The organism is Pseudonocardia sp. Ae331_Ps2 (assembly GCF_001932405.1).
In the GTDB taxonomy this organism is placed as follows: Bacteria; Actinomycetota; Actinomycetes; order Mycobacteriales; family Pseudonocardiaceae; genus Pseudonocardia.
The window spans coordinates 2,341,172-2,453,200 of record NZ_MCIM01000001.1 but is presented as its reverse complement, the minus strand read 5'-3'; the positions used below and the strand labels follow the sequence as shown (position 1 = coordinate 2,453,200).

The 112,029-nt window shown below is 73.0% G+C and carries 105 protein-coding genes, 2 tRNA genes and 2 pseudogenes (2 of these 109 only partly in view); 38 read left to right on the top strand and 71 right to left on the bottom strand.

From position 1 onward, the window contains the following. Positions 1 to 349, bottom strand: the 5' portion of a protein-coding gene (ligD, locus tag Ae331Ps2_RS11730) for a non-homologous end-joining DNA ligase (protein WP_083695481.1). The gene continues 566 nt to the left of window position 1, outside the view; the window shows 349 of its 915 coding nt (coding positions 1-349); it begins with the start codon at positions 347 to 349; the stop codon falls past the left edge of the window. A 52-nt stretch (positions 350 to 401) separates the two neighbouring features. On the opposite strand from ligD, the gene Ae331Ps2_RS11725 reads away from it, so the two are divergent. Then, positions 402 to 1,412, top strand: coding sequence for a Ku protein (locus Ae331Ps2_RS11725; RefSeq protein ID WP_075308924.1), 1,011 nt, complete (start codon positions 402 to 404; stop codon positions 1,410 to 1,412). Between the two features lie 10 nt (positions 1,413 to 1,422). Here the strand turns inward: Ae331Ps2_RS11725 and Ae331Ps2_RS11720 are convergent, their stop codons facing one another. Beyond that, positions 1,423 to 2,760 (bottom strand): LCP family protein, encoded by a 1,338-nt coding sequence (locus Ae331Ps2_RS11720; RefSeq protein ID WP_075308926.1) that lies wholly within the window; start codon positions 2,758 to 2,760, stop codon positions 1,423 to 1,425. A 147-nt stretch (positions 2,761 to 2,907) separates the two neighbouring features. Here Ae331Ps2_RS11720 and Ae331Ps2_RS11715 point away from each other — a divergent pair, with 147 nt between their 5' ends. The 13 genes from Ae331Ps2_RS11715 (at position 2,908) to Ae331Ps2_RS11655 (ending at position 16,118) form a co-directional block, all read left to right on the top strand. Next, complete coding sequence (locus Ae331Ps2_RS11715) at positions 2,908 to 3,786, top strand: nucleoside phosphorylase (RefSeq protein WP_139318858.1); 879 nt, start codon at positions 2,908 to 2,910, stop codon at positions 3,784 to 3,786. An 11-nt stretch (positions 3,787 to 3,797) separates the two neighbouring features. Further along, a complete protein-coding gene (locus Ae331Ps2_RS11710; protein ID WP_075308928.1) occupies positions 3,798 to 4,856 on the top strand; it encodes an NAD-dependent epimerase/dehydratase family protein in 1,059 nt (352 codons plus the stop codon). A 78-nt stretch (positions 4,857 to 4,934) separates the two neighbouring features. Then, positions 4,935 to 5,582 carry a glycosyltransferase family 2 protein gene (locus Ae331Ps2_RS11705; RefSeq protein WP_075308930.1) on the top strand — a complete coding sequence of 216 codons (648 nt, stop codon included), beginning with the start codon at positions 4,935 to 4,937 and terminating at the stop codon, positions 5,580 to 5,582. Then, complete coding sequence (locus tag Ae331Ps2_RS11700; protein ID WP_075308932.1) at positions 5,579 to 6,268, top strand: DUF2064 domain-containing protein; 690 nt, start codon at positions 5,579 to 5,581, stop codon at positions 6,266 to 6,268. The genes Ae331Ps2_RS11705 and Ae331Ps2_RS11700 overlap by 4 nt, the downstream gene beginning before the upstream one ends. Continuing rightward, a complete protein-coding gene (locus Ae331Ps2_RS11695) occupies positions 6,265 to 6,888 on the top strand; it encodes a methyltransferase domain-containing protein (RefSeq protein ID WP_020624082.1) in 624 nt (207 codons plus the stop codon). Before Ae331Ps2_RS11700 ends, Ae331Ps2_RS11695 begins: the two co-directional genes overlap by 4 nt. A gap of 8 nt (positions 6,889 to 6,896) precedes the next feature. Then, positions 6,897 to 8,141 (top strand): molybdopterin-dependent oxidoreductase, encoded by a 1,245-nt coding sequence (locus tag Ae331Ps2_RS11690; protein ID WP_075312515.1) that lies wholly within the window; start codon positions 6,897 to 6,899, stop codon positions 8,139 to 8,141. Beyond that, positions 8,125 to 8,565: a hypothetical protein gene (locus Ae331Ps2_RS11685; RefSeq protein ID WP_020624080.1), complete on the top strand. Its 441-nt coding sequence runs from the start codon at positions 8,125 to 8,127 to the stop codon at positions 8,563 to 8,565. Before Ae331Ps2_RS11690 ends, Ae331Ps2_RS11685 begins: the two co-directional genes overlap by 17 nt. Further along, a complete protein-coding gene (locus Ae331Ps2_RS11680) occupies positions 8,562 to 8,930 on the top strand; it encodes a PH domain-containing protein (protein WP_020624079.1) in 369 nt (122 codons plus the stop codon). Before Ae331Ps2_RS11685 ends, Ae331Ps2_RS11680 begins: the two co-directional genes overlap by 4 nt. A 51-nt stretch (positions 8,931 to 8,981) precedes the next feature. Beyond that, a complete protein-coding gene (locus Ae331Ps2_RS11675; RefSeq protein WP_075308934.1) occupies positions 8,982 to 10,265 on the top strand; it encodes a geranylgeranyl reductase family protein in 1,284 nt (427 codons plus the stop codon). Between the two features lie 157 nt (positions 10,266 to 10,422). After that, positions 10,423 to 12,036 carry a serine/threonine-protein kinase gene (locus Ae331Ps2_RS11670; protein WP_075308936.1) on the top strand — a complete coding sequence of 538 codons (1,614 nt, stop codon included), beginning with the start codon at positions 10,423 to 10,425 and terminating at the stop codon, positions 12,034 to 12,036. A 105-nt stretch (positions 12,037 to 12,141) separates the two neighbouring features. Then, on the top strand, positions 12,142 to 14,181 hold the full coding sequence (locus Ae331Ps2_RS11665) for a cytochrome c oxidase assembly protein (protein WP_083695477.1): 2,040 nt from the start codon (positions 12,142 to 12,144) through the stop codon (positions 14,179 to 14,181). Positions 14,182 to 14,183: 2 nt separating this feature from the next. Continuing rightward, positions 14,184 to 14,843 carry a hypothetical protein gene (locus Ae331Ps2_RS11660; protein WP_075308938.1) on the top strand — a complete coding sequence of 220 codons (660 nt, stop codon included), beginning with the start codon at positions 14,184 to 14,186 and terminating at the stop codon, positions 14,841 to 14,843. An 84-nt stretch (positions 14,844 to 14,927) separates the two neighbouring features. Then, positions 14,928 to 16,118, top strand: coding sequence for an MFS transporter (locus Ae331Ps2_RS11655; protein ID WP_075308940.1), 1,191 nt, complete (start codon positions 14,928 to 14,930; stop codon positions 16,116 to 16,118). A 6-nt stretch (positions 16,119 to 16,124) separates the two neighbouring features. On the opposite strand, the gene Ae331Ps2_RS30405 is transcribed toward Ae331Ps2_RS11655, so the two are convergent. The 4 genes from Ae331Ps2_RS30405 to Ae331Ps2_RS11635 form a co-directional block, all read right to left on the bottom strand. After that, on the bottom strand, positions 16,125 to 17,006 hold the full coding sequence (locus Ae331Ps2_RS30405; protein WP_084797530.1) for a helix-turn-helix transcriptional regulator: 882 nt from the start codon (positions 17,004 to 17,006) through the stop codon (positions 16,125 to 16,127). A gap of 211 nt (positions 17,007 to 17,217) precedes the next feature. Next, positions 17,218 to 18,072 carry a DUF4190 domain-containing protein gene (locus Ae331Ps2_RS31940; protein WP_175581815.1) on the bottom strand — a complete coding sequence of 285 codons (855 nt, stop codon included), beginning with the start codon at positions 18,070 to 18,072 and terminating at the stop codon, positions 17,218 to 17,220. Positions 18,073 to 18,178: 106 nt separating this feature from the next. Beyond that, on the bottom strand, positions 18,179 to 18,637 hold the full coding sequence (locus Ae331Ps2_RS11640) for an SRPBCC family protein (RefSeq protein ID WP_075308944.1): 459 nt from the start codon (positions 18,635 to 18,637) through the stop codon (positions 18,179 to 18,181). Positions 18,638 to 18,702: 65 nt separating this feature from the next. Next, complete coding sequence (locus tag Ae331Ps2_RS11635) at positions 18,703 to 21,003, bottom strand: cation-translocating P-type ATPase (protein WP_233147703.1); 2,301 nt, start codon at positions 21,001 to 21,003, stop codon at positions 18,703 to 18,705. Positions 21,004 to 21,152: 149 nt separating this feature from the next. On the opposite strand from Ae331Ps2_RS11635, the gene Ae331Ps2_RS11630 reads away from it, so the two are divergent. Both Ae331Ps2_RS11630 and Ae331Ps2_RS11625 read left to right on the top strand, forming a co-directional pair. After that, a complete protein-coding gene (locus Ae331Ps2_RS11630; RefSeq protein ID WP_020627125.1) occupies positions 21,153 to 21,839 on the top strand; it encodes a thioredoxin domain-containing protein in 687 nt (228 codons plus the stop codon). Positions 21,840 to 21,945: 106 nt separating this feature from the next. Then, on the top strand, positions 21,946 to 22,812 hold the full coding sequence (locus tag Ae331Ps2_RS11625; RefSeq protein WP_139318859.1) for a helix-turn-helix transcriptional regulator: 867 nt from the start codon (positions 21,946 to 21,948) through the stop codon (positions 22,810 to 22,812). Here Ae331Ps2_RS11625 and Ae331Ps2_RS11620 read toward each other — a convergent pair. After that, entirely contained in the window at positions 22,809 to 23,006 is a 198-nt protein-coding gene (locus Ae331Ps2_RS11620; protein ID WP_020625336.1) for a DUF397 domain-containing protein, read from the bottom strand. The two genes, Ae331Ps2_RS11625 and Ae331Ps2_RS11620, sit on opposite strands and share 4 nt — an antisense overlap. A gap of 165 nt (positions 23,007 to 23,171) precedes the next feature. Then, entirely contained in the window at positions 23,172 to 24,116 is a 945-nt protein-coding gene (locus Ae331Ps2_RS11615; protein ID WP_158071557.1) for a DMT family transporter, read from the bottom strand. A gap of 55 nt (positions 24,117 to 24,171) precedes the next feature. Between Ae331Ps2_RS11615 and Ae331Ps2_RS11610 the strand changes: the two genes are divergently transcribed. Beyond that, complete coding sequence (locus Ae331Ps2_RS11610; protein WP_020625334.1) at positions 24,172 to 24,804, top strand: CGNR zinc finger domain-containing protein; 633 nt, start codon at positions 24,172 to 24,174, stop codon at positions 24,802 to 24,804. Here Ae331Ps2_RS11610 and pcaD read toward each other — a convergent pair. After that, positions 24,776 to 25,546 carry a 3-oxoadipate enol-lactonase gene (pcaD, locus tag Ae331Ps2_RS11605; protein WP_075312521.1) on the bottom strand — a complete coding sequence of 257 codons (771 nt, stop codon included), beginning with the start codon at positions 25,544 to 25,546 and terminating at the stop codon, positions 24,776 to 24,778. The two genes, Ae331Ps2_RS11610 and pcaD, sit on opposite strands and share 29 nt — an antisense overlap. A 97-nt stretch (positions 25,547 to 25,643) precedes the next feature. Between pcaD and Ae331Ps2_RS11600 the strand changes: the two genes are divergently transcribed. Continuing rightward, positions 25,644 to 27,119, top strand: coding sequence for an aldehyde dehydrogenase (locus Ae331Ps2_RS11600; RefSeq protein WP_075308950.1), 1,476 nt, complete (start codon positions 25,644 to 25,646; stop codon positions 27,117 to 27,119). Between the two features lie 386 nt (positions 27,120 to 27,505). Here the strand turns inward: Ae331Ps2_RS11600 and Ae331Ps2_RS11595 are convergent, their stop codons facing one another. From Ae331Ps2_RS11595 to Ae331Ps2_RS11555, 9 genes are all read right to left on the bottom strand, one after another. Continuing rightward, the gene (locus Ae331Ps2_RS11595; protein ID WP_075308952.1) at positions 27,506 to 27,976 is read right to left on the bottom strand and encodes a Rieske (2Fe-2S) protein; all 471 of its coding nucleotides are present in this window, start codon (positions 27,974 to 27,976) and stop codon (positions 27,506 to 27,508) included. A 36-nt stretch (positions 27,977 to 28,012) separates the two neighbouring features. Further along, positions 28,013 to 29,041 carry a DUF6529 family protein gene (locus tag Ae331Ps2_RS33190; protein WP_233147702.1) on the bottom strand — a complete coding sequence of 343 codons (1,029 nt, stop codon included), beginning with the start codon at positions 29,039 to 29,041 and terminating at the stop codon, positions 28,013 to 28,015. Then, positions 29,041 to 29,583 carry a hypothetical protein gene (locus Ae331Ps2_RS11585; protein ID WP_075308954.1) on the bottom strand — a complete coding sequence of 181 codons (543 nt, stop codon included), beginning with the start codon at positions 29,581 to 29,583 and terminating at the stop codon, positions 29,041 to 29,043. The genes Ae331Ps2_RS33190 and Ae331Ps2_RS11585 overlap by 1 nt, the downstream gene beginning before the upstream one ends. Before the next feature lies 1 nt (position 29,584). Further along, positions 29,585 to 30,574 (bottom strand): hypothetical protein, encoded by a 990-nt coding sequence (locus tag Ae331Ps2_RS31170; protein WP_075308956.1) that lies wholly within the window; start codon positions 30,572 to 30,574, stop codon positions 29,585 to 29,587. Next, entirely contained in the window at positions 30,571 to 31,545 is a 975-nt protein-coding gene (locus tag Ae331Ps2_RS11575; protein ID WP_075308958.1) for a DUF4142 domain-containing protein, read from the bottom strand. Before Ae331Ps2_RS11575 ends, Ae331Ps2_RS31170 begins: the two co-directional genes overlap by 4 nt. Positions 31,546 to 31,559: 14 nt before the next feature. After that, positions 31,560 to 32,828: a ferric reductase-like transmembrane domain-containing protein gene (locus Ae331Ps2_RS11570; RefSeq protein ID WP_139318860.1), complete on the bottom strand. Its 1,269-nt coding sequence runs from the start codon at positions 32,826 to 32,828 to the stop codon at positions 31,560 to 31,562. A 722-nt stretch (positions 32,829 to 33,550) separates the two neighbouring features. Then, positions 33,551 to 34,345, bottom strand: coding sequence for a tryptophan synthase subunit alpha (trpA, locus tag Ae331Ps2_RS11565; RefSeq protein ID WP_075308960.1), 795 nt, complete (start codon positions 34,343 to 34,345; stop codon positions 33,551 to 33,553). Beyond that, positions 34,345 to 35,607, bottom strand: a complete 1,263-nt coding sequence (trpB, locus tag Ae331Ps2_RS11560) for a tryptophan synthase subunit beta (RefSeq protein WP_020623504.1) — start codon at positions 35,605 to 35,607, stop codon at positions 34,345 to 34,347. Before trpB ends, trpA begins: the two co-directional genes overlap by 1 nt. Before the next feature lie 159 nt (positions 35,608 to 35,766). Continuing rightward, positions 35,767 to 37,011 carry an MFS transporter gene (locus tag Ae331Ps2_RS11555; protein WP_020623503.1) on the bottom strand — a complete coding sequence of 415 codons (1,245 nt, stop codon included), beginning with the start codon at positions 37,009 to 37,011 and terminating at the stop codon, positions 35,767 to 35,769. Positions 37,012 to 37,060: 49 nt separating this feature from the next. Between Ae331Ps2_RS11555 and Ae331Ps2_RS11550 the strand changes: the two genes are divergently transcribed. From Ae331Ps2_RS11550 to Ae331Ps2_RS11540, 3 genes are all read left to right on the top strand, one after another. Then, on the top strand, positions 37,061 to 37,831 hold the full coding sequence (locus Ae331Ps2_RS11550; protein WP_083695469.1) for a FadR/GntR family transcriptional regulator: 771 nt from the start codon (positions 37,061 to 37,063) through the stop codon (positions 37,829 to 37,831). Between the two features lie 118 nt (positions 37,832 to 37,949). Then, entirely contained in the window at positions 37,950 to 38,537 is a 588-nt protein-coding gene (gene mscL / locus Ae331Ps2_RS34230) for a large-conductance mechanosensitive channel protein MscL (protein WP_020627732.1), read from the top strand. 192 nt (positions 38,538 to 38,729) lie between these two features. Then, on the top strand, positions 38,730 to 40,142 hold the full coding sequence (locus Ae331Ps2_RS11540) for an APC family permease (protein ID WP_043282049.1): 1,413 nt from the start codon (positions 38,730 to 38,732) through the stop codon (positions 40,140 to 40,142). Positions 40,143 to 40,267: 125 nt separating this feature from the next. Here the strand turns inward: Ae331Ps2_RS11540 and Ae331Ps2_RS11535 are convergent, their stop codons facing one another. Then, positions 40,268 to 41,233 (bottom strand): TIGR03557 family F420-dependent LLM class oxidoreductase, encoded by a 966-nt coding sequence (locus tag Ae331Ps2_RS11535; protein WP_075308964.1) that lies wholly within the window; start codon positions 41,231 to 41,233, stop codon positions 40,268 to 40,270. Between the two features lie 355 nt (positions 41,234 to 41,588). On the opposite strand from Ae331Ps2_RS11535, the gene Ae331Ps2_RS11530 reads away from it, so the two are divergent. Then, entirely contained in the window at positions 41,589 to 42,002 is a 414-nt protein-coding gene (locus tag Ae331Ps2_RS11530) for an STAS domain-containing protein (RefSeq protein WP_020627735.1), read from the top strand. A 72-nt stretch (positions 42,003 to 42,074) separates the two neighbouring features. Here Ae331Ps2_RS11530 and Ae331Ps2_RS11525 read toward each other — a convergent pair whose 3' ends face one another. Then, complete coding sequence (locus Ae331Ps2_RS11525) at positions 42,075 to 42,965, bottom strand: LysR family transcriptional regulator (RefSeq protein ID WP_075308966.1); 891 nt, start codon at positions 42,963 to 42,965, stop codon at positions 42,075 to 42,077. 70 nt (positions 42,966 to 43,035) lie between these two features. Between Ae331Ps2_RS11525 and Ae331Ps2_RS11520 the strand changes: the two genes are divergently transcribed. Beyond that, on the top strand, positions 43,036 to 44,187 hold the full coding sequence (locus Ae331Ps2_RS11520; RefSeq protein WP_075308968.1) for a TDT family transporter: 1,152 nt from the start codon (positions 43,036 to 43,038) through the stop codon (positions 44,185 to 44,187). 6 nt (positions 44,188 to 44,193) lie between these two features. On the opposite strand, the gene Ae331Ps2_RS11515 is transcribed toward Ae331Ps2_RS11520, so the two are convergent. Further along, positions 44,194 to 45,006: a GntR family transcriptional regulator gene (locus Ae331Ps2_RS11515; RefSeq protein ID WP_249265615.1), complete on the bottom strand. Its 813-nt coding sequence runs from the start codon at positions 45,004 to 45,006 to the stop codon at positions 44,194 to 44,196. Positions 45,007 to 45,057: 51 nt separating this feature from the next. Then, positions 45,058 to 45,462 (bottom strand): hypothetical protein, encoded by a 405-nt coding sequence (locus tag Ae331Ps2_RS11510; RefSeq protein WP_075308970.1) that lies wholly within the window; start codon positions 45,460 to 45,462, stop codon positions 45,058 to 45,060. Positions 45,463 to 45,652: 190 nt separating this feature from the next. On the opposite strand from Ae331Ps2_RS11510, the gene Ae331Ps2_RS11505 reads away from it, so the two are divergent. Further along, on the top strand, positions 45,653 to 46,345 hold the full coding sequence (locus Ae331Ps2_RS11505; protein ID WP_075308972.1) for a TetR/AcrR family transcriptional regulator: 693 nt from the start codon (positions 45,653 to 45,655) through the stop codon (positions 46,343 to 46,345). Here Ae331Ps2_RS11505 and Ae331Ps2_RS11500 read toward each other — a convergent pair. The 9 genes and pseudogenes from Ae331Ps2_RS11500 to Ae331Ps2_RS11460 form a co-directional block, all read right to left on the bottom strand. Continuing rightward, positions 46,342 to 47,556 carry an NAD(P)/FAD-dependent oxidoreductase gene (locus Ae331Ps2_RS11500; protein WP_075308974.1) on the bottom strand — a complete coding sequence of 405 codons (1,215 nt, stop codon included), beginning with the start codon at positions 47,554 to 47,556 and terminating at the stop codon, positions 46,342 to 46,344. The genes Ae331Ps2_RS11505 and Ae331Ps2_RS11500 overlap by 4 nt on opposite strands. 81 nt (positions 47,557 to 47,637) lie before the next feature. Further along, positions 47,638 to 47,838 carry a ferredoxin gene (locus Ae331Ps2_RS11495; RefSeq protein WP_020627742.1) on the bottom strand — a complete coding sequence of 67 codons (201 nt, stop codon included), beginning with the start codon at positions 47,836 to 47,838 and terminating at the stop codon, positions 47,638 to 47,640. Further along, on the bottom strand, positions 47,838 to 49,181 hold the full coding sequence (locus Ae331Ps2_RS11490; RefSeq protein ID WP_083695467.1) for a cytochrome P450: 1,344 nt from the start codon (positions 49,179 to 49,181) through the stop codon (positions 47,838 to 47,840). The genes Ae331Ps2_RS11495 and Ae331Ps2_RS11490 overlap by 1 nt, the downstream gene beginning before the upstream one ends. 191 nt (positions 49,182 to 49,372) lie before the next feature. Continuing rightward, positions 49,373 to 50,896: an aldehyde dehydrogenase gene (locus tag Ae331Ps2_RS11485; protein WP_075308976.1), complete on the bottom strand. Its 1,524-nt coding sequence runs from the start codon at positions 50,894 to 50,896 to the stop codon at positions 49,373 to 49,375. Beyond that, positions 50,893 to 51,948, bottom strand: a complete 1,056-nt coding sequence (locus Ae331Ps2_RS11480; RefSeq protein WP_083695465.1) for an alcohol dehydrogenase catalytic domain-containing protein — start codon at positions 51,946 to 51,948, stop codon at positions 50,893 to 50,895. The genes Ae331Ps2_RS11485 and Ae331Ps2_RS11480 overlap by 4 nt, the downstream gene beginning before the upstream one ends. Before the next feature lie 37 nt (positions 51,949 to 51,985). Next, positions 51,986 to 52,393, bottom strand: coding sequence for an SCP2 sterol-binding domain-containing protein (locus Ae331Ps2_RS11475; RefSeq protein WP_075308978.1), 408 nt, complete (start codon positions 52,391 to 52,393; stop codon positions 51,986 to 51,988). Between the two features lie 172 nt (positions 52,394 to 52,565). Beyond that, positions 52,566 to 54,032, bottom strand: a pseudogene (locus tag Ae331Ps2_RS11470) (acyl-CoA synthetase); the annotation flags it as partial. 42 nt (positions 54,033 to 54,074) lie between these two features. Then, the gene (locus tag Ae331Ps2_RS11465; protein WP_060713702.1) at positions 54,075 to 54,464 is read right to left on the bottom strand and encodes a hypothetical protein; all 390 of its coding nucleotides are present in this window, start codon (positions 54,462 to 54,464) and stop codon (positions 54,075 to 54,077) included. A 19-nt stretch (positions 54,465 to 54,483) separates the two neighbouring features. Then, the gene (locus Ae331Ps2_RS11460; protein WP_075308980.1) at positions 54,484 to 54,903 is read right to left on the bottom strand and encodes a hypothetical protein; all 420 of its coding nucleotides are present in this window, start codon (positions 54,901 to 54,903) and stop codon (positions 54,484 to 54,486) included. 124 nt (positions 54,904 to 55,027) lie between these two features. On the opposite strand from Ae331Ps2_RS11460, the gene Ae331Ps2_RS11455 reads away from it, so the two are divergent. Next, the gene (locus Ae331Ps2_RS11455) at positions 55,028 to 55,969 is read left to right on the top strand and encodes an ABC transporter ATP-binding protein (RefSeq protein ID WP_075308982.1); all 942 of its coding nucleotides are present in this window, start codon (positions 55,028 to 55,030) and stop codon (positions 55,967 to 55,969) included. A 25-nt stretch (positions 55,970 to 55,994) separates the two neighbouring features. On the opposite strand, the gene Ae331Ps2_RS11450 is transcribed toward Ae331Ps2_RS11455, so the two are convergent. From Ae331Ps2_RS11450 to Ae331Ps2_RS11380, 15 genes are all read right to left on the bottom strand, one after another. Continuing rightward, positions 55,995 to 56,216 carry a hypothetical protein gene (locus Ae331Ps2_RS11450; protein WP_020627751.1) on the bottom strand — a complete coding sequence of 74 codons (222 nt, stop codon included), beginning with the start codon at positions 56,214 to 56,216 and terminating at the stop codon, positions 55,995 to 55,997. Further along, positions 56,213 to 57,331: a peptidyl-prolyl cis-trans isomerase gene (locus tag Ae331Ps2_RS11445; protein WP_139318862.1), complete on the bottom strand. Its 1,119-nt coding sequence runs from the start codon at positions 57,329 to 57,331 to the stop codon at positions 56,213 to 56,215. The genes Ae331Ps2_RS11450 and Ae331Ps2_RS11445 overlap by 4 nt, the downstream gene beginning before the upstream one ends. After that, positions 57,331 to 59,769 carry an RND transporter gene (locus Ae331Ps2_RS11440; protein WP_139318863.1) on the bottom strand — a complete coding sequence of 813 codons (2,439 nt, stop codon included), beginning with the start codon at positions 59,767 to 59,769 and terminating at the stop codon, positions 57,331 to 57,333. Before Ae331Ps2_RS11440 ends, Ae331Ps2_RS11445 begins: the two co-directional genes overlap by 1 nt. After that, on the bottom strand, positions 59,766 to 61,196 hold the full coding sequence (locus Ae331Ps2_RS11435) for an MlaD family protein (RefSeq protein ID WP_075308984.1): 1,431 nt from the start codon (positions 61,194 to 61,196) through the stop codon (positions 59,766 to 59,768). Before Ae331Ps2_RS11435 ends, Ae331Ps2_RS11440 begins: the two co-directional genes overlap by 4 nt. Positions 61,197 to 61,211: 15 nt before the next feature. Beyond that, a complete protein-coding gene (locus Ae331Ps2_RS11430) occupies positions 61,212 to 62,507 on the bottom strand; it encodes an MlaD family protein (RefSeq protein WP_083696252.1) in 1,296 nt (431 codons plus the stop codon). Then, the gene (locus Ae331Ps2_RS11425; protein ID WP_020623118.1) at positions 62,507 to 63,847 is read right to left on the bottom strand and encodes an MlaD family protein; all 1,341 of its coding nucleotides are present in this window, start codon (positions 63,845 to 63,847) and stop codon (positions 62,507 to 62,509) included. The genes Ae331Ps2_RS11430 and Ae331Ps2_RS11425 overlap by 1 nt, the downstream gene beginning before the upstream one ends. Next, the gene (locus Ae331Ps2_RS11420; protein WP_083695460.1) at positions 63,844 to 65,208 is read right to left on the bottom strand and encodes an MlaD family protein; all 1,365 of its coding nucleotides are present in this window, start codon (positions 65,206 to 65,208) and stop codon (positions 63,844 to 63,846) included. The genes Ae331Ps2_RS11425 and Ae331Ps2_RS11420 overlap by 4 nt, the downstream gene beginning before the upstream one ends. Then, the gene (locus Ae331Ps2_RS11415) at positions 65,208 to 66,596 is read right to left on the bottom strand and encodes an MlaD family protein (protein WP_075308998.1); all 1,389 of its coding nucleotides are present in this window, start codon (positions 66,594 to 66,596) and stop codon (positions 65,208 to 65,210) included. Before Ae331Ps2_RS11415 ends, Ae331Ps2_RS11420 begins: the two co-directional genes overlap by 1 nt. After that, positions 66,593 to 67,879, bottom strand: coding sequence for an MlaD family protein (locus Ae331Ps2_RS11410; protein ID WP_075309000.1), 1,287 nt, complete (start codon positions 67,877 to 67,879; stop codon positions 66,593 to 66,595). Before Ae331Ps2_RS11410 ends, Ae331Ps2_RS11415 begins: the two co-directional genes overlap by 4 nt. Before the next feature lie 3 nt (positions 67,880 to 67,882). Beyond that, a complete protein-coding gene (locus tag Ae331Ps2_RS11405) occupies positions 67,883 to 68,785 on the bottom strand; it encodes an ABC transporter ATP-binding protein (protein ID WP_371335641.1) in 903 nt (300 codons plus the stop codon). A 320-nt stretch (positions 68,786 to 69,105) separates the two neighbouring features. After that, positions 69,106 to 69,987, bottom strand: a complete 882-nt coding sequence (locus Ae331Ps2_RS11400; protein ID WP_075309002.1) for an ABC transporter permease — start codon at positions 69,985 to 69,987, stop codon at positions 69,106 to 69,108. A gap of 16 nt (positions 69,988 to 70,003) precedes the next feature. Beyond that, positions 70,004 to 70,873, bottom strand: a complete 870-nt coding sequence (locus Ae331Ps2_RS11395) for an ABC transporter permease (RefSeq protein ID WP_020623112.1) — start codon at positions 70,871 to 70,873, stop codon at positions 70,004 to 70,006. After that, entirely contained in the window at positions 70,870 to 71,568 is a 699-nt protein-coding gene (locus tag Ae331Ps2_RS11390; protein ID WP_075550154.1) for a hypothetical protein, read from the bottom strand. The genes Ae331Ps2_RS11395 and Ae331Ps2_RS11390 overlap by 4 nt, the downstream gene beginning before the upstream one ends. Then, a complete protein-coding gene (locus tag Ae331Ps2_RS33180) occupies positions 71,565 to 72,821 on the bottom strand; it encodes a LuxR C-terminal-related transcriptional regulator (RefSeq protein WP_083695459.1) in 1,257 nt (418 codons plus the stop codon). Before Ae331Ps2_RS33180 ends, Ae331Ps2_RS11390 begins: the two co-directional genes overlap by 4 nt. A gap of 328 nt (positions 72,822 to 73,149) precedes the next feature. Continuing rightward, positions 73,150 to 74,313: a S9 family peptidase gene (locus tag Ae331Ps2_RS11380; protein WP_075309006.1), complete on the bottom strand. Its 1,164-nt coding sequence runs from the start codon at positions 74,311 to 74,313 to the stop codon at positions 73,150 to 73,152. A gap of 177 nt (positions 74,314 to 74,490) precedes the next feature. Between Ae331Ps2_RS11380 and Ae331Ps2_RS11375 the strand changes: the two genes are divergently transcribed. Together Ae331Ps2_RS11375 and Ae331Ps2_RS11370 are read left to right on the top strand one after the other, a co-directional pair. Next, positions 74,491 to 75,330, top strand: coding sequence for an SDR family oxidoreductase (locus tag Ae331Ps2_RS11375; protein ID WP_075309008.1), 840 nt, complete (start codon positions 74,491 to 74,493; stop codon positions 75,328 to 75,330). Between the two features lie 70 nt (positions 75,331 to 75,400). Then, positions 75,401 to 77,062 carry an NAD(P)/FAD-dependent oxidoreductase gene (locus Ae331Ps2_RS11370; RefSeq protein ID WP_075309010.1) on the top strand — a complete coding sequence of 554 codons (1,662 nt, stop codon included), beginning with the start codon at positions 75,401 to 75,403 and terminating at the stop codon, positions 77,060 to 77,062. Positions 77,063 to 77,123: 61 nt separating this feature from the next. Here Ae331Ps2_RS11370 and Ae331Ps2_RS11365 read toward each other — a convergent pair whose 3' ends face one another. From Ae331Ps2_RS11365 to Ae331Ps2_RS11355, 3 genes are all read right to left on the bottom strand, one after another. Continuing rightward, complete coding sequence (locus tag Ae331Ps2_RS11365; protein WP_075309012.1) at positions 77,124 to 78,383, bottom strand: acyl-CoA dehydrogenase family protein; 1,260 nt, start codon at positions 78,381 to 78,383, stop codon at positions 77,124 to 77,126. 39 nt (positions 78,384 to 78,422) lie between these two features. Continuing rightward, a complete protein-coding gene (locus Ae331Ps2_RS11360) occupies positions 78,423 to 79,505 on the bottom strand; it encodes a helix-turn-helix domain-containing protein (RefSeq protein ID WP_075309014.1) in 1,083 nt (360 codons plus the stop codon). 205 nt (positions 79,506 to 79,710) lie between these two features. After that, on the bottom strand, positions 79,711 to 79,938 hold the full coding sequence (locus tag Ae331Ps2_RS11355) for a hypothetical protein (RefSeq protein WP_075309016.1): 228 nt from the start codon (positions 79,936 to 79,938) through the stop codon (positions 79,711 to 79,713). Between the two features lie 730 nt (positions 79,939 to 80,668). On the opposite strand from Ae331Ps2_RS11355, the pseudogene Ae331Ps2_RS11350 reads away from it, so the two are divergent. From Ae331Ps2_RS11350 to Ae331Ps2_RS11315, 6 genes and pseudogenes are all read left to right on the top strand, one after another. Continuing rightward, positions 80,669 to 81,510, top strand: a pseudogene (locus Ae331Ps2_RS11350) (IS5 family transposase). A 781-nt stretch (positions 81,511 to 82,291) separates the two neighbouring features. Beyond that, on the top strand, positions 82,292 to 83,530 hold the full coding sequence (locus Ae331Ps2_RS11340; protein WP_075312541.1) for a DUF6421 family protein: 1,239 nt from the start codon (positions 82,292 to 82,294) through the stop codon (positions 83,528 to 83,530). Continuing rightward, complete coding sequence (locus Ae331Ps2_RS11335) at positions 83,514 to 84,023, top strand: aminotransferase class IV (protein WP_075329723.1); 510 nt, start codon at positions 83,514 to 83,516, stop codon at positions 84,021 to 84,023. Before Ae331Ps2_RS11340 ends, Ae331Ps2_RS11335 begins: the two co-directional genes overlap by 17 nt. A 63-nt stretch (positions 84,024 to 84,086) precedes the next feature. Next, positions 84,087 to 85,058, top strand: a complete 972-nt coding sequence (locus Ae331Ps2_RS11330) for an IS30 family transposase (protein WP_075308805.1) — start codon at positions 84,087 to 84,089, stop codon at positions 85,056 to 85,058. Further along, positions 85,059 to 85,499 (top strand): aminotransferase class IV, encoded by a 441-nt coding sequence (locus Ae331Ps2_RS34225; RefSeq protein WP_083695457.1) that lies wholly within the window; start codon positions 85,059 to 85,061, stop codon positions 85,497 to 85,499. A 993-nt stretch (positions 85,500 to 86,492) separates the two neighbouring features. Continuing rightward, positions 86,493 to 86,693, top strand: coding sequence for a hypothetical protein (locus Ae331Ps2_RS11315; RefSeq protein WP_139318866.1), 201 nt, complete (start codon positions 86,493 to 86,495; stop codon positions 86,691 to 86,693). Between the two features lie 10 nt (positions 86,694 to 86,703). Here Ae331Ps2_RS11315 and Ae331Ps2_RS34220 read toward each other — a convergent pair whose 3' ends face one another. The 12 genes from Ae331Ps2_RS34220 to Ae331Ps2_RS11260 all read right to left on the bottom strand — a co-directional run bounded on the left by Ae331Ps2_RS34220 (position 86,704) and on the right by Ae331Ps2_RS11260 (position 98,508). Beyond that, a complete protein-coding gene (locus tag Ae331Ps2_RS34220; protein WP_249265616.1) occupies positions 86,704 to 89,148 on the bottom strand; it encodes an AAA family ATPase in 2,445 nt (814 codons plus the stop codon). Further along, a complete protein-coding gene (gene mobF, locus Ae331Ps2_RS34215) occupies positions 89,145 to 91,106 on the bottom strand; it encodes a MobF family relaxase (RefSeq protein ID WP_249265678.1) in 1,962 nt (653 codons plus the stop codon). Before mobF ends, Ae331Ps2_RS34220 begins: the two co-directional genes overlap by 4 nt. A gap of 244 nt (positions 91,107 to 91,350) precedes the next feature. After that, positions 91,351 to 92,247: a hypothetical protein gene (locus Ae331Ps2_RS11305; RefSeq protein ID WP_075309026.1), complete on the bottom strand. Its 897-nt coding sequence runs from the start codon at positions 92,245 to 92,247 to the stop codon at positions 91,351 to 91,353. Then, positions 92,244 to 92,921 carry a hypothetical protein gene (locus tag Ae331Ps2_RS11300; protein ID WP_075309028.1) on the bottom strand — a complete coding sequence of 226 codons (678 nt, stop codon included), beginning with the start codon at positions 92,919 to 92,921 and terminating at the stop codon, positions 92,244 to 92,246. Before Ae331Ps2_RS11300 ends, Ae331Ps2_RS11305 begins: the two co-directional genes overlap by 4 nt. Beyond that, positions 92,918 to 93,925, bottom strand: coding sequence for a hypothetical protein (locus Ae331Ps2_RS11295; protein ID WP_139318867.1), 1,008 nt, complete (start codon positions 93,923 to 93,925; stop codon positions 92,918 to 92,920). Before Ae331Ps2_RS11295 ends, Ae331Ps2_RS11300 begins: the two co-directional genes overlap by 4 nt. After that, positions 93,922 to 95,874, bottom strand: coding sequence for a type IV secretory system conjugative DNA transfer family protein (locus Ae331Ps2_RS11290; protein WP_075309032.1), 1,953 nt, complete (start codon positions 95,872 to 95,874; stop codon positions 93,922 to 93,924). The genes Ae331Ps2_RS11295 and Ae331Ps2_RS11290 overlap by 4 nt, the downstream gene beginning before the upstream one ends. Position 95,875: 1 nt before the next feature. After that, positions 95,876 to 96,388, bottom strand: coding sequence for a hypothetical protein (locus tag Ae331Ps2_RS11285; RefSeq protein WP_075309034.1), 513 nt, complete (start codon positions 96,386 to 96,388; stop codon positions 95,876 to 95,878). Next, entirely contained in the window at positions 96,388 to 96,870 is a 483-nt protein-coding gene (locus tag Ae331Ps2_RS34210; protein ID WP_371336351.1) for a WhiB family transcriptional regulator, read from the bottom strand. The genes Ae331Ps2_RS11285 and Ae331Ps2_RS34210 overlap by 1 nt, the downstream gene beginning before the upstream one ends. 95 nt (positions 96,871 to 96,965) lie before the next feature. Continuing rightward, a complete protein-coding gene (locus tag Ae331Ps2_RS11275) occupies positions 96,966 to 97,349 on the bottom strand; it encodes a hypothetical protein (protein WP_139318868.1) in 384 nt (127 codons plus the stop codon). Continuing rightward, complete coding sequence (locus Ae331Ps2_RS11270) at positions 97,346 to 97,648, bottom strand: hypothetical protein (protein ID WP_075309040.1); 303 nt, start codon at positions 97,646 to 97,648, stop codon at positions 97,346 to 97,348. The genes Ae331Ps2_RS11275 and Ae331Ps2_RS11270 overlap by 4 nt, the downstream gene beginning before the upstream one ends. Positions 97,649 to 97,942: 294 nt before the next feature. Continuing rightward, complete coding sequence (locus tag Ae331Ps2_RS11265; protein WP_060713739.1) at positions 97,943 to 98,173, bottom strand: hypothetical protein; 231 nt, start codon at positions 98,171 to 98,173, stop codon at positions 97,943 to 97,945. Continuing rightward, entirely contained in the window at positions 98,173 to 98,508 is a 336-nt protein-coding gene (locus tag Ae331Ps2_RS11260) for a helix-turn-helix domain-containing protein (protein ID WP_060713740.1), read from the bottom strand. Before Ae331Ps2_RS11260 ends, Ae331Ps2_RS11265 begins: the two co-directional genes overlap by 1 nt. A 162-nt stretch (positions 98,509 to 98,670) precedes the next feature. Between Ae331Ps2_RS11260 and Ae331Ps2_RS11255 the strand changes: the two genes are divergently transcribed. Together Ae331Ps2_RS11255 and Ae331Ps2_RS11250 are read left to right on the top strand one after the other, a co-directional pair. Then, on the top strand, positions 98,671 to 99,006 hold the full coding sequence (locus tag Ae331Ps2_RS11255) for a helix-turn-helix domain-containing protein (RefSeq protein WP_075309042.1): 336 nt from the start codon (positions 98,671 to 98,673) through the stop codon (positions 99,004 to 99,006). A 145-nt stretch (positions 99,007 to 99,151) separates the two neighbouring features. Continuing rightward, complete coding sequence (locus Ae331Ps2_RS11250; RefSeq protein WP_075309044.1) at positions 99,152 to 100,222, top strand: hypothetical protein; 1,071 nt, start codon at positions 99,152 to 99,154, stop codon at positions 100,220 to 100,222. Between the two features lie 22 nt (positions 100,223 to 100,244). Here the strand turns inward: Ae331Ps2_RS11250 and Ae331Ps2_RS11245 are convergent, their stop codons facing one another. After that, positions 100,245 to 101,069, bottom strand: coding sequence for a transposase family protein (locus Ae331Ps2_RS11245; protein WP_075313133.1), 825 nt, complete (start codon positions 101,067 to 101,069; stop codon positions 100,245 to 100,247). 766 nt (positions 101,070 to 101,835) lie between these two features. Beyond that, positions 101,836 to 102,201 carry a hypothetical protein gene (locus Ae331Ps2_RS11240; RefSeq protein WP_075309046.1) on the bottom strand — a complete coding sequence of 122 codons (366 nt, stop codon included), beginning with the start codon at positions 102,199 to 102,201 and terminating at the stop codon, positions 101,836 to 101,838. A 382-nt stretch (positions 102,202 to 102,583) separates the two neighbouring features. Here Ae331Ps2_RS11240 and Ae331Ps2_RS11235 point away from each other — a divergent pair, with 382 nt between their 5' ends. Next, positions 102,584 to 103,408 carry a transposase family protein gene (locus Ae331Ps2_RS11235; RefSeq protein WP_075313133.1) on the top strand — a complete coding sequence of 275 codons (825 nt, stop codon included), beginning with the start codon at positions 102,584 to 102,586 and terminating at the stop codon, positions 103,406 to 103,408. Here Ae331Ps2_RS11235 and Ae331Ps2_RS11230 read toward each other — a convergent pair whose 3' ends face one another. The 6 genes from Ae331Ps2_RS11230 to Ae331Ps2_RS11205 form a co-directional block, all read right to left on the bottom strand. Further along, positions 103,409 to 104,095 (bottom strand): aminoglycoside phosphotransferase family protein, encoded by a 687-nt coding sequence (locus tag Ae331Ps2_RS11230; RefSeq protein ID WP_075309048.1) that lies wholly within the window; start codon positions 104,093 to 104,095, stop codon positions 103,409 to 103,411. A gap of 45 nt (positions 104,096 to 104,140) precedes the next feature. Continuing rightward, complete coding sequence (gene xerC, locus Ae331Ps2_RS11225; RefSeq protein ID WP_083748381.1) at positions 104,141 to 105,349, bottom strand: tyrosine recombinase XerC; 1,209 nt, start codon at positions 105,347 to 105,349, stop codon at positions 104,141 to 104,143. 228 nt (positions 105,350 to 105,577) lie between these two features. Then, positions 105,578 to 105,653 (bottom strand) — tRNA-Arg (locus tag Ae331Ps2_RS11220). Positions 105,654 to 105,722: 69 nt separating this feature from the next. After that, a tRNA-Ser gene (locus Ae331Ps2_RS11215) sits at positions 105,723 to 105,812 on the bottom strand. Between the two features lie 99 nt (positions 105,813 to 105,911). Then, on the bottom strand, positions 105,912 to 107,918 hold the full coding sequence (locus tag Ae331Ps2_RS11210; RefSeq protein ID WP_075309052.1) for an acetoacetate--CoA ligase: 2,007 nt from the start codon (positions 107,916 to 107,918) through the stop codon (positions 105,912 to 105,914). A gap of 59 nt (positions 107,919 to 107,977) precedes the next feature. Continuing rightward, positions 107,978 to 109,021, bottom strand: coding sequence for an aldo/keto reductase (locus tag Ae331Ps2_RS11205; RefSeq protein WP_075309054.1), 1,044 nt, complete (start codon positions 109,019 to 109,021; stop codon positions 107,978 to 107,980). A gap of 90 nt (positions 109,022 to 109,111) precedes the next feature. On the opposite strand from Ae331Ps2_RS11205, the gene Ae331Ps2_RS11200 reads away from it, so the two are divergent. Next, a complete protein-coding gene (locus tag Ae331Ps2_RS11200) occupies positions 109,112 to 109,729 on the top strand; it encodes a TetR/AcrR family transcriptional regulator (protein ID WP_212567615.1) in 618 nt (205 codons plus the stop codon). Here the strand turns inward: Ae331Ps2_RS11200 and Ae331Ps2_RS11195 are convergent. After that, positions 109,701 to 110,402: a dienelactone hydrolase family protein gene (locus Ae331Ps2_RS11195; RefSeq protein ID WP_075309056.1), complete on the bottom strand. Its 702-nt coding sequence runs from the start codon at positions 110,400 to 110,402 to the stop codon at positions 109,701 to 109,703. The two genes, Ae331Ps2_RS11200 and Ae331Ps2_RS11195, sit on opposite strands and share 29 nt — an antisense overlap. A gap of 60 nt (positions 110,403 to 110,462) precedes the next feature. On the opposite strand from Ae331Ps2_RS11195, the gene hisC reads away from it, so the two are divergent. Then, a complete protein-coding gene (gene hisC / locus Ae331Ps2_RS11190; RefSeq protein WP_075309058.1) occupies positions 110,463 to 111,515 on the top strand; it encodes a histidinol-phosphate transaminase in 1,053 nt (350 codons plus the stop codon). 10 nt (positions 111,516 to 111,525) lie between these two features. Here the strand turns inward: hisC and Ae331Ps2_RS11185 are convergent, their stop codons facing one another. Next, positions 111,526 to 112,029: the 3' portion of a response regulator transcription factor gene (locus Ae331Ps2_RS11185; protein ID WP_020621680.1), read on the bottom strand. The gene runs 171 nt beyond the window's last position; the window shows 504 of its 675 coding nt (coding positions 172-675); its start codon lies beyond the right edge, outside the window; its stop codon occupies positions 111,526 to 111,528.

The window sequence follows — 112,029 nt, the reverse complement described above, 5'->3', positions numbered from 1 at the left end:
GCGGGCGGTCGAGCAGCGGCACCCCGTACAGGCGCAGCACGTCGAACACCATGAAGGTGACCGGACGCCCGCCCGCGGGACCGTGGATCCGGTGGGCCAGCGCGGCGAAGCTGGGGACACCGCCGTCGAGCAGCACCACCTCGCCGTCGAGGAGCACGTCCGGGGCGAGGTCCACCAGACCGGCGAGCTCGGGGAAGTTCGCGGTGACATCGCGGCCGGAACGGGTACGCAGACGCAGTGCTGGCTCGCCACCGCCATCGGTGACCTCGGCCAGCACGCGCATGCCGTCCCACTTGACCTCGAACGACCAACCGGTGCCGGTCGGGAGGGGTCCGGGGGTGGCGAGCATGGGCTGCACACCGTCATGCTGTCACCATCGACGGCACGCGAGGGGGGACCGCATGCGCGCGATCTGGAGCGGGGCCGTGTCCTTCGGGCTGGTCAGCGTCCCGATCAAGGTCTATTCGGCGACGACCAACCACGACGTCCGGTTCCACCAGGTCCACGGCGAGGACGGTGGCCGCATCCGCTACAAGCGGACCTGCGAGGTGTGCGGCGAGGAGGTCACCTACGCCGACATCGTGAAGGGCTTCGAGACCCCCGACGGCGAGCTGATCACCCTCGACGACGCCGACCTCGCGTCGCTGCCCGTGAAGACGGGGCACGAGATCGACGTGATCGAGTTCGTGCCGAACGACCAGATCGACCCGATGCTCTTCGACAAGAGCTACTACCTCGAACCGGAGACCAAGGCCGCCAAGCCCTACGCGCTGCTGCGCGAGGCGCTCGAGGAGACCGACCGCACCGCCGTGGTGAAGGTGGCGCTGCGCCAGCGCGAGACCCTCGCCCTGCTGCGGGTGCGCGGCAAGGCGATCGTGCTCCAGACCCTCATCTGGCAGGACGAGATCCGTGAGCCGGACTTCGACATCCTGGACAACGACGTCGACCTCAAGCCGCAGGAACTGAAGATGGCCTCGTCGCTGGTCGAGAGCATGGGCGCGGACTTCGACCCGTCGGAGTTCCACGACGAGTACCGCGACGCGATGGCCGACCTGATCGAGGCGAAGAAGTCCGACGGCGAGGCCCGCCCGGCGCCCGCCGCGGAGGCCGCCGACGACGGCGGGGACTCGATGAGCGACCTGCTGTCCGCGCTGCAGGCCAGTGTGGACGCGGCACGGTCGACGAAGTCGGACTCCGGTTCCGGATCGGGTTCCGGGCCGGGTTCCGGGCCGGGTTCAGGATCGGGTTCCGGATCAACGGAGAAGAAGACCCCGGCCCGGCGGTCCTCCTCCCGGCCGAAGAAGACCGCGGACAAGGACACGGACACGAGCGGCGACGCCACCGGCACCGACGACGCGACGCCCGCGAAGTCGACCACCACGCGTCGGCGGTCGACGAAGAAGACCGCCTGACCGGCGTCCCTCACGGGCCGAAGCTGGACTCCGGCGGGGTCTGGTCGTTCTGCAGGGCGCCGAACAGCGCCTGGGCCCGGGTGCGGTCCCAGCGCAGGTTCGACCCGCCCGCACTGCCGCCGATCGGGACGGTCGTCTGCACGCCGTCGCCACCGGAGACGCTCTTCATCCCCCAGGCCAGGCCGGCGAGGTTCCAGATGTGGTCGGAGTCGTCGACGGTGATCGTCCCGGTCACCGCGGACGCCAGCGGGACCATCCGGAACGGGTTGATCAGGGTGAGCGGGCTGGTGGCCTTGCCGAGCAGCGCGGAGAGGAACTCGCGCTGCCGCTTGACCCGGTCGAAGTCCGAACCGGGCGTCGCGCGGGTGCGGACGTAGCCGAGCGCGGTCGTCCCGTCGAGTTCCTGGCAGCCGGCCTGGATGTTCAGCCCGGCCTTCGGGTCGTCGATCGCGCGGGGGACGCACATGTCCACCCCGCCGACGGCGTCGACCGCGCCGACGAACCCGCCGAAGCCGACCTCGACGTAGTGGTCGATGTGCAGGCCGGTGGCACCCTCGACCGTCGCGACCAGCAGCTCCGGCCCGCCGAACGCGAACGCCGCGTTGACCTTGTTGCTGCCCTTCCCGGGGATGGGCAGGTAGGAGTCGCGCGGGATGGAGACGAGCACGCTCCCGGAGCTCCCGGTGTGCAGCAGCATGATCGTGTCGGTGCGCTGGCCCGCCGCATCGCCGGTGGCGAGGCGCTCCTCGTCCTCGGCGGAGAGTCCCTCGCGGCTGTCCGAGCCCACGATCAGGTAGTTCGTCCCCGACGACGACGCCTGGGAGTCCGCGGGCAGCGCCTGCACCCGGGTCATGTTCTGGTCGAGGTAGACGCCGAACCCGACGATCGCGACCAGCAACAGGATCAGTACGGCCTTCCAGCGCCCGCGGGTGGCCCGGCCGACGCGGCGCCAGTCCGGCATCGACGGGCCACGGGTGACCCGGCCGTCGCGGGGCGCCTGCGACGCGGGATGCACCCCGGCCCCGGCTCCTCCGGCTCCGGATCCGGCGGGGCGCGGCATGACCGGGCGCGCCGGCGCGGCGGCCCGGGTCGGCGGCGGTGCCCCGGCGGCGCGGCCGGGCGGCGGCTTGCGCAGCGGTCCGCGGCCCCCGCGCGAGGGCGGTGACCCGGGCTGCTGCTGCGGCGGGGACGGCGGCGGGAGCGGACGGCCCCCGTGACCGGGCAGCGGGTTGCGGGGCTGGTTCGTCCAGCCGGGACTGCCGGGCCGGGCGGGACGGCCACCGCGCGGTGGCTCGCCCTGCGGCGGACGCCCGCCCGCGGGGGGCGGGCCGCGGAAGTCTCCGGCCATGCCTGTCCCACCCTCCGATCCGCCCGGGGTCAGGGCGCTGGTCGCCGACGATACTGCGCACCGGCGTTTCGGGGACGCCGGACGCGAGGGGCACCCCGTCGACCTGCGGTTCCACCCGACCGGGTCCGCGGGGGATGATCGTCGCCGATGGACCTCCCCCTGCACGAGGACGACCTGGACGCCGAGGGCGTGATCCGGGCGTCGGCGATCACCCCGCACCGCCCGGACATGCCGTCCGCGGCGGTGCTGTGCTGGTTCCCCGAGGTCGTCGCCGACGTCGGGACACGCTCCGCGGCGGTGACCGTGCTGCGCAGCGAGCTCGGCCGCAGCCCGGTCTGGCGCACGACCGGGCCCGGCGGGACACCGGTCGCGGTGCTGCACCCGGGCGTCGGCGCGCCGCTGGCGGCGATGTTCCTGGAGCACCTCGCGGCGCTGGGCGTCCGCACCGTCGTCGGGGTCGGGGGTGCCGGGGCGCTGCGGCACGAGCTGACGCTGGGGCACGCCGTCGTCCTGGGCAGCGCACTGCGCGACGAGGGCACCTCGTTCCACTACCAGCCGCCGTCGCGCACGATCGACGCCGACCCGGACGGCGTCGACGCGGTGGCCCGGACCCTGGCGGGGGCCGGGGTGCCGTACGTCGTCGGGCGGTGCTGGACCACCGACGCGGTGTTCCGGGAGACCCCGGCGCGGGTCGCGCGACGCCGCGACGAGGGCTGCGCGGTGGTCGACATGGAGGCGTCCGCGCTGGTCGCGGCCGCGCGCCGGATCGGGGTCGGCTACGGCCAGGTGTTCCTCGCCGCGGACTCGCTCGCCGGGCCGGAGTGGGAGCACCGCGGCTGGACCGATGCCCGCGAGGCCCGGGCCGGCCTGTTCGGCCTGGCGCTGGCCGCCGCCGAGGCCTGGGACACCGACCGCACGGCCGGGCCCGCCGACCGCGCGACCGGGCCCGAGGGCAGCGCGACCGGGCCCGAGGACAGCGCTGCCGGGCCGGACGTGCACCCGGCGGGCGGGGCCGGCACGCCCTAGCGTCTGCGGACATGCGTGTTCTCGTCACCGGCGGTGCCGGATTCATCGGGTCCCACGTCGCCGACCGCTTCGTCGCCGACGGCCACGAGGTCGTCCTGCTCGACGCGCTGCTGCCGCAGGCCCACGGCGGCGAGGCCCCGGAGCTGGACCACGAGCTGGTCCGGGGCGACGTCCGCGACGGCGAGACCCTGTCCCGGCTCCTGCCGGGGATGGACGCGGTCTGCCACCAGGCCGCGATGGTCGGGCACGGCGTCTCCGCCGCCGACGCCCCCGACTACGCCTCCCACAACGACTTCGGCACCGCGGTGCTGCTGGCGCAGATGCACGCCGCCAAGGTGGACCGGCTCGTGCTGGCCGGGTCGATGGTCGTCTACGGCGAGGGCCGCTACGACTGTGCCGACCACGGCGTCGTCCGGCCCGGGCCGCGCGCGCTCGACGACATCGAGGCCGGCCGCTACGAGCCCCGCTGCCCGGAGTGCGGCAAGGACCTCGAGTCCGGCCTCGTCCCGGAGTCCGCGCCGGTCGACCCGCGCAGCACCTACGCCGCGACCAAGCTCGCCCAGGAGCACCTCGCGAGCGCCTGGGCCCGCCAGACCGGCGGCACCGTGTGGTCGCTGCGCTACCACAACGTGTACGGCCCCCGGATGCCCCGCGACACCCCCTACGCGGGCGTGGCGTCGATCTTCCGGTCCTCGCTGGAGCGGGGTGAGGCGCCGCGGGTGATGGAGGACGGCCGGCAGCGCCGGGACTTCGTCCACGTCACCGACGTCGCCGCGGCCAACGCGGCCGCACTCGTCGCCGATCCGGAGCCGACCGGTTTCGGCGCCGCGAACGTCTGCTCCGGCGAGCCGCACACCATCGGTGACCTCGCCGCCGAGCTGGCCCGCGCGATGGACGGTCCCGAGCCCGAGATCGTCGGCGGCGCCCGGCCCGGCGACGTGCGCCACGTCGTCGCCGACCCGGCCTACGCCGCCTCCCGGCTGGGCTTCCGCGCCCGGACCAGCTTCACCGACGGGGTGACGGCCTTCGCGACCGACCCGCTCCGTTCACCGATCGCCCCGAGCCGCTGAGGGACGCCGTCCGAACCCCCTGCGGGACCGTCCCGCATTCGGCGGGCGGTGGTCCGGCAGAGAGGTGAGGATCGCGACGTGCACCCGGAGATCGTGCTGCCGTGCCTCGACGAGGCGGAGGCGCTGCCGTATGTCCTCAAGCGAATGCCCGACGACTGGCCGGTGATCGTCGTCGACAACGGGTCGACCGACGACACCGCCGCGGTCGCACGTGGGCACGGGGCACGCGTGGTCGTCGAACCGCGACGCGGCTACGGCGCCGCCGTGCACGCCGGGCTGGAGGCGGCCACCGGTGAGCTCGTGGCCTTCCTCGACGGCGACGGCTCCCTCGACCCCGACGTGCTGCCCGGCATGGCCGAGACCGTCGCGTCCGGCCGTGCCGACATCGCCGTCGGACGGCGGGTGCCGGACACGGTCGGTGTGTGGCCCTGGCACGCCCGCGCGGCGAACGCGGTGATCGCCGGGATGCTGCGCGCCCGCGGGGTCCCGGTGCACGACATCGCCCCGATCCGGGTCGCACGCCGGCAGGCACTGCTGGACCTGCAGATCGAGGACCGGGCCTTCGGCTACCCGCTGGAGCTGCTCCTGCGGGCGGGGCGCGCGGGCTGGCGGTTCGACGAGATCCCGGTCGCCTACTCCCGCCGCGCCGGCGGGCGGTCCAAGGTCTCCGGCTCCGTCACGGGCACCGTCCGGGCCGGGCGCGACATGATCCGGCTGCTGCGATGACCGGCCCCGTGACCACCGTCGTCCTCGCGAAGGCCCCCGAGCCGGGCCGGGTCAAGACCCGGCTGTGCCCGCCCGCGACGCCGGAGCTCGCCGCGGCGATCGCCTCGGCGGCGCTGCTCGACACCCTCGGCGCCGCCGCCGGGGTGCCCGGCGACACCGTCGTCGCGTTGACCGGGGACCGGGCCGCCGCCACCGGGGCCGCCGAGCTGGCGGCCGCGCTGGACGGGCTCGGCGTTGTCGCGCAGCGGGGGGACGGTCTGGCCGCACGGATCGCCGCCGCGCACGCCGACGCCCTCGCGCGCCACCCCGGACGCCCGACCCTGCAGGTCGGGATGGACACCCCGCAGGCGTCGACCGAGCTGCTGTCCCGCTGTGCGGACCGGCTCGCCGAACCGGGGGTGGACGCCGTCCTGGGCCCCGCGACCGACGGCGGGTGGTGGGTGCTGGGACTGCGCGACCCGCTCGCCGCCGCCGCGCTGCACGGCGTGCCGATGTCGACCGCCGAGACCGGCGACCGGACGCTGGACGCGCTGCGGGCCGCCGGGCTGCGGGTGGTCCTCGCCGAGCCGCTGACCGATGTCGACACGGCCGCGGAGGCCGTCGCCGTCGCCGCGCAGGTCCCGGGCAGCCGCTTCGCCCGCGCCGTCGCCGAGCTGACCCTGCGATGTCCGGAGGTGTCGGTGTGACCGTGACCGCCGAAGGCTTCGACATGCCGCTGTCCGGCGCACCCTCGCGCCTGCTCTGCGACGACGGCACCGAGATCGCCCTGGACGTCGACCGCTGGGCCGACGCGGCCGGTGGCTGCGACGACTGGCTGGTCCGCCACTGCACCGGCCCCACCGTCGACCTCGGCTGCGGGCCCGGCCGGCTGCTCGCCGCACTCGCCGCGCGCGGGATCGCCGCCCTCGGCGTCGACGGCTCCGCGGTCTCCCGGGTGCTCTGCCGCCACCGGGGCGTCGCGATGGTCCAGGCCGACCTGTTCGGCCCGCTGCCCGGGGAGAGCAGCTGGTCCCATGTGCTGCTCGCCGACGGCAACCTCGGCATCGGCGGCGACCCGGCCGCCCTGCTCACCCGCGCCGCGCGGCTGCTCGCCCGCGGCGGGACGGTGCTGGTGGAGGCCGACCCGCGTCCCGAGCACGCCTGGCGCGGCACCGCCCGGGTTCTCTGCGGCGGCGGGGCGGGCGAGCCGATCCCGTGGGCGGTGCAGGGCGCGGTCCCCCTCGCGGTGACCGCCGGCCGCGCCGGTCTGCGCGTGACCGACGTGCACCTCGGCGCCCGAGTGTTCCTGGAGCTGACCCGATCGTGAGACGCGTGATGCGATGGCGCAGCCCGATCCGGGGACCCTGGCTGACCTCGATGTTCGCCCTCCCGCTGCTGGTGGGTCTGCCGGTAGTCGCGTTCACCGGGCTCCTCGACCGGCTCGCCTACGGCCGGGAGCAGGCGATCCCGGCCGCCGACGCCGTCGGCGGTCTGCAGCTACCCTGGGTGGACTGGCCGGTGTCGCCGGCCTGGCTGTTCCGGCTCACCGAGGGACTGCACGTCGGACTCGGCATCGTGCTGGTGCCGCTGGTCCTGGCGAAGCTGTGGTCGGTCATCCCGAAGCTGTTCACCGCCCCCGAGCGGAACCCGGTGAAGCTGCTGGAACGGCTGTCCCTGGTGCTCCTGGTCGGTTCGATCCTGTTCCTGATCGTCACCGGCCTGCTGAACGTCCAGTACGACTACGTCTTCGGCTTCTCCTTCTACGACGGCCACTACGCCGCGGCCTGGGTGTTCCTGGCCTCGTTCGCGCTGCACGTGGTCACGAAGCTCCCGACGATGGTCCGCTCGCTGCGGAGCCGGTCGCTGCGCGCCGAGCTCGCGACGCCGCTCGCCGACACCCGTCCCGAGCCGGCGCACCCGCTCGTCGCGCCGGACCCGGACCCGCCGACGATGTCGCGGCGCGGCGCGATCGCCCTGGTCGGCGGAGGGATGCTGTTCGTCGCGGCGCTGACCGTCGGACAGTTCACCGACCAGCTCCGGTCGACCGCGCTGCTGCTGCCCCGGGGTCGGACGACGGCACCCGACAGCACCGAGCGGGGCGGGCCGAACGACTTCCCGGTCAACCGCACGTTCGTCGCCTCCGGGATCGCCCCGGCCGCGGTCGGGAGCGCCTGGACGCTGACCCTGACCGGCGGCGCGGCACCGGTGGTGCTCGACCGCGCGGCGCTGGCCGCGCTGCCCCAGCACACCGCGGAACTGCCGCTCGCCTGCGTCGAGGGCTGGTCGACCTCCCAGGTGTGGACGGGCGTACGGCTGACCGACCTGGCCCGCGCGGCGGGGGTGACCGACCCGGTGACCGCGGAGGTGCGGTCGGTCGAGGTGGGGAGCCCGTTCTCCCGGTCACTGCTCAACCGCGCCCAGACGCTGTCGCCGGACTCGCTGCTCGCGCTGCGGGTCAACGGCGCCGACCTGTCGCCCGACCACGGGTACCCGGCGCGGCTGATCGTCCCGGCGCTGCCCGGGGTGCACAACACCAAGTGGGTCGCGACGATCGGATTCTCCCGTGCTGCTGTCCGGTAGCCGCCTGCTCGCCGCCCTCGGCTGCTTCGCGCTCGCCGGATGGGCGGTGTACGCGATCGTCTCCGGGTCCCCGGACCTGGTCAGGATGGCCTGGTGGTTCGCCGGCGCGGTCCTGCTGCACGACCTCGTGCTGTTCCCGCTCTACGCCGCCGGGGACCGGCTGCTGCTGCTCACGCTGCCCCGCACCCGGGTACCACTGGTCAACCACGTCCGGATCCCGGTGCTCGGCTCCGGGCTCGCGCTGCTGATGTTCCTGCCCGGGATCATCGGGCAGGGCGCGCTGAGCACGCTGAACGCGACCGGGCTCGACCAGGAGCCGTACCGGATGCGGTGGGTGTGGCTGACCGTCGTGCTGTTCGCCGTCTCCGCGCTGGTCTGGACGGTGCGGACACTGCTCGCCCGCCGGGCAGTATCGAGGGCATGAGCGAACCCGTCTTCGACAAGCGCGACCAGCTCGACAAGGTCGCCGCCGGCCTGCTGGAGGGCGAGCGGATCATCGCCGTGTACGACGCGATCGGCGCCGGCACCGGATTCCTCGGCCTGACCGACCTGCGGGTGGTCCTGCAGGACAACTCCTTCGTCGGCAAGCGCACGGCGATCACCTCGATCCCCTACGGCCGGATCTCCTCGGTCTCCTTCGTCGCCGACCGGAACCTGCTGGGCCGGTTCGCGAGCTCGAGCCAGATCGCGGTCACCGTCGGGACGGCTGTGCACGAGGTCGCCTTCCGCGGCGACGACAAGGCCCGCCACGCCCACGACGTGATCCTCTGGCACCTGACCCGGTCGTGACCGGGGGCACGCTCGGCGGCGGTCGCCCGGCCGGGTTGCGACACTGTGGTCATGAGCACCGGTCCCGTCCCGCCCGCCGCCACCCCGGACTCCACCGACGTGCTCGTCGTCGGGGCGGGACCGGCCGGGTCGGCGGCGGCGGCGTGGGCGGCGCGGCACGGTCTCGACGTCGTCCTCGCCGACTCCGCGACCTTCCCCCGGGACAAGGCCTGCGGTGACGGGCTGACCCCGCGCGCGATCGCCGAGCTGGGGCACCTGGGCCTCGATGCCTGGGTGGACTCCCACGGCACCAACCGGGGGCTGCGCGCGCACGGGTTCGGGCAGGTCCTGGAGCTGCCGTGGCCGGGCGGATCGCTGCCGGCGCACGGCTCGGCGATCCCGCGCACCGAGCTCGACGCGGGCATCCGCCGGGTCGCGCTGGAGGCCGGCGCGACCCCGATGGAGGACGCCAAGGCCGTCGACGTGACGTTCTCCGGGGGCCGGGTCGACTCCGTGGTGTTCGAGGACGGCCGCTCCGTCCGGTGCCGCAGGCTCGTCGTCGCCGACGGCGCGCGCTCCACGCTCGGGCGGGTGCTGGGCCGCGAGTGGCACCAGGACACCGCCTACGGCGTCGCCGCCCGCGGCTACGTCACCTCCGGCCGGCACGACGACCCGTGGATCAGCTCGCACCTGGAGCTGCGTGGCGAGGCCGACGAGGTCCTGGCCGGGTACGGCTGGCTGTTCCCGCTGAACGACGGCCGGGTCAATATCGGCGTCGGCACGCTCGCCACCGACCGGCGCCCGGCCAACATCAAGCTGCGCGGCCTGATCGACCATTACGCGAACGCGCGCCGCGCCGAGTGGGAGCTCGGCCCGAAGGTCGAGCTGGTCCGCTCCGCGCTGCTGCCGATGGGCGGGGCGGTGTCCGGCGTCGCCGGGCCGAACTGGGCGCTGGTCGGCGACGCGGCGGGCTGCGTGAACCCGCTCAACGGCGAGGGCATCGACTACGGCCTGGAGACCGGACGCCTGGTCGCGGAGCTGCTCGCCTCGGGCGCGGACCTGGACCGCGCCTGGCCCGCGACCCTGCGCTCGCACTACGGCCTGGCGTTCTCCATCGCGCGGCGGCTCGCCGGGCTGATCACGATCCCCCGGCTGCTGCCGCTGGCCGGGCCGATCGGGATGCGGTCGCGGGCGCTGATGACGGTGGCGCTGCGGGTGATGGGCAACCTCGTCACCGACGCCGACCGCGACCTCACCGCTCGCGCCTGGCGGGCCGCCGGGAAGCTGTCGGTCCGCCTCGACGACCGGCCCCCGTTCCCCGCCGCCGACCTGCGCACACCGGTCGCGGCACGCTGACCGCGCCGCGGCGCAGGATCACCGGGTGGTGCTGGCGCGCCGTCCACCCGGGTGACCGGTTCCGGACGGTACGGTCCCCGCCAGGAGGTCCGCCGCGACGGCGGACGGCCGGTGCGCGCGCCCGCGGTCCGGCCGCACCAGCAGACCGGGAGGGCCCGTGACCCGCGGCGACGATCCGGAGCGCACCCGCAGGGACGCGTCCGACCCGTGGCGGACGGGGAACCGCCGGCAGCGGCCGCCGAGCGGCGGTCCCGCGCCCGACCCCACCCGTCGCGTCGGCGGGTCCCGGCCCGCACCGCGGCACGCCGACGAGGACCCGGCGACCCGCAGCAACGCACCGGACGCCACCCGCCGGGTCGGCCCGCCCCCCGGCCCCGGCCGTCCGGGCCCCGGCGGTCCCGGTGGTCCCCCGGACGGCACCCGGCGCCTCGGGCCCGGGGAGGCCCCGACCCACCACCTCGGTGCCCCGCCGACCGCGGCCTACGGCGCCCCGCGGCCGTCGCGGCCGGACGCGACCCGGATGATGCCCGCCCCCATCACCGAGCCCGAGCTGCTCGGCGGCCGGTACCGGCTGGAAGGGCTGATCGGCCAGGGCGGGATGTCCGACGTCCACCGGGCCACCGACACCCGGCTCAACCGGCCGGTCGCGGTGAAGATCTTCGGTGCGGCCGACGACCCGAGTGCCGACCAGCGTTTCGAGCAGGAGGCGCAGGTCATGGCGAACCTGCGCCACCCCGGCCTGGTCGCCGTGCACGACTTCGCCGTCGAGGCCGACCGCGCCTACCTGGTGATGGAGCTCGTCGACGGGCCGACGCTCAAGGACGTCATCGCGTCCGAGGACCTGCCGCCCGAGGACATCCGGCGGATCGGCGCCGAGGTCGCCCAGACCCTGGCCTACGTCCACTCCCAGGGCGTCACGCACCGCGACGTCAAGCCGTCGAACATCCTGATCGACTCCGACGGCCGGGCCCGGCTCGCCGACTTCGGCATCGCCGCCCTGCTCGGGGCCGACGGCCACACCGCGGCCGGCGAGATCATCGGGACGCCGGCGTACCTGTCGCCGGAGCAGGTCCAGGGCCGCCCGGTCGGACCGCCGACCGACGTGTACGCGCTCGGCCTCGTCCTGCTGGAGGCCTGGACCGGGCGGCGGGAGTACCAGGGACAGGGACTCCAGGGCGCCGCCGAGCGCGTGAACCGCGCCCCGGTCGTGCCCGCGGACGTGCCCGAGCCGCTGCGGACGGCGATCGCGCAGTCCACCGCCACCGACCCGGCGCGGCGCCCGGACGCCCAGCGCGTCGCCGAGATCCTGGCCGAGCCGGCTGCCGTCGCGACGCCGGTCGTCGCACCGGAGCCGGAACCCGAGCCGCGCGACCTCGGCTCGTCGGGGATCGGGAAGTGGATCGCGATCGGCGCACTCGTCGTCGCGCTGCTGGTGCTGCTGCTCGGGTTCCTGCTGTTCGGCAACGATGACTCCGACACCCAGGCGCCGCCGACCACCGAGACCAGCGCACCGCCCACCACCGAGACGACGACCGAGACGACCGAGGCCCCGAGCAGCGAGAACGGCGGCGGCATCCAGATCCCCAGCAACATCCCGGGTCTGCCGACGAACCTGCCGTCGCTCCCGTCGAACCTGCCGTCGCTGCCGACCGAGCTGCCGTCGTTGCCGTCGCTGCCCTCGAACCTGCCCGACCCGGGCCAGATCGGGCAGGACGCGCAGGGCTTCTGGGAGGCGATCCAGCGCTGGTGGTCCGGGATCACCGGGAACTGAGCAGTCCCGTCCGACCCGGTGCGGCGCGCGCCGGGCCGGACGGGGACCATCGGAGGTGACACGGGCGCGGTCGGTGCCCGGTGACCACCTGCGGAGGAGTTCTCGGTGAGCGCGAGCACGGAGCAGGCGACGACCGACGCGGCCGGCGGTGCGCCGCCCGCACCGGCGGTGCCGGCGCGGCGCGACCGCCGTGGGCTCCTGACCGCGCTCACGGTCGCCCTGGTGCTGCTGTGCGCCGGTGCCGCGGTCGCCGTCTCGATCGGCGACGACGGCTTCTGGCGGCAGAGCGGGCTGCCGGTGCCCGAGCCGGGGCTGAAGGCGGCGACGGTCGTCGCGAAGGTCCTGGCCGTGGCCGCCACCGCGCTTGCCGCCGGGTCGCTGCTGGTCGGCGGGCTGGTCGCGGCCCCGCAGACGTCCGGGACGGTCGACGTCCACGGCTACCGCGCGCTGCGCCGGGGCACCCTGGCCTCCACCGTCGCCGGGGTGTCGGCGATCGCCGCGGGCTGGCTGTCGGTGGCCGACATGACCGGCAACTCCCCCGGCGTCCTGGCGTCGGTGGGCCCGTTCGGGTGGCTCGGCGACGCCGCGACGATCGAGGAGCCGCTGGGCTGGGCGCTCGCCGGGGCCCTGCTGCTGCTCGTCGCCCTCGGGTCGGCGTTCTCGCTGAGCTGGAAGGCCGCCGCCGCGCTCGGGCTGCTCGCCGCGTGCGCGATGGCGGTGCCCGCCGCGGTGCACCCGGCCGCGACCGGGGCCGGGCACGACTGGAGCGGCGACGCGAACGTGCTGCGCGCCGTCGCCGGCACCGCCTGGCTGGGGCTGGTCGCCGGGCTGGTCGCGTTCCGCGCGCACGGCGGCGTCGTCGAGGGACGGGCCGCGGGCCGGGTCCGCGGGCTGCTCGCCGTCGGCGGGGTCGTGTACCTGCTCGGTGAGGTCGTCTTCCAGCTGGTGGTGACCGACGCCGGGCCGCTCGGCGGGTCGCCCTACGTACGGGTCGCCGTCGTCGTCGCGGTGCTGCTCGCGGCCCTGGTCCCGCTGACCGCGCTGCTCGCCCGCGGGCTCGTCGCCGACCCGGCCGGACCGGTGCCCCCCGGGCGGTTGCTGCCGGTCGTCGCGGTGCTGGGGGCGACGGTGGCGACGCTGGGTGTCGCGAGCATCCGGCTGGTGCCGCCGCGGTTCGTCGTCGCCGACGACTCGGCACTGCAGACCCTGATCGGCTGGGACATCACCCGGCCGTTCTCGGCGCTCGCGGTGCTCGTCGACTGGCGCTGGAACCTGCTGTTCGGCACCGGCGCGCTGGTGCTCGCCGGGCTGTACCTGGCCGCCGTGCGACGGCTGGCGGCCCGCGGGGTGACGTGGCCGGTCGGACGCACCGTCGCGTGGCTGCTGGGCTGCGCGACGCTGCTGCTGGCGACGTCGTCGGGGCTGGGCTTCTACTCCCCGTCCATGTTCAGCGTCCACATGATCAGCCACATGACGCTGAACATGCTCGCGCCGATCCTGCTGAGCCTCGGCGGCGCGGTCACGCTCGCGCTGCGGGTGCTGCGCCCGGCGGGCCGCGGCAACCCGCCCGGCCCGCGGGAGTGGCTGCTCGCGGCGGTGCACTCGCGCGTCGCGAAGGTCGTGACGCACCCGGCGTTCGCGGCGGTGCTGTTCGTCGGCTCGTTCTACGTCCTGTACTTCACCCCGCTGTTCGACGGGGCGCTGCGGTTCCACTGGACCCACCAGCTGATGAACCTGCACTTCGTGCTCGTCGGCTACCTGTTCTTCTGGCCGCTGATCGGCGTCGACGCCGCCCCGCACCGGCTGCCGCACCTGGGGCGGCTGGCCGTCATGCTCGCGACGATGCCGTTCCACGCGTTCTTCGGCGTCGCGGTGATGAGCTCCTCCACGGTGCTCGGCGAGAACTTCTACCGCCAGGTCGGGCTGCCCTGGGTGGACCTGCTCGACGACCAGCGCACCGGCGGCGGGATCGCCTGGGCGACCGGTGAGATCCCGATGCTGCTGGTGATGGTCACGCTCGTGGTGCAGTGGTCGCGCGACGACTCCCGGGAGGCCGCCCGCAAGGACCGGCAGGCCGAGCGGGACGACGACGCGGAGCTGAAGGCGTACAACGCGATGCTGGAGCAGATGCGGCGGGGCGGGTGAGCGTGGCGGAGCAGCCGCTCGACCTGGAGCTCCTCGGGACGGTCGTCGCGGAGTACCAGGTCGAGGCACGGGTCGGTGCCGTGCGGATCGCGGGCGAGCGGCTGTCCGTCGACCTCGTCCTCGACCAGCCATGGCAGGAGGACGTCGAGGAGCTGGCGCGGACGCACGTCCGGATCGACGCCGACGGCGTCCTCGGTTGGGAGCTCGCCGGTACCCCGGGGCCGGACGTCACGCACGTCGGGCTCCACGGCGAGCACCCGGTGCTCCGCCTGCACACCGAGATCTCGGACTCGGTGTACGTCCGCGGTGCGCCGCCGGAGCCGGAGCTGCTGGCGTACCGGCTCCGCATGCTGGTCGAGTCCGAGACCGGCGGCTGGTACCCGCCGGCGGAGTGCTTCCACCGGCTCGACGACCTCCCCGTGCACCTGGCGGGTGGTCGGGGCCTGCTCGCGCGGGGGCCGCGCGGTCTCATCGACGGCATCGCCCGGCTGCTCACCGAAGCCGGGGTCACCGCGGACGTGGTGCCCGGCCGTCATCCCAGGCGCCGGCACGTCACCGACGGCGGCCCGCCGCCCCGGTTCCTCGACCTCGGCGCGGCGGGCCACGTCGTCGCCACCTCGTTCGCGGCACAAGGGGAGTTGCCGGTGCAACCCGTGCTCTGACCAACGGCCCCGATCCGGACGACCGGTCTGTCACGCCGGACGATCGGACGGGTACCCGGCCGCACCACGGCGAAGGCTGACAGCGTGACCGACACATCCACCACATCCACCTCCACCCGTCCGGACCGCACCGCCTGGGGCGCCGTCGGCGTCATGGCCCTCACGAGCTTCGTCCTGGTCCTCGCGGAGTTCCTCCCGCCAGGTCTGCTCACCCCGATGGCCACCACGCTCGGCATCACCGAGGGGCAGGCGGGCCAGGCGGTGTCGGCGACGGCGTTCGTGGGGCTCCTCGTGGCCCCGACGATCGGCGCGCTGCTCCCGCGGGTCGACCGCCGCGCCCTGCTGACCGTGCTCGCGGCGGGCGCCGCGGTGTCGAACATCCTGGTCGCGATCGCGCCGAGCTTCGTCGTGCTGCTGGCCGCCAGGCTCCTGCTGGGTGCGGCGATCGGCGGGTTCTGGGCGATGTCGCTGGCGGTGGCGTCCCGGCTGAGCACGCCGGGCCGGCTCGGACGGTCGATGATGCTGGTCAACACCGGCACCACCCTCGCGACGGTCGCCGGGGTGCCGGTGGCCGTCTACCTCGGTGCGCTGGCGGGGTGGCAGGCCGTGTTCGTCGGTGTCGCGGTCCTGTCCGCGCTGACCGCGCTCACGATCCGCACCGTGCTGCCCCCGGTCGCGCCGGACGCCGCCGACGGGCTGCGCCCGCTGGTCGACACGCTGCGCGCCCCCGGGATGCCGCGTGGACTGGCCGGTCACGTACTGACCGTCCTGGGGCACTTCGCCGCGTTCACCTACGTCCGGCCCGCGCTCGGGACCGTCCCGGGGCTCGACGCCGGCGGGGTGGCCGTGCTGCTCGCGGTGTTCGGCGCCGGTGGGGTGGTGGGCAACCTCGTCGTCGGGATGCTGGTGGACCGGTACCTGCGGCTGGTGCGGTACGCCGTCCCGCTGGTGCTGGCCGCCGGGGTCGCGTCGGTGGCGACGTTCCCCGCGGTGCTGCCGGTCGTCGTCGCGGGTGTCGCGGTGTGGGGGCTGTCGTTCGGTGCCTGGCTGACGGTCGTGTCGACGTGGATGGCCCGGGTGGTGCCGGACCGGATGGAGGCGGGCGGCGGGCTGCTCGTCGCGGGCTTCCAGCTCGGCATCACCGTCGGCGCCGTCGTCGGCGGGCTGCTCGTCGACGGCGTCGGGGTCCGCGTCACGCTGGCGGCGGCGGCCGTGGTGGCGACGGTGGGTGGGCTGGCGTTCGGGTCCGCGCCGCAGGAGCCGAGCCGGTCGTAGGCCGGGTCAGCGGGCCCGGACCGCCCGGGCCGAGGCGCGCCACTGGGACGGCGACATGCCTGCTTCCCGCCGGAAGGCGCGGGCGAACCCGAGCTCGGAGCGGTAGCCGACCCGGTGCGCGACCTCCGCGACGGTGGCCGTGTCGTCGGCGAGCAGCTCCCGCCCCACCCCGACCCGGACGGCGGTCAGGTACCCGGCGGGGCTGCGCCCGACCAGCTCGGTGAAGCGTTCGGCGAAGGCGGCCCGGGACATGGTCGCCTCCCGGGCCATGTCGGCCACCGTCCAGGCGCGGGTGAGGTCGGCGTGCACGGCGCGCAGGGCCCGCCCGATGCGCGGGTCCAGCGCGGAGGACAGCCACCGGTCCGCGCAGCAGGGCTGCTGCTCGACCCACATGCGCACCGCGGTCACCGCGATCGTGGTCGCGATCCGCGAACAGATCACCGTGTCGCCGCTGCGGACCGCCCCGCCGACGGTGCTCCACCCGCACGCCATGCCGCGGACCAGGACCGCCATGCCCGGCTCGGCGGCCCCGAACGACCGGGCGACCACCGCGTCCGGGAGCGGGCCCTCGTCGGGCCGCGCGGCCGGGGGCCGCGTCAGCTCGACGACGGTGGCCTCGGCGCCGCCGTCGCCGCGGACGGTCAGGTCGGCGCGCCGCGGGACCAGGACGAGGTCGCCCGCCGCGACCGGGGTCCAGCCCTGCTCGGCCGCCGCCCGGACCGCGGCGCGGCCGTCGTGCAGGAACACGAACCCGGCGGTGTCGCGGAGCACCGTGGACACGGCGCCGTCGGTCACCCGGGATCGGCGGGACCGGCGCAGCTCCCACTCCATGCCGGCGAGCATCCGGTCGAGACGGGAGTCGATCGCATCGGGTAGAGGTGCGGTCACACCGTGATCAGCCACGCTGCCCGACCGGCTATTCCGGTCGATGCGCCGCGGCTCGTCACGGCCGCGGTGCGGGACCACCGCTGCGTCGTGCGGCGGACCCCGCCGAGACAGGAGGAGGGGCCCGGCCGGCGTCCCGGCAGGGCCCCTGGGGTGTCCGGCTCGATCGTGCGTGACCACCTCGTGCCGGACACGGCCCGAGGGTGCGCCGGGATCAGCCGACAGTGGTGCAGCCGACGTTCGCCGAGCTGTACTGGTTGTCGTCCAGCGATTCCGAGGTCTGGGTGTCGACGACCTGACCCGTCGCGACGTCGGTGATGGTGCAGGTGATAGTGCCGGGCCCGGAACTCACTGCGTTGACCTGGGCAAACTTGTAGTCCCCCGTCACCTCGACGGTCTTGCTCCACGGCAGCGCCTGGTAGTCCGACGACGAGCTGGTGGCGCTGCCGGTGCCGTAGGAGACCATCATCTTCTCGGCATCACCGGTGATCTCCAGCGTGTAGGTGACCGGACCGGCGACAAAGGGGTTCGTCACGTCCGCCGGCGTCGTCCCCGTCCCGGACGTGGCGGCCGGCGACGATGCCGCAGACAGGTTGCCGAGATCCTCCGACAGCTGGTTCAGGCCGGTGAAGACGATGACCATGCCCCAGACACCGAGGGCGATCGCGATCACGGAGAGAACGGTCCCGGTGATCGCCGTCTTCAGGTTGCTGGCAGTCCGACGACGGGCTCGACCGAACCCGACCAGCCCCAGGATCACGCCCACGGCGCCGAGCGCGAACGCCAGGAAGCCGGTGAAGGGAACCAGCCCGAACAGGAGCCCGACGATGCCGAGGCACAGCGCGGCGATACCGAGCCCGTTCCGGGGCGCAGCCGGCGCGACAGGAGCCCAGCCGTGAGGTTGCTGCGGGACCGCTCCGGCAGGCGGCATCCATTGCTGTGGCACGGCGGGCTGCGGCCCGGGGCGCTGGAACTGCCCGGGCACGGGTGCTGCCTGGTGCCACGGCGGAGCGCCGTGGCCCGGCCCGGGACGGTAGGGGTCGCCCTGCGGGCGCTGCGAGGTGGTCACGACCGTCCCATCGCCAGGATGAGCAGGACCGTATCGCCCGAAACCCCCGGATCGTCACATCTGATGATCGCGGCGGTCAGCGCCTCGACATGATCGGTCGGCCCGTTCAGGGGCGAGCCGCGACGCCCAGCCGCGTCAGGCCCTTCTCCAGATCGCCGCCGAGGATCCGGTCCATCGGCACGACGCGGCCCAGCAGCGCGGCGATCCCCCGCTGCTCGCCGGTCATCCGCCAGACGACCTCGGTCCGGGCACCGTCGGCGGGGACGAACAGGAAGGTCGAGGTGGCGGTGGAGCGGAACGGCTTCTCGAAGGTCACCGCGACGTCGACCTGGTCCGCGGCGTCACCGACGACCTCCATCGTCCCGCGGCCGGCCCGGCGGTTGCCCGACCACGAGTACCGCGCGCCGAGGCCGCGCTCGGGCCCGGAGTACTCCCGGTGCAGGTCCGGGTCGAGGCCCTCCCAGGGCGACCAGCCCCGCCACGCGTGCAGGTCCGCGACCAGTGGGTGGACGCGGTCGGCCGGTGCGTCCACGACGGTCCGGCGCTCGACGAGGTAGCTGCTCACGGCAGTGGAAGCTAGTCCCGCGGCCCCGATGCGGGATTCCCCCACCGGCCCGCCCCGGACAGGAGTCAGTCCCGCGCCTCGACGTAATCGGTGCTCTCCTCGCCGACCGGGGTGCGTGTCCCGCCCAGCGCCCCGTCGGCCCAGCTCGCGGCCTTCCGCAGCCGCAGGCTGTTGGTGACCACCAGGAACGACGAGAGCGCCATCGCGGCCCCGGCGAGCAGGGGGTTCAGCAGCCCCGCCATCGCGACGGGGATCGCCGCGGTGTTGTAGCCGAACGCCCACCAGAGGTTGCCGCGGATGGTGCCCATCGTGGCGCGGGCCAGCTCGACGGTCGCCGGGAGCACGCGCAGGTCGTCGCGCACGAGCACGACGTCGGCGGCCTCCAGGGCGACGTCGGTGCCCGAGCCCACGGCGATGCCCAGGTCCGCGGCGACGAGCGCGGCGGCGTCGTTCACCCCGTCGCCGACCATCGCGACGGTGCGGCCCTGGGCCTGCAGCCCACGGATGTGGTCGACCTTGCCGTCGGGCAGCGCGCCGGCGACGACCTCGGTGATCCCACAGGCGGCGGCGACGGCGTGCGCGGCGGCGGGCCGGTCACCGGTCAGCAGCACCGGGCGCAGCCCCATCGCGACCAGCTCGGCGACGGCCACCGGCGCGGACTCCTTCACCGGGTCGGCCAGCGCGATCAGCCCGGCGAGAGCCTCGTCGACGTGCACGGCGACGACGGTGTGCCCGGCCGCCTCCCACTCCGCGAGCCGCGGCGCGAGCGCACCCGGGTCCTCCGGGGGACGACCGACGGTGACGGTGCGGCCGTCGACGGTGCCGCGGGCCCCGAGCCCGGGCAGCGCGACGAAGTCCTCCACCGCCGGGACGTCCGAACCGGCGTGGGCCCGGATCGCGACGGCGATGGCGTGCTCGGACCCGCTCTCGACGGCGGCGGCGCGGGCCAGCAGCTGCGCCGCGTCGCCACCCGGGACGGCCGCGACCTCGACCACGGCCATCCGCCCGGTCGTCAGCGTGCCGGTCTTGTCGAGCACGACCGTGTCGGCGGCCCGGGTGGTCTCCAGCGCCCGGTGCCCCTTCACGAAGATGCCCAGCTCGGCGCCACGGCCGGTCGCGACCATCAGCGCGGTCGGCGTCGCCAGCCCCAGCGCACACGGGCAGGCGATGATCACGACGGCGATCGCGGGGGCCAGCGCGCCGGCCCAGCCCGCGCCGGCCAGCAGCCAGCCCCCGAGGGTGAGCAGCGCCAACCCCAGCACCACCGGCACGAACACCGACGACACCCGGTCGACCAACCGCTGCGTCGCGGACTTCTCGGTCTGCGCCCGCTCGACGGCCGCGATCATCCGCGCGAGGCGGGTGTCGGCCCCGACCTGCTCGGCGACGACGACCAGCCGCCCGCCCGAGGCGATCGTGCCGCCGGTGACGGCGTCGCCCGGCCCGACCTCGACCGGGACCGGCTCACCGGTCATCGCGCTGGTGTCGACGGCGGCCCGCCCGGTCTCGACGACACCGTCGGCGGCGACCCGCTCACCCGGCCGCACCAGGAAACGGTCGCCGACCCGCAGGCGTCGCACCGGGACGCGGGACTCCACACCCCCGGACAGGACGGTGACCTCGTCGGTCTCCAGCGCGGCGAGCGAGCGCATGACCCGCCCGGCGGTACGGCGGGCCCGTGCCTCGAAGTACCGCCCGGCCAGCACGAACGTCGTCACCCCGGCGGCGACCTCGATGTAGAGCGGCCCGGAGGGGTGCAGCACCGCGTCCCACCCGGTGAGGGTCTGCCGGGTGTCGAGGAAGGCCATCTCCCCCAGCGACCAGGCCGAGGCCGAGATCACGCCGAGCGAGACGAGGGTGTCCATCGACGTCGTCCCGTGACGCAGGTTCAGCACCGCGGTGCGGTGGAACGGCCACGCCGCCCAGCCGACGACGGGCAGCGCGAGCGCCACGACCACCCACTGCCAGTACGGGAAGCGCAGCGACGGCACCAGCGACATCGCCAGCGACAGGTCGGCCAGCGGGATGAACAGGATGAGCGCGACGGCCATCCTGGTCCGCAGCCGGCGCAGCGCGGTGTCGTCGGAGGTGGCCTCGTCACCGGTGTCGGTGGGGCGGATCTCGGTGGCGCCGTAGCCGGCCCTGCGGACCGTCTCGACCAGCGTGGAGACCGGGGTGGCCGACGGGTACCGGACCAGCGCGCGCTCGGTCGCGAGATTGACGGTCGCGTCGACCCCGTCGAGCCTGCCGAGCTTGCGCTCGACGCGGCCGACGCAGGCGGCGCAGGTCATGCCGTCGATCTTGAGTTCGACCGTACGGACGTCCGTCTCCGGTGCGGGCCGGTCCACGGCGCTGTCGGTACTCACGACCCCATGGTTCTACACGCGATCGAAGATCCGCCACCCGGGCCCCTGACCTGCGGCGGACCGATGCCCCGCCGAACCGTTGCGGGACGAGAGGGCGTACAACTGGTCGTCGGGAGCGGGGCACACGGACATCCGAGGAGGAGACCCTGATGGCCACCGGGAAGCGGAAGGCGGCGGCGAAGAACCCGCTCACCGCGAAGAAGGGACCGTCGCAGTTCACGGTGATCGCAGTGATCGTCGTCGTGGCCTTCGCGGCCGTCGTCGGTGTCGGCGTCTACTGGAAGAACTCCGGAGGCGGGATCGCGGTCCCGGCCAACGCGTCCGCGCAGGGCGTGACCGTCGGCAACGAGGCGGCCCCGAAGACGATCGACATCTACCTCGACTTCCAGTGCCCGATCTGCAAGCAGTTCGAGGCGCAGGCCGGGCAGACCCTCGACCAGCTCGTCTCCTCCGGTCAGGCGAAGATCGTCTACCACCCCATCGCCATCCTGGACCGGGCCTCGTCGACCCGGTACTCGACGCGTTCGGGCGCCGCGGCGGGGTGCGCGGCCGCGGCGGGGGTGTTCCCGCAGTTCGAGAAGGAGCTCTACGACAACCAGCCCGCCGAGGGCGGCGCGGGGCTCCCGAACGAGCAGCTGGTCGCGCTCGGGCAGAAGGTCGGCGCGGGCGGCGACTTCGCCCAGTGCGTCGACGACCAGCGCTACGCCCCCTGGGTCACCCAGATCACCCAGCAGGCGCTGCGCGACGGCGTGTCCGGCACCCCGACCGTGAAGGTCGACGGCACCCAGGTCGACGCGACCCCGCAGGCAGTCCAGCAGGCGGTCGCCGCGGGCTGACCACGCGGGTCCGGCGGCGGACCGGCCGCACCATCGGGGTCTGCACGTGCATCCGCAGTAGCATCGCGGGCGACCATCGGCAGGAGCCACCGGAGGACGTGTGGTCATGACCGCGGCACACGGCCCACTCGTCATCCGCAAACGGCTGGGCTGGGCCCTCAAGCAGCTCCGCACGGGGCGCCACCGGCAGCTCTCCGAGATCGCGAAGCTCCTCGAGGTCTCGCCCTCCAAGCTGTCCCGCATCGAGACGGGGCAGGTGGAGCCGAAGTTCCGTGACGTCCGCGACCTGCTGGACATCTACGAGGCATCCGACGCCGACCGCGAGCGGATCCTGGGATGGGCGAACGACGCGAAGGCTCCGGGCTGGTGGGAGCCCTTCGGTCCCGCACCGTCGGGCGTCGACCTGGACATGCTCATCTCGCTGGAGGCGGAGTCCCGGGCCAAGGAGACGTTCAGCATCCCGATCTCCGGTCTCCTGCAGACCGAGGACTACGCGAGGTTGCTCCTGACCGAGGTGTTCGCCGGTCGGGCCCGGAGCGAGATCGAGCGCATGGTGGAGATCCGCCTCGGCCGGCAGAACGTCATCGAGCCCGACCGGGCCGAGGCCCCGCCCCTGGAGCTCCACGTCCTCCTCGACGAGGTCGCACTGCACCGGTGCGCCGACCAGGAGGTGCTCCGGGCGCAGATCGGCGAGCTGATCCGCCGGGGCGACCAGCCCAACGTCACGCTGCAGATCCTGCCGTTCCACGCCGGCTGGACGAGCGCGACCAGCACGTTCTCCGTCTTCACCCCACGCCGTCCCGAGACGGACTGGCCGATGGTCAATGTCGAGGGCACGGAGAACGACGTCTTCGTCGACACCCCGCAGGCCGTCGCCGACTACCGCCGGATCTGGCGGCGACTCCTCGACCGGGCCATGTCCCCCGACGAGAGCCGCGCGATGCTGGAGCGACGCTTCGCGGGGCGGTCCTAGCCGCGCAGACGGTCGAGGTCGAACTCGCCGTTCTTGACCCCGCGGACGAAGGCCGTCCACTCGTCGTCGGTGAAGCCGACGACGGTCGCCTCCGCGGTCGTCGACCGGACACGCACACCGGCCGCGTCGGCCGCCACCGCGACGCACTCGCCCTTCGCACAGAAGGAACTGGTGACGAACTGACCGTCGGACACTGTCGACCTCGGCTCCGCATCACGCCGGTCGGGGCCGGCAGCACCGTCGGTGCGGGGAGCGGCACCGACACCCCGTACAACGAGCGTCCCCGGCGAAGGGCGTGACCGGCGCCCGGCCGAGGAGATGTTCACTCGTTCGTCCCGGTCGGGGAGCGTGAGTGGTGTTCAGCCCTGGGTGGCGATCTCCCCCGGCGTCGCCGCGACCCGGTTCTCAGCCCGCCGGATCAGCATGATCCCCCCGAGGATCAGCACCCCGCCCGCCACCTGGATCAGGCTCGGGACCTGCGCGATCAGCATCCAGGCCGCCAGCACCCCGAACATCACCTCGGACAGCCCCACGAACGAGGCGACCCGCGTGTCGAGCCGTCGGATCGCGATGATCCCCGTGAGGTACGGCAGCACCGTCGCGAGCACGACCAGCATCCCGAGCAGCACCGGCCACGGCACGTCGGCGCCCGCCAGGCTCCCGCTGGACTCCCCCACCCGCCACGGCGTGATGCCCAGCAGACCGGTCACCGTGAGCGTCACCGCGCCGACGACCATCGCGCCGGAGATCATCAACAGTGGTGGGACGCCATCGCGGTCGTCGCCGCCGGGGAGGAGGAAGTAGACGCAGACGCACGCCGCCGAGCCGAGGCCCCACAGGATTCCCGTCAGGTCGACGCGTTGCGGCCCGAACGGGTCGACGACCAGTACCAGCCCGACCAGCGAGACCACGCAGCCGACGAGCGTCACCGCCGCCGGGGCGGTCCGGGTCCGCGCCCACGTCCAGCCGACGAGCAGCACGGGCGCGAGGAACTCCAGCAGCAGCGCGACGCCCACCGACAGGTGCTGCAACGCCTGGAAGAAGCACAGCTGGACACCCGCGACGGCGGCCAGGCCGTAGAGCAGGACCTTGCGGGCGTTCGGCGCGCTGAGCGGGTACCGGCGCAGCATCACGACCGTCACCGGGAGGAGCAGGACCGCCGCGCCGGCGATGCGCAGCAGCGTCGTGAGCCCGGGCGACCAGCCCGCCTCCAGGAACGCCGCACCGAGCGGCCCGGAGAAGCCGTACGCGGCGGCCGAGACCAGCGCCCACAGCAGCCCGCGGACCACGTGATCCCGTGTCACGACCGAAGCACCCATAGACTCCTGACACTAGGAACCGACCATGTCAGGGGTCAACATGGAATTCGCCCATGACACCCAGGTGCTGCTCGCGGCGGCCGCGGCGCTGGTGAACACCCGTCGGGCCGACCCGGACCCGCTCGACGACGTGCCGGGCTTCGCCGCGTGGCTGGCCGAGCAGCCGTACTCGGGGCGCCGCGCCGGCTCCGACGACGAGCGCCGGGCCGTCCGGGTGCTCCGCGAGCGGCTGGCCGGGCTGTGGCCCGCCCACGGCGAGGACGACGGCCCCGACCGCGACGGCACCGTCACCCTGGTCAACGCCATCCTCGCCGAGACCGATGCGCGCCCGCACCTCGCGCGGCACGACGGCTGGGACTGGCACCTGCACGTCACCCCGCAGGACGCCCCGCTGGCGGACCGGATGGGCGCGGAGATCGCGATGTCGGTCGTCGACCTGGTGCGCCGCGACGACCTGTCCCGGCTGCGCCGCTGCGCCGCCGAGGACTGCGACGCCGTGCTGGTCGACCTGTCCCGCAACCGTTCCAAGCGCTTCTGCGACACCGGCAACTGCGCGAACCGAGCGCACGTCGCCGCCTACCGCGCCCGCCGCGCCACCCGTTCCTCCGAGCGCCCTTCCTCCGGCGCGGGCGGGCCGGGGCGGGTCAGCTCCGGGCCGTCAGGTGCTCGGTGAGCAGGGCGTTCACCTCGTCGGGGCGCTCGTAGTTCAGTAGGTGGGCCGAGTCGGCGACCTCGGCGTAGCGGGCGCCGGGGATCGCGTCGGCGATCTCGTGCAGGGACGACGGCGGCGTCGCCGGGTCGTCCGCCCCCGCCACGGCGAGTGCCGGCACCGACACCTCGCCCAGCTCGGCGCGGATGTCGAAGGCGCCGATGGCGGCGCAGCAGGCGGCGTAGCTCTCGTCGTCGGAGGCGCGCAGCATGTCCAGCAGCCGCTGCTCTCCGGCCGGGTCGCGCTGCGCCCAGGACTCGACGTACCAGGTCCCGGTGCGAGAGCCGACCATCGCGGCGGTGCCGTCCGCCCGCACGGTCGCCGCGCGCTGCGGCCACGAGTCCGGGTTCGGGAAGCGCGCCGCCGTCGCCAGGACCGCGATGCTGCGCACCCGCTCCCCGCCGTGCACGCCGAGCCACTGGCCGATCGCCCCGCCGATCGAGACGCCGACGTAGTGGAAGTCCGCGACCCCGGCGGCGTCGGCAGCGGCGAGCGCGCCGCGGCCGAGGTCGGCGATCGTCAGGTCACCGGTGACGGGGGCCGAGTCGCCGTGGCCGGGCAGGTCGAACCGGACGCAGCGGAAGCGGTCGGACAGGGCCGCCACCTGGGCGTCGAACAGATGCAGGTCGGTACCCAGCGACGGGCCGAACAGCACCGCCGGTGCGTCGGCCGGACCGTCCACGACGTGGTGCAGATCGAGTGCCATGTGCCCATCCTGCACCGGCTGCGGATCGTGGCCCGGGTTCGTAGGGTCGTCGGCGAGGACGTGTGCGCCACCGGAGTCGCTGGAGAGAGGACCGTCCATGGCCGAGCTCGAGACGTTCAGGATGCTGATCGGCGGGAAGCCGTCCGACGCGGCGTCCGGCCGCACCTTCGAGACGCAGAACCCGTTCACCGGAGCGCCCTGGGCGACCGTGCCGGACGGCGGCCCCGACGACGTCGACGCCGCCGTCGCCGCCGCCCGCAGCGCGCTCGACGGCGAGTGGGGCGCGATGACCCCGTTCGGCCGCGCCGCCTGCCTGCGTCGGCTGGGCGACCTGATCACCGAGAACGCCGAGGCGCTGGCCCGGACCGAGGTCAGCGACTCCGGGAAGCTGTACCGGGAGATGATCGGCCAGCTGGGCGGTCTCGGCGGCTGGTACCAGTACTACGCCGGGATCGCCCCGACGATCGAGGGCCGCCAGATCCCCACTCCGAACCCGAACTACCTGGTCTACACGCGCAAGGAACCGGTCGGCGTCGTCGCGGCGATCACGCCGTGGAACTCCCCGCTGCTGCTGATGACCTGGAAGGTCGCACCCGCGCTGGCCGCGGGCTGCACGATCGTCGTGAAGCCGTCGGAGCACGCGCCCGCCTCGACGCTGAAGTGGGCCGAGCTGATCGAGAAGGCCGGGATCCCGGCCGGCGTGGTCAACGTCGTCACCACGAACGACCGGGACACCGCCGCGCACCTGGCCGGGCACCCGGGCGTCGACAAGGTCGCGTTCACCGGCTCCACGGCGACCGGACGGTCGATCGCGAAGGCGGCCGCCGAGAACCTGAACACGGTCACCCTGGAGCTGGGTGGCAAGTCCCCGCAGGTCGTGTTCCCCGACGCCGACCTGGAGGCCGCCGCGAACGGGATCGTCGCCGGCGTGTTCGCCGCGACCGGCCAGACCTGCATGGCGGGGTCGCGGCTGATCGTGCACGCCGACGTCCACGACGAGCTCGTCCGGCTCGTCGCCGAGCGCGCGGCGACGATCACCCTCGGCGACCCGAACGCCGAGGACACCGAGATGGGTCCCGTCGCGAACGGGCCGCAGTACGAGAAGGTGCTCGGCTACCTGGAGACGGCGAAGGCGGAGGGCAACACCGTCGCCTACGGCGGGGCCGCCGAGTCCGGCCTGGGCGGCTACTTCGTGCAGCCGACCGTGATCACCGGGGTGACGCCCGAGTCCACGGTCTACCGGGAGGAGGTGTTCGGCCCGGTGCTCGCGGCGCTGAGGTTCACCGACGAGGACGAGGCGGTGACGCTCGCCAACGACACCCCCTACGGCCTGGCCGGTGCGGTGTGGACGAAGGACGTGCACCGTGCGCACCGGGTCGCGGGGAGGATCCGCGCCGGGACGGTGTGGATCAACGCCTACCGGGTGGTGTCGCCGAGCGTCCCGTTCGGCGGGTTCGGACACTCCGGGCTCGGCCGGGAGAACGGCGTCGCGGCCGTCGAGGAGTACCTGGAGAACAAGTCGGTGTGGGTGGAGCTGACCGGCGGCACCCGCGACCCGTTCACCCTCGGCTGAGGCCGGGCGCCGGTTCCGGGGATGTGCAACCGCCGTGCCCGGGGTCGAGGTCCCGGGCACGGCGGTCCTCCGGCGCCGCGGGCGGGACGCGCGGGCCCGGCGACGGGGAGCGTCGCCGGATCCGGCGGCCACGTCGTGCGGCGTGGAAGTCGGGGAGCGACCACGGAACCGATGCGGACAGCACGCTACGACCGGCGGCGGCCGCCGTTCGCGGACTGAGACCCCCGACCGGTGGACGGACCCGCGAGCGCGACGGGTGGGAAAGCGTTCCGCCGTCCGGAGCAGTCGGACCCGTCGGTCGCGCGCGGGGCTCTCAGCGGCCGCCGGACAGCCCGCTCCCGGGCGACGGCGGTCGGCACCCCGGCGCCTCGGCGGCCTCGGCACTGTCAGGCCAGGACCACCTGCCCGCTCTCGACCCGCACCGGTCGCGAGGTGAGCGGTGCCCGGGCGGGTCCGTCGAGCGGGGCCCCGTCGGAGACGGCGAACAGGCTGCCGTGGCAGGGGCAGGAGATGCCGGCCCGGGAGACCTGGTCGACGAGGCAGCCCTGGTGCGGGCAGGTCGCGTCGAAGGCCAGGACGGTGTTCGCGTCCGGGCGGGTCACGACGACCCGCTGCTCGGCGAAGACCCGCCCGCCGCCGACCGGGACGTCGTCGACGGCGGTGAGTCCGGCGGGCACCGGGGCGGCGGCGCTGCTCGGCGCGGGCGCCGGAGTGGTCGGCTCCGGTGTGGGGGTGGACGGTGCGGGCGCGGCGGGAGCCGTGTCACGCGGGGTTCCGTAGGTGGCGCAGCCCGCGGCACAGCAGGCCACGGCGGCACCGGCGCCGGCGAGGAGCCGGCGGCGCGGGATCGGGGACACGGGGGACCTCCGGGGTTCGGTGGGAGCGGTCGGGGATCAGAACGACAGGCCGTGGCCGGTGAAGAACCACAGCGCCGAGGTGAGCCAGACCCCGGCGAGCACGGCGAGCAGCACCCCACCCGCGACGGCGAGCAGCCATCCGGGCACGCCCGGACGCCGCAGGAGCAGCATCTTGGTGACGAACGCGCCGTAGAACAGGCAGCCGAGCGCGGAGTGCAGCAGCGCCGACGTCGTCGCGCCGGACCAGCCGAACGCGTAGAGGCACTGCACGGCGACGGGCACGGTCACCAGCACCGCGACCCGGCCCGACCACCGGTGCGCGACCGCGGTCGCCGGGTCGGCGTAGCCGCGCATCATCATCCGACCCGTCACCCCCTGGACGATCGCGAGGACCAGGGCCGCCGAGCCGAGCCAGGCCTTCGCCGCGGCCCCGCTGGAGAACCCGGCGAGGTTCACCGCGACGCCGGTGCCGACGTGCTGACGGGCCCAGACACCGAGGGCCACCGCGACCAGCGACCCGACGACGACCGGGACGGCGACGACCCGCCACGACGGGCCCTCCGCCGGGACGGCGACCTCCTGGGCCGCCTCCGCGGCCGGGCGGCGACGCGCGCGGGTCGGGTCGGGTGTCGCCGCGCGGGACCGGCGACGGCCGGGGGTGCTCCCGGCCCGGGCCGCGTCGTCGGCGCCCGTGGACCATCCGGACTGCGGGACGTCACCGGCGGCCCGGCGCGGGCGGCCGGGACGCGCGGTCCCGGCGTCCCGCGCCGGGCGGCGCGGCGTGGTGACCCCGTGGGCGCCCGAACCGCCGCCCGGGGGCGAGGTGAGCGGGCCGGTCGGGGTGAACAGGTCCCCCGCGACGGCGTCGCGGCGCCGGTCGGCGGTGCCCGCCCATCGGTCCGCGGCCGTGTCGGGGTCGTGGTCGGGTGCCCGGGACGGCTCCGGGACGGCGGCCCAGCCGCCGCTGTGCTCGGGGCCGCGGGGGTTCGGGATGTCCGCGGGGACCGGGGCGAACCCGACCGGGTCCGTGAGGTCGCGGTCCTCGTGCCGCGCGCGGGGGGACATCAGTACCCACCGCCGTAGCCGCTGCCGCCGGTGGCCGGGGCCTCGGCAGGCGCGGGGGCCGGTGCGGGTGCCGGGTCGGACGCGTCGGTCCGGGCCGCGGTGAACTCCCAGGACCGCCCGTCGGCGCGGGCGGTGCCGGTGGCGACACCGTCGGCGACTCTGTACGCGACCTCCGCGCCGTCCTTGCCGGTCAGGCGGGTGGTGCCGCCGGGGGTGGCGGTGCCCGTCGTCCAGGACTCGATGCCGCGGTTGTCGCAGACGTAGGCCTTCACGGTGCCGTCGGTGACCCAGATGTCGACGGTGACCGTCCCGTTCGTCGACCGGCCCGTGTAGGCGACCGTGCCGGTCGCGGCCGGGGCCGGGGCGGCCGTCGGAGCGGGCGCCGCCGGGAGGGCGAGCGAGCCCGCCGCCTGGTCGACGGCGGCGGGGGCCGCTGGGGGCAGCGGTTCCGGTTCTGCGGTGAGCACGACGTTGGCCGTCGCGGCCCCGGCGGCGACCGCGCCGACGGCGACCATGGTCAGGAGGGGTCCGGAGAGTCGCATGTCAGCCCACCTCGATCCGGACCGAGTCGAAGGCGGGCGTCTGGTTGGCCCGCTGCATCATCGGGGTGCGGTGCGACCCGTCGCCGGCCCACGACGAGCACTGCAGCTCGCCGGTCTTCTCGACCCCGGGCACGTCGATCGTGACGCTGTCCGGCCGTGCTCCCCCGCCGCCGTCCTCGGTGGCCAGGAAGAACAGCGGGTCGGGCGCCGAGTCCGGTGCCTCGCCCGGGTCGGGCAGGATCCGGCAGGCGGTGTGGAAGTGGCCGCGCTGGAGCCCCTGGCCGTTCAGCAGGGACGCCTCGGCGTAGTAGCCGCCCTGGGCCGCGGGCAGGAACCGGTCGCGGACCAGGTTCCGGGTGCTGACGGTCAGGCGGAACGCCTCCCCCGGGCGGACCTTCGTCGGGGCCTGGGTGATCAGCAGCGACGGGCTGCGGCCGGCGTCGGCGACCTCGCCGAACGCGGTGGACACGCAGCGGGGCGCCTTTTGGAACCCGTCGTGGGCGGTGAGCCTGCTGCCGGAGCAGTCGACGGCGAGGATGTCGAGCGCCGACGGCGCGCCCGTGCCGTTCCCGTCGGCCTTCCCGGCGGCTCCGCCCCCCGCGCCGTCGGAACCCCGGCCGTCGGCGGCACCGGAGGCCTGATCGTCGGCGGCACCGGACCCCGAGCCCGAGCCGTCGGCGCCCGAGCCCGCGTCCGAGCTGCCCGAGCCCGCGTCCGAGGTGCCCGGGCCCGAGGAGCCGGACCCCGTGTGCCCGGAGTGGTCGTGCCCGCCGCCCCCGGAGGAGCCCGCGGCATCGGACGTGTCCCGGGCCCCGTCGGACGAGCCGGACGAGCCGGACGAGTCGGACGGCCCGGATGCGACGTTCGCCGGCCGGTCCCCCCGGTCGACGGAGGCGGCCCCGGCGGCGTAGGCGGCGGGCCCGGCGACGAGCAGGCCCAGTGCGAGCGCGGTGACCGCGATCGTCCTGCTGCGACTGGTGGTGGGTCTCATCGGTATCGGCTCCTCGGGGCGGTGCGGTGCGCGCCGGTGGTGCGGGAGGGCGGCGCTCCGGTGTCGGTGTCCAGGTCGAGGTAGTGGGGGGTGGCGTCGGCGAGGCCGGCGTCGGGGTCGGGCCGGGGTCGGACCGGCGGCACGTGCGCCAGCTCGTCCCAGGGGTCGGGCGGTCCGACCGGCAGGGCCCGTCGGGCGCCGTCGCGGGGGTGGCGCGGGGCGGGGACGAGGGCGGTGGTCGGGCCGGCGGCCGGGCGGCCACGCCGGTGCAGGGTCATGAGCAGCCCGCCCGCGGCGAGCAGCGCGACCCCGACCACCAGGGCCGGCACGACGACGTCGGTCGCGCTGCGGGCGCCGGTCGGAACCGGATCGGGCGGGGCCGGCAGGGCCGCGTAGTCGACCAGCCCGGTCGACTCCAGGTAGCCGATGTGCCGGGTGACGTACACCGACGCCTCGTTCGCGAACTGCCGCATGAGCTCGTTGCGGGTGCCGACCTTGACGTCGGTGATCACCGGCAGGACCGAGCCGTGCGCGGCGCGCAGGAGCTGCACGAACTGGCGGTCGTAGTCGGTCCCGGGGCGGGCGGTCAGGTCGTTCATCCAGCCGATCTGCTGGTCGTTCGGTCTGCTGGGCAGCAGGACCCCGAGCTGTTCGGCGGTGGAGCGGACCAGCGCGTCGAGATCGTGGTGCTCGACGCCGAGCTTGCGCGCAACCTCGCGGACCGCCGGCGAGGTGGCCTGCTGCTCACCCTGCTGCCCGGTCGGTGCCTCCCAGAGACCGGCGAGGCGCACCTTCTGCAGCAGGTCGCGATCGGCGGGGCCGAGCGGCCCCCACCGGGTCTGCGTCCATCCCTGCTGCTGGTCGGTGGAGGCCGAGGTGGCCACCCAGTACTGGGCGAGCGCGACCGCGGCGACCGCGGCCAGCGCGGCGAGCACCGACCAGCGGAGCGGGCCGGGGATCCGGCGGGACATGGGCTCTCCCCTTCTCAGACCTGGGCGAACTGCTCGGTGTGCACCCGGTCGTCCGGGACACCGAGCGCGGTGAGGGTGGCGAGGACGTCGCCGACGAGCTGCGGCCGGCCGCAGACGAAGTAGTCGAGGCGGCGGGCCGGGTCGTCGAGATCGGTCAGGACGGCGGCGAGCAGCGCGGTGTCGATCGGCCCGGTGGCCCCGGCCCAGTCCGCGGACGGGCGGCGCAGCACCTCGGTGACCTGCAGGTCGATCAGTGTGCGCAGGTGCGCGAGCTCGGCCCGGAACAGCAGGTCGGCGCGGTCGCGGGCGTGCACGACCAGCCGGTACGGCCGCCGGTCGCCGCGGTCGGCGGCGGTGCGCAGCATGCTCATCATCGGCGTGATCCCGACGCCGCCCGCGATCAGCACGAGCCCGGTCGACGGCACCGAGTCCGGGGTGAACGAGCCGTACGGGCCGTCCACCCAGACCGGGTCGCCGCGGCGCAGCTCACGCAGCCGCCCGGCGAAGTCGCCGGTGTGCCGGACGGTGAACTCGACCCGCCCACCGTCGGCCGCCGACGACGCGATGGTGAACGGGTGCTCCTCCACCGACATCCGCTCCAGCCGCAGCCAGGCGAACTGGCCGGGCCGGAACCACGGCCCGGCGTGCCGGCCGGGCCGGGCGAGCACGAGCGTCGACACGGTCGGGCTCTCCGGGCGCACGACGTGCACCCGGAACTCGCCGGTCGCCGCGCGGGCACCCCAGCGGAGCACCAGCACCGCGACCAGCAGCAGGCCGAGCCCGCCGAGCACCGGCCCCATGACGGCGTCGCCGACCAGGTTGTTCAGCCACAGCACGTGCAGCGACGACGCGCCGACGACGACCGCGGCCAGGCTCAGGTGCAGCCAGCGCCACACCTCGTGCGAGCCGGTCCGGACCCCGCGCAGCGCGAGCACCAGCAGCACGACGACCGCGACCGTCGCGAGGGTGGCGGCCTGGCCGCGGGCCGGTGCGGCGAACGGCACGAGCAGCCCGACGCGTTCCGGGTGGTCGGCCACCACACAGGCCAGGTGCAGGGCGACGAGCACCCCGGCCAGCACACCGAGCCTGCGGTGCAGGCCGAGCAGGGTCTCCAGGCCGAGGGCTCCGGAGAGTCCGCGCACCCGGGACGGCAGCACCGCGACGATCACCATCGCCGACAGCGCGAGCAGCCCGGTCAGGACCGAGAGCTGGTGCAGCAGCGGCTGCGGCCCGGAACGGAGCATCCAGATCAGCGACGGGCCGACGAGGACCGTGACCAGCACGGATCCCCACACCGTGCGAGCGCGGCGGTGCGCCAGCCAGGCGTCGGCGGGCGGCGGGGTGTCCCGCCGCAGGGGTGCGGTGACCGGATGCGGAACCGGGCGGTTCACCGGTCGCCGGGCGTGCGCCCGGCCGGTGAGGGTGCCCGCAGCGGGCGGGGGTGGTGGGTGCGCGAGCGGTGGACCGTCACCGACCGGCCTCGGGCCGGTCGTGGGTGCGACGCTGCGGTCGCGCGGACGCCGGGGGTGCGTCCGCGCAGGGCGGGGCGGGTCATCGGATCACTCCGGTTCGTGGAACCGGCCGGGTGGGGAGCCCCGGCCACCGCCACGGCGTCCGAGGGGGAGCGGGCCGCGGTGCGGTGACACGAACATAGGAACCCCACCGCGGCGGGGTTGCGTTCCTGAGAGCACCCACCGCCGTCCGGTCGTCGCCGTCCGGCGGGCGGGGTCCGATCGCTCCGGTCGGCCTACCGACCTACGGCCGACCGCCGCGACGACTCTCAGGGACCTCACGCTCACCGCGCGCGACCACCGCTGGTCCCGTCCGATCGGCCCCCGACGGCACGCACCGGCCCGCGGACAGGGCCGACGGCGGCGACGCGTCTGCGCCCGGCCGCGGCGGGCCCGAGCCCGGCGGTCGACCACGACGCACCCTCGTGGCGCCGCGGTCGCACGGCAGGTCGGACGGCAGCGCCCCTGGTCGGAGGCGCGGCCGGGTGACTCCGTCAGGCGGAGACGCGCTCCGCGGCCCGGACGCCCTCGGCGAGCTCGCGGGCGAGCGACTCGACCGCGGACGGCCCACCGGACTCCAGGGCCTGCACGAACGCCGTGCCGACGATGACGCCGTCGGCGTAGGAGGCGACGTCGGCCGCCTGCTCCGCGGTCCGCACACCCAGGCCGACGCACACCGGCAGGGTCGCGTGCTCCCGCGCACGGGTGACCAGGTCACGAGCCTCGACGCCGACCGAGCGGACGCCGGTGACGCCCATCAGGGACGCGGCGTAGAGGAAGCCACGGCTCGCGCCGACGGTCATCCGCATCCGCTCGGGGGTGGTGGTCTGGGCGACCAGGAAGATCCGGTCGAGGTCGTGCTTCTCCGACGCGGCGAGCCACTCGTCGCAGTCGTCGGGCAGCAGGTCGGGCGTGATCAGACCGGAACCGCCCGCCTCGGCGAGGTCGGCGGCGAACCGCTCGATGCCGTAGCGGTCGACGAGGTTCCAGTAGGTCATGACCAGCGCCGGCGCGCCGGCGTCGACGACCCCGCGGACGGCGGTGAACGCGTCGCGGGAGCGGGCGCCGTTGTCCAGCGCCTGCTGGGTGGCGCGCTGGATGACCGGGCCGTCCATCAGCGGGTCGGAGTAGGGCAGCCCGACCTCGACGACGTCGACGCCGCCCGCGACCATCGCCCGCATCGCCTCGACCGAGCCCTCGACGGTCGGGAAGCCGACCGGCAGGTACCCGACCAGTGCGGCGCGGCCCTCGGCCCGGACCGCCTCGATCCGCTGCGCCACGCTGGCCATCAGACCGCTCCGTCCGTCACGGCGTTGCCCTCTTCGTCGATGAGCTGGAAGTACTTCGCCGCGGTGTCGACGTCCTTGTCGCCACGGCCGGACAGGTTGACCAGCACGACCTTGCCCTCGCCCAGGCGCTTCGCCTCGCGCAGCGCACCGGCCAGCGCGTGCGCGCTCTCGATGGCCGGGATGATGCCCTCGGTGCGGCAGAGCAGGCGGAAGGCGTCCATCGCCTCGGCGTCGGTGACCGACTCGTAGCGGGCGCGCTTCATGTCGTGCAGCCAGGAGTGCTCCGGGCCGACGCCCGGGTAGTCCAGACCGGCGGAGATGGAGTGCGAGTCGCGGGTCTGGCCGTCCTCGTCCTGGAGGATGAAGCTGCGCGAGCCGTGCAGGACCCCGACGTCGCCGCCGCCGATCGACGACGCGTGCCGCGGGGTGTCGACGCCGTCGCCGCCCGCCTCGAACCCGACCAGCTCGACCGAGGTGTCGTCGAGGAAGGCGTGGAAGATGCCCATCGCGTTGGAGCCGCCGCCGACACAGGCGCACACCAGGTCGGGCAGCGCACCGGTCAGGTCCTGGACCTGCTGGCGGGCCTCGACCCCGATGATCCGCTGGAAGTCGCGCACCATCGCCGGGAACGGGTGCGGACCGGCGACCGAGCCGATGAGGTAGTGCGTGTCGGCCACGTTGGTGACCCAGTCGCGCATCGCCTCGTTCATCGCGTCCTTGAGGGTGCGCGTGCCCGAGGTGACCGGGCGGACCTCGGCGCCGAGCATGCGCATCCGGGCGACGTTGAGCGCCTGGCGCTCGGTGTCGACCTCGCCCATGTAGACGACGCACTCCAGCCCCATCAGGGCGGCGGCGGTGGCCGAGGCGACACCGTGCTGCCCGGCGCCGGTCTCCGCGATGACCCGGGTCTTGCCCATCCGCTTGGTGAGCAGTGCCTGGCCCAGCACGTTGTTGATCTTGTGCGAGCCGGTGTGGTTCAGATCCTCCCGCTTGAGCAGGATGCGTGCACCGCCCGCGTGCGCGGCGAACCGCGGCGCCTCGGTGAGCAGGCTCGGACGCCCCGAGTAGGTGCGGTGCAGCTCGGCGAGCTCGGCCTGGAAGGCCTCGTCGGTCATCGCCGCGTGGTAGGCCTGCTCGAGCTCGTCCAGCGCGGCGACCAGCGCCTCCGGGACGTAGCGGCCGCCGAAGCGGCCGAAGTACGGGCCGGTCTGGTCGACCAGCCGCGCCGTGTCCCCGGCCGGGGGAAGGGCGGTGTCGGTCACGAGTACTCCCTGACGGATCGAGGACCCCGATCTCGGGCCGCCGCCGGGCGGGGATGCGCCGGGAGATCGGACGTCCACGACGGTACACCGGGCCCACGACGCCGGACGCGGCACCGGGGGCTCTCATATATCACCGCGACGGTGCCGCGCGGCCGGCCTTCAGACGAGTCGCGGGCGTCCCGCGACCCAGCCCAGCACCATCTCGACGACGATCACCACGCCGAGCAGCACCAGCGACGGCGTCCAGGAACCGGTGGCGCCGTGCAGGACCCCGAACAGGAACGGACCCGCCGCGCCGATGAGGTAGCCGAAGCCCTGCGCCATCGCCGACAGGTCGGTGGTCTCGGCGGACTCGCGGGTGCGCAGCGCGATCACGCCGAGCCCCAGCGGGAAGACCGCCATGCCGGTGCCGAGCAGGACCGTCCACAGCCACGGCGCGGCGGCCGGGGCGATCGCGAGCCCGGCGACGGCGGCCAGCGAGCAGCAGGCGAGCCCGACGATCCAGCCCGACTGCGACGGCCGGTTCAGCGCGATCGGCGGGATGATGAAGCTCAGCGGGATGCCGATGAGGTTGATCAGGGCGAGCATCAGGCCGGCGTCGGTGCGGGTCACCCCGACCGAGACGAACAGCTCCGACAGCCAGCCCATCGCGACGTAGGCGACGCAGGCCTGCAGCCCGAAGAACGCGGTGACCACCCAGGCCAGCGGGCGGCGCACCATCGGGCGTCGCTCCACGGCCTCCGCGGTGCGCACGACCGGCTCCGGCTCGCCGTGCCGGGCCCCGGCGGCCCACACGACGAGTGCGGCCAGCGACAGCAGCGCCCACGCCCCGACCGCGCCGCGCCAGCCGCCGAGCAGTGGCTCCAGCGGCGGGGTGAACGCCGCGCCGATCCCGCCACCCGCGGCCAGCGCCGCGGTGTAGATGCCGGTGACCCGGCCGACGGCGTGCGGGAAGGACTGCTTGACCACCACCGGGATCAGCACGTTGCCGATCGCGATGCCCGCCGCGGCGACGAAGGTGCCGCCGAGCACGACCCACGGGCCGTCGACGACGCGCAGCACGAGCCCCGCGGTCAGGACCGCCATCGCCAGGCCGATCGCGCGGGCCGTGCCGAGGCGACGGGCGAGCAGCGGGGCCGCGATCGCGGCGAGACCGAAGCAGATGGTGGGGACGGCGGTGAGCACGCTGGCCCAGATCGCGGAGGCACCGAGGCCGTCGCGGACCTCGCCGAGCACCGAGGACATCGAGGTCACGGCCGGACGGAGGTTCGCGGCGGCGAGCGCCACCCCGACGACGAGCAGGGGGGTCCCGACGAGCGCGCCACGGCGCGACGGCCCGATGTCCTCGGCCCGTCCGGTGGCGATGGTCTCCTCCGCGCGTGTCTCCTGCTCAGCAATGCTCACGAAACAGTATTGTTACAGACGTAGGATGTTCGGATGGAAGGATGTTCCGGTGCCTCTCGTCACAGCGCGCCGCGGTGGCCTGGTCGACCAGGTCATCGGTCAGCTCCGTTCCGCCATCACCGGCGGTGAGTGGCCGGTCGGCGCCCGGATCCCGCCGGAGTCGGAGCTGGCCTCGTCGTTGGAGGTCGGCCGGAACACCGTCCGCGAGGCCGTCCGTGCCCTCTCCCACGGCGGCCTGCTGGAGGTGCGCCAGGGCGACGGCACCTACGTGCGGGCCACCACCGAGCTGTCCGGGGCGCTGCGCACGCTGTGCGGCCCGGAGCTGCGCGAGGTGCTGGAGGTCCGCCGCACCCTGGAGGTCGAGGCGGCCCGGATGGCGGCCGCCCGCCGGACCGACGCCGACCTGACCGTCCTGCGGGCCGCGCTGGCCGAGCGCGACCGGGCCGTCGCCGCCGTCGCGGAGTGCGGCCGTCGCGGGGAGGAGCCGGACGCCGCGGACGTGGAGCTCGCCGCCCGCGCCGACACCGACTTCCACGTCGCCGTCGTCCGCTGTGCGGGCAACAGCCTGCTCGTCGAGCTCTACCGGGGCGTGGTGGAGGCGGTCGCGGACAGCGTGAAGACCACGATGCCGGGCACCGCGGGCACCGACGACGACATCTCGCACACCGGGATCGTCGATGCCATCGCGGACGGCGACGTGGACCGCGCCGCCCGCGAGGCCGGGGACTTCCTGGACCGGCTCATCGCCGCCCGCCCGGGCGTCCCGGACGCCTCTGCCCGCACGGACGCTCCGGCGGCCGGGGCCGGCCCCACCGCCTGACCCCCACCGCCCGGGCCGGTGCGGCACCGGGCAGCCGCAGGCCCGGCGCGGCGGTCCCGGTCCGGTTACCCTCCTGCGCCGGACCCACCCCGCCCCCGACCCCGAGGAGTGCTCCGGCGTGCTGAAGGGCTTCAAGGAATTCCTGCTGCGCGGCAACGTGATCGACCTGGCCGTCGCCGTCGTCATCGGTGCGGCGTTCACGTCCGTGGTCACCGCCTTCACCAAGGCGTTCCTGGAGCCGCTGCTCCGGTTGTTCTCCGGCGGGGAGAACGCCGTGCCCCCGGGCACGATCCCGCTGACCGACGAGGTGCAGCTCGACTACGCGAGCTTCCTCAACGCCGTCATCACCTTCCTGATCACCGCCGCGGTCATCTACTTCCTGGTCGTCTTCCCGATGAAGTGGCTCCAGGACCGCCGCAGGCGCGACGCGGAGGACCCGGCCCTGGAGACCGACCTGGACCTGCTCAAGGAGATCCGCGACCTGCTCCGCGACCAGGCCGAGCGGGACCGCGAGCGGACCCTCGCGCCGTCGCCCGGTGCCGTCGGGCAGCCAACGGCGCCGGCGCCGCCGGTGCCGCCCGGGCAGCCACAGGGCCGTCCGCTGCCTCCGCAGCCCGCGCCGCAGGCACCCCGGCCCGGCCCGGTCGACGACGGCCACCCCGAGCCCTACCCGGACACTCCGCGCCGGCCCCGCCACCGCGGCTGAGCCCGGTTCCTCCGGGGCGCCGCCCGACGGCCCGCGAGCAGACATCGGAGGGTGGCCGTCCCGTGGCCGACGGCACACACACTCGTTCCGGAGGAAACACGCCGCCCTTTCGACTCGACACGGCACGAACCCCCCACCAGGCTGGCCCGGTCGCGGGCGGCACCGGGCCGCCGCGGAGGGGAGCACGGCACGATGGCGGAAGCCACGACGCAGGTGGCGGAGGACGGTCCCGGGCTGAAGCGCGTCATGGGGCCCAAGCTGCTGCTGCTGTTCATCATCGGCGACATCCTGGGTACCGGGATCTACGCCCTGGTCGGTCAGGTCGCCGAGGAGGTCGGCGGGGCGGCGTGGGTGCCGTTCCTGGTCGCCTTCGCCGTCGCCATGATCACCGCGTTCTCCTACCTGGAGCTCGTCACCAAGTACCCGCAGGCGGCGGGCGCGGCGCTCTACACGCACAAGGCGTTCGGCATCCACTTCCTGACCTTCATGGTCACCTTCGTGGTGATGAGCTCGGGGATCACCTCGGCGTCGACGGCGTCCCGGGCGTTCGCGGCGAACCTGAACGAGGGCTTCGGGCTGGACCTGGGCAACGGCGGGATCGTCCTGATCGCGCTCGGCTTCATGCTGCTGGTCGCGCTGGTGAACTTCCGCGGCGTCGGCGAGAGCGTGAAGCTCAACGTAGTGCTCACCCTGGTCGAGCTGTCCGGCCTGCTCCTGGTGATCCTGATCGGGATCTACGCCATCGCCGGCGGCGACGCCGACTGGTCGCGCGTGGTCGCCTTCGACACCCCGGAGGACAAGGGGGTGTTCCTCGCCGTCACCTCGGCGACCTCGCTCGCGTTCTTCGCGATGGTCGGCTTCGAGGACTCGGTGAACATGGCCGAGGAGTGCCACGAGCCGCGCCGCATCTTCCCCAAGATCATGATCACCGGCCTGACCGTCACCGGGATCATCTACGTGCTCGTCGCCATCTGCTCGGTGGCGCTGGTCCCGGTCGGCCCGCTGGCCGCGAGCGAGACTCCGCTGGTCGAGGTCGTCCGCGCCGGCGCCCCCGGCATCCCGGCCGACGTCGTGCTGCCGTTCATCTCGATGTTCGCCGTCGCCAACTCGGCCCTGATCAACATGCTGATGGCATCGCGGCTGCTCTACGGGATGGCCAACCAGGCCGTGCTGCCCAAGCCGCTGGCCAGGGTGCACCCGTTCCGCCGCACGCCGTGGGTGTCGATCATCTTCACGACGCTGATCTCGTTCGCCCTGATCAGCTACGTGTCGCTCGACTCGGACTCCGACGTCGTCTCCGCGCTCGGCGGCACCACGTCGCTGCTGCTGCTCGCGGTGTTCACGATCGTCAACATCGCGGTGCTGGTGCTGCGCCGCGACCGGATCGCCGAGGACCACTTCCGGGCTCCGCCCGGACTGCCGATCGTCGGCGCGGTCGCGAGCCTGTACCTGGTCCTGCCCTTCTCCGGGCGGGACGCGATCCAGTACGAGCTGGCCGGGCTGCTGCTCCTGCTCGGCCTGGTCCTCTACGGGATCACCCTGCTGCTCAACCGCAGCCTCGGGGTGAAGACGGCGACCCTGGACCCGTCGAAGCTGGACGGCTGACGAGGGGCCCGCTCGTCCCGGTGCCTGCCGCGGCGCGGTCACCGGGACCGTACGGCCGACCGGCCGTGGTCACGGTCGGGCACCGGACACGTCGCACGCCGACCCGTCCGGTGCCCGATCCGTGGTCACCGGTCGGCGAGGTCGCGCAGGCGGCCGGCGAGCTGCTCCTCGTAGAAGGTGAAGAACTCGTCGACGTCCGGTCCGGCGCTGATCAGCGCGAGCCGGTCGTAGCCCGCGTCGGCGAAGCCCTGCACCGTCGCGACGTGGGCCTCGACGTCCGGGCCCGCTCCGAACGCGTCGGCCATGTCCTCCTGACGGACGAAGGCCGTCGCCGCCTCGAAGTTGCGCACGTTGGGCAGCTCGGCCTGGATCTTCCAGCCGGTCGGACCGAACCGGAACAGCCGGTGCGCCGACTCCAGCGCCGCGTCGACGGTTCCGGCGTAGGCCAGCGGGACCTCGGCCCAGCGGGAACCGGTGCCGCCGGCGGCGGTGTAGGCGTCGATCAGGTCGGTGCGGGGCTCGGTGGCGAACAGGCCGTCACCCAGCTCACCGGCGATCCGGGCCGCCTTCGGCCCACCCGCGGCGACGACGATGTCCGGCAGCGTCTCCGGCAGGTCGAACACCCGCGCGTCCTCGACGGACAGGTGGGTGCCGCGGTAGGTCCGGTAGCCACCGGTCCACAGCAGCCGGATGATCTCCAACGCCTCGCGGAGCATCGCGTGCCGCACGCCGACGACCGGCCACGGATGTCCGGTGACGTGCTCGGACAGCTGCTCGCCCGAGCCGACGCCGAGGGTGAACCGGCCCTCGGACAGCAGCGCGGTCGTCGCCGCGGCCTGGGCGATGATCGCCGGGTGGTAGCGGATCGTCGGGCAGGTCACCCCGGTGGCCAGGCCGATCCGCTCGGTCCGCATCGCGATGGCGGCGAGGATCGACCAGGCGAACCCGGAGTGGCCGTGGCTCTCCAGCCACGGGTGGTAGTGGTCGGAGATCTCGACGAAGTCGAAACCGGCCTCCTCGGCACGGACGGCCTGACGGACCATCTCCTGCGGTGTGTAGGCCTCGGCGAAGAGCTTGAAGCCGATCTGCACGACGGGTGTCCTCTCCTCGGGTGTGCCCCGACGGGGTTCCCGGCGGTCGGCGGATCACTCCTGCGGCAGCCGGACGATCGACCCGGCGGTGTGCCGGTACACCCGTCGGCCCGCGCCGCACGACGGTCACGGCGCCGTCGCCGGCCGGGTCCTCCGGCCGCGGTGATGCGGAGGTGGTCACCCGGTGAAGACTGTCCCTCGGGCCGGGATCCTGCAGGTCGACCGGTGGACAACCGACCCGGGCCCGGTACGGTGAGCCCATCGGAAACTCGGCCGCACGTTCCCGGACACGCGGCCCCGCCCCATCGGGCAGGCGGGGTCGCCGGCCAGGCGTGCCCGGCGTCGGGCGGCCGTCGTGACGGCGGCCGAGCCCGACCGCCGGCGGCTCGGCCACACGGGCAGCTGGCCGGAACCGCACTCCCGGGTGAGCCTGCGCGAGCACACCCCGGCGCCCGGGGTGACCGTCCTCGAGGTGATCGGCGAGGTCGACCTCGCCGAGGCCGAGGCGATCCGGGTGCGGATGTCGGAGATGCTCCACCAGACGCGACCGGCGCGGGCCCTGCTGGACCTGTCCGGCGTCGGGTTCCTCGGGTCGCACGGTCTGACGGCGGTGGTCCGGTCCTCGCGCGCGGCCGGCGAGGCCGGGGTCCGCCTGGACGGGGTCACCGGCCCGGACAACCGGGCGGTGATCCGACCGGTGCGGATGACCGGGCTGGACCAGGTCATCACCTGGTACCCGGACCTCGACACGGCCTTGGCTGCCTGCTGAGCCTGCACCTCGACGGTCCCGTCCGCGGCGCCCGTCCGTCGCGGACGGGAACCTGCGGTGCCCCGGGACCGGTCAGCGGTGAGCCGCGAGCCGCACCAGGACCAGCGCGGGCCCGGACGGCGCGCGGCCCCGCCGCCAGGCGGCGCGCAGGCGTCGCTGCAGGTCGGCGCCGCGCACCGGGACCGTCCGCAGCGTTCCGGCCGCCACCTCGGCCGCCACCGCCAGACCGCTGATCACCGCCGGGCCCGCGCCGCCCGCGACCGCGTTCTTGATCGCCGTCGTCGAGCCGAGCTCCAGCACCGGCGGCGCGAGGTCCCCGAGGGCGCGCTCCAGGAACTCCCGGGTGCCCGAGCCGGGCTCGCGGGCCACCAGCGGCGTCGTCGCGAGCCGCGCCGCGTCCACCGCACGGCGCCGGGCCCACGGGTGGTCCGGCGCGACGACGAGCACCAGCCGGTCCCGCCCGACGACCTGGCCGTCGAGGTCGGCGGGCAGGTCCGGGCCCTCGACGAATCCGAGGTCGGCGTCGCCGGAGCGGACGTCGTCGACCACCTCGGCGGTGTTGTGCGAGGTCAGCGTGACCGCGGTGCCGGGCAGCTCGGCGCGCAGCGCGACCAGCCAGCGGGGCAGCAGGTACTCCGCGACGGTGAAGCTGGCGGCCACCCGCAGCCGGGCCGCCCGGTCGGTGCGCAGCGCGGCGACGCCCTCGTCCAGGGCGTGCGCGGCGTCCAGCACGGCCCGCGCCCGTTCGACGACGAGCGCCCCGTCCGGGGTGAGCCGGGTACCGCGCGGCGACCGTTCCAGCAGGGTCAGCCCGAGTGCGGCCTCCAGCGTCCTGACCCGGGCGCTGACCGCGGCCTGGGAGATGCCGTGGACCGCAGCAGCCCTGCCCATGCTCCCCAGGGTGGCGACCGAGACCAGCAGGTCGTAGGGCACGAGGTCGGCGACGCGCGGGGACAGGGTCACAACCTCTGATTGTGACTCCGCAACGCCGCGACGGGTACCGCCCGGTCACCGACCGGCCGACCGTGGGGACATGACCACGCACCTCCGTCCCCCGGCCGCGGCCGCTCCGCCGCACGCGTTCGTCCGCCTCGGGCTGCTGCGCGGGCTCGACACCCCGGGCGACGCGGTCCGGTCGTTCGGGCCGAACTGGTTCGCCGCGGTGATGGGCACCGGGATCGTCGGCGGGGCCGCCGCGACGCTGCCGTTCCGCTCCCCGCTGCTGACCGCGTGGGCGACCGGGGTGTGGGGCCTGGCCTCGGCACTGCTGGTGGTGCTCGTGGCCGCGGCGGTGGCGCACCGGGTGCGCTCCCCCGAGCGGGCCCGCGCGCACGCCGCGGACCCGGTGGCCGTGCAGTCCTACGGCGCCGTCGCGATGGCCTTCATGACGGTCGGCGCCGGCGCGGTCCAGTTCGGCCCTGCCGTGCTCGGCGCTCCGGCCGCGCTCGCGACGAGCGCGGTGCTGTGGCTCGTCGGGACGGTGTTCGGGCTGGTCACCGCGGTCGGCGTGCCGTATCTGATGATCACCCGGCACACGGTCGGGCCGGACGCGGTGTCCCCCGCGTGGCTGCTGCCGGTGGTGCCGCCGATGGTGTCGGCCGCGGACGGGGCGCTGCTCGTCGTGCACCTGGCGCCGGGCCAGGGCCGCACCACGCTGCTGCTCGCCTGCGTCGCGCTGTTCGGGATGAGCCTGTTCGCGACGCTGGCCCTGCTCCCGCAGATCTGGCACCGGCTCGTCGTGCACGGGACCGGCCCGGCGGCGGCCGTCCCCACCCTGTGGATCGTGCTCGGCCCGCTCGGCCAGTCGGTCACCGCGGCCGGGCTCCTGGCGAACGCCGCGCCCGGCAGCGTGCCGGAGCCGTACGCGGGCGCCGCGGCGGTGATCGCGGTGGTCTACGGAGTCCCGGTGTGGGGGTTCGCGATGCTGTGGCTGGCGCTCGCGGCCGCGGTGACCCTGCGGACCGTCCGGCGGGGACTGCCGTTCACGCTGACCTGGTGGAGCTTCACCTTCCCGTTGGGGACCTGCGTGACCGGCACGAACCTGCTGGTGGAACGGCTGGGGACGCCGGCGCTCGCCGTCGTCGCTATGGCGCTGTACGTGCTGCTGGTGGCGGCCTGGCTCGTCGTCGGTGCCCGGACCGTGCACGGTGCGCTCGTCCGCTCCGAACCTGCTCGCCCCGCATAGGGGCGTTCAGCGACGCGGGTCGCTGCGGTCGGGGGCCTTGAGCAGGTCGAGCTGGTAGCCGTCGCGGGTGGAGAAGTCGGCCCGCAGCACGAAGCGGTCCCCGCGCACCAGCGTGCGGCGCCACTCGACCGGGCGCCCCTTCGCGCTGCCGAGCCGGGACACCGAGAACGCGGCGGTCGACGGGCTCCCGCCCAGCAGCCGGTGTTCGGCGGGGGTGGGCAGGATCGGCGCGATGGTCTCGTGGCCACCGGTGAGCACCACGCCGCACAGCTCGGCGTAGCGCTGGTAGAGGGCGACCCCGGTGAAGTCGGCGTGCAGCAGCGGCGCGGCCAGGTCGTGCGGGAGCCACACCCGGTCCAGCGCGAGCGGCTCGCCACCGGCCAGCCGCAGCCGTTCCAGGTGCACCAGCGGTGTCGACTCCTCCAGGCCGAGACGCGCCGCGACCACGCCGTCGGCGCGGACGTCCAGGGAGCGCACGACGCTGCGCTGCTCCAGGCCCATGGCCCGGACGGACTCGTGGATGCTGTACAGCGCGCCCAGGCGCTGGGCGGTCTCGATCGGCGCCGCCTGCCGCGACGGCCGGCCCCGCGTCCCGACGACGCGGCCCTCGTCGCGCAGCACCTTCACCGCCTGGCGGACGGTGTGTCTGCTGACGCCGTACTCCCGGCCCAGGGCGAGCTCGCCGGGGAAGCCGTGGGTGAACGCGTCGGAGTCCAGGCGGCGGCGCAGGTCATCGAGCAGCTGCTCCCAGAGCAGCCGCCCCGGCTCGCGACGGAGCACGGCGGGTCCGGGGACCGGTCCCGACTCGGCGTCACGCACCCCGCTGAATGTACGGACCGGGCACGCGGACGGGCGATCCCGACCGACGGGTCAGCGGAGCGACCAGGTGCAGGCTCCGGTGAGGACGACCGACTCGCCGTCGAGGATCCGGGCGGCGGCCGGGCCGTGCAGGACCCCGCGGGACACCTCGGTGCCGTCCACGCCGGTGCGCGTGTAGCCGCACTCCCGGCCCGGGGTCGGACCGTCGGTGGCCCAGGTGCCCGGTGCGAGGTCGAGACCGGCGCGGTACACGCCCTCGGTCGCCTCCCGCGCCGGGACGGGCGCGGCCCGGTGGACGGTGGTCGCCTCGGCACGGTCGTCGCCGTTCACGATCGCCCCGCCCAGCAGCACCACCGGCACGACCAGCGCCAGCAGCAGCCACGGCCACAGCACGGTGCGCTGACCCGCCGCGGCGCGCTCCGCGTAGTACCGCCCGTACGGTCCGGTGCTGTCCATCCACCCGCCTCACGTCCGACGTCACTCTGGTGATCGAAGCGGATACCCGAGAGTGTTACGTCCCGTCCCACGATGTGAGCGGACGAGTGTCGTCATCGATCATCGACCCCCCTCGGACGACGAACCCCGGGGTCGGGTGGAGCAGCACGTACGGCCGTCCGTCACGCCGCCGAGGGCTACCCTCCCCGGCATGGCTTCCCCCGCGGGCGGACCGCACTCGCCCCGCCCCCGCCGCACGCAGGACGAACGCCGGGCCAGCAGCCGGGCCATCATCCTCGCGGCCGCCCTCGACGAGCTGTACGAGCACGGCCACGCGCACTCGACGACCGTGACCGTGCAGCGGCGCGCGGGGGTGTCGCGCGGGCGGCTGCTGCACCACTTCCCGAGCCGCGAGTCACTGCTCATCGCGGCCGCGCAGCACCTGGCCGCCGAGCGGATCGCCGACATGGAGCAGTGGGTGGTGGACTCGGAGTACGGGGGGACCACCGGCACCGCCCGCTGTGAGCGGGCCGTGGAGCTGCTGTGGGGCACGTTCATGCAGCCGTACTTCTGGGCGTCGATGGAGCTGTGGGTCGCGGCCCGCACCAACGACGACATCCGTGCCGAGCTGCTCCCCGCGGAGCGGCGCCTCGGCACCGCGGTGGCCCACGTGGTCGCCACCCTGTTCGGCCCCGCGCTGTCCAGCCACCCGGCCTTCGACGAGTGCCGCGAGCTGCTGTTCACCAGCATGCGCGGGGTCGCGATGACCTACGCCATCAACCCCCGCGACCACGAGACCGAGCCGCACCTCGCGAGCTGGAAGCGCCTGGCCCGCCGGATGCTCGAGGTCGACGACGGCGATGCCGCGGACGCCTCGGGTCAGCACGGCCAGCGGAACGGTTAGCCCACCCCGGCGAACTCCAGCGCCTCGGCCCAGCTCGCCCGCTTCGAGATCAGCCGCTTGTACTTCATGATCTGGGTGGGCCGGTCGATCGTGATCGTCCCGACCAGCCGGTCGCCGCGCCGGTAGAGCGCGAGGAAGCGGTCGGCGCCCTGCTCGGAGGACACCACCCGGATCTCGTCGGCGGCGGGCCGGCCGACGAACTGGATCCGGCTGGAGTACCAGTCCGACCAGAAGTACGGAACGGTGCCGAGCTCGGTGGCGTTCGCCGGGTCCAGCGCGTTCCTGGCTGCCACCGCGCCCTGCTCGGCGGCGGTGGTCCAGTGCTCCAGCCGCATGACCTCGCCGTCGAACAGGTGGTTCGGGAAGTGCACGACGTCGCCCGCGGCGTACACCCCGTCGGCGGCACGCAGCGTGGCGTCGGCGACGACGCCGCGGTCGCGTTGGTGCAGCTCGACGCCCGAGCCCTCCAGCCAGCCGGTGCACGGGGACACCCCGATCCCGACGACGACCAGGTCCGCCGGGACGATCTCGCCCGACCCCAGGCGGACCCCGGTGACCGCGCCGCCGGAGGACTCCAGCCCGTCGACGGTCTCTCCGCAGCGCAGGTCGGTGCCGTGCGCGCGGTGCAGGTCGGCGCAGGCCTTGCCCATGTCCTCGCCGACCGAACGGACCAGCGGGACCGGCAGGGTCTCCACGATCGTCGCGGGCAGGCCGCGCTTGCGCGCCGAGCTGGCGACCTCCGAGCCGATGAACCCCGCACCGATGACGACGGTGCGGGCGCCCGCGTCCAGCGCGGAGCGGACGGCGAGCGCGTCGTCCCAGGTCCGCAGCGCGTGCACCCCGGAGAGGTCCTCGGTGCCGGGCAGCGTCCGCGCCGCCCCGCCGGTCGCGACGACGAGCGCGTCGTAGCCCAGCTCGGCGCCGTCGCCGAGCCCGACCAGTCTCGCCGCGGTGTCCAGCGAGGTCGCCGGGACGCCGAGGCGCAGCTCGACCCCCAGCTCGTCGCGCAGGTGCTCCTCGGTCCGGAACCGCGGGTCGGCCGGCTCCTCGCCGGTGTCGTCGAGGAAGGCCTTCGACAACGGCGGGCGATCGTAGGGCAGGTGCCGCTCGGCCCCGACGAGGGTCACGGCGCCCCGGTGGCCGGCCTTGCGGGCCGCCTCGACGGCCCGGATGCCGGCCAGCGACGCACCGACGACGACGAGGTGCTCCACGGTGTGCTCCTCCGGAGAAGGGAGTGGGGACGCCGGGAGTGGCGGTCTCCCGGCGTCCCCGCGGTGAGGGGGTGTGTGCGGTCAGCTCTCGACGAGGCGCAGCGCCTCGGTCGGACAGGAGGCGATCGCCGCCTCGCAGGCCGCCCGGTGCTCCTCGGCCGGGGTGGCGTCCAGCACCGCGAGCGAACCGTCGTCGCGGACCTCGAAGAGCTCCGGCGCCTCGGCCTCGCACAGGCCCAGGCCGCTGCACTTGCCCTCGTCGAGCTCGATACGCAGACCCATCACTTCTCCAGGGAGAATCGGAACGGCATGCGCTTCACCCCGCGCATGAAGTTGGTGCCCAGCAGCTCGGGCTCGCCGACCTCGAACTGCGGGATGCGGAACAGCAGCTCGCGAAACAGCGCCTTGAGCATGGACTTCGCGAGCTGGTTGCCCAGGCAGAAGTGCACGCCGCCGCCGCCGAAGCCGGTGTGCGCCTTCGCGTTCTCCCGGGAGAGGTCGAACTTCTCCGGGTCGTCGAAGACCTTCTCGTCCATGCAGCCCGACGGGTAGAACATGACGACCTTGTCGCCGGGGACGATCTTCTTGCCGCCCAGCTCGGTCTCGACGACCGCGGTGCGGCGGAAGGTCATGACCGGGCAGGCGTACCGGACGAACTCCTCGATCGCGTTGTTGATCCGGCCGTCGAAGTCCTCCATGAGCCACTGCTTCTGCTCGGGGAAGTGGGTGAAGGCGCGGACGGTGAACGCCGAGGTGTGCCGGGTGGTGTCGGTGCCGGCGACCGCCATGAGCACGAAGAACGAGCCGATCTCGAACTCGTCGAGCTTCTGGCCGTCCACCTCGGCGTTGATCAGCGAGGTGATCAGGTCGTCGGACGGCTCCGCGGTCTTCAGCTCGATGAGCTCGGCGGCGATGTCGTGCAGGTTCGTCGCGGCCTGCACCTGCACCTCGTCGGCGGCGCGGCCGGCGAGGACCTCGTCGTCGGCCCAGGCGACGATGTCGGCGGCGTTGCGCTCAGTGGCCTCGCGCAGGTGCTCGGGGACGCCCATGATGTCGCAGAAGATGCGGGTGGGGAGCACCTTCGCGACCCGCTGGACGAAGTCGATCTCGCCGGAGGGCTCGGCGACGACGTCGTCGACGATCTCCTTCGCGGCCAGCGCGATCCGGTCGTCGATCAGCTTGATCTGCTTGGGCGTGAACGCCGAGGCGACGAGCTTGCGGAGCCGGTCGTGCTTGGGGTTGTCCATCGCGAGGAAGGACTGGGTCAGCTCGAGGAAGATCGGCGGGAGCAGGTCGAACAGCACACCCTGCCCGGAGATGAAGGTGTCGTTGTCCCGGCTGACCGTGACGATGTCGGCGTGGCTGACCACCGCCCAGTAGCCGGGGTCGTCGGGGTCGGGGGTGACGGCGTCGTCGACCGGACGCTGCCAGGAGACCGGCTGCTCGCGGCGCAGGACCTTGAAGGTCTCCTCACGCTGCTCCGAGGTCTGGTTCCAGAACGCCTTGGTCGAGATGTCGATCGGGTAGTGCTCGGGCTTGCCCTCGCTGGTGGCCGGGATCATGTCCACGGCGTCCGGGTCGTACATCTCCGACTCGAAGTCGGTGGCGTCGAAGGTGGCGGTCATCGGATCTCCTCCGAGCCCGGCGGGGTGCTCCGCGGGCGGAAAGCTGGTGACACGGGGTCACTGACGAGTGTGCGGAGAGACGTGGGGACGGTCGTCTCCCCGGGAGGGGGAGGTCGTACCCCCATCGGGAGAGGCGGCCCCGTCCCCCGGTGAGGGGGTACCGGGGGACGGGGCCGATGGCGGGGCAGGCCTCAGTCGTCGGCGTGGCTCAGCAGGACGTCGTACGGACGCGCCTCGCGGGTGCCGGACAGGTCGAGGTGGACGTTCTTCTCCTCGACGTAGGGGTCCAGCGCGCGTGGGCCGAGCTCACGGCCGACGCCGGACTGCTTGTACCCGCCGAACGGCACCTCGCAGTTGATCTGGTGCGCGTCGTTGATCCAGACCGAGCCGGCCTTGATCTTCTCGGCGACGTCCAGGGCCCGGGAGTTGTCGCGGCTCCACACCGACGACGCCAGCCCGTACTGCGTGTCGTTGGCCAGGGCGACGCCCTCGGCCTCCGAGCCGTAGCGGATGACCGACAGCACCGGACCGAAGATCTCCTCGCGGGCGATCCGCATGTCGTTGCGGACGCCGGTGAAGATGGTCGGCTGGATCCAGTGACCGCCCTCGTAGCCCTCGACGTGGGCCTCGTCGCCGCCCAGGACCGCGGTGGCGCCCTCGTCCTTGCCGGACCGGATCAGCTCGAGGATCCGGTCCTTCTGCTTCGCCGAGACGACCGGGCCCATGTCGGTCTCCCAGTCCCGGGTGTCCCCGAGCCGGATGGTGGACGCGCGGGCGACCATGCGCTCCACGAACTCGTCGTGCAGCGAGTCCGGCAGCAGCAGCCGGGTCATCGACTCGCAGATCTGGCCGGAGTACAGCATGCAGCCGTAGAGCACCCCGTCGACGGCGATGTCGAGGTCGGCGTCGTCGAGGACCAGCGCCGGCGACTTGCCGCCGAGCTCCAGGGTCACGGCCTTGACCGTGCCCGAGGCCAGGCGCATGATCTCGCGTCCGACGTCGGTGGATCCGGTGAAGCCGATCTTGCCGACGCCCGGGTGGCTGGCCAGGCGCGCGCCGGCGTCCGGGCCGGGGCCCGGGACGACGTTGAACACACCCGGCGGCAGCCCGCACTCCTCGGCGATGGCCGCGAACTCCAGCGCCGACAGCGGGGTCTTCTCGTCCGGCTTGAGGATCACCGAGTTGCCGACGGCCAGGGCCGGGGCGAACTTCCACAGGCTCAGCAGCAGCGGAAAGTTCCACGGTGCGATCGCGCCGACCACGCCGATCGGCTCCTTGCGGAGCGTCGACTGGCCGAGCACCGGGAACGTGGACCGCGGCATGGGCGTCTCGAACTCGTAGCGCTCCGCCAGGCCGGCGAAGTACTCCAGGTGCGGGGCGCAGTAGCCGACGTGGAAGCCGGTGGCCTGACGCACGGTGGCGCCGTTGGCCATGATCTCCAGCTCGACCATCTCGTCGAGCCGCTCGCCGAGCCGGTCGGCGATCGCGCGCATCACCGAGGCGCGGTGCGCCGGGGTGGCTCGCGACCAGCCGCCGTCGTCGAAGGCGGCCTGGGCCGCGTCGACGGCCGCGTCGATCGCCGACGCGCCACCGGAGGCGGCGGTGGCGACCAGCTCACCGTTCTGCGGGTCACGGATCTCGAGGCGGTCGTTCGAGTCCACGTCCTCGCCACCGATCCGCATCGGGAAGTGGCGGACGGTCGTCCCGGCGGTCATGCGGTCGGGTCCAGGACGATCTTGGTGGCTTCGCGCTCCTCGAACATCCGGTACGCCTCGGTCGCCTGCGACATCGGCATGCGGTGCGAGATGAACCGGCTCGGGTCGAGCTTGCCCGCCGCGATGAGCGCCAGCGTCTCGTCCATGTAGTTCGTGATGTTCGCGACGCCCTGGGCGATGGTGACGCCCTTCAGGTACAGGTCGCCGAAGGGCAGCTCGATGCTGTCCTCGGTGTACACACCGGGGATCGAGATCGCGCCACCGGAGCGGACCAGGGTGCAGGCCGACAGCAGCGCCGACGGGTGCCCGACGGCGTCGATCACGACGTCGGCGCCCCGCCAGTCGGTGAGGTCCTGCACGGCGTCGGCCGGGTCGGTCTCGTCGGCGTTCACCGGGACGGCACCGATGGCCTCCGCCTCCTTGAGGCGGGCCGGGACCTTGTCCACCACGATCGTCTGCGCGGCGCCGAGCACGTTCGCCGACATCGCGGCACACAGCCCGACCGGGCCGGCCCCGACCACGGCGACGGTGTCGCCGGGCTGGATGAACTTGCGGACGGCCTCGTAGCCGGTCGCCATGATGTCGCCGACGAACAGCTTGTCCTCGTCGTTGCCCTTGCCCTCGTCGGAGAGCTTGCGCAGCGTGCGGTCGGCGTTCGGCACGATCACGTACTCGGCCTGGCCGCCGGACAGGCTGCCGAAGGTCACCCCGAGCCCGAAGATCATCGTGCCGAAGCACTGGCCCGGCCGGTTGCGGCGGCAGTTGTAGCAGTTGCCGCAGCTCACGACGCAGGAGGCGACGGCGCGGTCGCCCTCGGAGACGAGGTTGACCGCGGATCCGACGGCCTCGACGGTGCCGAGGAACTCGTGGCCGAGCACCACGTCGTCCTCGATCACGATGCGCCCCTCGTAGGGGTGCAGGTCGGTCCCGCAGATCGCCGTGAGGTCGACCCGCAGCAGGACGTCACCGGGGTCGGTGATCTCCGGCTTCGGGACCTCCATGACCTCGATCTTGTGCGGCTCGCGGAGCACGACCGCCTTCATGGTCGCCATCGGATCGGCGTCCTTCCTCTGCTCTGGGACGGGGCGGTCAGGCGTTCGCGGTCGCGTCCTTCTCGGCGACCAGCTCCCGGTACATCGGGAACATCGGCTTGGTCAGCGGGACCAGCTTCAGGATCTTGTTGACCGGGCCCTTGGCCTTGACCTCGCCCTTGGCGAGACCGACGGCGAGGTTGTACTCGCCGCGCCAGAACTTGTCGCCGGTGTCGGCGCGCATCATCAGGGTGATGTCGGCCTTGTCGTCGTCGGCGCCGGTGTGGACCTCCATCGCCGGCTCACGCATCTTGACCCACATCTCGGTGTCCGGGTCGGTGTAGAGCACGCGGAGGTTGATGCCGGCGGCACGCATCTTCGGGCCGGACTCGGGGTGGTCGTTGGCCGCGCGGAAGACGCCGCCGATGTAGGTGTCGACCTCGTTGCTGTCGGCGAAGAAGCCCATGGTGATCTCCTCGTTGAGTGCAGGGGCAGACGTCCGGGGGCCGGGCGCTGCCGTCGGACCAGATGGTGGCCGGGGAGCGAGGGAGGTCACATCGCTCCCGGGGGGTGGTTCCGTACTCCCTACGGAGGCACAGTGTGTGACCGGCTGCCCCGGGAGTGACCGCTGTGGGCCGTCAGGCGGTGGCCGGCTCCGCGTACCGCGCGCGCAGCTCGCCCTTGACGAGCTTGCCGGTGGCGCTGCGGGGCAGCTGGTCGGTGAAGTCCACGCTGCGCGGGGCCTTGTAGCGGGCGATCCGCTCGCGGACGAACTCGAGGAGCTCGGCCGCTAGCTCCGGCGAGCCCTCGACGCCGTCGGGGGTCTGCACGACCGCCTTGACCTGCTCGCCCATCTCCGGGTCCGGCACGCCGATGACGGCGACGTCGTAGACCGCGGGGTGCAGGGTGAGGACGTCCTCGATCTCCTGCGGGTAGATGTTCACCCCACCGGAGATGATCATGAATGCCTTGCGGTCCGTGAGGAACAGGTAGCCGTCGGGGTCGAGGTAGCCGACGTCGCCGGTGGTGGACCAGTTGTCGTGCTCGGGGTGGCGGCCGGCACGGGTCTTCTCCGGGTCGTTGTGGTACTCGAACGGCGGTACGTCGCGCTCGAAGTAGACGGTGCCGACCTCGCCGGTCGGCAGCTCGCGGCCGTCGTCGTCGCAGACGTGGATGACCCCGAGGCCTGCCTTGCCGACCGAGCCGGGCTTGTCCGCCCACGCCGCCGGGTCGATGAAGGTGACGCCGTTGCCCTCTGTCGAGGAGTAGTACTCGTACAGGACCGGGCCCCACCAGTCGATCATCTTCTGCTTGACGTCGACCGGGCACGGCGCGGCGGCGTGCACGGCCACCCGCAGCGAGGAGACGTCGTAGGACGTCCGGACGGCGTCGGGGAGCTTGAGCATCCGGACGAACATCGTCGGGACGAACTGGCCGTGGGTCACCCGGTGGTGCGCGATGTGCGCCAGCGCGGCCTCGGCGTCGAACTTCTGCGCCATCACCACGGTCCCGCCGAGGGCGTGCACGATGCCGCCGAAGCGCAGCGGCGCGGCGTGGTACACCGGCGCCGGCGAGTAGTAGACGGTGTCCTCGCCGAAGCCGTACATCGGGCCGAACACCGCGGTGTAGAGGTCACCGGGCTCGTCGACCTGGATCGTCGGCAGCGCGGGCTTGATGCCCTTGGGGCGTCCGGTGGTGCCCGAGGAGTAGAGCATGTCCGCGCCGCGGGGCTGCTCGGGCAGCGGCCCGTCGACGGCGAGCTCCGTCGCGGCGCCGAGCGACTCGTGGCCCTCGACCGCTCCCCCGAAGGCGAAACGGCGCTCCACGCCGGGGGTCCGCTCCACGAGCGCCTCGGCGAGCTCGCGCTTCGCGGCCGAGACGAACAGCACCCGGGCACCGCAGTCGTCCACGATGTAGGCGGCCTCGTCCGCGGCGAGGTGGTGGTTGATGCCGGTGATGTACAGGCCCGAGCGCATCGCCGCCCAGTAGATCTCGAAGACCTCGGGGGCGTTGTCGGAGAGGAAGGCGACGTGGTCGCCGCGGCGCAGCCCGGCGTCACGCAGGACGTGGGCGATCCGGCGCGAGCGGTCGTCGAGCTCGGCGTATCCCCCGCTCGGGTGCGGAGCCGTCGCCGGCCGGCCGCGTCGTCACACGGTGCGGCGGTCCCGGTTCCGGCCCGCGAGATGCCCGGCGATCGCGCCCATGACCACGGCGGTGAGCAGGGTGAGGACGAGCTGGGTCGGGTCGAGCCCACCGGTGCCCAGCACCACCAGCGGCAACACGAGCAGGTACCCGGCGACGGCCGCGCCGGCGCCGTGCACCCGCGGGTCGACGGCGTCGCCGATCCGGTAGCCCGCCAGCACGAACGCGACGACCGCGGTGATGATCAGCCAGGCCGGCCCGACGACCGGGATCTGCGAGCCCAGCGGCGCGGCGAGCCCGCCGATCACGAGCACGCTGAACGCCAGCGAGGCGCCGCGGACCAGGCTGACCCAGTCCACGCGGTCGGAGAACCAGTCGAACCCCGGGACGGCCACGAGGTCTCCCTTCGGTCGCTCAGCGCAGGTGTCGCAGCGCGGAGGGCGTCAGCAGCGGGACGGTCCCGACCACCAGCAGGGCCATCGCCGGGATCGTCTCCCAGCGCCCCGCCACGGCGAGGAGCACCACCGACACAACGGACAGGACGACCGCGGGGTAACGGGCGACGCGGCGGCGCAGCGCCAGGGCGGCGCCCGCCGCGAGGAGCAGCACCGCGAGGACGAGCAGCAGCCAGGTCGGGTACGGCGCCGTCGCCCCGGACGCCACGACCGGGGCACCCTGGCCCGCCAGCGTGCTCGCCGTGTCCTCGTCGACCGTCGGCTCCGGCCGCAGCCCGGCCCACGCGACGGCCAGCAGCACCGCGCTCAGCATCCACGCGGCGGCCGACAGGACCAGGGCCCACGGCATCGTGGACCGGCTCCGCACCTGCTCGATCATGGCCGCAGGCTAGAGGGACCGCCCGGGCGTAGGCCCCCTCCGCACGCAGGGACACCCACTACGGGAGAGGGAGTCACCACCGCCGGGAGACGAGCCTCCGGAGCCCGGGGCGTCCACTGGTGCGATGACCGATCCCGTGTCCGGCGGCAGGCCGCCCCGCGGGCCGGCGGTCGACTTCACCGACGTGACGACGATGATCGACGACACCCCGGTGCTGTTCCGACTCGGGCTGCACCTGGCGCCCGGCACCGTGACGGTGTTGATGGGCCCGTCCGGCTCGGGCAAGACCACCCTGGTGCGCCACCTCGCCGGGCTCGTCGCGCCGGGCCGGGGCACCGTCACCGTCGGCGGTGTCGACGTGCACGCGGCCGGCGAGACCGAGCTGCGACGCCTGCGCCGCGGCATGAGCGTGCTGTTCGGCGGCCCGTCGGTGTTCGAGTCGTCGCTGTTCGGGTCCCTGTCGGCCTACGACAACCTGACCTACGCCCTCGATGGCCGCGGTCTGTCCGCGGAGCGGGTCGAGCGCATCGCGATGCACCGGCTGCGCGAGATGCGGCTGCACGACCGGGCCGACGCGCTCCCCGCGGAGCTGCCGGCACACGGACGCAAACGGCTCGCGATCGCCCGCACCCTCGCCGTGGAGGCGCCGGTCCTGGTCCTCGACGAGCTGGAGACCGGGCTGGACGCCGCGCACGCGGACACGCTGGTGACGGCGGTCCGCGAGCAGCAGGAGCGGTCGGGGGCGACGGTGCTGGTCACCACGCACGACGTCGCGCTGGCCCGGGAGCTGGCCGACGTCGTCGCGATCCTGTGCCACGGCCGGATCGTGGCCTGCGGGCCGCCCGCGGAGCTGCTGCACGGCGTCGCCGCCGTCTCCGACGTCGAGCGCCGCTTCCGGATCTCGGACCTCCTCGGCCCGCCCGACCCGGACGCGACCCGCGCCGAGCTGGAGGGGCCGCGCCGGGGCTCCCGGACCGTCGAGCTCGACCCGCGGCTGGTGGTGCCCGCGCTGGTGGTGCTGGCGCTGGTCACCTCGTACTGCCTGTTCCTGCTGCTGACCCGCTGATGACCTGCTGGTGACCCGATGGGCCTCACAGCAACGGTGCCAGCACCCCGACCACGACGAACGCGACGCCGACCACCAGGCAGGCCGTGGCGCCGCGGCGGATGACCGCCACCCGGTGCCGCTGCAGCTCGGCGGGCATCCCCGGGACCGCGCCGAGGCCCGCGGCGTGCCGGCGTCCCGCCCACCCCATGAGGGCGAGCAGGACGCCCAGACCCGCGAAGGTCAGGACGGTCCAGGCGGGACTCACCCGCCGCCGCCCGGCGCGGGCGGGACCGTCTGCGGCGTGCCCGAGGGCAGGCCCGGGCTCGCGCCGGTGGGCGCGGTGTCCGGGTCGGCGGGGCGGTAGTCGTCGGCGTAGCGGACGTCGCCGTCGGCCAGCGAGTCGGTCATCCACTGACCCCAGAGGCCGATCCGGCGGTCGAACAGCACCAGCTCGCGGAGTCGGTCCTTGACCTGGTCGAAGTTCGCCGGGACGCCCGGGGTCACCGCCCCCGACCGGCCGACGTTCCAGCCGAACTGGTTCTGCACCGGGCCGAACACCTGGCCGGCCGGGCCGCCGAAGGCGGCCTTCGCGTAGTCGGGCTGCAGCTGGTCGGCGCCGATCGGGCCCAGCGCCCCGCCGTTCGCGCGGGTGGCGTTGTCGATCGTGGTGGCCCGCGCGACGGTCGCGAAGTCGGCGCCGCCCCGCAGGTCGGCCGCGATCTTGTCGGCGGCCTCCTTGCTGGCGACGACGATGTTGGACAGCTCGCGCTTCTCCGGGGTCCCGAGCCGCTGGGCATACTTCGGGAACTCGGCACGCAGGTCGTCGTCGGTGACGGTCACGTCCTTGGTGACCTTGTCGAACAGCTCCCCGACGACCATCTGCTGGCGGACCTCGTTCATCACCTTGTCCTCGGTGGTGCCGACGTTGCCGAGGACCTTGACGAAGTCGTCGCGCGCACCGGGGCCGTTGCCGAGCTGCTGGGTGATGTACTGGTCGAGGGTCTGGCGGACCTTCGCGTCCGCGACGCCGACGCCCAGCTCGGTCGCCCGGTCCTCCAGCACCATGCTCAGCGCGACGGCCTTGGCCGCGTCGCGGCGGAAGCCGTCCATCTTCACCGGGTCCTCGACCGGCGGCTGGACGCCGTAGAGCGCACGCAGGGTCTGCACCCGGTCGTCGAGGTCGGTGACGGTCACGACCCGGTCGCCGACGGCCAGCGCCGCGCCGTCGGGGACCTGCTGCATCTTCCACCAGACCCCGCCGCCGACCCCGGCGACGAGGGCGAGGACGAGGACTCCCGCCACGATCCGGCCGGTCCAGGTGGTCCGGACCCGGTCGAGGGCGGCGCCGGCGATCCACGCCAGTGTGGACTTGACTCGCATCACATCACTCCAACGAGCTTCTCCCGGGCGGGGGTACTCCGCGCGGGGTCGGCCGGGCCGTGCGCGGGCGGGAACGCCCGCACCACGACCCGTGCGGCCAGGTAGGACAGCAGTACGGACAACGCCAGGAGCAGCCCGAACTCGCGCATGAGGGCGAGGTCGGACAACGCCAGCACGGCGAACCCGGTGCCCGAGGTGAGGGCGGCGAGGGTCACCGCGGTCCGCAGGCGCGGGTCGCGCGTGCGGACGGCGTCGCAGGTCATCACGGTGAACTCACAGCCGACGGCGGCGGTGAGCGACCCGAGCGCGACGGTGAGCGGGTTCAGCGGGATGCCGAACCCCCAGAGCAGGAACAGGTTGGCGCCGGTCGCCAGCACGGCGGCCAGTGCGGCGCGCAGCGCGTCGCGCCGGTGCCGCAGCCCGACCCCGAGCACCAGCGCCGCGGCGACCAGGCCGGCGGTGCCGGCGAGGTAGCGGTCGGCGGAGACGAGCTCGTAGCCCTGCACCGCGACGGCGGGCAGCCCGGAGACCTCGGCGACGAAGCCGGGCGGGGCCGGGGGCAGCTCGGCGGTGATCGCGTCGGTCAGCCCACGGAGCCGATCGAGGTCGTCGAGCCGGACGCCGAAGGACAGCACCGCGACCTGGCCGTCGGGCCGCAGCACCGCGCCGGTGAGGTACGGCGGCAGCAGCCGGACGCCGGCCCGGGTCTGCTCCTGGTCCGGGGTGGGGCCGAGGAACGACAGCAGCGTGGGCGCCGAGAGCGCGGGCCGCGCCTGGTCGCCGTGCAGCCGCACGATCGACTGCTGGGCCGTCGTCATCCACGTCCACGCCTGCGGGGTGAGCACGTCGCCCTTCCCGTCGGTGGACCGCAGGACGACGGCGAGCTCGCCGCCCGAGCCCAGGATCTGCTCGACCCGGGTGGCGTCGGAGACGGCGGGCAGCCCGGCCGACAACGCGTCGACGCTGGTCTGCAGGGGCAGGAAGGGCAGCGTGGCCCAGCCGCCGACCGCGACCAGACCGGCGAGGACGACGGCGACCAGCCGCGACCGGCCCGGGCGGGCCACCGGCCCGGGACCGTCCGGCGCCGCCGCGTCGTCGCCGGCGGGTGCACCTGCGTCGGCCGGGTCGGCGTCGGGGGCGGCCGGGTCCGGGTCGGCCGGGTCGGCGGCGGCATCGGTCGCGGGGTCGGCCGGCGCGGCGGACGCGGGCCGGTCCGGGCCGGCCCAGCCACCGGGCCGGTAGACGAACCAGCCCAGCGCCACCGCGAACGCGACGCCCAGGGCCAGGGTCGACCCGAGGTCCCGCACGAACGGCAGCGGCGAGAGCAGCAGCGCACCGAACCCGGCCGCCGTCCCCGCCGCGACGACGACGACCGTCCGCGGCCGTGCCCCGCGGGCGAAGTAGGTCGGGTAGTAGCTGCCCAGACCCACCAGGACCGGCAGGAACGCGACCACCCCGAGCGAGACGGGGCGGCCGATCCAGCCCAGCACGGCCAGCGTCGCCGCGGTCGCCGCGAGGGTCACCGCGAGCGGGATCAGCCGTCGCCGCCGCCGGGTCCAGGGCACCAGGAACAGGCAGAGCCCGATCGCGACGACTGCGACCGCGCCCAGGACCGGCGCCTCCCGGTCCACCGCGACGCCGAGCGAGGCGGTGATGGCCGGGACGCCGGAGACGGTGGCCTCGGCGGGCAGCTGCGCCCGGGCGACGGTGTCGTTCACCGCGGCGACGAGCTGCTCGGTCCCGGCCTGGTCGAGCCCCTCGCGGGGGCGGACCAGCACGGCCAGCGAACGGTTGTCGGGGACGACGTAGCGCCACTGCGGGCGCGGCTCACCGCCCGAACCCATGATCGAGTGGTCGATGAAGCGCTGGTTGCGCAGGGTCGGCAGACCCACCGGCAGGCCCTGCACGATCAGCGGGCCGTACCGGGCGTCGAACGCCGCGACGGCGGCGTTCGCGGCGGCGGCCGGGTCCTCGCCGCGCTGCCGGGCGGTGATCGCCGCGGCGCGCTGCAGCCCGTCGCGACGTCCGGTGAGCTCGGCGAGCAGCTTCTGGGACTGCGACGCCAGCTGGTTCAGCGTCGTCGCCGGGCCGTAGACCGAGGCGACGTCGGGCAGCTGCGACAGCTGCCCCTCGAGGCCGAGCACGTGCGGCAGCACGTCCCGGTCGAGCAGGCCGGGGGCCTGCGGGGCGCGCAGCAGCACGACGATCGGGTCGCCACCGAAGGAGCGGGCGAGCTCGGTGTAGCGCTGCACCGACGGGTCCGACGACGGCAGGAACGACTCGACCCCGGTCTCGACCTTCACCCGGGACACGCCGGCGACGGTCAGCGCCGCCAGGGCCAGCAGCATGATCCAGACCAGGGCGGAACGCCCCGACGGGCGCGACGCCGCGGATGCGGCGCCACGCCCGTCGAGGGTCGTGCGGAGGCCGCGGATCATCCGCCGAGCCCCAGGAGTCCACCACCGGACGGCGCCGGTGCCGGGGGCTGGTCGCCCTCGGCGGCCTCGCCCGTGGGCTGCGGCCCGACGGTGGGGGCCGGCCCGGGCGGCGGCGCCTGGTTCGCCGGTCCGGGATCGGCCACCTGCGGCGGGGGCGCGTCGTCCTGCGGGTTGTTCTGCGTGCCCGGCCGCGGGTACGGGTTGTTGTCGTCCAGCGGCGGGATCCCGTTGAGCGGGACGGGACTGCCCGCGAACGACTGGGCGTGGAACACCAGCATCACGCGCAGGAGCGTGCCGTTGGCATCGCCGCGCGACACCGCCTCACCGAAGTTGGTGAAGAACTGGTAGATGTCGCCGCCGTAGGGCTTCAGGTACTCCAGCATCGGGTTGAGCTGGAGCAGCGCCCGGTCGGCCTCGGGCAGCAGTGCCCGCAGGTCGTCGGAGAACTGCGGGACCTTGTCCAGGGTGACCGGGGCCTTGCCCAGGGTCGCGTCGAGCGAGGGCAGCAGTCCGCGCAGGTCGCGGGTGGTCGCCGGGAGCTCGTTCAGCGCCGCGTCGAGGGCGGGCGCCGCCCGGTCCAGGTTCGCCGCGACCGGGCCGAGCCCACCGGCGAGCCGGGACAGGTCGTCGCTGGCGTCGTGGGCGGCCTTCAGCGTCGGCGGCAGCTCCCGGACGGTGTTCTCCAGGTCGGTGCGGCTGTTCGCGGTGACCTCGGTGACCAGGTTGGCGTCGGTCACCAGGTCGGCGATGCGGCCGCGCTGCACGTCCAGCGCGGCGAGCACCGCGGCGGTGTTCTGCGAGAGCTGCTCCAGGTCCTTCGACTGCGCGGCGAGCGCGTCCAGGGCGGTGCCGCCCTCGCGACCGAGCTGGCCGAGGCCGGCCAGCGCGCCGTCGACCCCCGCCTGGGTGTCCTTCGTGGCCGCACCCAGCGACTGCAGGGTGGAGGCCAGCGCGACGCGGCGATCGTCGGGCAGCGTCCGGATCAGGTCGTCGAGCAGGACGGCGGACTGCACGGCGCCGTCGGGGAGCCGGCTGCCGTCGGGCAGCTCGGCACCGCGGCCGTCGACGAGGGACACGTAGGTCTCCTCGACCAGCGTCTTCGAGTTGATGCGGCCGGTGATGCCCTCGTGCAGCGGGATGGCGTCCTCGTCGGTCAGGTTGACGACCACCTCGGCGCGCCCGTCCGGGGTCGCCTCGACGGTCAGGACCTTGCCGACCTTCACCCCGTTCAGGGTGACATCGGACTGCGGGACCAGGTTGTTGACCTTGTCGACGTGGAACGACGTCGTGTACTGCTCCTGGGTGTAGCCGGGTACGTAGCCGCCGACCGAGGTCCAGAAGAACAGGAACACGAACGCCGACGCCGCGGTGAAGGCGAGCAGGATCGTCGTCCTGATCGCGGGGAGCGCGGAGTGGGGGATCTTCATCCGGGGGTCACCTCCTTACCGGGGCGTCTGGGAGAGCTCGTCGGCGCCGGGCGCCGGGATGGTGGTCGGGCCGAACTGGAGCAGACCGCGCAGGATGCCGCCGTTGGCGTCGCGCAGGCTGGTCACCGACGACGTCTGGTAGACGAAGGCGTTCAGGTCCGGCAGGTACTGCTGGAGGCCGGCGGTGACCGGGTCGAGCCGGCCGGAGATCTCCTTCAGCGCGGGCAGCGTCCCGTTCAGGTCGTTCACGAACGGGCGCAGGTCCGCCGCGACCGGCATGAGCTTCTCGGCGACCGGCCGGGCCTTGTCCACGGTGGTGTGGAGCGTGTCGACGGTGTCGGTCAGCCGGTCCAGCGCGCCGGGCAGCTGCTCCGAGGCGGCCCGGACGTTGTCCAGGGTCGGGTCGAGCTGGTCGGAGAGCTGCGCGACGTTGCCGGTGGCCGCACCGAGGTTGTCGACGACGCCGGGCAGCTGGTTCAGCGAGTCACGCAGGGCCTGGCTCTGCGCGGACACCGTCCTCAGCGTGGTCGACAGCGAGTTCGCCAGGGCGGTGAGCCGCTTCTCGTCGCCGCCGACGGCGGTGGAGAGTTGGCCGATCGAGGTGACCAGGCGGGCCAGGTTGTCGCGGCGCCGGTCGAGCTGGTCGACGACCGGCTTGAGCCGGTCGACCACCTCGGTGGTGGCACGCACGCCCTGCGGGAGGTCCTGGGGCGCCGTCGCGAGGGCGACGTCGGACGCCTCCAGCAGCGACTGCACCGCGGCGAGCGCGTTCTGGTCCAGGTGGGCCAGTGCCGCGTCGATCTGCACCGGCGGCTTGGCGTTGGCGACGGGGAGCACGCCGTAGTCGTCGAGGACCTTGCCGGCGGGGGTGCCGGGGTCCATCTCGATGTACATCTCGTTGAGCGGGCTCTTCGGCCGCAGGACCACGGTGGCGTTGTCGTAGACGGGGCCGTCGTAGTCGTTGCGGTCGATCGCCAGGAGCACCCGGGCGGTGCCCTCCGGCGTGAGCTCGGAGGAGCGGATGTCGCCGACCGGGACGCCGGACATCCGGACCTCCTGGCCGCGGCCGGGGGCCAGCGCCGGGGTCTCGGAGAAGGTCGCGTAGACCATCCGCTCGTTCGCCCACGGCGGCACGAACCGCTGCTGGGACAGGATGTAGCCCCCGCAGACCAGGCCGAGCACCATCACGACGCCGAGGGCGATCACGTTCCGGCCCAGACCGGGCTCGTTGCGGACGCGGTCCAGTCCGGACCGGAACCTGGCCCGGAACCCGCGGGGGGCCTCCGGTGCAGGTGTGGGAGTTGCCGCCATCACCGACCACCCGTCCCGTGGAAGATCTGCTGGAACATGTTCTCCAGGCTCACCGAGCCCAGGCCGGGCACGGTGCCGAGGCCGGGACCGGGGTGGAAGGACACCGCGTGCCCGTTGGGGTCGACGTAGGCGCCGGTCCTGCTGAGGTTCGAGAACATGTGACCGACCTCGTCCTTGAGGGGGACACCGCGGCTGTCGACCGCGGAGTACGGGCCCTCGCCGACGAACGGGGTGTTCAGCGAGTCGAGGACCGGTCCGCCCAGTCGCTCGAGCGGCGCCGGCAGGTCGTCGAGGACCCGCGTCGCGCCCTCGCTCGCCGGGACCAGGCCCTCGACCAGCGGGCGGGCGTCGACCAGCGCCGCGCGCAGGTCGGACACCAGCGGGCGGGCGTCGGCCAGCACCGGCTCGGCACGGCCCAGGAGCTCGTCCAGCTCCTGGACGGTGGGCCGGGCCGGGCCCGCGGTGTCGCGCAGCTTGTCCAGCGACACGTTCAGCCGCTTCAGGCCGGCGTCGGTGGTGTCGAGGACGCCGGGCAGCCTGGAGACCGCGTCGGCGACCGGACCGGAGGTCTCGGCCAGGACCTGCGTGGTGTCCTGCAGGTTCGCGACGATGCCGTCCAGCTGCCCCGGCTCGCGGTTCAGCGTGCCGGTGGTGCGCTGCAGACCCCGCACGACCTCGGTCAGGTCCTTCTCCGGCTGGGTGCCGCGCAGCGACTCGACGACCCCGGCGGCCGGACCGAGGGTCCCCGGCGCCGTGGCGAGGAGCTCGTGGAGCGCCTCGTTGCCGCCGGCGTTGCCGAGGGTCTCGTCGAACTGGGTGACCGCGGCCTTCGCGCCCTCGAGGGCGTCGGGCTGGAGACGCTCGGCGACGTCGTCGACCTCGGTGGGGAGCCGGGTGCGGTCCACCGGGATCTGCTCGGTCCACTCCGCGGAGCGGTCACCGCCCGGGACGAGGTCGATGTAGAACAGGCCGGACAGCAGGGTGGTGGGCCGCAGCCGTGCCGACGGCTGGTCGCCGACGGTGTCCACGACCTCCGGGTCGACGACGACGGTCACGATCGCGCCGCCGTCGGGCGCCGGGTCGACCGAGCTCACGACACCGGAGTCGACACCGGCGACCTTCACCTTCGAGACGTCCTCGAAGAGGAACTGGTTCGCGGTGAAGTGCACGGTCCGGGTCGAGGCGCCGGTCAGCTTCATGAGCAGCGTCGTGACCTGCGGCTTGAGCAGGCCCAGGACCAGCGACAGCAGCATGATCCCGATGACCGCGAGAGCGGCCACCCAGAGCGGGAGCCGGCGGCGCAGCCGTGGCGTGCCGGTGCCCTGTGCGGGGGCGGTCATCGGTTACCTCCCAGAAGGCCGCCGCCGGCGGCGCTGTCGCCCTGGCCGGGCTGCTCCTGGGGCGTCCGGTTGGACGGGCCCGGGGCGGGCAGCAGGCCCAGCGATGCGTCGTTCGGTGCCTGGCCGGGGGCCGGGTACGGGTTGCTCGCCGCGGTGGGGTCGGGCAGACCCGCCGCTCCGACGAAGGACTCCGGCCGGACCATCAGGGTGAACCGCAGGTGGTGGCCCGCGGCATCGCCGTCGGACAGGCCGGACGAGGCGCTGGTGAACCACTGCGCGATCTCCGGCGCGTAGGGCGCCAGGACCTGCAGCGGGGTGTTCGCGAAGCCGACTCCCTGGGTCACCTTCGGCGCGACGGGGCGCGCATCGGCGACGGCGGGGGTCAGCGAGCCGAGCGCGGGCTCGGCCGAGTCGGAGACGCCGGGCAGCTTGTCCAGCGGCTGCGGGGCCTCGACCAGCACGCCCCGCAGGTCCGGGGTGGCGTCGCCGAGCGAGCGGGACCCGGTCTGCAGCTGCGTCATCGCCGAGTTCGTCGACGCCAGCGGCTGCTGCAGGTCCTCCAGGGCCTTGCGGGCGGCCGGCAGCGCCTCGGGGGCGATGTCGAGGGTGTCCCCCAGCGCTGTGCCCTTGTCCGCGTCGATCGCCGCGAACGTGGTGTCGAGCTGCCCGACCAGCGAGGAGATCTCCTGCTCCCGGCCGGCGAAGCGCGAGGACAGGCTCTCCAGCGACTGCAGCATCCCGGTCAGGTCGCGGCCGCCGTCGACCGACAGCGACCGGGCGGTCGTGCCGAGCGAGGGCAGGATCTGCGGGCCGGCCTTCGCCACGTCCGCCAGGTCCTGGCCGTGTCCGGCCGCACCGTTGCCGAGCTGCTGCAACGCGGAGCGGGTGGAGTCCTGGGTGGCCGGGTCGAAGACCTTGGCCAGGTCCAGCAGCTGCACCGCGCCGCGGGAGCGCTGGACCGGGAGCACGTCGTCCTCGCCGAGGACGCCGGCCTGCTCGGTGCCGATGTCGAGGTCCAGGTACTGCTGACCGAGACCGGACCGGCCGGTCACCGCGGCCGAGCCGTCCTTGAAGACCTTCGTGGCGGCGTCGTCGAGCTGCATCCGGACCTGCGGGACGCCGTCGGCGAGGGTGATGTCGTCGACGCGTCCGACGCGGACCTGGCCGACCCGGACGTCGTTGCCGACGGCGAGGTCACCGGTGTCCGAGACGGCCGCGGTGCGGAACTCGTGCTGGGCGAAGGGCAGACCCTTCTGGGCGGTCAGCGCGACGTAGAGGAAGAACCCCGCCGCGACGAACATCAGCAGGCCGATCACACCGGATCGGAAGCGCGCGCCGCGCTTGGGCTTGGCACTCGCCATTACTGGCCTCCCAGCAGGGTTCCGAGCGCGCCCTGCTCCTGCTCCGGGCTGAGCCCGGTGGCGCTGCTCTCGGGGGTGGGCTGGCTCTGCAGCAGGGTGTTGGAGTCCTGGCCCGGCTGGGCCGCGGTCCCCGGCCCCGGCTGGGACGGGGCGGGCTCGTTCACCTGCGGGTTCGGGCTGGCGTCCGGTCCGGGCGCGGGTGCGGAGTCCGGCACGCCGCCCGGCAGGAATCCGGTGACCGGGTCACCGTTGAGCACGTAGCTGGCCCGGAAGTAGTGGGACAGCCCGTCCTTCTGGTTGGTGGTCAGCGCCCAGTTCCGGATGAAGCCGAGCACGTTGCCGAGGTTCCCGTTGAGCTCCCGGACGATCGGCTCGGCACCGGTGACCGTGCGCTGCAGGTCCGGGCCCGCGGCCCGGAGCTCCGCGGCGACCGGCCGGGCCTGGTCGAGCAGCTCGCTCGCCCGGTCCAGGACCGGGTCGGCCGAGGCCAGCGCCGGGTCGGCCGAGTCGGCGAAGCGCTGCAGCTCACGGCTGATGTCCACCAGGTTGTCGGTGGTCGGCCGCAGGTTGCCCAGGGTGACCGCGGTGGACTGCGCCGGGCCGGCGAGCTCGCCGAGGGTGGCGCGGGCCGCGGCCAGGGTGCCGGGGAGCTCCTGCAGGGTGCCGCGCAGCTGCGCGTCGCGGGCGGCGGTGGTGTCGAGCAGCGACGTGGTCGAGGCGACCAGGCCGTCGAGCCGCCTGCCCTGGTCGACGGCGAGTGCGCCGGTGACCGGCTCGACCTGGTCGATGACCCGGCCGAGCAGCTCGTTCTGGTCGGACAGGACGCCGACGAGCTGGTGGGTGTCCTTCATGGCCGGGGCGAGCGCGGCGAGGGTCTTCTGGATGTTCTCGCCGTTGTTCGCGGTGCCCTGGCCCAGCGTGGTGACCAGTGCGGCGAGCGCGCCCGCCGTCGGGTCGTCCAAGGTGTCGAGGATGTTCTGCAGGTCGGCCTCCTGGCCGGTCCGCTCCACCCCGATGGGCTGGTTCATGGGCAGCTCGGGCGAGCCCGGGGTGCCGGTGTTCAGGTTGAGGAAGCGCTCCCCGAGCAGCGACACCGGGGCGACGGTCACCTTCGCGTCGGCGTGGATCGGCAGGGCGCGGGTGTCGACGCGCAGCGGGACCTCGGCGACCTTGCGCTGCGGGTCGAACTGGAGCTGCCCGACCTCCCCGACCGTGACGCCGTTGATCTTGACCTGCTGGCCGGCGAGGATCGGGCTGACGTCGGCGAACTCCGCGATCAGGATCCGGCCGGACTCGGCGTTGGAGAGGCCGGCGGCGGCACCGGTGCCCGCGAGCAGCGCGACCAGGCCGACGGCGAGGACCCGCCAGCGGGAGACTCCGAGGCTCATCGCGGACCCTCCCCGCTGGCGTCGCCGAGCTGCGGCAGCAGCGGGGCGCCGGGCCCCTGCTCCCCGTTGCCCGAGGTCTGGTCGGCGGAGCCAGGGGCCGGGTTCAGGTTCGGGACGATCCCCGGCGGCGTCACGCCCGGCGGGTAGACGACCGGCGTGGCGGGGCCGGCCTGCGCGAAGATCCGCATGTAACGGCCGTTCGAGTCGAAGTTCTGCGCGGCGGATCCCCAGGTGGAGAGGAATCCGACGACGTCGGGGGCGTAGGGGCGCAGCGCCTCGAGCACCGGCGCGTAGCCGCCCGCGGTCTCGGCGAGGCCCGGCAGCGCCCGGTTCGACGAGTCGAGGAGGCCGGGGGTGCGGTCGAGCAGCGCCGAGGCCGCCTCGAGCGTGGGCTTGAGATCGGCGACCAGTGGCCGCAGGTCCTGCAGCAGCGGGGCGAGCTGCTCGGACACGCCGGGCAGCTTCTCGGTCGCCGGGCGCAGGTCCTCCAGCAGCGGCAGGGCCTCGTCGGTGACGCCGGGGACCTTGTTCAGCGTGCCCTGGGCGGTGCGCAGCGTCGGGGGCAGCTTGGCCAGCGCGGAGCGGAGCTGCTCGCGCTGGGCGGCCGTCGCCCGGGCGCTGGTGCCCAGCTCGTCGACCACCGAGCCGAGGTCCTGCTGGCGCCTGGCCAGGGTGTCCACCGTGCCGTTGAGGTCGGTGACCAGCTTGGAGATCGCCGGACCGTCGGTGCCGATGCCGCGCAGCACGTTGCCGACCGCGGCGAGCGCCGGTCCGGCGGTGTCGACGGTGGCGTTGAGGTCCTGCTCGTGCCCGGTGACCGTGTTCTGCAGGGTGCCGACCAGGCTGGTCAGCCGCGCCCGGGTGGGCTCGTCGAGGGCGGCGAGCACGTCCGCGACCTCGGTCGGCTTCGGGAAGTCGCCCTGCACCATGCCGACGCTCGGGATCTCGGCGTAGTCCTTGGGACCGTCCTGCACGAACAGCAGGCGCTCACCGACGACGGCCTTCCACTGCACGTGGACGAACGCGCCGGCGTGCAGCGGGGCCAGTCCGTCGTCGACGGTGAAGTCGACGACCGCGTGGCCCTCCTCGGGCCGCACGGACCGGATCTCGCCCGCCTGGAAGCCGTCGATGTAGATCGGTGCGCCGGGGATGAGGTTGGGGTTGCCGGCGGGCAGGACCGCGCTGACCGTGTACGGCTGCGTCCCGCCGACGGCGACGAACACACCGCCGACCACGAGCAGCGCCACCAGACCGGCGGCGATCTTGCCGAGGAGTCCGCTCATCGCTCAGTCCATCCCGAGCGGGCCGGCGGACTGTCCCGCGAGGAACTGCTTGACGAACGGGTCCTGGTGCTCGAAGGCCTCGTGCGCCGGTCCGTAGTGGACGACCTCGCCCTTCCAGATCAGGCCGACGTAGTCGCTGACCTTGCGGGCGGTCTTGATGTCGTGCGTGACCAGCAGGTACGTGCCGCCGTGCTGGTTGTGGACGTCCATGATGATGTCGCAGAGCAGCGAGGTGCGGACCGGGTCGAGACCGGAGTCCGGCTCGTCGAACAGCACGATGTCGGGGTTCATCACCAGCGCGCGGGCGAAGCCGGCGCGCTTCTTCATGCCGCCGGAGACCTCGTTGGGCGCCTTGTGCGCGGCCTTGGCCAGACCGACCTCGTCGAGTGCGGTCATGACCGTCTTCTCGACCTCCTTCTCCGACATCCGCGTGTGCTTGCGGAGCGGGAAGGCGACGTTGTCGTAGAGGTTCATGGAGCCGAACAGCGCGCCGTCCTGCCAGCAGACGCCGAACCGGGTCCGCATGTCGTAGCGCTCGTTCTCGCTCATCGACCAGATGTCGACACCGCCGACGTAGACCGCGCCGCGGTCCGGGGCGAGCAGCCCGACCAGGTGCTTGATGAGCACCGACTTCCCGGTGCCCGACGGGCCCAGCACGGTGGTGATGGCGTCGTGCTGGAAGTTGAAGTTGATGTTCTTCAGGATCTGGGTGCTGCCGAACGACTTCGCGAGGCCCTCGACCTGCAGGATCGGGTCCGTTCCGTACCGGAACTCCCGGCTCTCGGTCGACCAGCCGGGTCCGCGGGTGGCCGCGGCCTGGGTCCCCCCGTCGTGGACGGGTGGAATCTGCTGGGTGGGGTACTCGGAGTCCGGTCCGGTGTGCCGGGGCTGGTTCGGCGAGGTCACTGATCCTCCTGGACGACCTGGCGCGTGCCGGCGCGGGGGAACCGGCACGCGGATCACGTGCTGAGGGGAGCGGCCCCGGAGGCTTCCGGGGACCGTGGACGCGGGGGACGCGTCCGGCGGGACTGCGAGCGGGCACCTCGGTCCCGGGGAGCGGGCGCGGTGCGGCGGACCGGGCGGCGGGGAGCGACGTCCGGACCGTGGCCGGCTGGGGAGGGCCGGGACCGTGGCGGGGGGCTGTCGTCGGGGTTCGGGGGTTGTCGGGGCGGGCCGGGGAACTCCGGGGCCGGCCGCCGGGGATGAGCGGCACGACCCCGGAGAGGTCAGTTGGCGATCGGAGAGTTCGTCTCGAGCCCCCAGAAGGCCAGCGTGCCGATGGTCCCGATGACCGAGATCAGCACCAGGTTGATGATCATCGACTTCGCGGTGGCACGGCCGACGCCGACCGGCCCGCCGCTGGCGTTGTAGCCGTAGTAGAGGCCCACGCCGACGATCACGATGGACTCGGTCATGATCTTGACCATCACCGCGAACATGTCGTACGGGCTCTGGTACAGCCAGAACAGGTAGAGGAACCCACCCGGTGAGACACCGCCGAGGTTCACCACCGTGACCAGGTACATCGCCACGTAGAGGATGGCCAGTCCGACGAAGTACATGAACGGCACGGCGATCACGGTGGCCGCGATCCGGGTACCGACCAGGAACGACTTCGACTTGATGCCCATGACCTCCATGGCGTCGATCTCGTCGGAGATCCGCATGGAGCCGATCTCGGCCACGTAGCCGCAGCCGACCTTCGCCGCGAGGATCCAGCCCCACATGTAGACCGAGAGCTCGCGCAGGCCGCAGTAGGCGTCGAACACCGCGGAGTACAGCGGGGCGCCGATCTGCTTGAGCGTGTAGCTGGCCTCCAGGCCGCACTGCCCGCCCATGATGAACATCATGAACCAGATGATCAGAGCGGAGCTGAAGATCAGGATGCCCTCCTGGCGGAACACCTCGGGCACGTAGCGGCGGAACATGTCCGGGAAGTCCCGGACGACGTCGGCGGTGAACCGGCCGATGTCGCCGGCCTCGGTGAGGCCGGTCTTCAGCTTCCCGGTGATCGAGGAGAAGCTGACGTCCACGCCCTGCTTCTCGGGTGCCCGGAGTTCGGTGCGGTCGGGGTCGCCCTGCGGCCCCCGGTCGTCGAGCTGCGTCATGTCCGTGACACCTCCCTTACTTGTAGACGCTCATCTGCGGGTTCAGGCCGAGCATGGTCAGCGTGAACACGAAGTTGATGACCCAGATGCCGGCGAAGGAGATGACGACGGCCTGGTTGACCGCTTTCCCCACACCGATCGGACCGCCCTTGGCGTTGAGCCCGACGTAGCAGCAGACGACGCCGATGATCAGCCCGTAGATCGCGCACTTCACGACGCTGCCCCAGAGGTCGACCGTGTTGAGCAGGTCGAACAGGGAGCCGTAGTAGCCCGCGTAGCTGGCGTCGAAGATCGGACCCGCCGCGACGTAGCCGCTGACCAGACCGACGACCAGCGCCAGGATGTCCAGGACGGCGGTCATGATCGTGCAGGCCAGGACCCGCGGCAGCACCAGCGTCCGCATCGGGTCGACGCCGAGGACCTCCATGGCGTCGATCTCGTCGCGGATGCGGCGGGCTCCGAGGTCGGCCGTGATGGCCGTTCCGACGACACCGGCGACGACCATCCCGTTGATGAACGGGGCGAACTCGCGGACCGACGCGAACTCGAAGAACGCTCCGAGCCGGTACGGGATGCCGAAGGTGTAGAAGATGGCGCCGCCGGTGAGCCCCGGCGCACCGAACCCGAACCCGAACGCCGCGAGGGACATCGGGAGCCAGGTGAGCTTGAGGATGTCGAAGCACTGGTCGCGGGTGTCGGCCCAGAAGCCGACCGGCTTGCGGACGGCAAGGACGAACACCTTGACCATCAGCTGCCACATCTCGCCCGCGGTGACGAACGGGTCGGCGACCTGACGCAGCACGCCCGCCCCGCCGGAACCCGCCGTCCTGCGCGGTACCTCGACGGTCTCGTCGGGCGTCTGGGTGAGGGTCCCAGGCGTGGTCATAACTCTCCTTCGAGTGCGGGGCCGGAACAGTCCGGGTCCACCGAGCTGAAGTCTCGCTCCGCGGAGGCGGGGGTCACACCTCCCGTGGGGGGCGGATCACCCTCCCCCTGGGGGGTATCGGTGGTACGGGCGACCGGCTCCGCGGCGTGCTCCGTACGGAGTTCCCTGCGCTGGGCCCGGCGCTGGATCAGCAGCACCGCACCGAGGACGAGCGCGGCCGCCGGGGCTCCCGCTCCGAGGCCGCCGAGCAGTGCTCCGGCGACCGGGTGGATCGCGGTCACCAGGGGAAGTGCAGCGGCACCGGCCACCACCAGGACGGTGGCGGTCAGCGCGTCGCGGACCGGCCAGGTCGGCGAACGCCAGACCCGGACCAGCCCGATCAGCCCGGTCACCCCCACGGTCAGCAGGGAACAGCCGAGCAGGTGCACGACCGCGGGGTCGCGGGGGGCACGCGGGGCACCCCCCACGGGGGAGGGCACGAGGGCCTCGGGCGGGCCGAGGCGTTCCAGGGCGCGGACGAGCTGCTCCTCGGCCGGCGCGGGACCCGCCGTGCGCGCCAGCTCGGTCCAGACGTGGGACCGCAGGTCCTGGCGGGCGGTGAACGTGAGGTGGCGGGTGGCCGCGTCGAGCCGGCCCAGGTAGTCCCGCAACGGCGGGGGCAGCGCTCCGCGGGACGAACCCGCGCGAGCGGTCACCGGTAGCCGGCCGGACCCGCGGACATCCGGCCCGCCCGGTCGTGCTCGGCCCGCAGCCAGTGCGAGACGGCCTCGGCGCGGTTCGCAGCGCCGAGCTTGCGCAGGATGTGCTTGACGTGCGACTTCACCGTGCCCTCGGAGATCACCAGGCGGGTGGCGATGCGGGCGTTGGTGTCGCCGGTGGCCATCAGCCGCAGGACCTCGACCTCGCGGCGGGTGAGCGACGGGTCGACCGGCGCGGAGCGCAGGAACCCGTCGACGATGCTGCGCTGCGGACCGGTCTGTCCGCCCGGGACCCCCTCGGTGACCCGGCCGTTCTCGCCGTGGCCCCACCAGCCGTCGCCGAGGTCGCCCTCGCGGGCGTCGGTGATCCGGCGGGCGAGCCGGTCGGCGTCGGCGCGGATCTGGTCCATCTCGTCGAGGACCATCGTGCGGGTCAGCGCCTGGCCGAGTCCCTGCGCGTAGAGGGTGAGCAGCTGACGGTCGAGCGGGTCGACGTTGCGCTGCTGGTAGTAGCAGTCGGCGTGGACGAACCCGGCGACGACACCGTGCACGAGGATCGGCGCCGCGCAGTAGCTGCGCGACATCGAGGCGTCGGCGATCGGCCGGTTGACGCCGGGGCGTTCCTGCACCTCGTCGACCAGCAGCGAGGTGCGGCGCCGGACCATCTCGGTCTCGACGATCCGGCCGTCGAGGGTCTGCGGGTGACAGCGCCCCAGCGCGAGGATCTCCTCGGCCCAGGCCGGGTCGCGTTCCACGTGCACGCGCTCCGGGATCCACAGCGAGTCCGCGACCCGGGAGATGATCGAGCGGTCGAAGCCGAGGCTGCAGGCGGTGGAGGCGGCGGTGTCCAACAGGGTGGTGCTGGTGCGGGCCTCACCGAGCTGGGCGAGCGCGGCGCGGACGCCCTGCAGCGCACGGTCGGAGTGGGCGAGCTCGTCGAGCAGGAGCTGCTCGTCGAGCTCCTTGACCTCACCGAGCATGCTCACCAAGTCCGGCGACGGGACCGAGCCCGACCCGAGCGAGGACATGGCCTCGGCCCACACCGTCCGCAGCACCACGCGGGCCGACCCCAGGTCGACGACGTGCTCGGGGTGCGGGAGGCGACCGTCGTCGAGGAGGCGGCGAGCGGCCAACAGCAGGTCCACGACGCGTGAGGACTGGGCCCGCGGCATCCGGCGCCCCTGGCCGGGCCAGCGGCCGCCGGTGTCGCAGCGACGCATGAACGCCACGCGGCTCGTGCTCTCGCCCATACCGTCCTCCTCTTCGTTGAGGCGGTGTCGACGTCACCATCGACCCCGGGGTGTGTTGCTCTCCCCTGCAACGAGGTGGGGACGCCCGGGTTGCGACCGCCCGGATCCTCGAATCCGCCTCACTTACGGTCATCATTGACTGTTTTACAGTGCGACAGAAGTCACGTCCACTGCAAATCAACCGGGGTGCTGCCACCCGAACACGCAGGTGAATGCCCCTCCCGGAGGCATGATTCGGTCACGAAGAGTGCAGATTCCGAGCGGTCGGACCGTTTTCGGTCGTGGCGCGCCCAGGCCGGTCGTGCGCCGCGAGGTTCACCCGATGGGACTAGTCAGCGAGGACGCCGTCGAGCCAGTCGAAGGCGACCTGGTGGAACCGCAGGGTGGCGCCCTCGTGACAGTGTTCGCCGCCGCCCTCGTCCTCCGGGAACACCACGAGGTCCTTGGGGCAGGTCAGCGCGTCGTGGACCCGCTGCGGCTGACCACGGAAGAACTGGTCGTTCTCGGCCTCGAGCACCAGCGTGGGGCAGGTGATCCGGTCGGCGACGCCGTCGAGGGTGTAGGCCCTGGTGGCCTCGAGCAGGTCGTCGAAGGTCGCCACCCCGTAGGTCCAGCGCCCGTTGTCGACCAGCCAGCGCGCCGAGGTGCTCGTGGCCACGAGTGCCTCGATACCACCGGCGTCCGCTGCGGCGGCGGCCACGCCTGCCACGGTCTCGTACATGTCCCAGACGCCGTCGTGGAGCACGCAGGCGGCGAGGCGGTGCTCGAAGGCGGCGGCGCGGGCCGCGAGGTAGCCACCGAGGCTGGTGCCGACCAGGGCGATTTTCCCGGTGTCGACCTCGGGCAGGGTGACCGCGACGTCGACCACCGGGGTGACCACGGCCTCCCAGTCGGGGCGGAAGTGCAGCCCGGCGCGCACGGTCGCGCCCTGGCCGGGGCCGTCGAAGGCGAGCACGTTGTAGCCGCGCCGCAGCGCCCCGGCGGCGAGGGCGAAGTAGTCCTCCTCCAGGGTGGAGTCGTAGCCGCCGTGGTAGATCACGGTCGGGCGCGGGACGCCCGAGCCGTCGACGGTGAACAGGTACGCGGGCAGCGTGGTGCCCTCGTAGGGGATCTCCAGGGCGCGGGCCGGGGTGTCGAGCAGCGCGGCGGCGTCGGCGAAGGTCCGGCGCGACGCGGTCTGCAGCCGGACGGACTCCTGGTCGCGGGCCGGGTCCTCGCGGCGGTAGAAGTCCGCGGTCCGGTAGTAGTTCGACGCCCGCAGCAGCGCCTCGCGGGCACTGACCCGGTGCCCCGCGGCCAGTGCGTCGCGTCCGATGCGCTCGACCCGCGCGGCGGTGGCGGCCCACCGGGTCGACCACGCCACCTCGTCGCCCTCGGGGATCGCCCGGCAGGTGACCAGGACCTCCCCCAGCTCGGCGCCGCCGTAGGGGGCGTAGCCCGCGGCCCGCAGCGCCTCGAAGGAGAAGGACTCGTCGTCGTAGAGGAACTTCATCGGACCCTCCTAGGTAAACGAGACGGAACCGTTCCGTCTCGTTCGACGCTAGCAGACGGAACGGTCTCGTTCCATTGGCTCGATCGACCGGTGGGTGGTGCCGATCACCCGGGCCTGAGGAGTCGGCCGTCGTCGGATTAGGGTCTCCGGCACACCCGTAGGAGGGGGAGCTCGACGATGAAGTCCTTCACCGGTCGTACCGCCGCGATCACCGGAGCCGGGTCCGGCATCGGGCGCGCGCTGGCCCTGCGCCTCGCGGGCGACGGCTGCCACCTCGCCCTGGCCGACCGGGACGCCGCGGGCCTCGCCGAGACCGCCGCGCTCGCCGGACCGCAGGTGCGGGTCACCATCGCCGAGCTCGACGTCGCCGACGAGAAGGCCGTCTACGGCTGGGCCGACGTCGTCGTCGCCGACCACGGCGCGGTGCACATGATCGTGAACAACGCCGGGGTCGCGCTGTCCGGGACCGTCGGGGGCCTGTCCCTCGAGGACTACCGCTGGATCATGGACATCAACTTCTGGGGCGTGGTCCACGGGACCAAGGCGTTCCTGCCGCACCTGGAGGCCGCCGGGGCGGGGCACGTCGTCAACCTGTCCAGCATCTTCGGCGTCGCCGCGCAGCCCCTGATGAGCGGCTACAACGCCAGCAAGTACGCGGTCCGCGGGTTCACCGAGTCGCTGCGCCAGGACCTCGAGCTCACCGGCTCCCCGGTGTCGGCGACCTGCGTGCACCCCGGCGGGATCCGCACCAACATCGCGAAGGCCGCCCGGGTCGACGACAGCGTCGCCACCGCCACCGGCAAGCCCGCCGCCGCGGCCACCGCGGAGTTCGAGCGGATGCTGAACACGACCCCCGACCGGGCCGCGAAGACCATCCTCGACGGCGTTCGGCGCAACCAGCGCCGTGTCCTCATCGGACCGGACGCCTGGGCCATCGACTCCATGGTGCGGCTGCTGCCGACCACCTACCAGCGGATCGTCACCGGGGCCGTGCGCTCGCGACGCGGAAAGGGCTGATTCCCCGGTGGGCCCTGACTAGGGTCGTAGGGCCGGGTGACCCCCGGCACACGACCCGAGGAGCCCACCCATGAGCCCCGAGCAGCCACCCCTCACCGCGTTCGGCCCGGACTTCCCCTTCCCCTACGACGACTGGCTGGCCCACCCAGCCGGTCTCGGCCGGGTCCCACCGGACCGGCTGGGGTCCGAGGTCGTGGTCGTCGGGGCCGGGATCGCCGGGCTCGTCGCCGCCTACGAGCTGATGCGCATCGGGCTGCGGCCGGTCGTGTACGAGTCCTCGCACCTGGGTGGACGGCTGCGCTCACAGCCCTTCGAGGGGGCCGACGGGATCGTCGCCGAGCTGGGCGGGATGCGCTTCCCCCGCTCCTCGACCGCGTTCCACCACTACGTGGACCTGCTCGGGCTGGAGACCGCGCCGTTCCCGAACCCGCTGACCGAGGCCGCCGGCAGCACGGTGATCGACCTGCACGGGCGGACGTACTACGGCCGGACCCTGGCCGACCTGCCGCCGTTCTTCACCGAGGTCGCCGACGCCTGGGCGAGCGCGCTGGAGGAGGGCGCGGGCTTCAGCGACCTGCAGCAGGCGATCCGCGAGCGCGACACCGCGCGCATCCGGGCGCTGTGGGCGGAGCTCGTCGAGGTGTGGGACGACCGCACCTTCTACGACTTCGTGTCCACGTCGAAGGCGTTCTCCGACCTGTCCTTCGCCCACCGCGAGGCGTTCGGCCAGGTGGGGTTCGGAACCGGTGGTTGGGACTCGGACTTCCCGAACTCGATGCTGGAGATCCTGCGGGTGGTGCTGACCGGCTGCGAGGACGACCAGCAGCTGGTCGTCGGCGGGGTGGAGCAGGTGCCGCAGGGACTGTGGACGCGCACCCCCGACGACCTGGTGCACTGGCCCGCCGGGACCAGCCTGTCGTCGCTGCACGGGGGCGGGACCCGCCCGGGCGTCGCCCGGCTGCACCGGCTCGACGCGGACACGATCCGCATCACCGACGTCTACGGCGGCACCCGCGACGTGTCCGCGGTGCTCACCACCTGCCAGAGCTGGCTGTTGTCCACCCAGATCGACACCGACGAGTCGCTGTTCGGCCAGGACGTGTGGATGGCCCTGGACCGCACCCGCTACATGCAGTCGACCAAGACGTTCGTGATGGTGGACCGGCCGTTCTGGCGGGACATCGACCCGTCGACCGGCCGCGAGGTCATGTCCACCACGCTGACCGACCGGCTCACCCGCAGCACCTACCTGTTCGACAACGGACCGGGCCGGCCCGGGGTGATCTGCCTGTCCTACTCGTGGATGAGCGACTCGCTGAAGATGCTGCCGTACCCGGTGGAGAAGCGGGTCGAGCTGGCGCTGGGCGCGCTGCGGCGGATCTACCCGTCCGTCGACATCGGAGCGCACGTCATCGGCGACCCGATCACGGTGACCTGGGAGTCCGACCCGCACAGCCTGGGTGCGTTCAAGGGCGCCCTGCCCGGCCACTACCGCTACAACCGGCGGATGTACTGCCACTTCGTGCAGGACGACCTGCCGGCGGCCGAGCGCGGGATCTTCATGGCGGGCGACGACGTGTCGTGGACCCCGGCCTGGGCGGAGGGTGCCGTGCAGACCGCGCTCAACGCGGTCTGGGGGATCGTCGCGCACCTGGGCGGGGCGACCCCGCCGGAGAACCCCGGCCCCGGGGACCGGTTCGCCGAGCTCGCTCCCCCGACACTGCCGGACTGACGCGGGTTCCGGCCCCACCGTGACCGGGGCCGGCCGTCCCACCACGGGCCGGCCCGGACCGTCAAGCGCCGGTCGCGAGCCGGTTCTCCGCCGACGCCAGCGGGTCGTAGCTCGGCTCCATCAGCATCTCGTGCAGGTGCCGGCGGCGGACGCCCATGTTGCCGCCGTCGTAGACGGGGAAGCACAGGACGTCCTGCATGATCCCGGCGATCGGCGTCTCGGTGGTGTAGGCGTCCACCCCGACCAGGCGCATCGCGTCGTAGACGACGTCGACCGACCGCTCCGAGGCGTAGATCTTCGTGATGTTCGCGAGCTCGCGGTCCTTGCCCCCGGTGCGGTCGAAGTGGTCGGCCGCCTTCCACGACAGGTAGCGGGTCGCCTCGATGCGGATCTTGATGTCGGCGAGCATGTACCCGGCGTTCTGGTACTCGATGACCGGGCGCGGGCCGGAACGGCTGTCGGTCTTCGCGAACTCGTAGGCGTAGTCGAAGGCCGCCCGCATCCGCCCGACACAGGCCGCGCCGATCGGCGCACAGGTCCAGGTGAACGCGGTCTTCACCATCTCCATGCCGTCGCCGGGGCCGCCGATCATGTTCGCCAGCGGGACCCGGACGTCGTGGAACTCGACCCGCGGCGAGTTGGTCGCGCGGTGACCGATGGTGTCGAGCATGCCGGTGATCTCCACACCGGGGGTGCCCCGCTCGACGACGACGATCGCGAGCGACTCCTGCGGCGGCAGCGCGGGGTCGGTACGACAGACGACCGAGATGAGGTCGGCGCCGCGGCCGTCGAAGCCGGAGCCGTTGGTGGTGTAGTGCTTGGCGCCGTCGAGGACGATCTCGTCACCCTCGATCCGGGCGAAGGTCTGGACCCCGACCTTCGGGTCGGGCGAGTCGTAGTTCGCACCGCCGGTGACCTCGGTGTAGGCGATCGCGGCGAGCCTGGGCTCGGACCCGCAGAACGCGGGCAGCCACCGCTGCTTCTGCTCCTCGGTACCGAAGTGGACGATCGGGTGCAGCCCGAGGCCGGTGCCGAGGATCGCGGAGGCGACGTTGACGTCGACCCGGGCGATCTCCTCGACGGCGAGCACGAACTGCAGCGAGGTGAACTTGCCGCCGCCGTACTCGGCCGGGATCAGCGCCTTCACGAACCCGGCCTCGGCCATCTGCCGGTAGAACGGCTCGATGGCGTAGAACCGCTCCGCGGGCTGCGAGAACGGCGCGATCGCCGCCTCGACACCGGTGAGGACGGTGTCGGCGAACTGCCGGGCCTGCTCCCGCAGGCCCAGCTGCTCGGCGTCGAGGGTGAAGTCCAGAGTCATCGTCGGATGCCTTCCGCTCGGGCCCCGACCCGACCCGGGTCAGGGACGCCGGGCGATCGTGGCCGCCGGAGGCCGCCCCGGGATCGAACCGGTGTGCACGGCGACCGGTACCGGCGTGCACGGTCCGTCCGGTCCGGCCGGTTCGCGCTCGCCGAACTCCGACGGCAGGCAGCCGTGGTGGGCGCGGAAGACCCGGTTGAGGTGGGACAGGTCGGCGAAGCCCCAGCGGGCGGCGAGCTCGGTGAGGGTCCCGGCCCGCGTCGGTGCGGTGAGCTCACGGGTGCACCCGTCGACGCGCAGGGCCATGACGGTGCGGGAGAAGCTGCGGTCGGTGCCCTCGTAGAGCTGGTGCAGCTTGCGGACCGAGATGCCGAAGCGCGCGGCGACCGCCGCGGCCGAGGTGTCGCCGGTCCGCAGGTGCGCCGCCAGGTAGCGGTTGACCGCGGCCCGCAGGCCCGCGTCGAGATCCGCGCGTCCGGTGTCGCGCAGCCGGTCGGAGCCGCCGGCCGCCGCGGCCAGCAGCGTCGTGAACGCGGTGTCGGCGGCGTCCGCGCCGGCCGGGTCGAGTGCGTCGAGGCCGTTCCAGGTGGACAGCATGGCGGAGGCGACGATGCGGGCCAGACCGGGCGAGGAGCCGTCGTGGGTGGTCGCGGTGGCGGCGTCGAGGTCGGCCACCAGCGGCAGCAGCCGGGCGCGGGGCACCCGGAACGACACACAGCGCCACTCCTGGGACCGGTCGTCGGCGACGAACTCCAGCCCGTACTCACGGGTGGTGTCGAACAACGCGAACCCGCCCGGCTCCACGACGCAGCGGCGCCCGGCCTGGGTGCCGATGCAGTGGCCGCTGATCTGCAGGTTCACGAACACGTGGTCGGTGACGGTGCGACGCACCTCGGCCGGGCCGTGGGTGATGAGCTGGGTCGCCGACGACACCTCGGCGCAGTTGGTCGCGGTCAGCCTGCTGGAACGCACCCAGCTGCGGATCTCGTGTGCGTACGCCCGCCCGGTCCGCCGGGCGCCGGGCAGCTCCGCGGCGAGCGGGGTGAACGCCTCGCAGATCACCTCGCGCCAGTAGCTGAACTGCTCGCCGGCCGGGCGGTCCTCAGTGGTCCAGTAGCGCACTCGGGGCCTCCTCGACGGCTCGCATCGGCTCCGATGGCGTCGCCGCCGTGAGCCAGGACACTATCGAGGTGGCGCATCGGAACCCAGGTCCCGGCGGGGGTGCGCGGGGTGACCGAAGCATGACCGCTCCAGGGCACATGGGTGTTTCCGCCGGTGAACTCCGGATCACGGCCCGGCTCCCGCCGGCACGACGCCGCGGCCCCGGTCACGACGTGGCCGGGGCCGACGTCCGCAGTCCGGGGGGACCCGGGTCTCCGGTGAGCTCCCCCGCCGCCTCGCCGAGGAGCTCCCGGAACCAGACGTCGTCGTGGCCGTAGGTGTGCACCGGGTGCCACCACAGGGTCTCGGCGATGGGGACGACGTTCCACGGACACGCCAGCACGCGCAGTGCCCCGTTGGTGGCGAGCGCACGGGCGAGGTGCCGCTGCACCACGGCGGGGCCGTACCGACCTCCCCGCGCTGGTCCCCGGCGACGTCGTCGAGATGACCGTCGACGGCCTCCGCACCGTGCGCAACACCATCGTACCCGGCCGCGCCCCGCACCCGATCCCCGGGGCGCGGCCCCGGCCGCGTCTGCGTCCCGTCCCCGGCTGACCCCACACCGTCGAGAGGTCCCTGCCGGTCGAGTGGCCCGAACAGCGAACAGGCCCCACCGGGAGTCCGGTGGAGCCTGTCGTGTCGTGTGCGCCCGAAGGGATTCGAACCCCTAACCTTCTGATCCGTAATTGGCGCGTCCGCACCCGTAGGGCTGGATTCCCAGGTGCGAGCGTGCTCTCTGGGTGACGGGATGAGCATCAGCGGCAGTAGGGCTGTGCAGTTCGTGGACCGGGTCGTGGACCGGGCTCGCCGCAAGCCCTGCTGGGCCTCGCAAGCCACAGCGATCGCAGCCGTGGGCCGACCCGGAACCTGATGGGTCCTGAGTGCCGTATGGAACAGTGGTCGACCATGGTCTGCGAAGAGTCAACAACTTCATGATCGACAGGCCCGTGCCCGCCCTCGCCTCAGACACCCAACCACGGCCGAGGTGTGATCAATCCGCGCGGCCTCTAAGAGGTCGCGCGGATTGATCACAGCTGGGTCGCGGCCGGGTGTCGATGGTGAGGGGCGGGCACGGGCCTGTCGATCATGAAGTTGTTGACTCTTCGTGATCGTCTGGAGGCCGCGTGCCCGCCCTGCCATCATGGCTGACCGAGCCGTTGTGGGACCAGTTCGCCGCGCTGCTGCCGCCCCGGGTCGAGTTCGATCCCACTCATCCGTGGGGCTGTCACCGCCGCCGGATCGCGGATCGGGTCGTGTTCGACAAGCTCCTGTGAGGTACTGCGGTTCGGCTGCCCGTATCAGGGCATCGCCGACAGCACCTGCTCGGCGACCACCATCCGCGATCGCCGTGACGAGTGGATCCGGCTCGGGGTCTTCGCCCAGCTGCGCCGGATCGCCCTGGACGCCTACGACCGCATCGTCGGCCTGCTGCTTGACGACGTTGCCGTCGACGGCGCCATCACCAAGGCCCCCGGCGGCGGTGAGGTCGCCGGACCGTCACCGGTCGACCGGCGCAAGGGGCCTGAAGCGATCGGTACTCGTCGAGGGATACGGCATCCCACTGGGCCGGGTCCTGGCCGGGGCACACCGCCACGACTCCCCGCTACTGGGCCCCACTCTCGACCACCTCGACGCTCTCGGCCCGCTGCCCGACGACATCACCGTGCACCTCGACGCCGGCTATGACTCCGGTAAGACCCGCGACACACTCACCGAACGGGGCCTGCACAGCGAGATCGCGCGCAAGGGCGAGAAAGCACCGATCCAGGCCACCCAACGCTGGCACATCGAGCGCACCAACGCCTGGCACAACAGCTTCAACCGGCTGCAGCGCTGCTACGAACGCCGCGAAACCGTCGTCGACGCGTTCTTCGACCTCACCGACACCATCATCACACTCCGTAGCCTGATCCGGCAGGCCTGGACCACACACCGCTGGGACACCCGACCACACCGCCGCCCATGATCATCCATCAATCCGCGCGACCTCTAAGTGTGACTGGCCACACAAACTTCACTTCGACCTCGCCTGCGCGTGAGAGTTCCTTGACTTGCCGCCGCACGGACAGCAATGATCCTGTCGACCGTACAAGCGTCGGCCGGCCCCAAAGACGAGTACGAGCCCATAAGCCTCGACTCGATCCGAGCACCCTGCGTCTACTTGCCACCAGCGAGAGGATTCGTGTGTCTTCAGCAAAATATCCTGTAGTCATTCCAGAAGCGACTTGCGTCGACCTGGAAGGCATTCGCCACCTCCATACGCTGGGCCCCTCGGGAACGAATCTGGAGAGTGCTGCTCACGCGTGGTTTCAACGGCAGGGAACTGTTGGCCGAGTGACGCTTCACGAGTCACTTGAGACTGCACTAGAGCAGGTACCCGAAACGGGAGAACACGCCCTGGTCGCACGCGCAGTTTATCCTGATCTGCACAAACTTACATTCTCGAACCTGCAGCGGCTAACTATGGTGGACAGTTTTCTGTTGCCGACACACAACATGGTCTACGCAGGGTTGACCACAACGCCACGTACCGCGGCAACACACCCCGCACCGTCCGGCCTTGTCCCTCGCGGCGTCGAGCGCCGGATTGTGCTGAGCAACAGTCAGGCAGCCCTGGATTGCGCCGAGGGGACTACCGATGCCTGCATCACTACTATCGTCGCAGCGAAGCGACACGGACTCCAAATCCTAGAAGACTTTGGTCCAGTGCCTATGATCTTTACGATTCACCGCGTTGAGGCCAAGTGATGTCGGGAACTCAATCTGAGCTATACGAAGCTGTCCATGAGATCACTGGCCTCGTCGACCGATTCCGACTGCGACAGGAACGTGACGGATCGATAGCGAATGCTTGCTCAGACGATGCCAATCTCCTACGCACTATCGTCCAACGCGCGAGCGACGTTCTCCTGCACCTCAGGTCTGAACGCCAGCTTGAAGCACTACGATCCGATGTGGCGACTTGGATCGCTGCCGGGCTTAACACAGCACCAGACTTCGGCGCCACGCGGGAAGCATTCGTTCCTCCTGACCGAGACCAGCTTGCATTCTTCCTCGGCTGCGCATTGACCACCAACGGTGCTCCACCCGTCGGACGCCGCCTAGAGTGTTTTCTCGTGCGCCGCCAGGAGCCGCGTGAGATTGACGACCTAGCAGCATTCTATCCACACCCAAAGAACAACTGTCAGTCTGTCATTCTTCTGCATGGAAGCGCAGGGTTTCGACTCGGCAACTGCCTCGTCTTCTTTCCGGAGAATGTGCCATCTTCGCGCCCGGTGTATTCGCAATCGTACGCACTATTCTTTTTCAGCAAGTTCCGGCGCATACACGAGGAAATGGCAATTCCTCCCGCTACTCGAATTCTAGTGAACGGGACCGCTCCGAGCGCATCAGCTGGACTTCAGCCGGACCGGTGCTACAATGCGCGGTCCGTGTGGGGTTACCTTCATGACTACTATCACCATCAAGGCCGCTGGCCTCTTGACGAGAACGTAGATTTGAAAACCAACTGGTTCGTTGGACTACTTGAAGAGACGAAAGTAGATGCGAAGACTGTAATCGTGGCGGTCGATGATGATCGTGTGCCTTTCCGCGAGGAGCAGATTGACATGATCCTTCTCGAACGCCTCATCCGCTATCCGCGCTCACGTGCCGCTACCCGGAATTTCGATGCCGGTACGGGTGTATTCTTGTACTCATGGTTCCGGGAGCGCGGTGGAATCGAGCTGACCCCCTCGGGCCTGATCTTCGATCGTGGAGCCGCAGTTGCAGCACTCCGCGAATACGTCCACGAGATCGAAGAACTCGAGGGCCGTGTCACCGACGCAGATATGTACAAGACGGAAGCAAAGTATTTCGTGCGCCGCTACCTAAGCGAAGGAGAGAATCGAGACCGATTTGCTTTCTCGGCCGACCAACTTCTACTGCTATCCCGAAGGTCAGTAGCTGAGGATCAACTCCTAGCTTTTGATGACACTCAGCGGTAGCGGCACTCAATCGATTGATGCGATCGGAAGCGTAGCGTTGAACTTCTCTAACCGCAAGGGCCACATCTGGCTTGACGGAAAGTTGACAGAATGGGGCAATGCCACCTTTCATGTCCTGACACATGGACTGCATTACGCAAGCTCCGTCTTTGAAGGAATTCGAGTCTACGACGGAACCGCCTTCGCCTTAGAGCAGCATCACCGTCGTCTTCTCGCTTCAGCCGCAGCGCTGCGTATCGACGTCCCATTTGCGGCCGACGAGCTGTGTGACGCAACTGTTGCGCTTGTCTCTAAAATGGGTGTGATGAACGGCTATGTGCGGCCCATCTCATGGCGGGGCTCAGGTTCCATCGAGGTCCCAGGCTTCGACGCAGGTTCGCATACTGCAATCGCCATCTGGGACTGGCCCTCAGTCTTTGGCGATGAAGCCAAGATGGCCGGTATTCGACTAGGCACGTCAAGCTGGCGGCGGCCGGCCCCAGCGACAGGGTGAGTTCTGCCGGTCGTAGCACTTGATCTTGGCGAGTTGGGCGGGACAGGATGTTCCGTGCGTGAAATGTTGATGTTGTCGGATCGGGAGGAGATCTCGAGGGGTCTGGCGGAAGGCTTGTCCTACAAGCAGATCGCCTCGGTGGTGGGTCGTGATCCGTCGGTGATCTCTCGTGAGGTCCGTCGCCACGGCGGACGCCACGAGTACCGGGCCGCGGCAGCGCAGGAACGGGCCCAGGCGGCGCGGGCGCGCCCGAAGCAGCTCGCGGTGGACCGCTATCCGCGGTTGCGCGGGATCGTGCACGCTCTGCTGCGTCGTGGCTGGTCACCGGCCTCGATCGCGGGCCGGTTGCCGACCGAGTATCCCGACGATCAGGCTTGCCGGGTGTCTCACGAGGCGATCTACCAGTGGATCTATGCCACCCCGGTGTCCACCCTGGCCCGCGAGCTGCTCGCACTGCGCTCCGGGCGCACCACTCGACGTGGCGGACGGAAGCCACCACCGGCTCCGCGGATCAAGGACCCCGTCTACATCGACGAGCGCCCCGTCAACGCCGAGGGGCGTGTGGTGCCCGGGCACTGGGAGGGTGACCTGATCATCGGCAAGGACGGCAAGACCGCCGTCGGGACCCTGGTCGAGCGCACCTCCCGGTTCCTCGTGCTCGTTCCGCTGCACGGGCGCGACTCGCTGACCGTCGGCCGTGGGGTCATCGCCGCCACCAGTGGCCTGCCCGCCCACATGCGGGCCTCGCTGACCTGGGACTGCGGGGCGGAGATGGCCGGCCACGCCGCCGTCACCAAGGGGTCGATGCCGGTGTACTTCGCCCACCCGCACTCGCCGTGGGAACGCGGCAGCAACGAGAACCTCAACCGCATCGTGCGCGAGTACTTCCCGAAAGGCACGGAAATCACCTCGGACCCGAAGTATCTGGCGATGGTGGCTTGCGATATCAACGACCGACCCCGTAAGATCCACAACTGGAAGAAGCCCTCCGAGATATTCGCCGAACTCGTTGAGCTAGATGCTTCGACCGCCTGAATTCGCCCAGCACCGACCCATGCCAAGGCGGCTTCAAATTACGCTATCGGCACGCTCGCCCGCCACGAGGTAGCCGAACGTGGCTTCGACGATGCTCTCCTACTCGACTGGCAGGGGCGCCTCGCTGAGGCTACTGGAGCCAACCTCTTCCTCGTTAGCGGCGGTGCTCTACACACACCCATCGCAGACTGCTTCCTCGCTGGTATCACCCGCGCTACCGTCATGAAGATTGCAGAACGGCAGGGGATCTCGGTGATCGAGCGCCGGATTTGGCCAGAGGAGATCGGCGGTGCCGATGAAATTTTCCTTACCGGTACCGCGTACGAAGTGCAGCCCGTGCGGGCGATTGATGACAGAGTCTTCACCCCAGGCCCCGTCACTCGCGCCCTACAAAACGAGTATCAGTCCCTCGTCCGTTGCCAAAAGAATGACCTAATCTAGTGGACGTGCATCCGACCGCCGGAAACAGCGGAACTAATGATCTCAGCCGATGGCGACCAAGCCCGCGTCGCGTAACCATGCTTCTCGTCGGCCTCTGTATCTTCGGTACTGGCGAAGGGCTACTGGTACTGTCCGGCCTGGGAAACTCACCCTGGACCGTCCTCGCCGAGGGTCTTGCCCGAGTCACAGGCTTATCGGTCGGCATCGTGACGAACGCCATCGGGCTACTCGTGCTACTCCTCTGGCTCCCTCTTCGACAGCGCCCAGGCCTCGGCACAGTATGCAACGCGTTGCTCTTGGGCGTCTTCATGGATATCACCCTGGCAGTAGTTCCTCCATCAAACTCAGTTGTGATCAACTTCTTGCTAATTGTCTTGGGTATTCTTCTAGTCGGTCTCGGAGGTGGCCTCTACCTCGGGGCCGCACTCGGTCCCGGGCCGCGCGACGGTTTGATGACCGGCCTACACCGAGTCACGGGACGGTCCATCACCCAAGTTCGATGGTTCCTAGAGATCTCCGTGCTAATCGTCGGATTCATTCTTGGTGGAACGGTTGGGGTAGGAACTATCATGTTTGCACTACTCGTCGGTCCAGTCCTTGGATTCTCCGTGAAGACCTTATCTCTGGTGCCCAGCAGCAAGCTGTGATCGCCCATCATCCCGCGACTCCACAGATTCAGCGCCGCAGGGCATGCGGACGGCATCCGGTCATCGAGTTCCCTCTCGCTGAACTGGTGATAACTATCGGGACTTATGAGATGCTGGCCTTATGGGCATTCCAGTCGAGCAGATCGAGCGGATCCCCGAGTCGAACGTTCATGCACCTCTCGTAGAGTTCGTCGCAGTATGGGCTGCAGCGCTGGCCCGGACCCGTGACCGGGGTGGGCACAGGGTACAGGATTGGTATGCGGCTGGTGTCGTGGCGACGTGCCGGTGGCTGGCCGGTGCTCCGCATCGCACGTCCTGGGGTCAGGTGCAGCGGCCGGCGGCCCCGGTGACCCGCTCGTGCGCGACGGCCTATGAGGAGCTGATCGAGGCCGAGTGCGTGGCCGTCGAGCTGCTCCCGGTGCGCCAGCCCGATCTCGTGGTGGACCGCCCGGGGTGGTGTGAGGGGATCCGGGCGACGTTGTGGTGGGCCTGGCGGGGCGAGGGTCCGGCGCCCCTCGCCGTGCCCCGCCGGGCCGACACCGACTGAACCCGACCCGCTACCGGCCGCTGTACTCGTCGACCACGTCGTCCGCCGTGCTGTCGTCCTCGGCCATTGTGTGGTCGTCGGTGTGCCAGCGGGTCAGCTCGACGGCGCGGGCGAGGTCCTCGCCGGTGTCGCGGTAGCGGATCTCGTCCAGGACCCGGCCGGCGTGGTCGAGGTACCCGGTCGTCTCGGCGGCGTCGGGGATCCGGACGACGTCCTCCCCGCTGGGGCGTGGTTCGCGCTCGGCCCGCTCCCGGACGTCGTCCCACCCGGAGTCGGCGACCGAGGCGGCCGGGGCCGTGCGTCCGCCGTCTGCGGTGTGGGGCTGCTGGTCGGCATCGGTGTGGTCGATGTCGTCCTCGGTGATCTCGCGGTGGGCGTCGTCGTCGACGATGGCGGCGTCGTGGGCGGCCTTCCACTCCTGGGCGGTGACCTGCTGGGCGGGGTCGTCGTCGGCGTCGCGGGCGGACAGCTCGGCCTTGGACAGTTCGGCCTGAACCCTGGTGTGGGCGGTGTGGGCGAGCCAGGCGGCGCGGGCGTCGTCGATCTGCTGGAGCTGCTCGGCGCGGGCGTCGAGCACCGCGGCCAGAGCGGTCGCCTGGTTCGCCTCGTCGAGGATCCGCTGCCGCTCACTCGGATCGGTGAGGGCGTCGGCTTCGGCGCGGCGAAGCGCGGCGGTCTGCTGGTGGGTAGCGGCGGTCTGGCGGGTTCCGGCGAGTTCGTTGGCGACGTAGCGGGGTGCGGCGGCGAGTTCGCGCTGGTAGGCGCGGATGCGGGCGCGGAGCTGTCCGTTGGACAGTTCCAGGTGCTCGCGGTCGATCTCGGGGCGGCCGAGGGTCCGCCGGGCGGAGCGGTAGGCGGCGAACTCCTCGACCTGCCCGGGCTTGGGTGCGGGTCCGAGTGCGTCGTCGGGGTCGTCGTGGCCGCGCATCTCGCGGTAGGCGGCCACGCGGCCGACGGCGGCGCTCCACTCGGCCTGCTGGTCGGCGTCGGCCGGGCAGGCGCCGAACGCGCTGGTGGCCCATGTGGGCGGGTCGGCGGCGGCAGCGCGGCCGAGGGTGGCGGCGCGGTCGTCGGCGGCGCGGGCGAGGGCGGTGAGGTAGTCGTGCCATTCGGGGTTGTCGGTGCGGGGTGTCCATTCGGCCCAGGTGTCGCCGACGGGGTCGAAGCGGTGGCTATCGCGGATGCGGGAGTACAGGACGTTGGTCAGGTTCCGCGACCCGGTCAGCGGGCCGCGCTCGACGGCGTCGACGAGCACGGCCTGGGGGTCGAGGCCGGCGAGTTCGGCCCGGCGCAGCACGCGGGTCAGTGACGCGGCGCCGTCCTCGGCGGCGATCTGGGCGCGTTGGTGGTCGGTGAGGGCGCCGTGGGCGACGAGACGGTCGAGGTGGTCGCGGGTGCGTTCGGTCGCAGTCAGCTGCGCGGCGTCGGCGAGCAGCTCGGCTGCGGTCCGGACGCTGGCGGCGTTCTCTGCGGATTCGGTGGCGACCGCGACGGCGGAGCGGGACAGGGAGGTTTCGGTGGTGTCGAGGATCGCGGCGAGGGTGGCGACGGGGTCGCGGTGCAGGGCGTGCCGCGCGGTGCCGTCAGCGGGGTCCTCGGGTGCGGTGCGGGTGGTGACGTGAGCGGTGTTGGTCTGTCGTCCGCGGGACATGCCGACGTAGAGGGCGGCGGGGCCGGTGGTGGGGGTGACGACGGTGTGGGTGGTGTCGACGGTGGTGCCCTGGGCGGCGTGCACGGTGGCGGCATAGCCGAGGGCGAGATCCTCGGCGACGTAGGAGGCGGGCAGGACGAGCATCTGCCCGAGCCCGCCGCTGCCGTCGGCCCCACCTGCGACGCCGTCGGTGGGGCTGGTGTCGGTGGTGACCTCGATAGCGCCGTCGTCGCGGACGGCGGTGATGCGGTAGGTCTCGCGGTTGATCGGGCCGCGGCGGTTGCCGTGGCGTCCGGCGAGGTGCCAGGCGTTGCGGCGGGCCTGCACGAGGTCCCCGACCCCGGCCACGGTGCCCTGACGGCCGAGCCAGACCCCGTCCTCGGCGACGCGGCCGAGGCGGACCAGCTCCGCGCGCAACGTCGCGGACACGCGGTCGGCCTGGTCGTTGGTGTCGACCAGCAGCAGCGAGTGGTGTCCGGCGAGGGTGTCGGCCAGCCACCCGCGCACGGCGGAGGCTTCGGCGTCGTCGCAGGTTCCGGAGTCGAGGATGCGGCCGTGCTGGTGGTAGGTGCGCAGCACGGTGTCGTCTCCGGCGCGCAGGCGCAGGCTCGCCTCCTGCGCCCACGGGTGGGTGAAGCGGCGGGCGTCGGTGAGCTCGTAGCGGGACCCGGCGGTGGCGAGCAGGTCCATGCCGCCGCCGGCGCCGACGGCGGCGAGCTGGCGGTGATCGCCGACCAGCAGCAGCTTCGCCCCAGCCGTGTCGGCGTGGCGGTGGATCGCGGCCAGCGCAGCGGTGTCGGTCATCGCGGACTCGTCGACCACCAGCAGGTCCCCTCACCCAGCCGCCACGCCTCGTCCTCGTCCCGGGTCCGGCCGGTGTGGAGGCGGTCCTGGGTGGCGAGCCAGGCGGCGACGTTGCGGGCGTCGAGCCCTTCCCCGGACAGGACCTCGGTCGCCATCTGGCTCGTGGCGAGCCCGAACACCCGCCCCACCGGCCCCGACCCGCCGCCGTCGGCGCGGTCGTGGAGGGTGGGGTCGGTCCAGGCACGGGCCAGGGCGCCGACGACGAAGGACTTGCCCGTCCCGGCCGGGCCGACGAGGGTCTCGATCCGGGCGCCGGAGGTGAGGATGCCGCGCACGGCGGCGGCCTGGTCGACGCCCAGCTCGATGCCCTCCTCACCGAGCCGGTCGAGGAACCGGCGGGCCGCGCGGACCGGCAACGCCGCCCCGTCCCGGGCGGCGGTGGCCGCCAGGAGGAACCGTTCGGTGTGGACCTGCTCCGGTGTCGCGTACAGCGCCCCGCCCGGGGCCTGGTAGGCGGACTGGCCGTTGGCCAGGAGCAGGTCGTCGGGGAGCAGCTCGGCGGCGGGTTTCGCGGTGTCCATGGTCAGGGCGTGGTCGAGGGCGGCGTCGGTGAGCTGATCCAACAACGCCGCGATCTCGGCGCCGTCGGAGACGCCGAGGTAGTCGGGCAGGGCGGCGTTGACCGCCCGGGTGAGGTCCGCGGTCGTCCAGTGCGTCTTGCGGTTCCCGACCTCGGCCAGCGCGAGTTCGATCACCGCCCGCGGGTCGAACGTCATCGGCTCCACACCCTCGCGGCGCGCCGCGAGGGCGGAGTCGGCGATCCCGGCCAGACCGCCCTCGATGTCGGCGCGCAACCGGACCTCGACCCGGGACAGCAGGTCGTCGCGGGACTCGCCGTCGTGGGACTTCCCGGACCTCGTGAGCAGGGTTGCCTGCTGGGTGAGGCGCTCGTGCTCGTAACCGTTCGGGGCGCGCCCGTAGCGGGCTTCGAACGCCTCGACCAGGTCGGCCGCCTTTGCGGTCAGGGCGTGGCGACGGCTCGACAGCAGCGACATCGCCTGTGCCGGGACCCCGATCACCTCGCGGGCCTTGCCGTCGGGGCGCATCGCCAGCAGCACCCCGATCGTCGCGGTCAACCGCTCCTCACACGTGCGTTCCCCGACCGCCGCTGCGCCCGGGCGCCACCGGTGGACCGCGCGGGAGTCCAGGGTCCGCCACGTCCCGTCCGGGCACTCGACGCGGTTCAGGATCGTGTTGTGGATGTGCAGCTGCGGGTCCCGGTCGCGGGAGTCGTGCTGGAGGAACGACGCGACGGTGAACGCGTGGGCGTCCACCCACCGGCCCGCCGCGCCGCCGTGGTGCCCGACCCGTGAGTAGCCGGCTTTGTCCTGCAAGTACGCGAGGGCGGCGTTGTTGCCCGCCCAGATCGCGTCCTCCACGGCCTGCCGGAACTCGCCCCACGCCGCCGCGGTGGCCTCGTCGCCGGCCTGGCGGGCGGCGACCTCGCGGGCCTCGAACGCGGTGTGCAGCAGCGTCACCGACTTCTGCACGCTGAACGTGGCGTCTAGGAACGCGACGTTGTGCCGGGCCGCTTTCCCGGCTTCGGTACGCAGCTCGGCGCGGCGTTCGGCCGCCGCGTCCGGCTCGCGTTCCAACGCGGCCGCGTACAGGTCGTCCTCGGACAGGTACTTGCGCCCGGTGTGTCCCAGCGTTGGGACGCTGTCCCACTGGGACGGATCCCGAAACCCTGCGTGCCGCGGGTCGAGGAAGCGTTCGTAGAGGGCGCGCATGTCCTGGGCGTCGACCAGACCGGTGAGGCCGAGGCGCTTGGCCCCAGCACCCCACCAGCGGCCCGGCGGCTCCCCGTCGGTGACGGCGCCGGTGTAGTAGTTCTCCCGCCCGGTCGCGACCTCCTTCAACAGGTACTCGGGGCTGTAGCCGTTGACGACCTTCAGCATCCCGACCACCCCGAAACGGTCATGAAACCGGTCGGGGCCCGGTCGGGAGCGGCGTCGGGGTTCGCGGACCGGCCACAGGCCGGACCGCACCCTCGGATCGTGATGCCAAGGTGTGCTGCCTTTGATCTTGGGGTGCTCTTGCTCTGTTCGGTGTAGTCGTTCTCGGTTCTGGTCTTCTGCTCGCTCTCGCTGCTGCTCGTGCTCGTCTCGGCGGTGGTGCTGCTGCTGGTTGGGCTGCTCGGGTTCATGGCTGGGTCCTGTTCTGGGGCTCGTCGGGGACGAGGTGCAGGCCGCTCGCGGCCTGCGGTGGGGTGTCGCGGAGCTGCTGGAGCGCTCGGGCGGCAGTGCCCCGGCCGACCTCGGCCATCTCCTGCAGCTCACGCACCGTGGGCAGGTCGCCGTGGCGCTCGCGGTGGGTCTGGGCGGTGGTGCGGGCGCGCTCCTGCGCGCCCGCACCCGACCCACCCGTCCCACCCGGGCCGGAGCCGTCCGGCCGGACCGCGGGGCGCGGAGCGGGGTGGGACACCGGCCGCGGCGGGCTCGAGATCACCGGCCCGTCCAGCGCGGGCGGGACACCCGACCCGCGTTCCAACCCGCCGGGGTGTCCCACCGGCGTCCGGCCGGGCGCCGGGACAGTGATGCTCGCCCGGACCCGCAGCGCGGGCCCGGCGTCGTGCTCGGCCGTCGGCCGCGGATCCGTCGCGGCGACCGAGGCCGCGGTGCGGGTCTCGGCCAGGAGGTAGAGCAGGTGCGCCACGACCGCAGCAGCGACCGCGGGCCACGCCCCGACCCCGAACCGCAGCCCAGCCGACACCTCCAGCTCCCCACCCGCGGTCACCGCGTCCGAGGCGAGGTAGACCGCCTGCGCCAACCCCGAGAGCCCGGCCGAGACGACCACCACGCTCCACGCGTAGCGGGCCGCGGAACCGGCCAGCCGCGCCGTCGCCGCGTAGGCGACCAACGCCAGGCCGTCGGTGATCAGCGGGTAGATCCACGCCACCCCGACCGGGACCCGGGCGGCCACGGCGACCTCAAACAGGCCGTGCGCGGTCGCGACCGCGGCGCCAAGCGCGACGGCCAGGCCCGGGAGCCACACCGCGGCCCGACCCCACCGCCCCGCACTGCTGCTGGTGGTGGTCATCCGAGCGCACCCCCGATCGGGCCGGCCGCGGCCGGAGCGGGCTCGGGCGGCATCTGCTCCCGGTGCTGCGCCCACCACCCGGTGATCGCGGCCGCGTGCTCCAGGCCCGGGACCGGGACCGGTGCCCCGCCCGGCGCCGACCAGCCGGGGCGGGTCTGGTGGCGCTCGATCGAGCACGACCCCGCGCTCTTGCGGACCCGGGCGACGACGCCGGGGCGCTGGCGGTCGTGCCAGTCCCCCGCCGCACTGACCGAGGCATCCGGGCCCTGGTAGGCGGCGAGCCACGCGTGGGCCAGCCAGAGCAGCTCCTCGACGACGTCGGGGTGCCACAGCCAGCACTCCGGCAGCACCGACGCCCCGTCGGGGTAGCGCAGGAACACCGCCCCCAACCACACGGTCAGCTCGTCGAGCAACCCGCCGACGTCGGCGGTGTCGGTGGGGGCGAGCAGCCACGACGGGGCGGTCGCCCTCTGCCGGCGCCCGACGACCGCGGCCAGGGTGTCCGCCGTGCGCGCGGCCATCTCCTCCAACCGCTCCACCCGCTCCACCACCGGGTCCAAGTCGTCGACCCGGCGGTGCAGCTCGTGGACCTCGCGGGCCAGACCGGCCACCACGACCTCCGACGCCCCAGGGGTGGGGCCGGCCGGGTTCTGCGGGTGCGGGGGCGTGCTCATCGCTCCCGCCCCGCCCTGTCACCGTCGCCGACCGATCGGGCGCGGACGGCGTCCGAGACCTCGTCGAAGTGCGCGGCGAGCGCCTCGGTCTGGGTCTCGCTGACCAGGTCCGCGACCCGCCGCATCTCGGTCTCGGTCAACGGCCGGACCCCACCCTCGGCGGCCTCGTCCGGCGTGAACCACATCCCACCGACGAACCCCCCGGGCCCCTCGTCGAGGATCCGCTCGCGGTCACCCCGCTTGTCGTCGTCGACAGGGTCGGGGCCGTCGTCGGTGCGGGCGGCCGTCTCCATCTCCGCGCGCAGGGCACACATCGACGGGTGGTCGTCGGACAGCATCTGCATCCGCCGCCCGTCCGGGGCGAGCGACCACCCCTCGTCCTGGTTGCGGTCATCCGCAGCGGGCATCGTGTCGTCCTTCTCGTGGTCGTCGCTCCGCTGCTCGCGCGGGTCGCGGTCGGTCTGCTGGTGGTGATCGGCGTCGGTCGTCGACGCGGCGGCCGCGGCTTCGGCGGCCAGGACGCGGGCGTCGTGGGTGGCGGTGGCCTCGCGGTGCGAGCGCTCCCGCCCCTCTCGGGCGACGGTCACGAGCCGCGGCTGCGGGTCACACGCCGTGGTGTCGGTCAGCTCGTCCAGCCCGACCGGGTGGGCGCGGTAGCCCCACATCTCCGCGTCGGAGTGCAGCGCGAACAGCCGGGTCCGGTCGGTGATCGCCGACGTCCCCCGCGCCTCGCGCAGAGCCGCGACCGCGGCAGCGTCGGCACGGGTGCGGGCCTGGGCGACGGTCTCCCCGCCCGTGAAGTCGACCCACCCGAACCGGGCACGGGCGTCGTCGAGATCGAACTCATCCAGCCGCCAGCCCGACGAGGGCCGGCCGTGCACACCGGTGGCATCGCGCAGATAGGAGGCGACGATCTGCTCGGCGTCCGCCCGGCCGCCGGGGAGGTCGTCGGCGAGCCGGTCGACGGCCTGGGCCGGGGTCAGAAGCTCGTAGCGCTCGCTCATCGGGTCCACCGCCCGTCACCCGCAGCGCCGTCGGCGGGGCCAGCCGGACCCGCAGCCCCACCGGGCCCGGCGCCAGGGGACGGCTCGTTCAGCGCGGTCGCCTCAACGGCCTGGTCGTGCTCGCCGCCTCGGCGGATCGTGCGCAGCTCAGCGAACATCCGGTTCGACGACCGGACCCGCTCCGCCGCCTCGCCGTAGCGCTCCGGCCAGCGCGCGGCAAGCGCGGCGAGCGCGTGTTCGAGCTGCTGGTCCGTCCAGGCGCGCAGGACCTCGCTGCGGCGGTGCCAGCGGGTCTCAGCCTCGATCCGCGCCAGCAGCCAGGCCCGACGCCGGACATCGCGGCGGCGCCACGCCATCTGAGCGCGGCCGATCACCGGGGCGATCCCGCGCCGGATCACCACCACCCGGCCAGCCGGGAGGTTCGCGATCTGCGCCGGCGCCAACACCGGCACCTTGCGGACCGACCGGGACGCGACGCGGCCGTGGTCGTCGGTCGTGGTGACCCGCTCGTCGCGCTCACCCGCCAGGGTGGACCAGAACTCCAGGTCCGCCTTGTCACGGGTCCCGCCGAAGATCATCACCGCGGCGGTGTTGTTCAGGATCGTCGCGGCCTTGTGCTCGCCCCACCGTGCGAGGAGCTGGGCGCGGGACTGGAACGCGCACAGGATCGTCACCCCTCGCCCGCCCATGTCCGCGGTCCACGATTCGAGGGGGACCGGGGAGATGAGGGCGGCCTCGTCGAGGAACAGCCCCAGCGGCGGGTCCAGCCGGCCCTTGGGCTGCCCGGCGGCCAGGCGTCGGGCCTCGCGGGCGATGTGCCCGGTCAGCGCGCAGACCAGGGGTGCGGTCTGGGCTTCCTCGGCGCCGAGCAGGAACACCGTGGCGCGGTCGTCGAGGAGGCGGGCGACGTCGAACCCCTCCCCCGGCTCCGCCGCCGCTGCCGCCGCGGGGTGGGTCAGCCAGCCCAGGGCGGGCATCACGCTGGAGGTGATCGAGGAGCGGGTGCGCTCGTTGGTGGTCAGGAACTGCATGACGTCCTGCTCGAACGCGGTCACCCCCGAGCGGCGCAGCAGGGCTGGGACCTCGCGGCCGGCGGTGTCGGGGTCGGCGACCCAGCCCAGGACGTCGGCCATCCGCTTGTGTCCGAGGGCGGCAGCGTGCAGCAGGGCCGCGAGGACGCGGCGGGCCTGCCCGTCCCAGAACTCGCGGTCCCCACCGGACCCGCTGGCGACGGCAGCGAGCATGTCCGTGGCCCGCTCGGTGGCCGTGACGGGGTCGGTGCAGCCGGTCAGCGGGTCGAACGTGATCGTCGACGCGCGGCCGCCGAGGCCGGCGGGGTTGAACACGAGCACCTCGCCCCGGGTCTGGCGGCGTAGCGGCGCGCACAGGTCGAGCAGGTCGGTGCGGGTGGAGGTGACCAGGGCTGCGCCGGGGGCGTCGAGGACGCGGCCGGCGAGCCAGCCGGTCTTGCCGGTGCGGGGGCCGCCGACGACGATCACGACGTCCTCGACCAGCGCCCACACCCGAAGGGCGCCGGTGCGGCACAGCTCGACGGCGGCCTCGCTCGTGGCGAGCCGGAACCGCTGCCAGCGCGGGAGCCCGGCCAGCGAGGGCCGGACGGTGCCGGTGCGACGCCGGACGGCGAGGGTCCCGGCGTGGCGGACGATGTCCAGCGACGAGGCCACCCCGACCTTGCGGCGCGACCGCGCAGCCCAGCGAGACACGGTCGCTGACGAGCGCGACCAGCGGTGCCAGACGATCGCCGCGGCGAGGCCGACCACGGCGATGAGGGCGGGCCACGAGAGGGCGGTGACGATCGTCGCTGCGGGGAGCAGCGCGACCAGGGCGAGGCCGGCGGCCAGGGCGCGGGCGCCGCGGGCCCAGGCGAGCAGGGCGCCCGCGGCGAACGCGGCGAGGACGAGGCTGGTGGAGCTGAACAGAACGCTCATCTCAGTCGTCCCATCCGGTCCGGGCGGACCACGCGGCGATGTCCGCGCAGTGACGCGCGCAGCCGTCGGTGTGCCCGGACTCGACGTCGGTCGGGTGGCTGCCGTAGGGGCCGGTGTCGGTGACCCGGGCGGCGCAGGTGGTGCAGCGCCACGACACCGATTCCCACCGCGGCGCCGCGGCTCCGCCGCGTTCGGCGATGTGCTCGAACGCCAGCACCTCCGGCTCGTCCAAACCGTCGAACCCGAGTACCGACGCGATCTCGGCCCAGGACCGTCCGGCGCCGCGGGCGTCCCGGGCGTACTCCCGGCCCTGCGCAGCGGCGACCCGCCGCACCTGCACCGCCGCCCGCAACCCCGCCAGCGGATCGGCCAGGACCGGGCGGGGCATGCTGCTGTCGCCGATCGGTGCGCGGGTCTCACGGGTGCCGAACCACTCCACGGCCAGGGACCGGATCAGGTCCCGGACCCGCCACACCCGACGCTCAACCTCGGTCGGCTCACTGAACACGCCCATCACCGGCCACCCCCGACCCGCACGCCCACCGCGACGCGGTGGTCACGGCGCAGCTCGGCCGCCCACCGCTCCGCGGTGCGCCGCGTGACCCCGCACTGCGCAGCCACCAGACCTGGCTCGGCGCCGGCCGCCAGCGCGGCCCGACCGGTCTCGCGGTGCCGCGCACCCCGCACCGACACCGGCACCCGAACCCCGACCGGCCGGCCACGCCGGGCCGGGCGGGGATGGCGCAGCGCGGTGCGCTGCGCCTCGGTCAACCCGCCCGCGATGCCGTGCGGCTGCTCCGCGACCGCCCACCTGCGGCACTCGGCGATCACCGGGCACCCCGTGCACACCGCCACCGCCGCCGACTCCGCCTCGATCAGGGCCGCACCGGCGGTCGCGGTCGGGAAGAACAGCTCCGGGTCGACGTCGCGGCACGCCGCGCGGGTCCGCCAGTCCAGCTCGTCGACCCGTCCGGGGCTCGGGTTTACGCTCGTCATCTCGCCTGCCTCCACGTACTGGTTGGTGAGAGCGGCCCGGCGGTCGTGTTCCGCCAAGATCCCGTCGCCGGGCCGCCCCATCTGCTTTCTGTCGTTCACTGCGTGTTCCTCTCCGGCCCGCGTGCGGGCGCCTCGAACAGCCCCGGCAACGCGTCCTCGGCCTGCCGCCGCTCCTCGCGCTCCGCCGCGCTGTCGCGGCCCGCTCGGGCCCCGGGCACGACGTCGACCAGGTGGGCCAGCCGGACCGGCAACGGCCGGTTGTCCAGCAGGCACACCGCGGCCTGACGCGACGGGCACTCCTCCCGACGCGCTACCGGCCAGCCGCACCCCGGGCAGCGCCCCGCCCCGACGACGTAGTGCTCGACCACGACCTGCAGCCGGTCCGTCCGCCCGGTCGGGCGCAGCAACCGCGGGTCCAGGTCCCCGGGCTGCGCGACCCGCTCCGGGACCACCCACTCCCGTGATGGGCGGGCGCTCACGCCAACCACCCGGTGCCCTCGTCCCGCCACACGGCGGCACCGGCGTCGGTGAGCCCATACCGCAGCCCGGCCGCCTCCACCGGCTCCGGGACCCGGCCCATGCCGTCCGGGCAGAGCACCGAGCCGTCGGCGTGGGAGAACTCCGGCGGGCGCCCGGCGCGGGCGGGCCATCCCGACGGCGGGGCGTCGATGACGGGGCCGGCGCAGCCCGGGCACACCAGGTCCGTGACGTCGATCAGGTCGGTCGGGTCGTCGTCCAGGTCCACGACGGGCGGGCCGGGTAGGAAGATCGCGGTCATGCTGGCCTCCGGAAAGAGCGAGGAGGGTCGGCCGGTCCGGCCCCCCCGGTGGCGGCGTCCCGTCCGCCACCGCGCCGTCAGGCGCGCACGGCCTCCGAGGCTCGGACTCAAGGGCCGGCCGAAGGTCGGTCGCGCAGCGACGCGTAGCGCCAGCGGAGCGCCCTTGAATCTGAGTGAGGCCGGGCCAAACTCGGGCCGGACGGCCCTCCGCCCCGCCGCAGGCGGGTCCCTCCGGGTTCTCGGCCCGCCCGGCCGTGAGGGCGAGGTCTCCCGCTCCGGGCTCGGCGGCCGCGCTCACGACCCGGCCCCCGCGGTCTCGGCGCCGTTCAGCGCGGGCGTCGCCGCCCGGTCGAACGCCGAAATGAACGTGCCGATCGCGTCCGGCAGGCCAGCCCCGACCGGCGTGGCGATGAACAGCACCAACGCGATCAGCGAGAACGCGACCGCACCGGCGGCCACCCGCGCCTTCGCGCAGATCACCGCACCGACGACCATGAACAAGATCAGCACCCCGACGCTGCCCATCAGGACGCCCCGCCCACGATCGTGACGTCCGCGGCCGCGGCCCGGGCGAGCGCTGCGACCTGATCGTGCCGCCACTGCTCGGTCCAGGAGCCAAGGTCGATGCAGCGCCCGGTCGTGAGGATGTCGGCCACCAGACGCTCCAGGACCGCTCCGGGAACGACGTAGCGCCCACCGATCTTGAGTCCGGGAAAGGTCCCCCGCCGCAGGTGCCGGTACAGCGTCGACTCGTCGAGCCGGAGCATCGCCGCAGTCTCCGCCGCGGTGTAGAAGGCGGGCCTGCTCACCGTCGCGTCGGCGGCCGGAACCTCCGCCGTCGAGGTCTTCGTCGTATCCACTCGTGCCTCCCCTGTCGTGGCCTGCCAGCCGATCCAGCAGTGCCAGTTTCACGCTCATATTGAGCTCAGATTGATAGTTCGTCAACACGGCTTCGCGCGTGAAGTGCGCGCGGTACCGCGCTCTCGCTACGCTCGCCGCACCTCGACAGGGCGGGAGCGCACGTGAATCAGGACTGGTCCGCGGTGTCGGACGCGATCAAGGTCCGGCTCGACGAGCGAGGCATGACGATGACCGATCTCGCGTCGAAGTCGGGGGTCTCGCTGACGACCGTCCGCGAGCTGGTGCACGTCCTGAACACCCGTCGGCGTCAGCCCAGGACGCTGGTCGCCCTCTCCGTGGCGCTCGGATGGCCTGCCGACCATCTCGGCACCGTGCTGCGCGGCGGTCGCACCGGCGACGATCCGCGGCACGACGACCCCGTGGACGTTCGCGGGGAACTCCGCGACCTCCGACGCCGGGTCGAGGCCCTCGAACGCGCCGTCGACATGAAGTCCTGACCGGTTCATCCCGCTCACCTCCCAGAGCTACCGCGTCGGTTGTCCTGACAGGAACCAGAGTGGATTTCCGGATTCACCCGCGACAGGGCGCAGTGGGGGGCACACTCGGTCAGACGGCGCACTGATCCGGGAGGGGGACCGGCGCGTGGCGAACGAGCGGCTGTCCTCACTGCTGATCGAGGCGGGGTTCCTCGACCGTGCCGGGACGATCGGCCGGAAGCGGTTCGCCCGCGCCGTCAGTGAGTCCCCAGCTGCGCGGACCGCCGGCCGGAGCTACTCCCACACCTACGTGAGCCGGTGGATCGCCGGGACGGTCCCTCGTGACGACGCGACGCGGACGGCGATCGCGCAGGCGGTGGGCGCTGCGCTCGGACGCACGGTCGCGCTCGACGAGCTCGGATTCCGCCGGCCGACGACGGCGGACCCGCAGGCAGGTCTCGCCTACCCCGGTTCGGCGGAGGACGGAGTCGTGGCGACCGCGCAGCTCCTCGACGCCGATCTTGCGAGCGCGCCCGTGGTGCTCGGCGCGCCGACGAACGTCGCGGCCTGGAACGAGGCGTCGGTCTCCTGGCTGGTGGGTTCACAACCACCGGTCGGCGATCGCGCCGAGGGCCCGTCGCGCATCGGGCTGTCCGACGTTCAACGGCTCCGTACGATGCGCGAGACCTTCGACCGTCTGGACAGCACGTTCGGCGGCGCACACGCCCGGAACTCGCTGGTGCAGTACCTCCGCACGGAGCTGCCGCTGCTCCTGCGGGCCGCAGGCACCGCAGACGTGCGGCGCGCCCTGTTCGCAGCCGCCGGAGAATCGACACAACTCGCCGCGTGGATGGCGTACGACGCCGGGCTCCACGGACTCGCGCAACGCTATTTCATCCAGGCACTCGGACTGGCCGACGCCGGAGAGGACTGTCTGCTTGCGGCGAGCATTCTGGACGCGATGAGTCATCAGGCGAGTTTCCTCGGTCGCTATCGCGAGGCCGCGAACATGGCTCGGGCCGCTCGCCTCGGGACCGACTCGATCGGCATTCCGATCCTCACATCGCATTTCCACATCATGGAGGCCCGGGCGCTGGCACGGATCGGTGACGCCGACGCGTGCGACCGCGCGATGGGATCGGCGGTGCACCATTTCGAGCAGCGCCGGGCCGGGGACGAACCCGCCTGGATCAGCTACTTCGACCAGGCCGAGATGGCGGCGGAGCTGGCGCACTGAGGTGTTCTCAGTAGCGGGTTGATCATGTCGTGCGGTCGTACTCGGTGTGGAGTAGTACGAGCGCAGCTGCGGTGATCGCGCCGGTGCGCCAGGGACATAGCGTGACTCGCCGCAACGCGGCGAAGGTGGTCTTGAGCAGGGCGTTTCCGCGTTCGGCCAGAGCACGAAGGGCTGAGTGCAGGGTGTTGACGGTGCGCTGGTTGACCGTCTGCCCGCGGCCGGGGGCGAGTTTGATGGGCACGGTGAGCCGGTCGGCTTCGCCTTCGTAGCCGAGGTCGCCCAGCGCGGCGTGGGTGTCGTCGGTGAACGCGGCCAGGCCCTCGAGCAGCCCGGGGTGGGTACGGGCGCAGCGGGTGTCGTGCTCGCGGCCCGGCCGCACGTCGCTGGTCCATAGCGGCCATCCATCAGGTGCGGTGAGGACCTGGATGTTCCCGCCGTGGCGGCGGTGCTTGCCCGACCACCACAGGTCGACCCCGGGGGTGAGGCCGAGCGCGCGGCACCGGTCGGTGGCGATCAGGGTGCCGTCGAGATTCACGTGGGTGTGCCCGGCTGTGCGGGCGGCGAGCAGGGCTCCGTGCAGGCCGGGTGCGGCCGCGGCGAGGACGTCGATGCCTTCGTGCAGGTAACGGTAGGCCGTTGCAGTGCTGATCGCGTTGTCACCGGCCAAACATCGGACCCGGGTAGCATCACAGAACCAGCGGATCACCAGCACTGCCTGGGCGAACGGGGTCAACGCCCGCCGCCGGGTGCCACGTCGACGGCGTTGAAGGACCAGGAGCCGCGCCAGATAGGCCACGGTGCGCTCCCCGATCGGGAGGACAGCGGTGTAGGTGACAGGATCAGACATGCAGGACCTCGGTGACGGTGTCGATCTGTGCTGGACCGAACCGATCTACCGGGGTCCTGCCCCGTTCCCGCTCATCTCACCACCCTCGGCGTGTCGCCACGACCTGCCACCCCGCTACTGAGAACACCTCAGTGACGCCGCACTGATCGCGAGAGGGATTGCTGGGGTCCCATTCAGCCTGACACTCGGGAGGCCGCGTCTCGTCGCACCAGCTCTCACGTACCGCGCGCTCGACGTCGGCAAGGGTGTAGGTGGGCATGAGGCGAACGTGCCACGAAGCACCGACAACTTGGCCGACAAGCCCCGGACTCCGCCAGACCCGGTACCGCTCGATGACCGGGGGAGAGTGCGGTGGAGCTGGTGAACTCCTCGCGGCGCGCCGAGACGGCAGCCGGTCTGGCAGGGACGAGCCCACGTCGCGAGAAGATCCCAGCGGGACCGGACGTGGAGAGAGCGGTCAGGACGGCAGCAGGACGAGACCGTCGTGTTCGGCGACGTCGGCGAAGTCTCTGGTGTTCAGCGTCGCGAGCGGGACGTCGTTCGCGATGCAGGTGGCGGCGATCCACGAGTCGTCGCCGGGCGTGCGCGTCCGCGGAGCCGCGCGGCAGCGTTGATCCGCTCCCGGACCGGGAGACCGTCTCGTCGGAGTCCAAGACGACGACGTGGGCGAGCCAGTCGTCGAGCTGGTCGCGGGTCAACCCGCGTCCCTCACGACGGCACCTGGTCTTGTTCCACGCGGAGGATGGGCAGGGACACCGGAACGTCGTCACGCAGGCCAGTCGAGCTGTGCGTCCGGTACCCCATGCTGTCGTCCATAGTTCTCCGCGGCGCGACGGCCCTCAGCGTCGCCCCGCCGGTACCGAAACACCAGGTGGGGAAAGATGATGAGGGTCTCGTCGGTCGTCCTCATGTCGACATACCAACCGGGCTCGTCGAGGACGCGGGAAAGCTGGTTCGACAGTTCGGTGACCATGCTGTCGTCGGCCTCGAACGTGAGCAGGGTCCAGATTCGCGCTTGGGCCGCGATCGCCGAACGGGCCTCGAACCGCTGGATACGTGAGACACGGAGAGCGAGCTCTCCCAAGTCCGTCCCCAGCCGCAGACTCTCGGCGATCAGCGTGCCAGTCGCCATGTCGGTTCCCTCCTTCCCCGCACCGTCGTGCAGGCGATCTTCGGGGCGTGCCTGACAGTAGGCAAGGGGCAGCCGACATGGGGCCGGAGTTCGAACAGGCGCGGCAGTGGGTGCCCTCTGGAAGATCGCTGTCGCGGCCACCGTGGAGGAGTCGGCAGCTGGGGTGTGGTGCCGCGATCGGCGAGGTGCGACCGCAGCAGGACCGTAGGCGGTGGGGACCGTGGCCGGCCCCCGGGGGGAGAAGTGCTCAGTGAGGTGTTCTCAGTAGCGGGGTGGCAGGTCGTGGCGACACGCCGAGGGTGGTGAGATGAGCGGGAACGGGGCAGGACCCCGGTAGATCGGTTCGGTCCAGCACAGATCGACACCGTCACCGAGGTCCTGCATGTCTGATCCTGTCACCTACACCGCTGTCCTCCCGATCGGGGAGCGCACCGTGGCCTATCTGGCGCGGCTCCTGGTCCTTCAACGCCGTCGACGTGGCACCCGGCGGCGGGCGTTGACCCCGTTCGCCCAGGCAGTGCTGGTGATCCGCTGGTTCTGTGATGCTACCCGGGTCCGATGTTTGGCCGGTGACAACGCGATCAGCACTGCAACGGCCTACCGTTACCTGCACGAAGGCATCGACGTCCTCGCCGCGGCCGCACCCGGCCTGCACGGAGCCCTGCTCGCCGCCCGCACAGCCGGGCACACCCACGTGAATCTCGACGGCACCCTGATCGCCACCGACCGGTGCCGCGCGCTCGGCCTCACCCCCGGGGTCGACCTGTGGTGGTCGGGCAAGCACCGCCGCCACGGCGGGAACATCCAGGTCCTCACCGCACCTGATGGATGGCCGCTATGGACCAGCGACGTGCGGCCGGGCCGCGAGCACGACACCCGCTGCGCCCGTACCCACCCCGGGCTGCTCGAGGGCCTGGCCGCGTTCACCGACGACACCCACGCCGCGCTGGGCGACCTCGGCTACGAAGGCGAAGCCGACCGGCTCACCGTGCCCATCAAACTCGCCCCCGGCCGCGGGCAGACGGTCAACCAGCGCACCGTCAACACCCTGCACTCAGCCCTTCGTGCTCTGGCCGAACGCGGAAACGCCCTGCTCAAGACCACCTTCGCCGCGTTGCGGCGAGTCACGCTATGTCCCTGGCGCACCGGCGCGATCACCGCAGCTGCGCTCGTACTACTCCACACCGAGTACGACCGCACGACATGATCAACCCGCTACTGAGAACACCTCAATCAGATCCCACTCGCGCGGTCCGGTGGCGAAACTGTCGAGGTCGATCAGCACCGGATGTCCGGCGGTGTCGACGAGCACGTTGCCCACATTCGCGTCCCCGTGAATGGCCCCGTACGGCAGTTCGAACGGCAACCGTGGGAATGCCTCGCGCGCCCACTCGATCCGTTCTTGGAGGAAGCAGGCGTCGTCCGGCGCGAGCCCCGGGAAGTCGGGCAGGTCGGCCCCGGCCGGCCCGAACGGTTCGATCTCCGGGAGGTCGAGGCCGTCGGGCGTCGGGAGCTGATGGAGTCGGCGGATGACGGCGGCGACGTCACCGATCGGCGCGTACGTCGTTCCCGGGGCGACGGATTCCCAGAAGGTGACGGCGCAGCTGCCGAACTCGACCGGTTGCTCGACGTCGACCGCGCGGGTCACCGGGAACCGTTCCGCCGCCAGCCAGCGGGCGACCCGGATCTGCTTCTCCGCGGTGGCGAGCGGTGCCGAGGGCGACGCGACCCGCGCGATGAGGTCACCGGCGATCCGGAACACGGCGTTGGAGCCGATCCTGATCAGCTCGACAGGGCCACGCGGCAGGTCCGCCCGGTCGACTGCCTCGGCCAGAACGCGGCGGGCAAGCGGTTCGGTGAACGACGACGGGGCGCCCGTCGCGAGGTCTGCCATGCCGTCGTCTCCGCTTCGGCCGGACCGGATCGGTTCAGCCCAAGCCTACGCAGGCTCGGCGACATCGCCAGCGTTGCGCTGTGGCCTGCGGACCACCGGCATCCGGCCGCCGATCACGCCGGCCGCCCCCTCATCCGCGGCCGTGACCCATGCCGCGTAGTGCCGCAGGGTGGTGGTGCCGTCGCCGTGGCCGAGCCGTCCGGCGACGGTGCGGAGATCGACGCCCGCGGTCAGGAGTTCGGTCGCCGAGTAGTGGCGAAGCTCCTTCAAGCCGGTGTCGATGTCGAGCTTGGCGACCAGCCGGGCGTACCGCCGGGTGAGCGACGACGGGTCACGAGGGCGGCTCATGTCCGGCGTCGCCGAGAACAGCCACGTCCGGTCGGTCACGGTCAGCCCGAGCAGGGCGAGCCGTTCCACGCAGTCCGCGCGGTGCTGGCGGAGCAGCTCGACCGTGGGCGGGTCGATCGAGACCCGGCGCATCTGGTGGGTCTTCGTGTCCTTGACGACCATCCCGCCGGGGACCCGGACGTAGTTCTCGTCCAGGCGGACGACGCCCGCGGTCAGGTCGATGTCCTCCCACTGGAGTGCGACGACCTCGCCCCGGCGGGCTCCGAGCACCGCGGACAGCCAGACGTAGAGACCCCACTCAGCAGCCGCGTCCCAGGCCGCCTCGACGATGCGGGCCATCTGCGCGCTCGTCGGCGGGCGCGGCTGCGGCCTCGCCTTCGACGGTGGCCGGACCGACGGCATGGGGTTGAACGCGATCCAGCCCCAACGCACCGCGGCGCTGCACGCCCCGGAGAGGATCGCGTGGATCGACCGCACACTCGACGCCGCGTAGGGCTTGCACACGTGCCGCTTGCAGCCCGCGACCACGCAGTCGTGCGGACCCTCGGCCGCGTGCTTCTCGACGAACAGCCGGCCGCTGCACAGTGCGCGGCACCTCCGCAGGCGGCTGTAGAGCGTCTCCAGGCGCTGCGATGCCTCCCGGACGAACAGCACCAGCGGGACGTCACCGAGGTTCGGGAGGATGTACATCCGGATCTGGGACTCGTAGGTCATCCGGGTGGTGGCGTCGATCTCGTGCTGCTGCATCCAGCGTTCGAGCAGGGCCCCGACGGTGGCCTTGGTGCGCGCGACCTTCAGTTCGTCCGCGTCTGCGAGGAGCCGGGTCCGGATCTTCTCGGCCTCGCGGTAGGCGGCCTTCTCGGCGCGGTCGCCGTCTCCCTCGATGTCGACGCTCTCGCACAACACGATCCGCTCGCCGGTCGAGGAATCTTCACCAGCCGACACACGGACCTCGTAGCACCGAGCCCGGCGGCGGATGCTGCCGCGCTGGCGCTTGACGGGGGCGTCGGATCGGCTGGCCACGTGGCGGAAGCTAGCAAGGTTCGTGGACCGGTTCGTGGACCGCGATCAACTTCCACCGACGAAAAAAGATCCGGCCCTGACCGTTGTCGCTGGTCAGAGCCGGATCTCGTGTGGTGCGCCCGAAGGGATTCGAACCCCTAACCTTCTGATCCGTAGTCAGATGCTCTATCCGTTGAGCTACGGGCGCGTTGCTGTTTCCAGCGTAGCAATCTTCAGTTGTCGGCCGGCGACCGGTGTATCGACCGCCGTGCCGGTGCGGAGGCTCCGGGATTTGAACCCGGGATGGGGGGTTACCCCAAACCGCATTAGCAGTGCGGCGCCATAGACCAGACTAGGCGAAGCCTCCCCGGTGCCTGACGGCCACCAGCGAGGACAACACTACACGCGCGTTCCGGTCTTCCCGAACCGGGGTCCCCCTGACCGAGGGACCCCGGTCCGGCGCAGGTCAGGCTCCCGCGAGGGCCACGAACGGGGTCAGCGCGTCCGGGTTCTGCAGCGCGCCGGCCGACACCGCCTTCTCCGGTGCGGTCCCGGAGAGGATCTTCTTCACCGGCACCTCGCACTTCTTGCCGTTCAGGGTGCGCGGCACCGCGTCGACGACGACGAACCGGTCCGGCACGTGCCGCGGCGAGAGCTCCTTGCGCAGCAGGGTGCGCAGGGTGGGCTCGACGTCGTCGAGGGTGGTGCCGTCGTCGAGCACCAGGAAGCAGAGCAGGGTGCCCTCCTCGCGGGCGCCGAGCGCGGTGGTGTCGATCACCAGCGAGTCGGCGACGCCCTCCACGTTCTCGACGACGGCGTAGAAGTCCGCGGTGCCCATCCGGACCCCGCCGCGGTTGAGGGTGGAGTCCGAGCGGCCGTAGATGACGTAGGAGCCGCGCGGGGTGCGGCGGACCCAGTCGCCGTGGCGCCAGTTGCCGGGGAAGTCCTCGTAGTAGGACTCGCGCAGCCGGGTGCCGTCCGGGTCGTTCCAGAACATGACCGGCATCGACGGGGTCGGCGTGGTGATGACCAGCTCGCCGACGTCGTCGAGCAGGTCGGTGCCGTCCTCGGCCCAGGAGCGGACGTCGGCGCCGAGCGCCGCGCAGGACAGCTCCCCCAGCCAGACCGGCACGGTCGGGGCGCTGGTGAGGAACGCGGCGCACACGTCGGTGCCGCCGGAGACCGAGCAGATCTGGATGTGTGACCCGGCTGCCTCGCCGATCCAGCGGAAGCCGTCGACCGACAGCGGTGCGCCGGTGGAGCCGAGCGCGCGCATCGCGGAGAGGTCGTGGTCCTCGCCGGGACGCAGGCCGGCCTTCATGCAGGACTGCACGTACGGGGCGGAGACGCCGAACAGCGCCACCCGGTGCTTCGCGGCGAGCGCCCACAGCGCGCCGAGGTCGGGGTGGCCGGGGCTGCCGTCGAACATCACGATCGTCGCGCCCACGAGCAGGCCGCCGACCAGGAAGTTCCACATCATCCAGCCGGTGGTGGTGAACCAGAAGAACCGCTCCCCCGGCTCGAGCCCGTGCTGCAGGCGCATCGCCTTGAGGTGCTCGACGACGATCCCGCCGTGGCCGTGCACGATGCCCTTCGGCAGGCCCGTGGTACCGGAGGAGTAGAGCACCCAGAGCGGGTGGTCGAACGCGACGGGGGTGAACTCCAGCGGGCCGGTCTCGGCGGTGAACTCGGCCCAGGTCGTCGTGCCGTCGAGGGCGGCGTCGGGGTCGAGGTAGGGCACGAGGACGGTCGCGCGCAGTGTGGGCAGCCTGGCCTGCAGGTCGGCGACCTTGTCCCGGACGTCGAAGCCCTTGCCGTTGTAGCGGTATCCGTCGACGGCGACGAGCACGGCGGGCTCGATCTGGGCGAAGCGGTCGTGCACCGCGCGGGCGCCGAAGTCCGGCGAGCACGACGACCAGATCGCCCCGAGGCTCGCCGCGGCAAGGAAGGCGACAAGGGTCTCGACGCTGTTCGGGGCGAGCGCGACGACCCGGTCGCCCGCGCCCACCCCGGCCCGGACGAGCCCCGCGCGGGCGCGGGCGACCTGGTCGCGCAGCTCGGCGTGGGTGACGGTGCGCTCCAGGCCGTCCTCTCGCACGAACTCGACGGCGACGTCGTCGTCGGCGCGGCCCGGGCCGGGGGTCAGGGCGTGCTCGGCGTAGTTCAGCGTCGCGCCGGGGAACCACTGCGCGCCGGGCATGTCCCGCGAGCCGAGCGTCGCCGTCGGGCGGTCGTGGAACAGCACGCCGCAGTACTCGGCGACGGCCGACCAGAAGCCCTCCAGGTCGGTCACCGACCAGGCGTGCAGCTGCGCGTAGTCGGTGACGTCGGTCAGCGGGGCGCCCCGCTCGTCGCGCGCCCAGGTGGCGAAGCGGACGATCTCGGTGTCGCCGGTCCGCGTCGGGTCCGGGCTCCACAGGAGCTCGGGGACCTCCGGGTCGGTGACGGTCTGCGGTGACGGCACGGGCGACATGACCCGAGCATCCCCGACGGCACCTGCCACGCACCAGTGGTCCGGCCCCACCGGGACGGTCAGGCCGCACCGACGATCGGCGGCGCGAGCCGGGCGAAGCCCTCCTGCCGCTCGTAGGGGAAGTGCGGGTACGGCGCGGGCCGGCGGGACACCGCGTCCAGACGGGCCAGCTGGTCGTCGTCGAGGCTCCACCCGACGGCGCCGAGGTTCTGTTCCAGCTGTTCCGGGTCCCGGGCACCGATGATCACCGAGGTGACCGTCGGCCGGGTGGTGAGCCAGTTCAGCGCGATCTGGGGCACCGTCGCGCCGGTCTCGGCGGCGATCGCGTCGAGCACGTCGACGACGTCGTGGAGCAGGTCGTCGGGCACCGGCGGGCCCGCCTCGGCGGTGGCGTGCAGGCGGCTGCCCGCGGGCAGCGGGGTGCCCCGGCGGATCCGGCCGGTCAGCCGCCCCCAGCCCAGCGGGCTCCAGACCAGCGCGCCGACCCCCTCCTCGCGGCCCAGCGGCATCAGGTCCCACTCGTAGTCGCGCCCGACCAGCGAGTAGTAGACCTGGTGGGCGACGGGCCGTGCCCACCCGTGCCGGTCGGCGAGGTCCAGGGCCCGCACGAGCCGTCGCCCGGGGAAGTTGGAGACGCCGGTGTAGCGCACCTTCCCCGCGCGGACCAGCTCGTCGAGGGTGGAGAGGACCTCCTCGGGCGGGGTGCCCGCGTCGTAGGCGTGCAGCTGGAACAGGTCGATGTGGTCGGTCCGCAGCCGACGCAGGGCGTCCTCGACGGCCCGGACCAGGCGCGGCCGAGAGGTCCCGGCGTCGTTCGGGCCGGGGCCGGTGGGCAGCCCCGCCTTGGTCGAGATCAGCACCTCGTCGCGGCGGTGCGCGACGGCCGCGCCGAGCACCTCCTCCGAGGCTCCCGCGGAGTAGACGTCCGCGGTGTCGAACAGGGTCACCCCGGCGTCGAGGCAGCGGTCGACCATCCGGCGCGCACCGGCGACGTCGACCGATCCCCATGCCCCGAACAGCTCGCCGCTGCCGCCGAAGGTGCCCGCGCCGAGGCTCAGCACCGGGACCTGCAGCCCACTGCGTCCCAACCGTCGGTACTCCATGACCGTCTCCCCTCTAACGGAACTGTGGTTCCGTTTGAACGTAGCACGTCAAACGGGACCCTGGTTCCGTCAAGGGCTAGGGTGGGCGCCGTGGCACCGGAGATGAGCAGACCGGGGGGCCGGACCGCGCGGGTCCGGTCGGCCGTGCTGGCGGCGGCGGGCGATGCCCTGATCGAGCTCGGGCCGACCGGGCTGGACCTGGCAGAGCTCGCGCGGCGGGCCGGGGTCGGCAAGACGACGGTCTACCGGCGCTGGGGCAGCGTCGCGGCGGTGCTCGAGGACATGGTGTCGGACATGGTCGAGACCTCCGCACCGCGCGCGGACACCGGCTCCCTCGACGGCGACCTGCTCGCCAATGCCGAGCTCGTCCGCGCCACGCTGGCCGACCCACGGCAGGGCAGGCTGCTGACCGCGCTGATCTGCGCCGCCGTCGGCGACGCGGGGACGGCGCGGGCGCTGCGCGGCTTCTACGACGCCCGCACCGCCGCCTGGGAGCCGTGCGTCACCGACGCGGTGGCCCGCGGCGAGGTGCCCGACGGCACCGATCCGGCCGCCGTGGTGCGGGCGGTCTCCGCCCCGCTCTACCACCTGCTCCTGACCCGCGGCGCACTCCCGGACGCCGACGACGCGCGGCGGGCCGCCGTCGTCGCCGGGGTGGCCGCGCGGGCCGGGGCGTTCGTCAGCGCAGGTGCGCGTCGAACCAGTTGAGGACCCGCTGCCACGCCTCGGCGGCCGACTCCGGGTCGTCGTCGAAGCGGTAGCCGGTGCTCGGGTAGACGACGACGTCGGTCGCCTTCCCGGAGGACGCCGCGGCGTCGCGCAGGCGGGCGACGGCGTCGGTGTCGGAGGCCTCCGAGTAGATGCCCAGCCAGGGGCAGGTCAGCTCCGGCGCGGTCTCCACCAGCGCGGGCAGGCTGGACCACGGCGAGGACTCGATCCCGCTGCCGGCGACGGTGATCGCCGCGCCGAGGGTGCGGTTCGCCGCCACGTGCAACGCGACCGTGCCGCCGAGGTCGAAGCCGAGCACGCCCATCCGGTCGGCCTCGAAGCCCTGGTCGCCGAGCCAGCCGAAGGCGGTGTCGCAGTCGTCCATGACCTGGCGCGGGTCCAGGCTGCCGACGTGCTCGGCCACCGCGGCCTCCGAGCCGTCGGCGAGGTCGCCACCGGCGTCCGCGTCGCGGTAGAGGTGCGGCGCGACGGCCAGCCAGCCGTCCGCGGCGAGCCCGGTGACCAGCAGCCGGATCGAGTCGGTGACCCCGCGCGCCTCCTGCAGCACCACGATCCCGCCGCGGGCGGCACCGTCGGGTTCGGCCACGGTCAGGCGCAGCTCGCCCCCGTCGGTCAGCGGCACGCCCTCGGTCCGGACAGCGGTGGTCGTCATGTCGTCACTCAACCAGAGCACCGGCCCGCGTTTCGACCCCCGACGGATACCGTTGCCGTCATGACGCTCATCCGCCCCGATCTGGACACCCTGCCCGCCTACGTGCCGGGCCGCACCGTCCCCGGGGCGGTCAAGCTCGCCAGCAACGAGGTGGCCGCGCCGCCCGCTCCGGCGGTGCTGGCGGCCGTGGCCCGTGCCGCCGCAGGTGGCAACCGGTATCCGGACCTCGGCGTCGTCGAGCTGACCGGCCGCATCGCCGACCTGTACGACCTCGCGCCGGAGCGGGTCGCGGTCGGCTGCGGCTCGGTGACGCTGTGCCAGCAGCTCGTGCAGATCGGCTGCCTGGGCCCCGGTGACGAGGTGCTGTTCGCCTGGCGTTCGTTCGAGGCGTACCCGATCGTGACCCAGATCGGCGGGGCGGAGATCCGCACCGTCCCGCTGGACGCCGCCTACCGGCACGACCTCGACGCGATGGCCGCCGCCGTCACCGAGCGGACCCGGGTGGTGTTCGTGTGCAGCCCGAACAACCCGACCGGCCCGGCCGTGCACCGCGACGAGTTCGTCCGCTTCCTGGGCGCCGTGCCGCCGGACGTGCTGGTGGCGCTCGACGAGGCCTACGCCGAGTTCGTGACCGACCCCGACGCCGTCAGCGGCCGGCCGCTGCTCGACGAGCACCCGAACCTGGTCGTGCTGCGCACCTTCTCCAAGGCCTACCGGCTGGCGGGACTGCGGGTCGGCTACGCCCTGACCTCCACCGAGATCGCGACCGCGCTGCGCAAGGTGGCGCCGCCGTTCGGGGTCAGCTCGATCGCCCAGGCGGGTGCCGTCGCCGCGCTGGAGCACCGGGAGGAGATCCTCGCCGACTGCGCCGCCGTCGTCGCGGAGCGGGACCGGGTGGCCGCCGGGCTGCGTGGGTCCGGGTTCACCGTCCCGGAGAGCCAGGCCAACTTCGTGTGGCTGCCGCTCGGGGACCGGACCGCGGCGTTCGCGACGCACTGCGGCGAGCGGAAGGTGATCGTGCGCCCGTTCGCCGACGACGGGGTGCGGGTCACGGTGTCCACGCCGGAGGAGAACGACATGCTCCTCGACGTCGCGTCGTCCTTCGGGCCCTGAGAGCCGGTGCTCAGCCGTCCAGCTGGTAGCCCAGCCCCCGGATGGTCCTGATCCGTTCGGGACCGATCTTGCGCCGCAGGTAGGACACGTAGACCTGCACCAGGTTGGCCGACACCGGTTCGGTCCAGGCCCGCCGGCCCAGGTCGTCGAGCGCGACCGGCTCGCCCGCCCGTTCGGCCAGCGCGAGCAGCAGCGCGTACTCGGTCGGCGACAGCGCGACCCGGCGGCCGTCGACGAAGACCTGTCCGGCGTCGACGTCGACGGACAGGCCGCCGTGGCCGAGCACCGTCGGCGCCGGCAGGCCCGCGGCGGCACGCAGCCGGAGTCGGATCCGGGACGCGAGCTCGTCCGGGACGAACGGCCGGATCAGGAAGTCGTCGCGGTCGCCGCGCAGCATGCCGATCACCCCGGCCCGCCGTTCGCGCGGCACGACGGTGATCACCGGGGTCGGTGGCGACTCGGACTGGACGGCGCCCAGCAGCACCGAGGGTTCGGGGCCGGGCAGCTCCATGTC

Excerpts from the sequence above, each read along its gene's own strand:
- Ae331Ps2_RS11725 (WP_075308924.1), top strand. The coding sequence starts at position 402 with ATGCGCGCGATCTGGAGCGGGGCCGTGTCCTTCGGGCTGGTCAGCGTC.
- Ae331Ps2_RS11720 (WP_075308926.1), bottom strand. The coding sequence starts at position 2,760 with ATGGCCGGAGACTTCCGCGGCCCGCCCCCCGCGGGCGGGCGTCCGCCG.
- Ae331Ps2_RS11715 (WP_139318858.1), top strand. The coding sequence starts at position 2,908 with ATGGACCTCCCCCTGCACGAGGACGACCTGGACGCCGAGGGCGTGATC.
- Ae331Ps2_RS11710 (WP_075308928.1), top strand. The coding sequence starts at position 3,798 with ATGCGTGTTCTCGTCACCGGCGGTGCCGGATTCATCGGGTCCCACGTC.
- Ae331Ps2_RS11700 (WP_075308932.1), top strand. The coding sequence starts at position 5,579 with ATGACCGGCCCCGTGACCACCGTCGTCCTCGCGAAGGCCCCCGAGCCG.
- Ae331Ps2_RS11690 (WP_075312515.1), top strand. The coding sequence starts at position 6,897 with ATGCGATGGCGCAGCCCGATCCGGGGACCCTGGCTGACCTCGATGTTC.
- Ae331Ps2_RS11680 (WP_020624079.1), top strand. The coding sequence starts at position 8,562 with ATGAGCGAACCCGTCTTCGACAAGCGCGACCAGCTCGACAAGGTCGCC.
- Ae331Ps2_RS11675 (WP_075308934.1), top strand. The coding sequence starts at position 8,982 with ATGAGCACCGGTCCCGTCCCGCCCGCCGCCACCCCGGACTCCACCGAC.
- Ae331Ps2_RS11630 (WP_020627125.1), top strand. The coding sequence starts at position 21,153 with ATGGCCACCGGGAAGCGGAAGGCGGCGGCGAAGAACCCGCTCACCGCG.
- Ae331Ps2_RS11625 (WP_139318859.1), top strand. The coding sequence starts at position 21,946 with ATGACCGCGGCACACGGCCCACTCGTCATCCGCAAACGGCTGGGCTGG.
- Ae331Ps2_RS11610 (WP_020625334.1), top strand. The coding sequence starts at position 24,172 with ATGGAATTCGCCCATGACACCCAGGTGCTGCTCGCGGCGGCCGCGGCG.
- pcaD (WP_075312521.1), bottom strand. The coding sequence starts at position 25,546 with ATGGCACTCGATCTGCACCACGTCGTGGACGGTCCGGCCGACGCACCG.
- Ae331Ps2_RS11600 (WP_075308950.1), top strand. The coding sequence starts at position 25,644 with ATGGCCGAGCTCGAGACGTTCAGGATGCTGATCGGCGGGAAGCCGTCC.
- Ae331Ps2_RS33190 (WP_233147702.1), bottom strand. The coding sequence starts at position 29,041 with ATGTCCCCCCGCGCGCGGCACGAGGACCGCGACCTCACGGACCCGGTC.
- Ae331Ps2_RS11585 (WP_075308954.1), bottom strand. The coding sequence starts at position 29,583 with ATGCGACTCTCCGGACCCCTCCTGACCATGGTCGCCGTCGGCGCGGTC.
- Ae331Ps2_RS31170 (WP_075308956.1), bottom strand. The coding sequence starts at position 30,574 with ATGAGACCCACCACCAGTCGCAGCAGGACGATCGCGGTCACCGCGCTC.
- Ae331Ps2_RS11575 (WP_075308958.1), bottom strand. The coding sequence starts at position 31,545 with ATGTCCCGCCGGATCCCCGGCCCGCTCCGCTGGTCGGTGCTCGCCGCG.
- trpA (WP_075308960.1), bottom strand. The coding sequence starts at position 34,345 with ATGGCCAGCGTGGCGCAGCGGATCGAGGCGGTCCGGGCCGAGGGCCGC.
- Ae331Ps2_RS11540 (WP_043282049.1), top strand. The coding sequence starts at position 38,730 with ATGGCGGAAGCCACGACGCAGGTGGCGGAGGACGGTCCCGGGCTGAAG.
- Ae331Ps2_RS11520 (WP_075308968.1), top strand. The coding sequence starts at position 43,036 with ATGACCACGCACCTCCGTCCCCCGGCCGCGGCCGCTCCGCCGCACGCG.
- Ae331Ps2_RS11510 (WP_075308970.1), bottom strand. The coding sequence starts at position 45,462 with ATGGACAGCACCGGACCGTACGGGCGGTACTACGCGGAGCGCGCCGCG.
- Ae331Ps2_RS11505 (WP_075308972.1), top strand. The coding sequence starts at position 45,653 with ATGGCTTCCCCCGCGGGCGGACCGCACTCGCCCCGCCCCCGCCGCACG.
- Ae331Ps2_RS11495 (WP_020627742.1), bottom strand. The coding sequence starts at position 47,838 with ATGGGTCTGCGTATCGAGCTCGACGAGGGCAAGTGCAGCGGCCTGGGC.
- Ae331Ps2_RS11490 (WP_083695467.1), bottom strand. The coding sequence starts at position 49,181 with ATGACCGCCACCTTCGACGCCACCGACTTCGAGTCGGAGATGTACGAC.
- Ae331Ps2_RS11485 (WP_075308976.1), bottom strand. The coding sequence starts at position 50,896 with ATGACCGCCGGGACGACCGTCCGCCACTTCCCGATGCGGATCGGTGGC.
- Ae331Ps2_RS11480 (WP_083695465.1), bottom strand. The coding sequence starts at position 51,948 with ATGGCGACCATGAAGGCGGTCGTGCTCCGCGAGCCGCACAAGATCGAG.
- Ae331Ps2_RS11475 (WP_075308978.1), bottom strand. The coding sequence starts at position 52,393 with ATGGGCTTCTTCGCCGACAGCAACGAGGTCGACACCTACATCGGCGGC.
- Ae331Ps2_RS11460 (WP_075308980.1), bottom strand. The coding sequence starts at position 54,903 with ATGATCGAGCAGGTGCGGAGCCGGTCCACGATGCCGTGGGCCCTGGTC.
- Ae331Ps2_RS11455 (WP_075308982.1), top strand. The coding sequence starts at position 55,028 with ATGACCGATCCCGTGTCCGGCGGCAGGCCGCCCCGCGGGCCGGCGGTC.
- Ae331Ps2_RS11445 (WP_139318862.1), bottom strand. The coding sequence starts at position 57,331 with ATGCGAGTCAAGTCCACACTGGCGTGGATCGCCGGCGCCGCCCTCGAC.
- Ae331Ps2_RS11440 (WP_139318863.1), bottom strand. The coding sequence starts at position 59,769 with ATGATCCGCGGCCTCCGCACGACCCTCGACGGGCGTGGCGCCGCATCC.
- Ae331Ps2_RS11435 (WP_075308984.1), bottom strand. The coding sequence starts at position 61,196 with ATGAAGATCCCCCACTCCGCGCTCCCCGCGATCAGGACGACGATCCTG.
- Ae331Ps2_RS11430 (WP_083696252.1), bottom strand. The coding sequence starts at position 62,507 with ATGGCGGCAACTCCCACACCTGCACCGGAGGCCCCCCGCGGGTTCCGG.
- Ae331Ps2_RS11425 (WP_020623118.1), bottom strand. The coding sequence starts at position 63,847 with ATGACCGCCCCCGCACAGGGCACCGGCACGCCACGGCTGCGCCGCCGG.
- Ae331Ps2_RS11420 (WP_083695460.1), bottom strand. The coding sequence starts at position 65,208 with ATGGCGAGTGCCAAGCCCAAGCGCGGCGCGCGCTTCCGATCCGGTGTG.
- Ae331Ps2_RS11415 (WP_075308998.1), bottom strand. The coding sequence starts at position 66,596 with ATGAGCCTCGGAGTCTCCCGCTGGCGGGTCCTCGCCGTCGGCCTGGTC.
- Ae331Ps2_RS11410 (WP_075309000.1), bottom strand. The coding sequence starts at position 67,879 with ATGAGCGGACTCCTCGGCAAGATCGCCGCCGGTCTGGTGGCGCTGCTC.
- Ae331Ps2_RS11400 (WP_075309002.1), bottom strand. The coding sequence starts at position 69,987 with ATGACGCAGCTCGACGACCGGGGGCCGCAGGGCGACCCCGACCGCACC.
- Ae331Ps2_RS11395 (WP_020623112.1), bottom strand. The coding sequence starts at position 70,873 with ATGACCACGCCTGGGACCCTCACCCAGACGCCCGACGAGACCGTCGAG.
- Ae331Ps2_RS33180 (WP_083695459.1), bottom strand. The coding sequence starts at position 72,821 with ATGGGCGAGAGCACGAGCCGCGTGGCGTTCATGCGTCGCTGCGACACC.
- Ae331Ps2_RS11380 (WP_075309006.1), bottom strand. The coding sequence starts at position 74,313 with ATGAAGTTCCTCTACGACGACGAGTCCTTCTCCTTCGAGGCGCTGCGG.
- Ae331Ps2_RS11375 (WP_075309008.1), top strand. The coding sequence starts at position 74,491 with ATGAAGTCCTTCACCGGTCGTACCGCCGCGATCACCGGAGCCGGGTCC.
- Ae331Ps2_RS11370 (WP_075309010.1), top strand. The coding sequence starts at position 75,401 with ATGAGCCCCGAGCAGCCACCCCTCACCGCGTTCGGCCCGGACTTCCCC.
- Ae331Ps2_RS11365 (WP_075309012.1), bottom strand. The coding sequence starts at position 78,383 with ATGACTCTGGACTTCACCCTCGACGCCGAGCAGCTGGGCCTGCGGGAG.
- Ae331Ps2_RS11340 (WP_075312541.1), top strand. The coding sequence starts at position 82,292 with ATGTCGGGAACTCAATCTGAGCTATACGAAGCTGTCCATGAGATCACT.
- Ae331Ps2_RS11335 (WP_075329723.1), top strand. The coding sequence starts at position 83,514 with ATGACACTCAGCGGTAGCGGCACTCAATCGATTGATGCGATCGGAAGC.
- Ae331Ps2_RS11330 (WP_075308805.1), top strand. The coding sequence starts at position 84,087 with ATGTTGATGTTGTCGGATCGGGAGGAGATCTCGAGGGGTCTGGCGGAA.
- Ae331Ps2_RS34220 (WP_249265616.1), bottom strand. The coding sequence starts at position 89,148 with ATGACCGACACCGCTGCGCTGGCCGCGATCCACCGCCACGCCGACACG.
- mobF (WP_249265678.1), bottom strand. The coding sequence starts at position 91,106 with ATGCTGAAGGTCGTCAACGGCTACAGCCCCGAGTACCTGTTGAAGGAG.
- Ae331Ps2_RS11305 (WP_075309026.1), bottom strand. The coding sequence starts at position 92,247 with ATGACCACCACCAGCAGCAGTGCGGGGCGGTGGGGTCGGGCCGCGGTG.
- Ae331Ps2_RS11300 (WP_075309028.1), bottom strand. The coding sequence starts at position 92,921 with ATGAGCACGCCCCCGCACCCGCAGAACCCGGCCGGCCCCACCCCTGGG.
- Ae331Ps2_RS11295 (WP_139318867.1), bottom strand. The coding sequence starts at position 93,925 with ATGAGCGAGCGCTACGAGCTTCTGACCCCGGCCCAGGCCGTCGACCGG.
- Ae331Ps2_RS11290 (WP_075309032.1), bottom strand. The coding sequence starts at position 95,874 with ATGAGCGTTCTGTTCAGCTCCACCAGCCTCGTCCTCGCCGCGTTCGCC.
- Ae331Ps2_RS11285 (WP_075309034.1), bottom strand. The coding sequence starts at position 96,388 with ATGGGCGTGTTCAGTGAGCCGACCGAGGTTGAGCGTCGGGTGTGGCGG.
- Ae331Ps2_RS34210 (WP_371336351.1), bottom strand. The coding sequence starts at position 96,870 with ATGACGAGCGTAAACCCGAGCCCCGGACGGGTCGACGAGCTGGACTGG.
- Ae331Ps2_RS11270 (WP_075309040.1), bottom strand. The coding sequence starts at position 97,648 with ATGACCGCGATCTTCCTACCCGGCCCGCCCGTCGTGGACCTGGACGAC.
- Ae331Ps2_RS11265 (WP_060713739.1), bottom strand. The coding sequence starts at position 98,173 with ATGGGCAGCGTCGGGGTGCTGATCTTGTTCATGGTCGTCGGTGCGGTG.
- Ae331Ps2_RS11245 (WP_075313133.1), bottom strand. The coding sequence starts at position 101,069 with ATGTCTGATCCTGTCACCTACACCGCTGTCCTCCCGATCGGGGAGCGC.
- Ae331Ps2_RS11240 (WP_075309046.1), bottom strand. The coding sequence starts at position 102,201 with ATGGCGACTGGCACGCTGATCGCCGAGAGTCTGCGGCTGGGGACGGAC.
- Ae331Ps2_RS11235 (WP_075313133.1), top strand. The coding sequence starts at position 102,584 with ATGTCTGATCCTGTCACCTACACCGCTGTCCTCCCGATCGGGGAGCGC.
- Ae331Ps2_RS11230 (WP_075309048.1), bottom strand. The coding sequence starts at position 104,095 with ATGGCAGACCTCGCGACGGGCGCCCCGTCGTCGTTCACCGAACCGCTT.
- Ae331Ps2_RS11210 (WP_075309052.1), bottom strand. The coding sequence starts at position 107,918 with ATGTCGCCCGTGCCGTCACCGCAGACCGTCACCGACCCGGAGGTCCCC.
- Ae331Ps2_RS11205 (WP_075309054.1), bottom strand. The coding sequence starts at position 109,021 with ATGGAGTACCGACGGTTGGGACGCAGTGGGCTGCAGGTCCCGGTGCTG.
- Ae331Ps2_RS11195 (WP_075309056.1), bottom strand. The coding sequence starts at position 110,402 with ATGACGACCACCGCTGTCCGGACCGAGGGCGTGCCGCTGACCGACGGG.
- hisC (WP_075309058.1), top strand. The coding sequence starts at position 110,463 with ATGACGCTCATCCGCCCCGATCTGGACACCCTGCCCGCCTACGTGCCG.